This window comes from Streptomyces sp. NBC_00258 (assembly GCF_036182465.1).
In the GTDB taxonomy this organism is placed as follows: Bacteria; Actinomycetota; Actinomycetes; order Streptomycetales; family Streptomycetaceae; genus Streptomyces.
The window spans coordinates 11,761,972-11,877,314 of sequence record NZ_CP108081.1 but is presented as its reverse complement, the minus strand read 5'-3'; the positions used below and the strand labels follow the sequence as shown (position 1 = coordinate 11,877,314).

Genomic DNA, 115,343 nt, shown 5'->3' with positions numbered 1-115,343 from the left:
TCTCCGGGTGGTTGAAGATGTCATCGGTACGGCGCATGTCGGCACACAGGACGGCAGTCTGCGCGTTCTCCTCGAGCATGGTGCGGCCGTGGGCCAGGACGATGGGGTCGTTGTCGACATAGACGACACGGGTGTCGGGATGGACTCGCTGGGCGACTTGGTGGACGTTGTCACGGGTGGGCAGGCCTGATCCGTGGTCGAGGAACTGCCGGATGCCGCGTTCCTGGGCCAGGAAATGCACGACGCGACGCAGGAAAGCACGGTTGGTCAGGGCAAGGTCTTTGCTGCTCGGAGCGATCTTCAGGAGACTTTCGCAGGCTTCCCGGTCACTGGCGTAGTTGTCGGTGCCGCCCAGCAGCCAGTCGTACATGCGGGCCACGCTCGGTGTCATGACGTCGATCTCGCGGTCCGACGGCGTGTGCTGGCCCATGGATGATCCTCCCCGATGCGGCACCGAGTGCAGCTGCACTACGTGAACTGCTCATCGTAGAGGCGCAGTTCACGCGGGGCACAGGCCACGAACGGGCGATGCGGCGCAAGGTGTGGGGCGTAAAGGGCGTCACCACGTGTCACGCGGGGCGCGGAGTCGCGGTGCGCGAGCGCGAGGGATGGGGTACCGCGCTCCGGCGTGCGCGGGAGCCTGTTCACGTGGGTGAGCGGGCAGGGCGGGACGGCGTGTTCGGCGGATGCGAGCAGGCCCCCCATGACGGGGGCTGTACGCCCATGAGGTCCGCCGCTTCACGGGGAAGAAGCCCCAGGGGGTGGTGCAGGGCGAGGGAGTCCGCCGAGGGGGTGGCAGTACGTGACGGACCTGCCTGGCCGGGGATGTACGGCAGCCGCATGTCCGGCCAGCCAGCGCCGAGCGCAGCAGACGGCAGGTGGCGGCTGCTGGACCGAGGATGGAGATGGAGAGCGCTGTGGCCAGACTGCGATCAGGTGCTCGACAAGGGCTTCGACCGTGCCCGCCTCACCGGTGCAGACGTGCACGCGGCGCACGGAGCAGGGGTACTCCAGGCACCGGAAGACAGCGAAGCCGGCTGGGGCTGAAGCAGTGTGCGGCGCCCCGGGCAGTTGGAGACTCCGGAGACGGCCAGCGGGGCCGAGGGCGGTGCACAAGACTCGTCCGGTTGCGGCCGGCCGGCTCCGCACTATCGGATGGCCGAGCCCACACCGTGGGCATCAGCGCCCGGCGCGGGGTCCGGCAGGCCGCCGTCGTGAACACACCGGCGCGGCATGCCGGGTTGCGTGTCCGCGGACGGGGGACGCGGCTTCGCCCTGCGCGGTCATCACGCGGGGCGAAGCCGCGGCGTGTCAGTCGCTGCGGATACGCAGGTAGCGGATGGCGGACCGGTTCCTCAACGCGACCCCCAGGACGCCGCCCGCTACGCCCAGGACAGCCCCTTCGGCGTCCCCGGCAGCGAGCCAGACCAGGACTCCGGCCGCGAGGAACAGCCCGAGACAGAGCTCCACACTCCAGATGCGCATCTGCCGAGTCGGTAGACCCCACTGACGCGGAATGCTAATTTCGCTGATGACCGGGGGTGTCTCAACCCGTTCCCGGTTTAATCGATCAGTCATGCGGATTTTTGCTCCTCCGTTGATCGCGCGAGCCCCAGGGTGTTGCTTCACCCCGGGGCTTTTGCGTGTTGCGGCGGCATTCACTCAACGCTGCCACCGATTCGACGCGGTCACATTAGCGGCCCCTCACGGTGCCCGCCACACGTTGAGGCCATGCAACGGGATTGCCGCGGAACCGCGTTGAGGCTCATCGAAACACACGCCGACACCACCTCTCACTCCATTGATCATTTCGGACTGATCATTGATCACCATGAATCAACGTCGGTCTGATTTTCGACTCAACTGGTTACGGAATGTTTCAAGTGGCGCCGACAGGCGGAGGGATGGGGACTTTGACTTTTCATCACATTCGATCGAATGTACGGCGCATGCGGGACCCAGGACCTCACCGGAATGTCTCGCTCCTCAATTCTGCACGTGCAGATGCAAAAGGCCTGCAAGATTTTCGCGTCCCGGCACGGCCATTCCCGGCCGCTATGGAGCACCATGCAACTGCCGGGGCGGCCTGCAGGACACACGACGTACTCATCGGGCGGGCCGGGACGACGATCACCACCGTCGGCTGTCAACCAGTGACGGGCCCGGGTGCGTCCGGGCCCCATGCACTGCCAGGCAGAGAAGGGGATCGTGTGGAATCCGCGTTCCCGTGGGCATGCCCTGCTGCTGACAGCCACGGGGGACTACGCCGACACCCACGGGCACTTGCCCCCAGGGGTGAGCGGGTCGCCGTCGGTGGGGATGCGATCCCGATCGGCATGATGATGGCCGAACGGCGTCGCCCGGACGGCCGGGACGCTGAAATGAACGCCCCTTAAAGACTTCGCCGCTCTCTCGCACCATTGGCACTGCGGTGACGACGGACAGGTCCATGACGGACCACCGTGGCCCCCGCTGCCCTACCCCTTGGCTACCAGAAGCTACATTTCACACGCGCTGTCAACGCTGCTCGGATGACAGCAGGACAATGAGTGTCTGCAGGGCGTCTGGGGTGAGGTTCTTGCGGAGACTGCGGGCAAGCTTCTCGAGGTCCTCCCCTACCGGCGCGCTCAGTGTTCTGTCGCGCAGGCCCGCTTCGACCATGGGCGCGTGAAAGGGAGGGGAGGTCTCCCGGCTCCACACGGGCCAGCAGATCCGGACGTTGCTCTCTGAGCTGGCGCAGGGCACGCCCCTTGCTGTTGCCGACGGGACGAGAGGAACTGTTTACATTGTTAACGTTTTCCTCGCGGTCTTCGTCCGGGGCAAGGGCGCCGGATTCCGGGTCAGCGCGTCCCGGTGGTCGTTGCAGTATGGAGTCCAGCAGCGTGAGGGTGGGAAGGTCGTCGGCTGCCAGGCGTCTGACGAGTTCCTCGGTGGCCCCAGCTCCTTCAGGGACGGCGTGTGGATGAACTGCAGGAAGTCGTCATACCGGACTAGGCGCGCCACACCGGCGAGAACAGCCATCTCGGTGGACAACCGGCTGCACGGCTGGCGAGAGCAGCACAAGTAGCGCTGGTGGAGGCGCACACGCGGCCCGTCGGAGGCGAGCGGCGACGTGACGCGGTGAGAAGGCGCGAGGCGGGGGCCGGGATCACGGCGGGGTGCGGCTTTTTCGCGGTGGGTGGCACACCGGGCAGCGTTTGCCGGTGCCGTCGCGGCGGGAGCGCTGATCGGGCGTAGCGTCCCAGCGTCCCGGACAGCCGGGCTTCGAACAGGCCCACCGGCACAGTTTGGTGGAGCTCGGCCCGAGTTCCTTCGCGGTCATGTTCGGTTCGTCGATCACTTCGGCAAGCTCGCTGGCGATGGCCGGGTGCACGTCCTGCAGGGATTTGCCGGGCTTGGGGCGCACCCTGGCGGCAACGGTGCGTCGGCGAGCGCACCGGGGGCATCCGCTCGACTGGCCTGTGCGGCGGTTTGGAGGGGCGGGGTACTCGAAGCGGCAGTGCGGTTCGGGGCACCTCCACCGGCAGGTTTTGTTCGACGTGGGGAGCAGGTCGTACGCGGTCCAGCCGGGGTGGCCGACGACATCGATGAGTTCTTCGGCCATCGTCGGATTGGCCTCGGCGAGTGATGCACCGGGGCCCGGCCTGCTGTTTGCCGCGCCCACCTGTGCGTGACCGCACTGGCGGCAGCCGCGGCCGGCAAGTGCCCGGCTGTTCAGTACGGTCTTCCATTCGTAGCCGCAGTCCGGCTTCCGGCACCGCCAAAGACACACGTCATTGCAGCCGGGAGGCATCCGAGCGGGGGTCTTGCCCGGGTTGGTGAGGTTCGCGACGAACTCCTCCTCAAGGTGCGGCGCCACGTCCGCCGCCAACACCTCGGGGCCGGCGGTGGCCGTCTCCCACAGCTGCGCCCCCTTCGTGAGGGCCGCGGTGACCTCGGCCGGTGTGAGCTGTCGCCAGGAAAGGCCGCGGCGTCGCAGTACGACACCCACCGCGTCCGTCCAGTCTTCGGGGTTCACCCCCGGCCCGGCCTCATGGTGGGCGAGGCCATGTACCGGAACGGGCGGGAGCCCGCGGCTTCGGATGCGTTCCACGTCGAGTCCGGCGGCGAGTGCTGCCACCGTCTTCGCGGTGTCACGCTCCAGGCTTCCTGGCCTGCCGTGGGTCCATTCCGGGTCCAGGTCGATGAGCAGGCCCGGGGCCGGCTCGGACAGGTACAGGTCGAAGCGGTCCTGACGGCGCCCGGGCAGGCGGAGGCGGTGGTCCAGTTCCACGCTGAGCCCGGAGGCGGCCTCGACGAGCATGGCAACGTTGCACTCGAACGGGGACCGCCCGTGGCCGGTGCAGTCCGGGCACCGGCGGCCATTGGTGCGGTTGGCGAGCGCCGCCGACCAGAAATGCCCTTGAGCGCACTCCCACTCGCACAGGTCATGGGACTGCGGGCGCAGGGTGTCCGGACCGCGGTCGGGACGGCTGAGGTTGCGGCGGAACTGCCGTGCCAGAGCAGGATTCAGATCGGCCAGTGATTCTCCCGGGCCGGGAGCCCGGTTGCGGCGCTGCCAGCACTCAGGGCACCCCGAGGGTTTGACGGGACGGGTGCGGAACTGCAGCCGGGCGGGCCACTGGTGACCGCATCCTTTTGCCGAGCAGCGCCACTGGCACCGGTCTGTGGAGGACAGCGGCATGTCTTCCAGCACCGTGCCCGGGCTGGACAGGTTGGACACGAACTCGGCCTTCAGCCGGGCCCGAACTGCAGCCATCTCGGTAGTACTTCGCCGCTTGCCCATGGCTGCAGATTCTGACAGCCGTCACTGACAAGGCCGTCCATGGGCGAGATCCTTGCCAAGGTCTGACTCGTCCAGGCCAATACGAAGAAAATCTTCAATACTAACTCGAAGTAACACAATCAGGATCACGAGACACTAGATTGGGGCGAGGACGGAGCACGTGGCCAGTGCGGGCCGGGTGCCCATCCACTCATGCAAGCTCAGAGCCTGCGCCCAACAGGTGAGTGCAGCGCGCCATCGTCCGCAGCGCTGATGGCAGGACGCTGCGCCTTCGAGGGCGTGGGCTTGGTCCTTGGGGCTACTGGCCTGCCGCGCGAGGTGAAGGGCCTGCTCGTATGTGGCCAGCGCGCGGGGGGCGTCTGTGACCGCCAGCAGGTCGCCGCTGCTGTTGAGAGCTTCTGCCTCTCCTTGGATGTCCTCTGCTGCCCTGAACAGTTCGCGAGAGCGAGTCAGCAGCACGGTGGCCTGCGCGTGATGCTGTGACATGGTCTTGGCCTTGCCGAGTTCTAGCAGTGCATTGGCTTCGCCGTGTTGGTTGCCGAGTCTGCGGTACAGGTCGTGGGCTTGTTGCGCCAGGTCTTCAGCCGCGGCCGCTTCGTGTGCAGCGAGCAGAATCCGGCTCAGCAGCCACAGAGCGCTGGCTTCCCCCAGCCGGTCCCCCAGGGTCTGGTAGAGGGTGAGTGCTTGCTGGCCGAAGCGGCCTGCCGTCAGTTGGTCTCCTCTCCCGCATGCCACTCGGCCTAGTTCCCACAGGGCGTTTGCTTCACCGGTACGTTCTCGCAGTCTGCGATAGATGATCAGCGCCCGCCCGGCAAGCTGGTCGGCCTCGGCGTAGTGCCCTGTCATGTGGCGGATCCGGCTCAGCAGCCACAGGGTCTTGGCCTGACCAGGTTCATGTTCCGCCGATGTGTAGAGGTCCAGTGCCTGTCGGGCCAGTACTGCCGCCTGCGGGAAATCACTGGTGATGTCGTGCACGCGGCCCAGCTCCCACAGGGCGTCCGCCTCGCCGAGGCGATTGACACCCGCGCGGTGCAGGTTCAGTGCCTGGTGCAGATGACGGCCTGCTTCGGGGTAGGCGCCCGTGGCGAAACGCACCTGGCCCAGGGCGCACAGGGCGTGGGCCTGTGCCGGAAGGTTCTCGGCAGCAGCAAGCCGGGCTGCGGCGCGCAGCAGTGCTGCGGCGCGCTCGAAATTGCCTGTCGCGGAGTGGACACGGCCCAGGTTGTACAGCGCCGTCGCTGTGGCCCGCTGGTCGCGGGCGCCGAGGGCTGCGCGCACGGCAGCCTCATGTAGCCGGGCAGCTTCACCCCAGTGAGCGCTGTGATGGAGGAAATCGGCCAGGGTGGCGGCCAGGCGGAAGGTCTGAGTGTGCCTGCCGGATTCCGCCGCGTGCAGAGCGCAAGCAGTGAGATTGGCATGCTCTGCCCTCATCCACTCCACAGCGTCCTGGTGTGTGGCGTGTTCTGGTAGAGCAAGGGCCGGTCCTGAAGGGGGCAGTGGAGCGTGAACCTCGGCCGTACCGTGCCGGCAGGCTGCTGCAGCGGCCTGCCTGTAGTAGTCCGTCAGCCGGTCAATGGCTTCTGTGTGTTCTTGTGCGGGATCGGCGTTGGCCGCGTCCCGTGCGTACATGCGCAGCAGGTCGTGGAGGTGGTATCGGCCGGGCCTCTCCGAGTCGACGAGGTGGTCGTCGTAGAGGGCCTCGAGTTCACGCCGCACGGCGGGCAACGGTGTGCCGGTCAGTGCAGACGCGGCGTAGGCGTCGATGTCGGGCCCGGGGTGCAGGCCCAGCAGACGAAAGAGACGCTTCCGACCGGACGGCAGAGCGCGGTAGGACATGGTGAAGGCTGCCGCAGTGGCGAGATCTCCTGTGGCAAGTTCCTCCAGGCGGTCCTGGGCGCAGGCCAGCTCGCTGGCAAAGGTGGCCAGATCCCAGTGGGGTCGGTGGGCGATGCGGCTCGCCAGCAATGCGATGGCGAGCGGAAGGCGGCCGCACAGCTCATTGATCCGAGCTACAGCGTCATTCTGGGCGGATCGGACCTCCCGGCCGGCCAGCCGTGTAAAAAGCAGGCTCGCATCTGTCGGCGGGAGCACGCCAAGGGCGAGTGACGCGGCGCCTTCGGGAAAGGCCAGACGGCGCCTGCTGGTGATCATGACCAGGCAGTTGGGATCTCCGGGCAGGAGCGGTTCCACTTGTGTGCGCGAGGCGGCATCGTCGAGAACGATCAGTATGCGTCGCCCGGCAAGGCGGTCTCTCCACAGGCGCGACCGGGCATCCAGGCTGTGGGGAAGGTGCCGGGGATCCACACCCAGACCGACCAGCAGTGATCCCAGCGCTTCGGCGGGGTCAGCGGGTTGCCGACCAGGAGTGTGGGCGTGCAGCCGGACGAATAGCTGACCGCACGGGTAGGAGGTCACGAGGAGATGGGCGACATGCACCGCCAAGGCGGTCTTTCCTACGCCGGGCATGCCACTGACGATGTGGATGCCCTGACTCTGCGCCGAGGACGCGCTGGCCAGCAAGTGCTCCGTCTCAGTGCGGCGGCCGGTGAATGCGGTGGTGTCCCGAGGCAGCGTCCGCAACGCCGCGGCTGGTGCCTGGGGCGGCTGCGTTCCGATATGGAGGTCTCGTCCTGCCGCGTAGAGGTGTGCGGCATCGGCCGCACGGAGGTCCATACGGTGCACAAAGCTGGTTCCGCTGCTGCAGGAGCAGACGTTCACGGGCCATTGATGTGCTGGTCCCGGCCGGCTACATAGACACGTGCGGAATCTGTCGCCTCGGCCCGCACTGTCATCAACGTGGTCCCGGGAGTCTCCGGCGACGCAGTAGCGGCGTGAAGGTGTTCGTCAAGAAACTGCCGTAGACCCGGCATCAGGTCCGGTTCGTCGGCCAGCAGTCGGTGCAGCCGCAAGCTCCAGGCCTGAACCAGCACCTGCTCCATCTGCACATCGCCACGCTCACGTGCCGTGCTCAGCAGCGTGTGAGCCTGTTCCAACTCGTTTTCCACCTCAGCGGCCTGGCTGGGCTTGGCACTGCGCCACCATGCCACGGTCGCAGTCCTGGCTTGCAGCCATGCGTCCGTGGCCATGGCGCCTACCAACGCCGTTGCTGCGGTCATTACCAGCGGATCCATAGCTGCCCTCCCACTACATGCGCCGACAGTGAATTCTCACGGTGCCAGCGAAGACCGCCCGATGGCCCCGGCCGGGTTCCACGCAACGCAGGCATTTCCTGCGGTTCGTGGGGTCTCCCGCGAGGACCACAGTGCATTGCGCGGAAGACCTGATGGACCCGCAGTGGCACTGCGTCACCCGTATGAGGGCAGCGCCAGCGGGGCTTTGCGCCCCCTGAGGCTTCCTCGTTGCGTACAGGGCGGCCATCTGCGCAGTTGCGCGCAGGAGCCGACCATGAGCCGGGACTCTGTCGCCGCTGGCGCGCTCTCATCCTGCTCGACCTGGTCTGCGGTCTCGATCACCCTGCTCCATGGACGCGGTGGTGCGGGTGCCCGTGGGCCTCCCCCGTCACCGGGCTCAGCAGCTTTCCAACGGTCGTCGGTGAACTTCCTCCCGCGGCGGGAACACACAGGACGGCGGGCCTGCCGCCACGAGATCCGTAGTCGGCGCACGTCCAAGTCACATAGGACTGGCTCCCGTTCCCGCCGCTGGCAGTGGTCCGATCGCGCCCTCCCGTTGTTCGGCGTATGAGGGGCGCGTGGAGGTGTTGCATGGCCGGTTCTCACCCCGAGCGCCGGGTCATCATGCTGCGTGTTGAAGTGCGCCAGCGTGTGTGCGCGTCCAGGGTCAACAGCATGTTCAGAAAGCTACGAACGTTGCTGCTGCCGTTGGTGCTGATCCTGGCCGCCGTGGGGCCGGTACAGGCCGCGCCAGCCGAACTGCCGGGTGAGAAGTCGAATTTCGTTGTCTCCACGGGGTATCTGAAGGGCGCGTCCCCGAGGAACTGGGTGCGCCTGGGCTGGTACCGGTTCGATGCAGCCTCCGGCACGGTGTCGGCGAGCACCTACTTCTGGAGTCAGCGGAATCCGGCTGAGCGGGTCCCCTCGGGTACTACTCCGGGCGCCGACTGTGCTCCCGGCGAGAAAGCCAGCCCTCCAGGGGTGCGCAGGTGCCCGGTCATGACCGTTAAGGGCTTCCGCGACACCGCCACGGAGTCGAGGAAGGGTGTTTACCGGCTGGCGACCGAACCGGTCAACGGCAAGCAGGCCCGAACGGTGTGGATCAAGTGGGAGGCAGCTACTCCGTGGACGGAGAAGTGGAGGGTGCGGTCGGAGCGGGGAATCGCACGCCTGGAGTTCGTGTACTCGACGAAAGCGAGTTCGGGATTCGGTTACGGGAGCAATGCCCCGTTCTCCGAGCGCCGGGCGATGGAGACGGTACAAAACCACGAGCGGCGGATCGAGCTTGAGATGGACTCCTGGGAACATGGCAAGTTCACGCTGGGGACAACGGGCAAGTTCGAGCCTCAGCGATTCACCGTATGCGATGGCAGGGCTTCGTACTGCATGACACGTCTTCAACCCTCATCGGCGAAGTGCCGGAAGGGATGCGCAAAGGGGACGACGAACACGTCCCTCCAGTACTACCTCACGCGGGTGGGCGTGCACGATCGCCGCGACACGTACTGGCACTGGTGCACCTGCCTGGCTCCGAAGCCCACTTCCACGTGCTACGAGGGCAACTCTCATGTGAAGCCGATGCTGCAGGTCATTGACGACTCCAACGCCTTCCGGGGTTGGGTTGGTGTCGAGGCGTCCTTCTCCACGGTCGGCAAGAGGGACGACGACATGCTCGGCGTCTTCCGGATGACGGACGTGTGACGAGGCCGGGGTGGCACGCGCTCGGCAGGCGTGTGCCACCCCGGCCCGCCAGCATCGACTGCGGGCGACGGTGCCCACCCCGCTCAGCGCCCTCACCCACCTACGACGCCATCTCCAGGCGAAAAGGCACCAGATGCACGCGGCGCGCGACGGAACGCTCACAGACTTCGTGTTCGACAACCGGCTGCCTGGACCCGACCGCCGAAGGCCCGCCGCGGCAGCAGGCGGGCCGAGACCGCCCCCACCTGGGCACCGGACTCCGTCATGACGCCGCTCGGAAGCGGAGCACTCAATTGCGCAACGCTCGCAGATCGATCTGGCACTTGTACGTGGCCTGGAAAACACCCGTTCGGGGACTCTTCAGGTACACGGTGTACCAATGCCCTCGATGTCGTACAGGTCGTGTTCTTCTGCTGTCAGTGGGCTGCCGGCTGCCTGGCACAGGGCTTGTACAGCGGCGGGTACATCGGTGCTCCAGCGCCGGAGTGCGAAGTCGGACGTGGTGGCGAGGAATCCCCTTGAATCGTTGGTGAGGACGCCCAGTCCGGTTGCTCCCTCGACGGCGGCGTTCTGCATCGGGCGGTGCGGGTCATCCAGGTTCCATACGCGGGTTGGGCCGGGAGAGGTGCCGCTGGTGGTCAGCAGGTGTTTCCCGGATGCGTCGAGGTCGACCTGCCAGACCGTGCCTTTGTGCCCCCGTAGGGGAGGCAGCGCTACCGGAGCGGAGGGATGCGAGAGGTCCCACAGGTAGACGAGTTGGTCGTAGGAGCCTGCTGCGAGTGTGTGCCTGTCGGCGGCGTAGGCGAGGCTGGCCGCGCTCGGGGCGTCAGGGAGACGCAGGACGCGGTGGGGTGCGTGCGGTGTGTCGATGTCCCACAACTGGACGCCTGCTTTTTGGGTGCCGACGACGAGCACGCCGGTCGCGTCAAGGAATACGAGCGATGTCACGCTCTGAAGGGGAAGGATCGTGTGCGGGTCCGGAGCGGCAGGGTTGGAGATGTCCCAGACGACGAGGGCACCTACACCATTGGCGCCAGTGACGAGGGTCTTTCCGTCGGGACTGAACGCGACGTCGTTGATGTGGTTCTCGCGGTGCGCGCGGCCATAGCCCAACCATCTCGGCTGCGTGGGGTCGGCGACATTCCACAGGCACATGGCGGTCCATGTCGATGGGTCGTTCGTGTCGGAGTTCTCGGGGGCGCGCGTGGTGAGGGCGATTCTGCGTCCGTTGGAGCTGAATGCGGCGCCGCTGAGGGGGAGTCCCTTGCAGGTGAGGGGTGCGCCGATCGGGAGCGGCGCCTGGGTGCCGGAGATACGCCATAGACGCGCGGTGCCATCCGTGCTCGTGGTGATCGTCAGTTTGCGGTTCGGGCTGGTTTTCGGTCTGTTCAGTGCTTCGCTGTGTCCGGCCAGCGGGGGGAGCGGGTGCCAGAGGCGGCTGCCTCCGGTGCGTGTTCCGACGATGAGAGCGTCACTGCGCGGGCCGAACCTGAGACGCACGACGCGGTCGGGTTGGTCGAGCGTCAGGCGTAGCGTCGTCTCCCAGCTCCTTTTGCTCCAGACATCGCTTACATCCCATACCCGCGCGTGGGCGTCGATGTCGCCCATGGCCAGCGCGGTCCCGTCGGCGCTGAACGCAAGATCGGTCACCATGCTGGGAGACGTGTAGAGCTCTTGCGGTGCGGTAGGCGCGCTGGTCCGCGTCAAATGCGAGAGGAGGACGAATTGGTCCGCGCCAAGAGCCAAGGTACGGGCGTCGGGGGCGAGCGCGACCGTTTCGACGTCCTGCTTCCGCTTCGTCCGTGGTACGGAGCGGGATCGTGGCGCATCAGGGGCGGTGACGTTCCACACTAGGACCCGGTAGTTGACGTCCACGGTGGCCAGGGTGCGGCCGTCACGGCTCACGGACAGGTCGAGGATCTGGGCGTCGTATGCCTGCCATGTGCGCAGTCGTTCCGGATGGCGCGGGTTCGAGGTGTTCCACAATGCCAGTTGGCCCTGGTCGTTTCCGATGACCAGACGGCTGCCGTCTGCGCTGAACTCCAGGGCCACGACGCGGCCCTTGCCGTTGCTCAGGTCGGGCAGACGCGGCGGCCGACTTGTACCGCGCAAGTCCTTGAGATCCCACAGCCGTACCGGATCATCACCCGCGGCGACGGCCAGCACGTGGCGTGGATGCACCGCGACTTGGTTGATCTCCCTCTTCGCCGCTGTCATGGTCACCGGGCGGTGCGACTGTTGCTCCTGCGTACTCCACACCCGCACATCTCCCCGTGCGGTCCCCTCCGCGAGGATCCGCCCGTCAGGGCTGCTGTTCCACGCGGTCACCTCGGTCAGGCCGCCGGTCACGTAACGGGTGGCGTACGGCGGAGCCGACGAGCCGATCAGCGCGCCGTGCGCCTGCGGGGTGTGCTCCACCTGGAATCCGGCCAGGGCGAGGTGTGCCGCGAGCGCGGGATCTCTCGGCCGTACGGCATCGGCCTCGGTGCTCAGCCGGGCGGAGACCGCCCTGTCGGCCTGGAGGTCGGCCTCGCGTTTGCCGTCAACGGCAAACCCGGCCGCGACCAGGGCGGTCAGGGCGAGGGCCGCCATGACCGCCATCAGCTGCCGCATGCGCCGGGTACCGCGCCGCTGGTGCCGATGGCTCGCCTCGAGGAAGGCACACTCCAAGGTCCCGGCCCGGCCGGAGCGGACGTCGTGCCACTCGCCGGCCGCCGCGAGTCTGGTCCCGCGGTAGAGATGGCTGCCGTCACGACCCGCGGCTTGCCAGGCGGTGGCGTCGTCCGTGAGCCGCTGGCGTACCAGGAGCCCGACCCGGTTGGCATTGATCCACTCCCGCAGCCGGGGCCAGGATCGCAGTAGCGCCTCGTGGCTGATCTCGACGTGCTCGGCGTCGGCGGTCAGCAGCCGGGAGCGGGTGAATTCTTCGACCACGGCTTCGGCTCGCTCGTCGGCAGCCAGTTCGCTCCGGTCCGCGCGGCGACGGGTGTCGTCCGTGCCCTCGCCGATGCGGACCAGGCTCAATAGCACCGGGCGGGCGGCCTCCTGCTCCTCCGGGGCGAGTCGGCTGTAGGCGCGCTCGGCCGTCGCGGCGACGGCACCGTGCACCCCGCCGGTGCGCTCGTACCCGGCAACAGTGAGAACGCCGTCGTCACGGTGCTGCCAGGTGGAGCGCAGGGTATGGGACAGCAGGGGCAGGACACCGGCTTCGCCCGCATGGTCTCCCAGGTCCCGCAGCAGGACCTCCGCCAGGCCCGGCTCCAGGGTCAGTCCGGCCACGGCGGCTGGCTCAGTGATCGCCTGGCGGAGTTCGGCGCGGGTCATCGGGCCCAGGGGCAGCGAGCGGGTCCGCAGCGCAGCGCGCAGCTGGGGGTGGGCCAGGCAGTATCCGTAGAAGTCGGCGCGCACACCGGCCACCACAGGAAGGCCGGCCTGGGCGAGCCGGCACAGTTCGTCGGTGAAAGCGTCCCGCTCGGCCTCATCGCCACAGAGTGTGAACAGTTCCTCGAACTGGTCCACGATCACCAGCGCATGGGTGTCCAGCGGCCTGCGCTCGTCGTGGGTGCGAAGCTCCGCCATAGGCCGGGCTGTCGGCGTCAGGTAGAGCACGGCTGGGGTTCCCGGCTGTCGCCCCGGCAGGCCGCCGCGTGCCGCCGCCGGGGCCAGCCCGGCCCGCAAGAGGGAGGACTTGCCCGCCCCCGACGGGCCGATGACCACCACCGGACGTCCGTCCGTACTCCGGTCCCCCAACAGGCACACAAGCTCCGCGGCCGCCCGCTCCCTGCCGAAGAACCAGCGTTCATCGTCCATCCCGAACGGCGCCAGCCCCGGATACGGGCACAGCTGGGGGCCGGCTGCCGCGAGCGCGAGCAGCACGCCCCTCGCGCCGAGTGCACGGTCGCAGGCGCGGGCGAACTCCTCACTGGGCCGCTTCTGCTCGTTCTCCACCCGGTTGATGTGCCCCTTGGTGTAGTTCACCCTCCCGGCGAGCTCTGTCAGCGACCAGCCCTCGGCCTCGCGTCTGCGGCGTAGCTCCGGCCCGAACCGCGCCTCCTGCTCGTGCTCCTCCGGCCACACACGCGCCCCCTTCTCACCCGGACCCACAAGGCAGCACATCGTAGCCACGCAACTACCCAAAGCTAAAACCGCAGGTCGCCGTGGGTTGTCCAGAGCCTGAACAGGGCGGCCCCGGACAACGGGTTCCCGCACGGACCCCGCTGGACGAAACATCCCAGCAGCGGGCACCACTGCCCACCGGGCCCAGGCCCGTCACTCGCTTCCCCAGGAGGAACACACCATGCGCAAGCGCATCCTCACCGCCGCACTCGCACTCACCGCGACAGGCGCCCTCGCCATCCCCGCCGGAGCCGTCGCCCTTACCTCACCGGTCTCCACCCACGTCGCGGCGAGCGCATCGGCAGCCACACGGCCGACGGGTACGACCCCGCTCTCCTTCTCCTTCATCTACCGGCTCGACTCGTCCAAGTGGCACCAGAACGCCGGGCGGACCTCCCTGGCCCTGGGCTCCTGCACCGCGGGCACCGGACGGACCTTCGCCGTCACCCTGTGGGAGGACGGCTGGTTCGGTGACACCAACCACGGCTCACGCACGCTGACCTGCAAGCGCGGCAGCTCCGCCGTCTGGAACGCTCCCAGCAAGGGCGACTACTACCTCTCCTTCACCAAGGCGGACGACGGAGTCAAGATCGCCGGAACCGCAGTCCGTACGACGCCCTGACCCAGCGCCCGCACGACGTCGGCGCCCGCACCCGGCCCAGCCCCGGCTGCCAACCAATCGCAGGCCGCATCAAAAGCGGGCGCCGACCGGCCCGGCATTCCCACCCTCTGCCACGAAACGAGGTACACCCATGCCGAAAAACACCAGCCACCCGCCGACACTGGCCAGAGCCGCCCTCCTGACCACCACGGCCGCTGTCCTTGCCCTGTCCCCGACGATCGCTGACGCGCGTACCACCACCCCGGCGGCCGTCGGGCGCGACGCATCATCCCAAGTGGGGGCGCCCGCCGGCGAGCGCCAGCAGATCGTCGACCGCGCCGTCAGCGCCCTGGCCACACCCAAGAAGTTCCGTCTCACCCGGGGCGGCACGATCTACACCAGCACCCCCGCATCCGGCTACAACTACCTGGGCCGGGGCGGCAGCAACGCCAACCTCAACGTGTACAACGGCTACAGAGGGCTCCCCTGGTGCGGCCACTTCGCCGCCGCCATGTGGAAGCATCGGAACGTCCCTCGCAACTACTGGAGTTCGCAGGCGTGGCGCACCGGCCTGGGCGACCGTTTCCACGCCTACTCACCCAACCGGCTCCCCCAGCCCGGAGACGTACTGGTGTGGACCAACAACGGTGACAGCGCCCACGGCCACGTCGGCGTCGTTGTAGCCGTCGCCGGACGCACCGTCACCACCATCGAGGGCAACGTCAATCCCTACCGGGACAGCATCGCCCGCAAGTCCTATCAGTGGACCGGATCCGGCCCCGCGATGTCCGGAAAGACCTTCCGCGGGTTTGCCTCCCACCCCTGAGTCCGCTCTGGCCCCGGCCAGTCCCGCCGAGGGCCGCCGGCAGCGTGGCGGCCCTCGGCCCTCTGCTCTTTCTGACCCACCACACTCAACCCCACCGAGAACGCGAGCCCATGAGTCCCACAGTCCCCAGCTTCCGCCATCTCCGTCTCTGCCTCTCCGGAACCGCCGTACCAGCGGCATTCGCCCTGGCGGTGATCCTCGTCGCTGCCAGGCGGCCCGGCAACGGACGTCACCGCCGCGCCGATGCCACCGCCCGAAGCCGGAACAACGAGCGGCCCCCTGCCCCAGGCGGGCTCGTCGGAAAGGAGCAGGCATAACACCAACGAGCCCCGCTTCGCCTGCTGCCGCCCCTACCGCGTGGCCAGCGCGCCGGCCACGCGCAGCAGCTCGTGCAGCCCGGAGCCGGCGTACAGAGGAAGATGGGCACCGTGAACGACGACCCCGGCTACATCGCATCGGTGCTGCGAGCGAGGTACAGGCGACGCCTGCCGTCCAGCCTCGACGAGCTGACCGGGCCCGAGCACGGGATGGTGGACCTGCCGCTGCACATCGCGTGGTCCGGACTGCGCGTCCTCGATCTGGACCGGCCGCGCCAGCGTATGAGCCTGTACAGAACCGTGCTCGCCGAAGGCATGCATGACGACCTATGCCACTTCCTCAACAAAGGCATCCTGCTTGAGCTGTGGCCCGTGCTCCACAAGCTCATCAGCACGGCCATCAAAGACGTCTGGGAAGATGCATTCCCCGAGCTGCGACCATGATCAATATCGCGCACACCGTGCTAGTGCTGCCCCAGCACATGATCTGCTGCAGTCGTTGTCCTGCCGACTGGCGCAGCTGCGCGCGCCGCGGCCCAGGCCGATCTCTGACGAAGTGCCGCTGAGAGGGACTGTCAAACGAGCGGCCCTGTCTCACATTCGGTGGTGACGGAGGGTGTCGCTATCCGAGGAGGATGCGGTGGCGGAGGAGGGTGAAGCCTGCTCGTCCGTGCATCTGGCGGGCGATCCGCTTGGTCTTGGTGTTGACGCCCTCGGTGGGGCCGTTGCTGTAGCGGAGTGTGAACGCGGCGATCACGGCGTCGAGGTCTCGCTCCAGCCCTCGGGTGAAGGCATGCAGGTGCGGCAGATCGGCAGTGCGGACCTGGGTGATCCAGAGCTCGAGCGCGTCGGCATTGTCTGGGTGAGGCTTCAGGAGCTGGGCGAAGTCCCTGACGCAGACGGCGAGTTGGGTCATCTCGGGGCAGGCCGCGATGAGCCGGTCCAGTAGGTGCTGATGTTCGGCCTTGAGGTTGTCGGGCATGGTGAGGAGCATGCGGGCGAGTCTGCGCGGGGAGATGTGGCTGCGGTCGGCGTCCGCGCGGCCTTGGTTGATGTACTTGTGCAAGAGGTTGAGGCAGCCGGTGAACCCTTGGTCTTTGATCTCTTCGAAGAGGTGCTTGACCGGGACGGCGGGGTCTTCGGCCCGGCGTTTGCGCAGGTGCTCGCGGTAGGGGTCGACAAGGCTCGCGCGGTATTTGGGGACGCGGAGCATCCGCTCGGGCCGATCGGCGCGGGCGTAGCGTTTGACGGTGTTCAGGGCCAGTTGCAGACGGCGGGCGCATTCGAGCAGGCCCACGCCCTGGTCGAGCAGGTCGTGGATCTGGTGCCAGCGTTCCAGGGGTGGTCTGTGCACGGGGGCCGTCGTAGAGGGGCGCGTCCAGGACGGTGGCCCAGCAGGTGCTGTGCGCCTTGACCTCGCTCAGCGCGGCTTCGCACAGGTTGTGCCACAAATGCCAGCGATCACCAACCTGCACCGCGTCGGGCAGAGCACGGCGGATGGCCTCGGCGTAAGTCGCGGAGCCGTCGCGGCAGACGACCTCGACGCCCCGATGAGCGCGTACCCATGCTTCCAGTGTGTCGGCCGTGCGGTCGGGCAACACGTCGATCCGCTCGTGGGTCTCGGCATCGATGATCACGGTGGCATAGCGGTGGCGCCGGCGCAGAGCGAAGTCGTCGACGCCGATCACGCGGGGTATTCGGCCGGTGGGCAGTGGGATACGCAGCAGTGTCCGAAGGGCGGTGTGCCGCGAGATGCCCACCGCGAGTATCGCCAGCAAACGAGCCCCGGCCCGGCCCGCTAACTCCTTGACCACGGCCTTGACTTGCCTGGTCAGACGGGCCGTACGTCGCTGGTATCGCTCCAGTACCCCAGGCACCTGCTCACGGAAGGTGTGCCGACAACCTTGCGTGGGACACACCAGCCGCCGCACCCGCACACGGACTACTGCCCGTCGCCCGTCTACCGGTACGTCGGCCACCGTCCGCAGGTGAAAGCCATGCACCCGCCTGGACGGCGCCCCGCAACTCGGGCACGGCACCATGTCCGTCGGCGTCCGTGCTCGCACCAGGATCCGCTCGCCTTCGTCGGTCACGTCCTCGATGACCAGCGGTAACAGCCCCGAGAACACCACATCTACAAGCTCGTTGACATCTCGCACGTAAATGTCAACGACCTTGGCAACCCTCCGTCACCACCGAATGTGAGACAGGGCCAAACGAGCGGTGTAACTGGGGTAGTTGAGGCTACTGACGGGCCGCCGACAGGCGGCCATCGAAGGTGACGTCGAAGGCGTTCAGCGCGGTCTTCCAGCGCATGGTCCAGCGGGTCTGACCTTTGCCGGTGGGATCGAGCGACATGATCGCCATGTAGACGCATTTCAACGCGGCCTGCTCGTTGGGGAAGTGTCCGCGGGCCTTGACCGCCCGGCGGATCCGCGCGTTCACAGACTCGATCGCGTTCGTCGTGCAGACGATGCGGCGGATCTCGGTGTCGAACCGCAGGAACGGGGTGAACTCCTCCCAGGCGTTCTCCCACAGCTTCACGATCGCCGGATACTTCCGGCCCCAGGCATCGGCGAACTCGGCGAACCGCTCCAGGGCCGCCTCTTCGGTGGAAGTGGTGTAGACGGGCTTGAGAAGCTTGGCGATCCTGTCCCAGTCCTGGCGGGCGGCATAGCGGAAGGAGTTCCGCAGCAGGTGCACCACGCAGGTCTGCACAATCGTCTGCGGCCAGACGGTCTCCACCGCCTCGGGCAGGCCCTTGAGCCCGTCGCAGACGAGCATGAGGACGTCGCTGACGCCGCGGTTCTTGATCTCGGTGAGGATGTGCAGCCAGTGCTTGGCGCCCTCGCCGCCGTCGCCCGCCCACAGCCCCAGGATCTCCCGCCGGCCCTCGGTGGTGACGGCCAGGGCCACGTAGACGGGCCGGTTGGCGACCGCGCCGTCACGGATCTTCACGTGGATGGCGTCAATGAAGACGACCGGATAGACGGCGTCGAGCGGTCGGCTCTGCCATTCGGCTATGCCCTCCAGGACCTTGATGCTCCTATCGTTGGTCAAGTGGCGGCGAGCCAGCTGCGATAGGTGTCGGCGAACGCATCGTCACGGCGAAGTCCGCGTTCGATGTTGGAGATAACGGCGGGCCAGACTCTCAAGTGGTTCGCCGCGGCGGTCAGTGTGATGTTCTTGGCCTGCCGGGCGGCCCGGAGATCCGCGATCTCCGGGACCTCGCCCATCGTGGTCAGGAGGCGGAAGATCTCACGGGCGATGGCGCGTTTGAGGAGCCGGATGATCTCTTTCTTCGTCCGGCCGGCATCGACCTGACGCGCCACGTAGTCACGGGTGCGCTGATCACGGCGCATGCGGCAGAGCGCGATGCGATAGAGGGCTCCGTTCGCAGCGCGGTCACCGCCGCGCGAGAGCCGGTGACGGTTGGTCTTGCCGCTGGAGGCTGGCACGGGTGCGGCCCCGCATAGCGCGGCGAAGGAAGCCTCGGTGCGCAGGCGCGCGGGATTGTCACCGCCGGTGATCAGCAGCTGCGCGGCGGTGTCCGGGCCGACGCCGAAGGCGGCGCGCAAGCCAGGGTTGAACCGCGTGACCAGGACATCCAACTCTGCGGTCAGAGCAGCGTGTTCGGTGGTCAGGTTCTTGACGCGTTGCGCGAGCGAGCGCAGGGCGGTCAGGATCGGGTCACCGCCGATGCGGAGGCGGACCAGGGCGTCGATGCGCCGGTCGCCCCGCAGCGCCTCGTACTTGGCGCGGATGCTCTCGGGCGCGCTGATCAGGATGTGCCCGATCTGGTTCAGCGCCGCGGTACGGGCTTTGACCGCGGATCGTGCCGCGTTGTGCAAAGCCCGGATTCCGGCGACGGCATCGCCCTTGGGGACGCTACTGGCCCGCCCGGAGACCACCGCACGGGCGGCGGCGTAGGCATCGATGGGATCGGACTTGCCGATCCGGCGGCGCTCGGCCTTGTCCGGCCGGTTGACCTCGACCACGGTCAGGTCGACCTCGCGGGCCGCGCGGGTGAAGCCCGCCCCGTAGGAGGACGTGCCCTCCACACCGATGGCGGAAACGGTGCCGTGAGAGGCCAGGAAGGCCAGAGCAGCCCTGTATCCAGCGGCGGTTGTGGGGAACTCGGCGTCGGCGAGCTGCCCGCCGCGGTCGGTCACCACGGCGACGTGAACAGTGTCGGCGTGGGAGTCCACGCCGCCGATCACCACATGTTCGACGACGACTTCGGTATCCGTTCCTGTCATGCTGAAGATGCCTTCCTGACCGGAGGTGGCTCCGGCCGGGCGGGGCAGACAGGACAGTCAGGGGGCCTCTGGCCAGGCTCCTATGAGGTCATGATCCACCCGGCCGGGGCCTCGGAACGGGCCCTGGCAGCCGGACAGATCAAAGCAAGGACAGTCCAGCAGGACGTCAGTCAGTGATCGAGTCACGGCTACCGGGACCCGCATATCACTATGACTGTCGGTGATGGTGGAGATGGTCTGGCGGGACACTTCGGCGCCATAGACCTCGGCCAGGTGGGCCTGGACCTCGCCGGTGGTCAAGCCCTTCGCGGCCAGCGAGATGACCATCTCGTCGACGCCGGTCAGGCGCTTCTGCCGCTTCTTGACGATCTTCGGTTCGAAGGAGCCGTCGCGGTCGCGGGGCACGGTTATCTCCACCGGGCCCACGTCGGTCAGCACGGTCTTGGAGCGTTTGCCGTTGCGGGAGTTGCCGCCGTCCTTGCCCGCCGGATCGTGCTTGTCATAGCCGAGGTGGTCGGTGATCTCGCCCTCCAGGGCGGACTCCAGCAGCCGCCTGGTCAGCTGCTGCAGCAGCCCGCCCTCGCCGGTCAGCTGCAGGCCCTCGGCCTGGGCCTGGCTCACCAGCTCGTCGATCAACTGGTCGTCCACGGCCTTTGCCGACACAGCCGCTGCCGACTCGACAGGCTCCTGCGCGGCCACGTTCTCACTGGTCATCGATGCATCTTCCATGATCGGGAGTTACACCGAACGTCTTACAGTCCCGAGGGGAGCAGGGCGCCATTCTCGTGCCCGTGTCGTTGAGCAGGTCGCGGTGCGGAATGTCATCTGTCCCGTAGCCGTAGCGGGTGGTCAGCAGCTGCTTGAACGCAGCTGGGTTGGGGGGTGTTCATGGCAGTACCCGGTTTCCAACGGTGTTTGCCGACGGCTAGCACGGCCAGGTCCATCTGTGCGCGCAGGCTGGCGGGGGTGAAGGCATCCAGGGGAAGTGGAGTTGCGTAGCCGCTTTCCGGTGTCTGGAAGAAGCGGGCGAGATAGTCCGGCGGAATGCTGCCCGGGCTGAGGTGTTCCAGTCGCAGGTTGACGGCGATGTTGGCCATGGCATGGCCAACAGGATGTGCACGGTGCTCTGGTCCCCGTCGTATTTCGCGGGATCCTGCGGAGGCGCACCACTGAGCACCGTCAAGGACCACAAGAGCGGCCGGCCTGAGCGTCACCCCGCAGACGCAGAGAACTCCGGCGCTTCGCGCCTCCGGGCCGAGGATCGCATTCCCGCCCGGCCTGAAGGCCGGGATCCCTGCGAGGAACAAGGATGGCCGCATTGTGCCGTACTGCATCCTGGGCTCACGTTCAGGGCTCCTGGTGGGAGCACGCCCGCAGAGGCGCTCCGCCCGAGTGCCAGACGCGGGTCAGCGGTCGCCGGATGGCCGGACGAGCCGTGCCAGCTCTCTGCATACCTGCTGTGCCTGCTCGGTTCCGAGTTTGTCGAAGAGTGTGCGGGCGATGGATTCCGGGTCGGTCAGCGGGATGGTGGTTCGCGGGCTGCGCCATCCGGCCTCGACGGCTGCGGTGTACGGCTTCATCCGCCCTGCGGTGACCTCTTGCAGAAGGTCGGGGCGGTCTTTGGCGAGCTTGCGCATGATGGCCTCGACCTGGTTCCCGTTGGGACGCTGCTTGCGCGGGGCAGGCAGGGTGCCCTCCTCACCGGGGCCGGGGGCAGGGCAGCCGGAATAATTGTGGACATCGTCCGCCTTTTTCGGCCTGCCGCGGTCACGTGGCGGCGTCAGCTCGTAGAAGACGGCCAGGAGGTCGGGACGTGGCCCGATGAGTCGTTCAACGATCCCGAGATCGGCGCCCAGGCCTTGCAGGGGCAGGGTCTCCACGAAGTCGGCGAACTCACTGCGCTCATAGGTGATGTGGTCACCGAGGCGGGTGACGAAGTCCATCCAGCCACCGGTGAGCAGCAGTTGCTCTAGCAGTTTGGGAACGGTCCCCAGGGACGTGGCCCCCGAACGCAGCGAGGATCCGAGGGAGGCGACGAGCTGGCCCCGTTCTTTGAGCTCACCTGGCACGTGGGGCTGTGCGTCGCGGGGCGTCACGAGCTGCTTCCTTTTTGATCTCTATGGCCAGGTGGTCGCGGATCCGCTTGAGCGTAGAGGTCGGTACGTGTGCCCTCGTGCCGAAGCGCTGCGCCAGATCGATATTGATCAGTTTTTGCTGCTTTCCGCGTTCTTCAGAGCCGTCGTTGCCGGTGGGGCGGCAGCGCATGCGGGCCAGCTTTTTGACGTTCCGGTCGATGTCCGACCGGAGCATGTCCTTCTTCTTGTAGGCAGGCATCACCGCTGGCGAGAGCTCGGCGGGCGGCGTCGAGGTGCTGGTCCGGGACTGTTCAACGAGCAAGGTCGCGATGCTGCGGGCGTAGGTGGTGGGAATGTTGAGGTCCAGACATACCTGGTGTCCGGGCAGGTAGACCTCGGAGGGCTGTCCGATGCCCCGGCGGTCGGAGCGGTGAAACGCTGCAGAGCCGGCTTCCAGGATGACCGTTCCGGGGGCCTGCGGCTCGGGCGCGTCCACGAGAGGGTTGCCCTCCAGGTCAAAGAGTTCGGTCTGCTCGGCCTGAGGGCAGGCGAGGCCGTCCTGGCGCTGGTGCGGGATGTCTGCGGGCTGCTGGGGGCTGGGATGGTAAGGGGCGTCGTCGGCGTCGAGTTCGTCGTCGTCGAACCGGCTGAGCTGGTCGCGCAGTTCCTGTTCGATTTCGGTGCTGAGCTCCATCAGGACCGATACGGCCGGGATGATGATGTGGGCGTCGAGGGACGGCTGGCACTGTGGGCGGACCCGGACGAAGCGCCCCACGAATTGGCGGAAGAAGAGCGGTGTTTTCCAGCGGCTGAGGTAGCAGCCGACCATCAGGCGGGGGACGTCGACGCCTTCGGAGACCATGCGGATGGCGACCAGCCACATCTGCGAGCCGTCATGGCGGAAGGCGTCGAGTTTGGTGACGGCTTTGTCGTCCTCGCTGATGACCACGGTGGGTTTCTGTCCGGTGATACGGGCCAGGTGCTCGGCGATGGCTTCCGCCGTCTTCGCACTGTCGGTGACCACCAGCCCTCCGGCGTCGGGGACGTCCTTTCGCCGGTCGAGGAGCAGATGGTGTGCCTTCTCCAGCAGCATCGGAGTCCATTGCCGCTCAGGGTCGAACACGGCGTCGAACATCTTGCCGAGCGCGCGGCCCTTGCCGGTGTCTTTGAGGGACTTGGTGACCTCGGTGGCGTTGTCGAGGAAGCGAGCCTGTCCGTCGTAAGCCTGGATCTCCACGGCCCGACACACCATGTCGGCGACTGCGTTGCCGTACTCGTAGGCGAAGTCGACCTTCACTCGTCCGGTCTCGGGATCGTATGCGCACCAGGGGATGGGACAGTCGTCGGAACGCCACGGTGTGCCGGTGAGCATGAGAATGTTCTCGGCCTGGGCCAGGGCTCGCTGGACACCGGCTCCCCACGCCTTGTTGTCGCCGAGGTGGTGGACCTCGTCCAGGATGGCCAGGGTCGGTACGGAGGAGACCGCACGGCAGGCCAGTTGGGCTCCTGTGGTGTTCATCTGGGAGTAGGTCGCGACAAAGCCATCGGCCTCGGGGTCGTTGTAGTCCGATGGCTCTTTGACGGGAAGCAGTTCGAGACCGAACTCGGAGGCGACGTCGGCCCATTGCTTGCGCAGGGAGTCGCTGGGCACGTAGACGGCGACGCGGTAGATGACTCCCAGTCGCTTGAGGGTGGCGGCCACATACAGGGCGAAGATGGTCTTGCCGGCGCCCGGCGTGAGCATGGCCAGCCATTCCCGTTTGCACCTGCGGTCCGCCATGTACTGGTCGAAGGCCTCCTGCTGGCAGGTCCGCAGTGTGGGCCAGGCCATGGTGGTACTCCCCCGGGGTCCAAGGCTGCCGCACGGGGCGGCTTGCGTGTAGTGCGGCAGACCGCGGCCGCTCATGCCAGCGGACCTCGGCAAGACATTGGCCAGACACTGCTCACGGGCGGCGCGGCAACATGGATCATCTTGGCTGCGGCGATGTCTGCGCAGCCACAGCAGGCGACTTGGTTCACCTGATCGACCGATGGTCGCCCGCGACATTGACGGCTTCACCGTCTCCCACAGCAGGACCATCCACGGGAGACCGGGCCAGCTGCTGACGACGGTCCCGGCGAGGTCGGCCACAGCATCCATCGGCTCGAGGCAGGTGATCTCGTCGCTCTTCCCGCCCACATCCAGCCGGGCCACGACGAGGCCAGTGGCGTGGTCCAACGCGGCAAGCAGCCGGATCTTCCGGCCGCCTTCGCAGACCTGCGCCAGCACGGCAACATCACCAGGGCCGACGTGCAGATGGCTGCCCGCAGCGTAAGCGTCCACGAACGCACAGTGTGGCGGCGCCTGGCAAAGGCCCCAGGCCTCCGGCTGCGCCGATAGCGTCCGGGTCTGACCAGGCAGCCTCGAAACGCCCGCCCCAACTTCCTCGTCGGAATCCTTTCGTGGATACCCTCGGCTTCAGCCGGGGGAGGAATCGAAATCCCTGCGGAGCAGGACAAGGAGAGGGAAGTTCTGCCAGGGGCAGGTCAACTCGCCTGCGGGATGGCAGCCGTGACGGCACGGGGGCGCCCGCGCTCTACACGGGCCGTCTCCAGCAGGTGCCGCCAGTGTAGGTCCTCATTCGGAATGCCCCGTTCCGCAGCAGGGACCTGGGCCGTTCCCGGTCGTCTCATTCAGGGGCCACGCCATTCCGGCTCACGATCTTGTCCTCAGGCGATGCGATGTCCGAGAGACCTGCGACGCACACAGGGTGGCTGAGCCCGGTGCGTGGCAACCGCCGGCGGTCAGGTGCTGATGGTGGCAGCGGGGTCGACGTGGTAGTTGCGGGCGTAGCCGTTCTCGGTACCGACGAGGATGTCGACGACCTCGAAGTAGCGGTCCCAGAACGGGGTTTCGCGCAGTGCGTCGATGAGGAGCTGGTAGGCGTGGTGGTCGTCCGCTTCCCAAACCCAGACGTCGGTGACGCGCGCGGAGTAGAACTCGGTGTCGTAGAAGCGTGACCGGACCCCGGTGGTCCTGGACTCGATCGTGGGAACGACCTGGGTGGTGAAGGCGTCGATCCGCTCCGGGACGGTCAGTGCGAGCCACTCCGGCGTGGTCTTGACGAGTATGAACGCGGTGACCGGCGGTTCGGTTTCCTCAACAGGCATGATGGTTGTCTCCCAAGTGGCGGGTGGTCTGACGCCGTGGGCGCCCTGTGCGATGGCGAAGGGGCTCGAGGCTTTCAGGAGAGGACGGCGGGCTTGAGGGTCTGGGCGCACCAGTGCTCGAAGGCGGTGGAACCGGCGGTCTCCGGGGTGCGCGTGACGCCGGCATCGAGGCCCTCGTCCTTGGCCCGCTTCATGTCGGCGATGCCCTGGACGAACGCCTCGTCGAGGCCGTAGCCAACGAGGGTGGTGCGCAGCTCGTCGAGCGACTGGCGTTCGTAGCGGACGGGGCGGCCGAGTTCCTCGGTCATGATGCGGGCGAGGTCATTGGGAGACAGGTCCTGCGGTCCGAGGACCGGGACGCTGCCGGTGCCCGTCCACGAGCGGTCCAGCAACAGGCCGGCAGCGACGGCCGCGATGTCGGCGACGGCGACGAGGGGCGCCTTGCGGTCGGCGTCGACGACGTCGGTGAAGACGCCCTTGTCGCGGATCGAGGCGGCCTCCTCCAGGAGGTTCTCGAAGAAGGACGGGTTGGCCAGGGCCCGGTAGGCGACGCCCGTGCCGGCCAGAAGGTCGTCCATGGCCAAAGAGGCGGTGACGAGTCCGGCGCGGCCGGCGAGCGGGGTGCCGCGGCCGAGGGCGGAGACGCCGACGACGTGGCCGACCCTGTGGGCGGTGAGCGCCCTCGCAGCGGGGCGGGTGAAGCCGGCGTAGGCGTCCTCCGGGGCGAGGGAGGCGTCCGGGGGGACGAGCCAGAAGACGGCGTCCGCGCCCTGGAAAGCCCTGTCGACCACCTCGGCGTCGCCGTGCGAGCCGGTGATCACCTCGACGCGTCCGCGTGCCGCGTCCGGCAGCCGTGCGGGATCACGCACGATCACGCGCAGTTCCTCCCCGTCGGCGGGGGCCGACTCCAGGAGCCGGGTGAGCAGGTGACGGCCGATGTTCCCGGTGGGGGCCGTGATGACGATCATGAAAACCTCAAGAGTCCGTGTCGGATCGGTACGCCCATCCTGGGGAACGCCACGGTGATGCCACAATGGGAACTTCAGCAAAGAGGTATTGCCTGAAATGGAATTATGCTGGTGAACAGCCCACATTCGGCCCTTGACGCCAACCTCGCCGTCGCACTGGACGCCCTGCTGACCGAGCAGAGCGTCACCCGCGCCGCCGCCCGCCTGCACACCTCCCCCGCCGCCATGAGCCGCACGCTCGGACGCCTGCGCCGCACCCTCCAGGACCCGCTCCTCGTACGGGCCGGACAGACCATGGTCCCCACCCCTCGCGCCCTGGCTCTGCGCGACGAAACCGCCGCAGTCGTGCGCCGCCTCGAATCGCTGCTCAGCCCCGGCGAAAGCGCCGACCCCGCCACCCTGAGCAGCACCTTCACCCTCCAGACCGCCGACCTGGTCGGTGCGGCGCTGACCCCCGGACTGCTGCACCTGGCCCGGCAGGAGGCGCCGGGCGTCTCGTTCCGGCTCCGGGCCGAGGAGTTGGAGGCCGGTCCGGCCCTCCGCGACGGCCGGATCGATCTGGAGATCGGATCCATCGACCACGTGGACCCGGAGACCCAGGTCGAAGAACTGGCCACGCTCCGGATGGTGGCGGCCGTCCGCCCCGGGCACCCCCTCGCCGAAGAAGCCCTGAACCCGGCGCGGCTCGCTGCCGCCGAACATGTCGTGGTCAGCCGACGAGGCCGGTTCACAGGCCCTCTCGACAGCGCCCTGGCCGAACGGAACCTCCACCGGCGCGTCACTGCCGTCCTTCCCAGCCACCTGGCGGCGATGGCCCTCGCGGCCCGCAGCGACGTCGTATGCCTCGTCCCCGCCGCACTCCCCGGCAACCCCGAATCACCACTCACCCACACCGCCACCGCCCTCGGCCTGCGCCTCCTCGACATACCCCTGCCGCTGCCGCCCCTGACCATCGGCATGGCCTGGCACCCCCGCCACACAGCCGACGGAGCCCACCACTGGCTCCGCAACGCTGTTCGCCGCACACTGCGCGCACCCGGGACCACCTGACGTGATCTCAGCTTGCCGTTCACCTGTCCCGCTGATCTTGGTTCGTTCCCGGGACAGCAGGGCGGCCGTTCTTCACGCTTCGAGGTGTCGAGCAACGTCGCGTGAAGGAACGGCCGCTGGTGAAGAGTCTCGCCCCTGAACAGTCCGCTGACGCCGCGTTGGGTGTCCTGTCCCACTTTCGTGTCCAGTTCTACGACTGCCTCTACACCCGGGCGGATGCGCTCTTCGAGCTGACCGACGCGGTGCTGTGCTCGGACGGCCCGGTGACGTCGCTGGTCGAGTTGACGCTCACGGCCGAGCACCGGCGTGGGCACGGGGCGATGCACGACGCGGTTAACCACGGCTGGCTGGAACCGCGCCGCCTGCGCAGGCTGCTGGCCTCCACGCCGCTGCCGCGTGCCGCTGACGGGCGGATCGTGCTCGCGGTCGACGTGAGCAACTGGCTGCGTCCCGACGCCCCCACCAGCCCGGACTTGCTGTTCTGTCACGTCTATGGGCGGGGCCGCAGCGCTGATCAGTTCATCCCCGGCTGGCCCTATTCCTTCGTCGCCGCGCTGGAGACGGGACGCACGTCCTGGACGGCCGTGCTGGACGCGATCCGGCTGGGGCCGACCGACGACGCCACCGCGGTGACCGCCACCCAGCTGTGCGAGGTGGTCACCCGGCTGGTGCACGCCGGGCAGTGGCGGCCGGGCGACGCGGACATCCTCGTCGTCATGGACACCGGCTACGACGTCACTCGCCTCGCCCATGTCCTGGCCGACCTGCCCGTCGAGCTGGTCGGCCGGCTCCGCTCGGACCGCGTCATGCTCCGGGACGCCGGCCCACGCCGCTCCACCCCACGCGGTGGACAGCCCCGCAAGCACGGCGGCGTCCTCACCTTCTCCAAGCCTGAGTCCTGGCACACCCCTGACCAGGTCACGACGTGCGCCTGGCAGAGACGCCGGCGTTCGGCGTCGCTGTCCCACTCCCTGGGCAGGAACAGCCGCCACTGAAGCGGGACGGAGGCCGCATCGGTGACCGCGTGCACGCTGACCGCCACCTGACAGTTCGCCTGCTTGCCCAGGGCCCCGCAGTACTGGTGCGCGACGGCGACCGACATCCGGCCGTCCTTGGGAAACGACACGTCTCTCCATGACTCCGGCCTTGGCCGTGGGCCGTCCGGAAAACTCAAGCGGGCAGCCGGCCGACCCTGTCAACCACGGCAGTGCGCTGGAGGAAATATATGAACTGCACCTGGTCGGGCTGGCCGTCTTTGACGATGCGCTCACCCAGGTAGTGGTGGTCGGAGGTGGCAAACACCATTTCGACGCGCCCGAGCCCTGGGTCGTGCAGTCCGACCGCGACGCCGGTCTGCCCCGCGACTTTCACTGCGGTGTCGGTCCGCTGTATGCCGAGGGTGTTGGCCGCAGCACGGAATAGGGCGGCCTGCTGAGCAGGCGGAGCGGCCCCGGCCATGTCCCGCATCAGGCTCCAGACAGCCAGGGCCTGGCTGGATCCGCCGCGCACTTGCGCCCTGACCCCCGGATCCTTTGCGAGCAAGGCGAGCAGCCTACCGGGATCGGTCGGGAGTGCGGCAAGCACAAGATAGGGGGCGTTGGCCAGGCCCTGCCGACTGCTGTAGACGGGAAGGGTTGCGGTGCCATTGATGATGTCACCACGGGACTTCTGCATGCTCGGCCGTCTGCCGTCGGCCGACTTCCAGGACTGGCTCCTGTTCTTGAGACCATTGGTGAGGAGCAGGGTCTCCCGGTACACGTATTGGTCGGGACGAGGGTGCAGGGGCTTGGCCGGCGCGACCGCGTCGGCGGCCTGGGTCAGGATCTCGGCCGCAGCCGCCGTCTGGCTGCCGGCCGGCGCGGTGAGCTGGTAGCTGATGAATCCCGCAGTCAGGGCTCCTGCCAGTGCCCCTGATATCAGCAGGCGGCGGCTGAGCAGCCTGCTGTGGCGAGTTGTCGGGTCGGCCATCTCCTCGCGCAGCCGTCGACGTCCGGCCTGGTAGGCGCGGGCAGACATAGGCGGCACGCCGTCACGGACGGAGCCGAGCTCCTCAAGATCGTCTGTGTTGTTCATCCCAGGTCCTCGGAGAGGTCGAACCGGTTCAGGATGTCCCGCAGTCGGCCGCGGGCGCGGTTGAGGCGGGAGCGGACCGTGCCGACCGGTATCCCCAAGGACTCCGCCGCCTGTTCGTACGACAACTCCGCCCACGTCACAAGCAGAACCACGTCACGCTCCTTCTGTGTCAACCGGGCCAGCGCCCCGCTCAACTGCCGAGCCCGCTCCCCCGCCGCGACTTGGAGGACCACCCCCTCGGCGTGGTCGGCAGCGACCACCGGATCTGCACCGGTACGCTCCCATGCCCGGTACTGGGCCTTCTCCCGGCGGCGATGGGTGTGCAGCACATTGGTGGCGATCCCGTACAGCCACGGCAGCGCGCTGGCCGCAGCCGGGTCGTACCGGAAGCGCGCCCGGAACGCACGCAGGAAGGTTTCCGCCGCCACGTCGTCGGCCAGCGTGATGCCGACCCGCCGCGACGCGTAGCGATGGATGGCCATGACATGCCGGTCGTAGACCACCTCGAAGTGCTCCGGGTTTTCCAGGGAGCGGATGATGACCGCACCGTCCGTCTCCCCGGCGTGCCCCCCTAGACCTGCGGCCACGGCCTCACCCGGCACAGCGGCGACTCTGATCCAGCGCGTGCATCAACTATGCCCTTCACGAAGGAGGTCCCGCCTGTCACATCCCCTTACTCACTTGGGCACCACTGAGTTCGGCCGATCGGTCCACCCGGACCACCCTTTGCCAGTTCGTTACCTGATGCTGAAAGATCAGCTGTGGGCCGGGCCGGCAAACGCGGCCAGGCGCAAGATGGTCCCCGCCGCAGCCGCAGCCGCAGCCGCAGCCGTGGTGAGACGGCCCTGACGGGTGCTCCGGAGGCTTCGGCGAGATCGGGGCAGTGTCGACGTGGTCGTGGGCATGGGTACACATGATGGCGGTCAGTCGGCGGTCTCCGACGGCACAGGCGATCGCCTCGGCGTCGTGGGCAGCGTCGATGTCGACCGCCTCGTGGTCGTCGCCGACGACCCAGACGTTGTTGTCGACGCCCCCGGGTTCCACCGTCCAGGCTGGAACGGGTCTGACGTGATCACGCGTCCGTTCGGGCGCCAGTCGTCGCCCTTGTGCATACCAGCGAAGGCGTCCAGGTCCCGGCGCCCTGGAGGTAGAGGTCGAGGAGCATGGGGAAGTCGCGGGAGGGCAGGCGGCCGCCGTACCAGGAGGACTTCAGGATTCCGCCACGGCCGAAGACGTCCAGGAGGGGCAGTTCCAGTGTCATCTCCGGGGTGGGGACGCCGACGAGGACCAAGGTGCCGGCGAGGTCGCGAGCGTAGAAGGCCTGCCGGTACGTCTTCGGGCGGCCGACGGCCTCGATGACGGTGTCGGCGCCGAAGCCGCCGGTCCACGGTGTGCGCCGTCCCCGCACAAACACGGACGGCCCGTCGGAAGCGCTACCGACGGGCCGTTCGTAGATGTCAGTGCTCAGCGAACCAGAGGATTAACCCTCACGGCTCACTTCCCGTAGTACGCGTTGTAGATCGAGATCGTAGACTTGTTGTTCTTCTTGTCGGTGATCTTCGCGTGGAACGAGATGCCCTTGCCCTTGGCCGGGTTCGTCACGCCGATCTTGCCGTTCTTGACGGTGACCTTCTTCCAGGTCTGCCCGTAGTCGTACGACACGTACACCGACAGCGACTTGAGGTTCTTGCCGGCGGCAGAACCCTGGACGGTCACCGGGATGGAGACCTTCTTGTCGGCCGGTGCCCTGCTGTCCAGTCCGACGGCCGCGTTGAAGCGGACCATCGACGCGGGCAGCACGGCGCTGGTGACTTCCTTCGAGCGGAACGTCCAGCTGGCGTCGATGCGGGTGGAGGCCGCCGCGACCTCGACGCTACGCGTGACCGAGGTGGTCAGCTTGTACGAGGCGTCGTTGGCCGGGACCTTGAAGGTCTTGTTGCCGAACAGCGGGTCGTCGTTCGAGCCGACCTTGGTTCCGTTGCGGTAGAGCGTCGTGGTGACCGACGAGAAGAGCGAGGAGCCGACGTGGTTCTTGCCGTCGGCGCACAGCGGGACCTTGCCGTAGATCTCGTTGCCTCTGCGCTGGATACCGAAGCCGGAGCCAAGACTCGGACCGAAGACCGCAGTGTTGTAGATCTTCTCGTAGCTCTTGCCTGCCTTGAAGGTCTGGCGGTCGCCGAGCGAGTAGGAGGCCCCGGTGATCGGCAAGCCATTCGGGTCGACCCCGCCATGCTGCTCGAAGCGCTGCTCCCACTTCACGCCGTCCGCGGTGGACACGTGCACCTTCCGGGTACTGGGCAGCGTCTGAGGGTCAGCGAACCCGGAGGAACGGAAGCTGCCGGGCAGCCAGCCGGTGGTCCAGACCGTGCCCTCCTTGCCGCTCGTCGAGGCGCCCAGGCCGACCTTCAGCGTGGCCAGTTCGCTCGCCTTGTAGTGCTTGGTGTAGCCGGTGGCGACCTTCTTCACCTTGCCGCCCGCGACGGAGTGGTACTCCTCGCCGTCCTTGGTCCAGTGGCTGGCCCACTGCTGGAACAGCGAACCGTCGGCGATCTCAGGACCGGCGTGCGCGGTACGGAAGTTGGCGTACGTGTCCAGCAACCAGCCGTACTCGTAGCGGTTGTTGCCTGCTTCCACCGCGTAGTCCGGCACCGCGAACCCCGACTTGGCGGCCGTGTCGGGCACGGTGATGTTCACCGGCTTCGCGGTCCGCGCGTCCACCGTGATCGTGACGCTCTTCATGATGCTTAGCTTCGGCTGGGCCACCCAGTCGGCACCCCTGGTGATGTCCCCCGGGTCGGCGAAGAACGTCGAGTCGAGGATGTATCCGCCCTTGGGCACCCGGACCTTGACAGTGCCGGACTCGTCGTAGAGAAGGAAGAAGAACGGCTTCCCCGTTGCCAGGCCGGAGACACCGTCCAGCCTGGTGTTGACGTACTTCGCAGGGTTGCCGTCGCGGTCGATCATCTTGAGCGTGACGTCGTAGGACTCGATCTCGTTCTGCACCGCCGCGGCCGTGCGCACACTCTCACCGCCGCCGGCGGCGGTCGCAGTCACGTACGCGGAGTACGCGCCGTCGAGCGTGCCGCCCAGCTTGGTGTTGACCGTGAGGTCGACGGAGGCGGTGGCGCCCGCCGGGACGGTCAGCGTCTTGGCGCCGAGCGTGAAGAAGCCGGCCGGAGCGGCCTGGCCCTTCGGGTTGGTGACCGTCACGGAGAGGCTCAGCGTGACGTCGGCCGTGCCGAGGTTCCGGTAGGTGACCTTCTCGGTGACCGGGGTGTCGTCGGTGTGCGGCCACTGCTGGATGCCGAAGCTCACGGACGACGGGTTGGCGATCACGGTCTGCTTGATGGCCTTGTCGACCTGGATGCGGCCCGAACCCTGCTGGAACGGCGTGTACTTGCCGCCCTTGGCGGAGCCGGTCAGCGCACCCTTGAGCTCGGTGTACTTCCAGTCCGGGTGCTGCTGCTTCAGGATCGCCGCGGCGCCCGCGACATGCGGGGTCGCCATCGACGTACCCGAGATGGTGACGTAGCCCGCAGGCTTCTCGCCGACCTCCTTCGCTATGACGCTGTCCTTGGCCGAGGCGGCGGTGATGGCCACGCCGGGTGCGGTCACGTCGGGCTTGATGGCGCCGTCGAGGCCCGGTCCGGTGCTGGAGAAGTCGGCCAGCTTGTCATTGTCGTCGACGGCACCCACGGTGAGCGCGGCCGCCGCGCTGCCCGGGGAGCCGACCGACTGCCCGCCCCGCTTGCCGAAGTTACCGGCAGCTATCGCGAAGAGGATGCCCTTCTCTTCGGACAACTTGTTGACCGTGGCCTCCACCGGGTCCACCTCGGGGGTGTCGCCGCTGCTCAGGCTGAGGTTGATGACGTCGGCGCCCTGTTCGGCCGCCCAGTCCATACCCGCGATGATGCCCGAGTCGTCGCCGGAGCCCGAGTCGTTGAGCACCTTGCCATTGAGCAGCTTGGCGCCCGGCGCGACACCCTTGTACTTACCGCCAGACGCAGCACCCGTACCGGCCGCGGTGGACGCGACGTGCGTACCGTGCCCGTGCTTGTCGGTCACGTCGCGGGCGGTGGAGAAGTTCTTCTCGGCGACGACCTGGTCCTTGAGGTCCGGGTGGGTCGTGTCGATGCCCGTGTCCAGCACGGCGATCTTGACACCCTTGCCGTCGTACCCGGCGGCCCAGGCCTTGTCGGCGCCGATTTGATTGACGGACTTGTCGAGGGTGGCCGTGCGGACGCCGTCGAGCCACACGTGGGCGATGCCGGGCGCGGTCTGCGCGTCACCGCTCCGGGAGTCGGTGACCGCGGACCACAGATCGGGCGCGTCGTCCTCGGGCGTCAGCACTGCGTCCGCGTCCAGGGACTTGAGGGTCCGGCGGACCTTCGTGTCACCGGCGTCACGGACGTCCGACCTCGCCGTCGCGGCCGCGCCGCGGTAGTCGACGATCAGCTTGAGGCCCTGCTTCTGGGCCTTGCGGTTGGCCGACTTGTTGAGCTCGGTGACGTCGAAGAGCCGCTGGTCGAGCTTGCCGGAGGCGATCAGCCGGGCCGCGTCGGCCGGCACGGCGAATGTGTGCCCGCCCGCGGTGCGGACCTGGACGGGTATGCCCTCGCGGCCCTTGGCCCGCTCCAGGCCGACGACGCGGCCCTTGGCGTCGACGACCACACGGTCGCCGGTGATCAGGGTGATGCGGTGCTTGGGCGTGGTCGGCACGGCCGAGTCGGCGGCCGTGGGCCTGGCCTCCGCCGACGCCGGGCTGGTCATGCCCGCTGCCAGGGCCACGGCTGCCGCCGCGGCGATCGTGGCCACGCACGCTCTTTTCACTTGTCTGCGCAAGTCTCCTCCTGGAGATGCAGGTCCGGGATGGATCCCCGTCCATCCGGCCGGTGGAACGGTGCAGGCCCGGTTGGTGCGGTCTCAATCAGCACAGCGCGGGCTCTGATTCAGACCTGCATAACAGTCAGCCCTTCATGAAAGGCGGTCTGTTCCAACACCCTCCACTTCTCGGCTGCGTGCCAACGGGTTCGGCCGTTCGGTACTTGCAGCCCATCCTGTAACTAAGTCGTTATCCAACGTCGTTGATCCACAGCTCCTTCGCAGGCGGGGGCCACGGAGCGGCTCGGCTCCCCGTGCTCCGGTGCCTGCCCCGCCAGTCACCCACAAGTGAAGATGACCAAGCCCTCTTGCCCCGCTCCGCTATCACCCGAGCGACTCAGGCGGGCGGCGATTCACTCGCCCCAGTAGGAGTTGGTGACCGTCGGGACATACACCCGGAGGTCTGGATATCTACGCACGCGCGACGCTCTGCGAGTTGGCCTGGACTTCACCGCGGTCTTCGCCGACACCGCCATGGTCGCCCTCGGCGCACTGAGCACCTTCCAACCTGCCCAGGGTGACTCGGAGTTGGACGGGCCTGCGGAACGTCGAAGCTCCTGGTGGACGAGTTGTCGACCAAGATCAACCGTCGTTCCAGGAGCTCCGTGTGCTTGTCTACCCGTCGGCCATCGATCTGTCCACCGTGCACCTGCGTCACCTGAGTCGGGAGATAGGCAGTCGGTGGCGGAGGCTGACTCCCCGACGCCAGGCCCTGCTCGCCCTGGCCCATCTGCGGTGTGGCGACACGTATGCGCAGCTCGCAGCCGGGGTCGGCATCGGGATTGCCACCGTGTACCGCTACGTCCGCGAGGCGATCGACGTTCTGGCCGCGCTTGCGCCCACGCTCAACGAGGCAATGGCAATGGCCTGTTCGAAAGCGTACGTGATCCTGGACGGCACCGTGCTGCCGATCAACCGGATCGCCGCCGACCGGCCCTTTACTACTCCGATAAGAAGCGGCATCACGGTATGAACGTTCAGGTGCTGACCGATCCGTTCGGACGGCTGCTGTGGGCGTCGCCCGCACTGCCCGGCGCGACACATGACCTGACGGCGGCACGCGAGCACGGAATCATTGACGCCCTTGCCGAGGCCGGCCTCAAGTGCTGGGCCGATAAGGCGTATCAGGGCGCGGCTGGGAACGTTCGAGTCCCGTTCAAGGGGCGACGCCTCAAGCGGTGGCAACGACGCCACAACACCACCCACGCCAAGATCCGCTGCGTCGGTGAGCAGGCCATGGCCACGCTCAAGAGCTGGCGTCTGCTGCGGAAGTTGCGCTGCAGCACCAACCGCATCACCGCGATCGTCAAGGCCGTGCTCACTCTGCACCTCGCAGCCGCGTCAGGATGAAAACACCTCACTCCTTGGCCGTAACGAAACAGCCCCCACACCCCAAGATCCGAGGCCACCCCGCACTCCTCCAGCGAACCATCCGACGGCCCCGCCGTCAGCGCCCCGGGCAACATCACCAACAGAGTCACAACATTGCCCTTAAAACGGCAATCCGGGACTAAATAACGGAAGAGAGCACCCTCTCAACAAGAGTCCCGGTGGGACATGTGTCCCAATGAGACATCAAGGCGTATGCTCGCAACCATGAAGGCAACGGAGCCAGCCCACCCGACGCAGGACCGGCGGCGGCGCAAGGCGCAGCAGACGCGGAACGCGCTGGCCTGCGCCGCGGTGGAGCTGATCCTGGAACACGGGCTGGCGGCCACGACCGTGGAGGCGATCGTGGAGGAGGCCGACGTCACCCGCCGCACCTTCAGCCGGCACTTCACCGGCAAGGAGGACGCGGCCCTGGACTTCGTCCGGGGTGACGGCGACCGCATCAACGACCTGCTGCGCGTCCGGCCCGCCGGGGAACCGCCGCTGCTCGCATACCGGCGGGCGGTGCGCGCGTGGCTCGCTGACCAGGAGAACCCGGCGCATCATCTGCGGCCCCGGATGCGGCGGCTGCTGACCCTGGTGGACGCCGAGCCCGCCTTGTTCGCCGCCTACGAACGCATCCGGGTCGACGCCCAGGAGGAGTCGATCCGCATCATCGCCGAACGGCTCGACACGGACGACGTACGGGACATGCGCCCAGCCGTTGTCGTGGACGCCGCCGCCGGAGTCCTCACCGCAGCGCTGCGCGCTTGGGCGCGCGGCAGTGAAAGCCACGACTCGGGCGCCGCAGACCTGGCCGCCCTGGTGGAGCGGGCCTACGACGCCCTGATCTCGGAAGCCGCCTCCGCGGCCACCGAACCAACTTCCGAAGAGTGAGAACAGCACATGCGCACCACCCCCAGCAGTGAGTTCACCTACAACAGTGAGTTCGCCGGTCGTACCGCCCTGGTCACCGGCGCCGCCTCCGGCATCGGCCTGGCTACCGCCCGCCGTCTCGGAGCCGACGGCGCAAACGTCGTCATCGCCGACTACAACGCCGAGGGCGCGGCGCAGGCCGCCGAGGACCTCAAGGCCGAGGGCATCAAGGCCTCCGCCGTGAAGCTCGACGTGACCGATCCCGAGTCCGTTGCCGCCGCCGTCGCCTTTGCCGTGGACACCTTCGGCGCACTGCACCTCGCCGTGAACAACGCCGGCATCGGTGGCCCGAGTGCCCCGACCGGCGAGTACGACCTCGACGCCTACAGCCGGGTCATCCGCACCAACCTGGACGGAGTCTTCTACTCCCTGCGCCACGAGCTCCCCGCCATCGAAGCGGCCGGGCAGGGCGGCGCGATCGTCAACGTGGCCTCCATCCTCGGCTCGGTCGGCTTCGCCGGCTCCTCCGCTTACGTCGCCGCCAAGCACGGCGTGGTCGGCCTGACCAAGACCGCCGCCGCCGAGTACGCCGCGAAGAACATCCGCGTCAACGCCGTCGGCCCCGGCTTCATCGAGACCCCGCTACTGAAGGACATGGACCAGGAGGCGTACGACGGCCTGGTCGCCCTACACCCGATCGCCCGCCTCGGCCGCCCCGAGGAGGTCGCCGAGCTGATCGCCTTCCTGCTCTCCGACCGCGCCTCCTTCGTGGCCGGCAGCTACCACCTGGTCGACGGCGCCTACACCGCCCTCTGAGCCGGGCATAGAAAGGAGTTCGCGTCATGAAGGCACTGCAGTACCACACGATCGGCGCCGCCCCCGAGGTGGTCACGGTCCCCGACCCCGAGCCCGGCCCAGGCCAGGTCCTGCTGAAGGTCACCGCCGCCGGCGTCTGCCACTCCGACATCGCGGTGATGAGCTGGCCGGCCGAGAACTTCCCCTACGAGCTTCCGCTCACCCTCGGCCACGAGGGTGTCGGCACGGTCGCCGCGCTGGGCGCAGGCGTCAGCGGTGTACGTGAGGGCGACGCGGTCGCGGTGTACGGGCCCTGGGGCTGCGGCACCTGCGCCAAGTGCGCGCAGGGCAAGGAGAATTACTGCCTGCGCGCGGACGCCCTGGGCATCCGGCCACCGGGGCTCGGCACGCCGGGCGCCATCGCCGAGTACCTGCTCGTCGACGACCCGCGCCATCTCGTACCGCTGGACGGTCTGGACCCGGTCGCCGCGGTCCCGCTGACCGACGCGGGCCTCACCCCGTACCACGCGATCAAGCGATCGCTGCCGAAGCTGGTCCCCGGCTCGACGGCCGTGGTCATCGGCACCGGCGGCCTCGGCCACGTCGCCATCCAACTGCTGCGCGCGCTCACGCCAGCCCGCGTGATCGCCCTCGACGTCAGCGAGGACAAGCTGCGGCTGGCGAAGGAGGTCGGCGCCCACGAGACGGTGCTCTCCGACGCAGGAGCGGCCACCGCCGTACGCACCCTGACCGGCGGTCTCGGCGCCGAGGCCGTCTTCGACTTCGTCGGCGCCGAGCCCACCCTGCGAACCGCGGGTGCCCTGGCCGCCGTGGAGGGCGACGTCACCATCGTCGGCATCGGCGGCGGCGCCCTGCCCGTCGGCTTCGGGTCCCTTCCCTTCGAGGTGTCGGTCGCCGCGCCCTACTGGGGCAGCCGGAGCGAACTCATCGAGGTACTGAACCTGGCCCGCTCGGGCGCCGTGTCCGTACACACCGAGACCTACTTCCTCGACGAGGCCCCACTCGCCTACGAGCGCCTGCACGCCGGGAAGGTCGACGGCCGAGCGGTCATCGTTCCCAACCACTGAGCCGCGTACAGCGGTTCACAGTCAGCGACGCTCCACCGGCCCCGCCTGCGCCGTGGCCGGCCCGTCCGTGCCGATCACCCGTCGATGCACCACGACCGTGGGGACCACCGCCCGGAACGTCAGGCGTTGGACCGTTGCTTAGAGCCTCAATGGCTCTCAGCATTCCGGGTATTTCGGCTCGGAAGGTCCGTCACATCACCAAAGCGTGAGGACTTTGACTTGAGGACGGTCTCTCGCTTCTGTCTGCTGCTGGTGCGGCAGTGTTGCGCCACCTACCCGCCCGCCTGCGCCGTGCGGCGGGGGCGGGTGGCAGCTTGTGAAGGGCATTGCCGCTGAAGTCGCCGTTGAGCTCGCGGCCGTGGAGAGTGCCGAGCTCGGTGACCTTAGCGGCCGATCCCAGCAGGCTGTCCTCCTCAGCCGTGAGGACGCCTCTCCCGTGCAGGTCGCCGCCGCCGATCAACTCCTGCAGCAGGATCCCTTCGGCCCCGACGATCTGTTCCGGGGCATCGATCCGACGGCGGCCTCGGCCGCGGCAGCCCACTGGATCGCCGCGGCAGCCGAGGTCACCGGCGAGGCATCCGGGCTCGACCCAACCGCGTGGTTCTGGAAGCCGACAACATCGAGGAGCTGCCCCACGCGTCGCCTACCCTCGTCCTCGGCCTCATCTACGACGGCGTTTCGCCGTACGACGCTGTGACCAGACTTGTCCGGCATGCCATGCAGGTCACCGACGGTGTACTGCCCGACCCCACCGCTCTGCGGGAACAGCTCGAGGACCTCCACGAGACACTCACCAGGCACAGCGGCGAGGAAGAACCCGGCGTCGCTCTGCGGCTGACCCCTCTCGCCCCTCAGCGGCCCGCATGTGGCCTCCTCGAGGACCCCCTCACCGGAATCCACGGCTGCTGGCTCCTCCACAGTGAGTACGAGAACCTCAACCACGATGGCTGCGACGACCTGGAGGAATGGGACGACGCACGAGCCGAACAGGAACAGAACCGCAGCCGCGAACGCTTCGCAGAGCTCGTCCGGGACACCGCTCCCGCCACCGCGGGCGACTCATCTGACCCGGCCGTCAGCGACGTTTCGTGCGGGCGGTGTCGATCCGCGCGAAATCTTCGGGCCTTTCGTTCATGAGCAGTCCGTCGGGATCCACCAGTGGTGCTACCACGACGTGAAGATCGTTTCCGGCGGGCTCGTCCTCGCCGTCATGCCATCGCGCGACCGCCCGTCCTGCGCCCGCCACTAGGTCAGCGAGTTGGAGGGAGGGGTGGTCCACCGAGCGGCCACGCACCAGATCCTGGAGGTGGTTTGCCTTGATGAGGCCGTGGACCAGGCCCACGGCTGTAACTCCGCGTTCCAGGACCTCGAGTTTGTCGTCGGTCAGCAGCCGCTGATCGTCCGCGAGGACCTGGAGCTTGCCGCCGTAACGTATCGACGCGTGAAGAATGGCCGTGGGCACGGCGGTGATGAGGGGGTCCATCGTGTCATCCAGAAGGCCATGCTCTCCGGTCGGCGTGGCCTCGGCCGGACGCTCACGGGCGAACTCCTCCGCTTCCGGGCGGGTCTTGCGCAGCATGTCCAGGACCTCTGCTGCCTTCTTCGCCTGGGGCGCCTTGCGGCGGCGGGCGTAGGCGCAGGACTCCTGGATGACGGCGTAGAGGTCGTCGACGGTGACCTGGTCGCCTGTGCGGTTCTTCTTGGAGAAGAAGCCCACGGCGGTGGCGATGAGCCGGTCGAAGCCGTCGCGGCCCAGGGCCCGGGGGCCTTCGGTGGCCAGGTCCAGGGCCAGTTGCCGGCCCACGCCGTTGCTGACGATGTCGTGGCCCAGGGCGTGGAACCGCTCCTCCACCAGGAGGGACACGAGCTTGGCCGCGACGAAGTAGTGCTTGTCGATCGCGTACACCGAGGCACGGCCGTGCAGGGGCCCGCCGGGGGCCAGCAGTTCGCTCAGGAGCCGGCGGCGGTGACCGGCTCCCCCGCCGGTGAACATCCTTTGGAACTTCACCTCCCTCGCGGGCTTCTGGATGCCTGCCTCGCGTCGCAGTGTGTCCACGATGACGGCGGCTTCGGTGTCGTCGATGACCACCGAGCCCAGAATCATGTAGCGGTCGCGGCCGTGGAGTTGGTCGCCGTGGTAGCCGGACTCGTCGATGGCGATCCACCGGCCGGTGCCGGTACGGTCGTCGGTGGGCGCCTGGCGGTTGCGGCGGCTGAAGCGCGCTCCGAGCAGTCCCGTTCCAGCATTCGGCGCATGGTCACGTTCGATCATGCCGACATACTCCGCGCGCCCATCGCCAGGGACAAGCCGCGCCTCAAGCTTGCCCGGCCTCAATGCCCTCGCCTGCGCTCCAGGTACCGCGGGGGGGGCTGCGCGTTGGCCTGGTAGCCCGCTCGTTGGCCTACCGGCGCCACGACTGCAGGTGACGACGCAGCCTGGCCAGCGGCCTTGGCCTGTGCCCTTCGGTATTTTGGGCTAGCAGGTGACGGTCACGCTCCCTGTTCTGAGCGATTTCTGCCGCCGAGTAGTGCCGGCTCCATCGGACGCGGCCGTGATGGATCCAGTAGTGCGACCGGCAAGGGAGCGCCCAGTTGCCGATCGAGGGGGTGAGAGACACGTTCTCACCGTCGTAGGCAATGGACCATTGCGCTGGGGACAGTGGTGTGATGACCTCGTGGCCGCAACCGCAGCAGCAGAGGTGACCGCAGGTGCGGTAGGGGATCGAGACGTACAGAACCCCTGCGTCCATCGTTGGGGGGAAGGCCTCGGTGAAGACCGGGCGCAGAATGTCTCGTGCGGTCACGGCAAATCCTCGTTGGCGATCTCGTTAGTGATCAGTGAGTACGTGGTGTGGCTCTCGTCGGTGGCGTCGGCGTAGATACCGATGGAGCGTTTCCAACGGATGACAGCCAAGACTGCATTGAGCGCGTTGAGATCCGCGGTCTGGATGTTGCGTGCGTAGGCGTCGCGTTCGGGCGCCGGCTGGGGGATGCGGCGGCGGGCTGCGTCTCGGCGGCCCGGGAGGCTGGTGGTGACGCGCAGGAGTCCGCTGAGGCGGCCGTCGATCTCTTCGATGCCCATGCCGACGTCGATGAACGGTACGCCGTGTGCTTCGAGCCAGTCGATGATCGCCGACTTGCTCGCCGCGTCATCGGAGGCGAGGAACACGAATGTGGCCCCGGTGAGCAGGTCGAGGTTGTCCTCGTCGAGGTATTGCTCGCAGGCGGACAGACCTTGGTGCATGTTCGCGTAGATCGAGGCAAGGTAGGTGGCCTTGGGCGGGCGGTCACGCAGGGTGTCGAGGGTGGGGGCGCCGGGGGTCCGAAAGGCGTTGTGGTTGTCGAAGGTGTCACCGTCGATGAGGAGGATCGAGTCGACCTCGGTCTTGGCGACCTGGTCGAGGATGTAGCTTCCGCTGCCTCCGAGGCCGACGATCACGATGCGGTGGCCTCGAAAACGGCGGTTGACGGCTGCGATTCCGGCGCGGGAGGTGGCGGTGTCGCGGTAGGCGAAGGGGCTGTCGTCCTCGATCTCCTGCCATGCGGCGCCGGGGGTGGGGGTGGCTGTGGAGTCGAGTGCGTGTGCCTGGTCGGCGATGATCCTCGCGTACGCGGTGATCTTCGTGTACTCGTCGGGGTAGCCGTCGGGGCTGGGTTTGCTGGAGAGCATGAAGTTCGCCTGCATGCCCTCGGCAATCACCCGGTTCTCGGGATTGGCGAGAGCTAGGGGGCGGCCGTGCTCGTCGCAGGGGGCGGAGCCGCTGAACCAGATGCGGTGGTCGGTTCCGGAGACCAGGCGGTCCCCGCTGATGGTCATGGGGTAGGCGAGGAAGCCGTGTTCGACGGTGCGGTTCTCGGTGACGTATGGGATGTGCCGGACGATGATGTGGCCTGCGTGGACGACGACGTCGTAGCCGTCGTCGAGGAGGCGGGCCAGGTCCGGGTCACGAGCGAGAAGTGCGGTAGGCATCGAAGACCATCCCCTTCTTCACTCTGACGCTGTGGCCGGCGGTGAGGCTGCCCGTTCCGTGGCCGTCGTGGCCGCGGCTGTAACGGACGGTGTAGGTGTCCTGGTCGTTCGGCGGCTGGCCGGGGTAGGCCAGGTCGACGACCTGCTCGAAGGTGATCTCCTTCGCCTCCCAGGTGTGCGGTCGGGCGTTGACGATGATCGTGACGGGCGCGGGCCCGTGGCTGTCCTGAGACATGGATCCTCCTAGGTGAGGGGGTCGTGTGTTCGCCCGGAGGTGCCCCGGGCGGGGCGAGCGTCCGGCGGGCCACCGCAGGGGCGGCGCGCCGGACAGCCGTGTTGTTGGGGCGGGTCAGCGCTGGGGAAGGGCAAGGAGGTTGTTGGTCCACACGCCGTCGGCGCGGGTGCGGAGGTACTTCTCGCCTCGGGCGGGCGTCACCACGGCGACTTCCGTGCGATGCCCGGCCCGGTCACTGGTGTAGGCCTTGCCGGCCTGGTTCTCGATCCAGTCGACGATCTGCGCCCGCGTGTTGTCGCCGGCCTTGCCGGACGCCTGCTCGGTCCACCACAGGTGGGTGATGTGTTCGTGCGTGGTGCCGCCGGTCGACAGGCGCACCGCGGTGATCTGAATAGCCATCGTTCTGTTCCTGCCGGCGAGGTTCCGACGGCGCCCGCGGCCGGCGCCCGGGTTCCGTTCACCCCTGGGTGGGGTGCTTCGCCTGGGACGGACGACGTAACTCGCGGGTAGGCGTGAACGTGGTGCAGATGGGGGTGAAGAGGCGTCAGTCGCAGTTGAGACAGCGGTCGCTGTCTGCAGGGAACATCGAGGGCGGGTGCAGCATGAAGCATCCCGGGCAGTAGCGTTCGTTCACGCGGGGCGGGCAGGCACAGCGGCCGCAGTCGGGGCACGGGGGGACGTGGCAGCACCGGCAGGCGGGGGCGAAGGAGCGGTACTCCTCGTCGCAGTTCGCGCAGATGTAGTCGCGTGACTGCGGGCCGGTGTCGGGAGTGGGTGGGGTGAAGGCGCGCCAGGGGGCGGAGTCGGTGACGAGGACGGCAACAAGGTAGCCGTCCATGGGCGCGGAGTCGGTGTGCAGTTCCCGTCCGAGGATGCCGTCGCGGTAGCGGACCTGGGTCAGCCCTCGTGCGTGGCCGGAGCCAGCCAGCGCGCGGTCGATGACGGCTATGTCGCCCTGGAAACTGCCGCGCGTCAGGGGCGGAAGGCCGTGGGAGGCGGCGAAGGCGAGGTGTCCCGTGGCGTCCAGGAGGAGGATGTGTCCGGGCGCGGGAAGATGCTGGGCGGCTCGTACGCAGACCGCCATGCGGGAGGCGTTGCTCGCCTGCCACAGCTGGGCGACCGTCGACGCGGTGGGTCCCTGGGTGTCCAGGTGCTGGCTGACGAGGGGCGCAGGGAGCAAGATCTCAGCGGCGAACGCGTCGCAGGCCGCGTCCTCAAGGAGGAGGCCACCGTCGGGTTCCCTGCCAAAGGGCTCCATGAGGGCGAAGCTGTTCTTCTGCAGGTGGTGGCCCAATTCGTGCAGGCCGGTGAAGTCCCGCCGTGCACGGCTGGCGGACGTGGCGACGGACAGGTGCGGTGGCGGACCGAAGTCATACGCTCCGGCGACACTGCACCCTTGTTCCGTCAGATTCTCGTCGACCTCCAGGACGGTCAGCTCGCGCCAGGTTCTCAGCTCCGCGAGGGCGCCTTGCGCCAGGCGCTCGACCGCGCCGGGACGAGCCGCTTCGAGTTCCCGGACCATCGCTGCGGCCTGGGTCCGGGCGGCCCCGGCGAGTACGTAGTTGACCACTCGGTGTGCCCCCCTACTCGCCCAGACGCAGTTCGAAGTAGCGGTCCGTGCGTGCCGTCCAGTTCGGCTGTGTGCGGTCGTCGTCACGTGCGGCGAGCGTATAGATACCGTAGGCGGCGCGCAGCCGGGCCTCGCGTTCGGTCTCGTCGTGCTGAGCGGCGAGTGCCTTGACCTGTTTGCGGCGCAGGGGGCGGTTCAGTTCGTGTACGACGGCGGGCGGTAGGGCGGGATTGGCCGCGAGCAGCTGGCTGGCCGACTGACCGAGGCGTTCAGCGAGTGTGGCGGCCTGGTCGGCGGTCAGGGCCAGTTGCCCCCGCCAGATGGCGAGCGCCTGGGGCGGCGGCAGTTTCAGTTCGGCCCCGAGCTGCATAGCGGTGATGCCGTGGTCACGAAACAGCTGGTTGAGGCCTCCCGATCCTTGGGGGACCCACTGTGCCGAGGCAAGGAGCGCGAGCTGGTCGGCCAGAACTCCGCGGTACTCGATGGTCGGCGCGGACGGGGCTGCGCCGCTCCCCCACTGCGTGCCAGGCACGGCGGCGGCGAGCGTGCGGGAGGTGAGAGCGGGAGGGCGGCCGGTCAGCTCGCTGACCTGCCGGTCCAGCACACACCACGGAAGGGTGGCTTCCAGGCTCCACCACAGTGCCAGTGGCTGTTCAAGGGTGGTCGCCTGAGCGGGCAGGAGCAGGGTGTCGGCGTACCGTTCGAAGGAGGCCGGCACGGCGCGCAGAGTGTCATCGCCGCCAGCCGCGGTGATCAGCAGCAGCTGGATGGTGTCCTCCCATACTGCGCGCCAGATCTGGCCCGGCTGCGGATCCTGGGGTGGCGCGGTGGCCACCTGGCGGACGGCGTCGGGCACTTTCAGTCCCGCCGCGGCAGCCACCAGCCGTTGGTAGGCAGTGGTGTGGACAGAGCTCATACCGTCTCCCCCGTCTCCTCGGCTGTGGTCCATCAGCGCATTCTCTTCTCACTGGGTCCAGACGACGTAACTGGGGCTGTTCACGAAGGAGCATCACCGCAGCGCAGCAGCAGGGCGGCCATGACCGCCTGGCGGTCGCTGTCCGCGGATAGGGCGGTACGAAGCGTTGTTTTGAGGTTCGCCAGGACGGCAGCCGCATGGGTGTGCCGGATCTCCAGCAGCTGCGCCGCGTGATGAGCGTCCTCATCGAGGTAGGGAAGCAGCAGGCGTTCGTTGGGTGAGAGGCGCTGCCAGATGTCCTCGGCCACTCCGTCGACTCCCGTGGGGTCCGGTGCAGTGGTGGCCGTGTGCTGATCGACGAGTTCGGCGACGGTGCCTTCATCGGCGTACAACGCGGTGAAGCGGGCTGGCGCCAGGAGATCGAACCGGGCCTCGAGGACCTTGGCGAGGTCTTCCTCCCGCACCGCTCCCTGGGCGTACTGGAGCACGCGCAAGAGGATGGTCTTGAGCGCATGGACCGTCTGCCTGGGGGTGGGGCCGGAATGGTTCCAGCGGGTAATACCGACACCTGTCACCCGTGCCGCCTCTGCGATGAGATCGTCGAGATCTCCCTGCCACACGGCTCCTTCGGCGTGGCCGGCCAGCGCCCAGCGCGGCGGTGAGCCGCTGCTCTTCCGGTAGGCCGTGTCCTCGTCCATCAAGCGGGCGATGCGACGTCGGAGCTTGCCCCGCGGCGTCTTCTTCGCCTCATCGATGAGGAAATTCTTGATCGACGTGAGGAACAGCCGCTCCAAGGAGGCCTCGTCGGCGGCCTGGGCGAAGCAGACAGTCACGAACCGCTGTCCCGCTCCTTCCTGGGACAACATCGCACTGATCACGTCGTAAGCCGCGTCATCACTCCAGACAGTGTGCCCTTCCGGGGGCGGAAAACCAGAGGCACGGCGCACCTGGTGCACCAGGTGCCGCAACAGATCAAACGTGGCCGGTCCGAACTCACCGGTCTGCAGCTCCTCGAAAGCCCCGCTTGCCACGAGCCACCCCCGATCCCACGTTCCCCGCTCGGCGCATGCAGCCGCCGACCTTCACGCCTGCATACACCAACATCCACACCCCAGGCGCGCGACGCGCCCAAGGCCCCCGCTGCCCTGCGCGCGACCGTGACATGGCCAGCGGTTCGCACCGCTCGCGTGTCCTGCCGCGTGGTCCCCGCAGATGCAGGGTCGGCGGAAAGGCAGCCAGCCCTGGCTGTACACACGCAGCAAAGGACGGTGTTCAGTGCTGCTTCGTCTGGCGCCAGATGTTCTGGTGGGCCTGGTAGAGGGCCTGCAGGGCACCGGACGGTCTCTCGGGCCAGACGGCTTTGATCTGCCGCTCTCCCCAGCAGAAGGTGACGATCGCACGGCCCGCCGCATACCGTCGGAGGAGGTCGGCGCGTAGGTACAGCAGCCCGCCCGAAAAGCCGGAGGGGGCTACGAAAGACCGCGCGGCGAGTGCACCAGATGGCTCGTACTGGTCGAAGCCTGCTGGAAGAGCACGCAGGTCGAAGGCCTGTGAGAACAGCCGGCTGGGGATGTAGGCGGTGGCCTGGTTCTGGCTGCTGTGGTGGGGTTCCCAGGTGAAGTGGTGGGCCAGCCGCTCGAAGCGGAGTTCGGGCCTGCCGTGGCGCAGCGTGTCGCTGTACAGGTCCTCGGTGGTCAGTCCTGGTTCGGGTGCTGCAAATCGAGTGTGCCACGGGATCTCGCCGGCGAAGAGGTAGTACTGGGCGGGCAAGTCGATCATGTCCCGGCCCGGGTGGGTCAAGGCATCGAGTTCCTCCAGGAGTTGCGCCAGATTCTCCTGGTCGACGAGGACGGTGTTGAACAGGCCGAAGGTATCGCGTCCGGTGGTGATGTCCTCTGTGTCGATCTCTGCGTGGACGAGCAGCCATGGACCTTCGTCCGCGTCGAGCCGGGCCGGTGCAAGGAGGTCGTCCGGCACGTTGACGATTCCGTGGCGCAGCCATTCGAGGTCGTCTTCCGGTGTCCGCGGCGTCCACGTGTCGAGTGGGACCGGGACAGGTGGCGGGGGCTGCGGGAAGGTTGGGTCGATGTCTACTTCGAGTTCCTCGGGTGGCTGGCCGCGGTCGGCCAGCATGCCCGCCATGGTGTGCAAGCCGATCCAGCCGTACTTCTTGCCATAACGGTCGATCCGGCTGCTGGAAGTGTGGCTTTGTCGGGACGTTGCCGAGGTGATGCGGCGTTCTACCTCGTCGAACGGGTCGGGGCGCCAGCCCAGCGCGTGGACGACGCCGAGGACGAGGGCGGTGGCTTCTTGGTGTCCGGGGTGGGAGTCGTCGTAGTTCCTACGGCCCTGGAACAGACGCCCGAGGGTGTAGTTGCCGAAGTCCATGCCCATCGTGCTGTGGACGTCCTCCCGGCGTGGATCGCCCTCGGGCAGCGGTGTGATCGCCGGTGCTGGCGTGAAGGCCAAGGGCAGTTCGGCTGCGGCGGGGACCGTGGCGGGGTAGTAGCGGTGGGCGAGGTCGAACGTTGAGGAGACGTAGTACCGGGTCAGTGCGTGGAAGGTGGGGTGGGTGGCCTGGTGCCCGGTGAAGGTGTTCAGCAGCCCTGTCAGATAGACAGGCAAGGCAGCTTCAAGGTCCGGGGTGTGCGGTTGATGGGCCGTCGCGGCGCCGTAGCAGGCGGCGACCATGCGTTCGCCGACGTAGGCGTCGTTGACGGTGATCGCTTCCAGGGTCAGGGTGAACAGTCCTCTGATGTCGTGCCGTCCGTACCAGTACAGGGCGGCCGTGGCAGCGTCGCGAAGGTCGCGGTGGGTGCTCGTCAGCGTCCACATCAGCCACCGGGCTCGTAGCCGGTCGGATTCCGCACGGTGCGGATGCTCTCGCCAGCGTGTGGCCAGGGCGGTCGCGTCGGCGAGAAGGAGACGGCTGTTTGCGCGCTGCCACTCGCTCCAGCGCAGGTCGCGGTCGGCGACGGGTCTGTCGCGCAAGATCCGGTCGAGGAAGTGTGCGTTGAGGGGGTGGCCCGGGGCTGCGCGGGTGCTGTGAAGCCGCTGGAGGAGGTCGTCTCGTCCACGGAGTTCGTCGCTGTGGCTAGCGAGCGCCTCCACGGTGATGGAGTCGAGGTGGGCTGCTTCGAGCCGGGCGGCATGCAGGAGAGCACGCAGGCGAAGGGGTTCGGCGACGGCTTGCCACAGTTGCGTGGCGCCGGCACGGGGCATGGCGCTTGCCAAGGCCTGGAAAATGTCGGCTGCAAGAGGATGCCGTTCGTCGGGCGTGCCGTTGAAGCGTGCTGTGGTCGTGTCTTCGCCCAGTAGCCGGGCGATGCCCCTGCCGTGGGCGTGCACGAGGCTGGTGGCGATGACGTGCCCGGCCATCAGGTCGTGGACGAACGACCAGGTCGCTCCGCCCGCACCATCGGGGTGTCGCAGGAGGACACCTTCATTTTCGAGGGCGGCGAGAAGGCTCTCCTGCCAGCGGCGGTGGGTGTCCTGGCACAGCTGTTTCGCCTGAGTGTCGGGAAGGTCGCGTGCCCGGTCCTCCCACAGGGCGTTACCCAGAGCGTCGAGTGCCTGGTTGACGTCGTTGGGGTGGATGGAGGGGGTGAGTTCGTAGACGCGGTGGGCGGCAGAGGTCAGGTACTCACGGAAGATTCCGGTGAGGGAGCTGGGCAGGCCTGCGGCGCTGACGGGTTGCTTGCGGTCGCGATTGGCTGTGGCGCAGTAGATCTTCAGTGTCAGCGGGTGGCTGAGGAGTTCGCGCGGCAGGTCAGCGCCGCCGGGTTCGATTTTGTAGTGGGCGAAGTAGCGGGTGATGGATTCGTCGAGGTCTTCGTCGAATCCGTCGAGCTCCAGGATGTCGGTCACTTCGGTGGGGATGGTCTCGTCGAGGAATGCCTCGCGGACCGTGCACACCACGAGCACGGACGGGTACTGCTTGAGGGTCACCTGCAGACTGCGCACCAGTGGCGGCCACAGCGTGGGGGTTTCAGCCTCGTTCAGGCCGTCGATGACGATGGGCAGGCGGCATCCGGCTCGTTGTGCGGCTGCATCGACGGCGGCGAGAAGCTCCTCGAAAGAGGCCAGGGGCTTGCCCGCTGCCGTGACCTGGCCTGCGAGATCATCGAGGGTCTGGCGGGCGCTCAGACGCCTGCCGTAGAGCAGGACGCCGGCGGGCCGTGCCGCGGTTGCCGCGGTGAGCGTCGCGGACAGTTGCGTCTTGCCGAATCCGGCGTCGCCGGTGACCACCGCGAGCCGTGTCGACAGGTGATCGGTGACGTGGCGGGCCAGGGCGGCGGCGTCGCGGATGTGAGCGATCAGATTGGTCAGCGGCAGAGTAGCTGCATGCCGCAGGGCACGCAGCTGCCGGAGAACGGCGGGCTGCGCGGTGGGGGCCTGGGGCACGGTGCGGTCGGTGGTGCCCAGTAGCGGGGAGGGCTGGCTGTTACTGATCTGCTGGTGTGCTTCGTACAGGAGTTCGGCCACGTCACGTCCCGCGGCGGTGATCTCCGCGGTCTGCTCGGCCAGAGGGGCTGGCAGCGTCGTGCCCGCGTCGTCGAGGGCTGCTTCGAAGCGGGCGATGTTGCGGTTGGTGTCGCCCAGGTCGTCCCACGCGTCGGGTTCGGCGAGCATCCGCCGAAGCCGGTGCTCGGCCGCCGATGCCTGATGCACCTCGGGAATCCAGCGTTCGCTGGCCTCGGCGGCGGCTCGCGCATGCTGTTCAGCGAGACGCTCCGGGGTCAAAACGAGGGACCCGAAGTAGGACTCACGCAGCAAAACGGCATCGCCGACAAGCAGGTGACCGAGCTCGACCTCTGTGGCCAGGTGCAGCTTCATCGTGGTGGACAGGCCGTAGAACCACGTCTGGTCGCCGGCGGTGAGAGGGTGCCGGGTCCACAGCACGAAGTCGGAGATGCCCGGAAAGTGTTTCTCGGTCTTCCTAAGGGAGTCCTCGACGTCGCTGCGCCGGCCGACGCCGATGGCTCGGCCCGACGGGATGTCCCACCATTTGGTCTGCCACCCGAAGCAGCGACCGGGTTGGCCGAGCGGGCAGTCGGGCTGGTCGATGTCGAGGTGGAATTCGACGCCGGGTTGCTGGGCCAGGGCGATGAATTTGCCGTAGCGGGCGTATGCGTGAGTGACGGCACCCCGGCACAGCAGCTCGAAGTTATCCCGGGGGCTGCCCGGCAGCGTGGTGAACTTGTCCCAGTCCAGCGGAGTCATCGGATCGTTGGCCCTCACTTGCCCCGGCCGTAGCCGCTACCGGGGTGGTCATGTGCGGAATACACCTCGATGCGGGCGCCCTTGTCGAGGAGGACCTTCAACAGTGCCTGGACATCGGTCTCATCGGTGGTCACCACGATGGAGTCACCGTCGCGGCGCACATCGAGGTCGTACAGGAACTGTTCGAGTTCACGCGGCCCGATGCTGTGGATGTTGAGGTCACTGAGCAGTTTCAGGACCTCGTCGCTGTAGCGGTCGTTCGGCTCGCCAACGGTCAGGCGGCCGGTTTCCTCCTCCGCCTGCAGGGCCGTCGTGAGTTGTTTGATGACTGCGTGCGCTCGCTCGGCGGCGGTGGCGTCCTCGAACCGGCCGATCATGACGAGGTTCATGGAGTGCTCGGTGCCGTATCCGTACCAGGCCTTCATGCGACATCTTTCTGCTGCAGGCGGTCGAGTGCGGCAAGGACGCCGCGGTCGTCGACCGGCTCACCGGCGGAGTGATAGGAGGTTCGCCGGAGCGTTCCGGCGGCGTCGATGTGCGCGTAGGTGCGCAGTCCCCTCTCGCGCGGAAACGGCTGGGCAGTCGGTAGTGAGCCGGTGTCGCCCTCGCCGAGGGTGAGGGCCACGGGACCGGGGTAGTTGGTGATCCATTGGTGCAGGGCGGCAACGGTGTGCGGGCTGCTGCCCGGGCGCCCGCTTGCCGGACGCTCGGGCAGCAGCAGGAGTTCCGTTGCCCCGGTCGAGGCAGCCAGATCGGCGACGGCGTCGAGATCGGGCAGCGTCTGGGTGTTCACGACGCAGTTGAGCCCGAACCGGAACGTTTGCCCGATGCAGGTAAGCCGCTGCACGAGTTCGGTGAAGGGGCGGCCGCGCTGTTCCTCGTAGGTGGCGCCGACTCCGTCGACGCTGACGCGGACAAAGTTGAGCGCTCCGGCCAGCGCGTCGATCAGTTGGGGTGTAAGCCGGTGTGCGTGTGTCGTCATGGTCACCGCGAGGCTGGTGCGTTCGGCGGCGTGTCGGGACACCTGGGGAAGGCGGCGGTAGAGGGTGGGTTCTCCGCCGCCGAATCCGATGCCGAGGCAGCCCTCCGCGTCCAGTTCGTCGATCCATGCGCACAGCCGGTCGGCATCCAGCACGGCGGCGGTCTTGGGTGCGTAGCAGAACGGACAAGCCAGATCGCAGGCGTTGGTCAGGGCGATCGACACCTGGCGGGGGGCGCGGGCCCACTGCGTTTCGGGGACGTCGACCTCGTCGAAGAGTACGTTCAGGCCGGTGCGGCGGTCGAAGAAGTGCATCCCGTCGGGGCCGGCACGACGCTTCACCGGCAGCCCCGCATCGCTTGCACCTCTCCCGTACATGTTTCGGCCCAAAGTATGGCAGGACTCACGAGCCCTAACCACCCGTTCCAGACCGTTCACCATGAGGGAGTTCAGGGCCGCCACTGCGCAGGCGGTGCCGCTCAGCCCTCGTCAGGAAGGCCGACCGTCTTGCATACTTCAGGCATTTCAGTGATCGTCCGTGTGCCCGCGTAGTAGCGGATGGCATTGGGATACCTCTTGTCGTGCTCCCGATACATCAGAACCTGACCTACCAGGGCGCTGATCTGCCATGAGTCCCCCAAAGCAGCGGCCAGCAGGCGGAAGGCCCGATCGGCGCACAGAGAACTCTCCGGGAGAGTGATCCCTACCTTGTCGAGTTCCGCTTCCCGGCGCTCGATGCGGAAGGCGTAAGGGAGTTGGGCCCGCAGCTGCGCAGCCATCTCGTGCGCTGTCACCTTGAGGGCTGGAGCGTCGAAGCGAACAAGCCACGACAGGTCGATGGGATGAAGTACGTCGAAGTGGTCGCCGCTGCGCTGGAGGGAGTCCCTCATCCGCCCCGCGTCGTTGTTACCGAAGCCGGTGTTGTTCCACAGCGGAGGACACCCCTGGGCGTGAAGGTGCTGGTGCACGAGGAGCTCCGGCGACAGGACGCTGAGGTCGTCGTCCAGCTTGAGATAGCTGAACGAGAGGTCGCGGGCGTCGATATAGCAGCGTCCGTTGATCTTCCGCAGGTGACGGCCGAGACGGACGGCGATCGAACGGCCGCCCGTTGCCGCGTAGAGGATTTCCGGGGCGTCGCTGGACTCCCGGTGCAGAAGGTAGACGCCGGGCCAGTCCTCCAGCTTCTCGATGCTCTGCGTCGTGAGGTCGTGGCGCGGCTGCGCGGCGAGGATTCTGAGGAAGTGGTCCACGTGCTCCTGAGGGAGCAGTCGGAATCCGGTACTGCCGGCATACGCGACGTTGCGGCTGAAGGAGTAGGACTCAACCGTGTCGGTCACGCGGTGGTTCGGTTCGGGAAGACCGCGTGCCTTGAGCGTGCTCTTGAGCTTGGGGTAGATGTCGGTCAGAGCGAGCGTCGGCGGGGCGCCTGGGATGCCGCTTCGCACGACGTCGCACAGGACCTGGGTGAAGGACGTGCTAGCGGTCTCGTCTCGCGGCGGCACATGCGCGACCTGGTCAGCCGCTGTGAGCGTATAGACGCCGCGGACGTCGGTGCTGTCCACGAGTTGGCTCTCACCAGCGCCCGCCAGACCATGGATGATCCGGCCCGAGTAACAGCAGTCGAGAATCACCAACTTCACCTGGGCCGGTGAGTCCAGGAGAGCGCTGCGGACCTTGTCGTACTCCAAGCCGGTCAGGTCGGGATAGCGCAGCTGGGTATCGCCAGCGGCCAGGCACAGCGCACCGGACTTGCTGACGACTCCGTGGCCGACGAAGTAGATCAGCAGGGTACCCGTGGTCTCCTCGGCCAGGCGGTGCAGTTCCAGGGCCAGGTCTGTGGCCCCTGCGGGGTCCTCCAGAACGTGCACCTGGTCCTCGGACCAGCCGCACAACTCGGGGCTGGTCAGCAACCGGTGCATCGCGTGCAGGCTGTTGCGCGCTGCGGGCACGTCCAGGAGGGAGGGGTCCCGGTACTGGGAGACGCCGATGAGGATGGCAGCGTCGTCAGACTCCATCGGAGTCCTCTCCCAGGAATCGCTGGATCAGCGCTTCGGCCTCGGCGGCGTCACTGGTCTCGAGTTCCAGGGTGCGGTCGGCTCGGGTGATGGAGATGCGGATCTTGGTCGGGGCACGGCGGTTCTGCAGCCAGGTGGCGAGGGAACCGGCCAGGACGGTGGCGATACCGCTGGAACCGAGGGATACCGTGAGCAAGTCGAGCCCGGCACCGAGCTCGTTCTCCGCGGGTGCGGCGGGCAGGACGTGCACGCGCCCCTGGAGGCCGCGTTCACCGCGGAGCCACCCGATCAGCGCCAAGCGATCGTCAAGTTCAGTCTCCGAGTCGAGCCTGATCTGAACATCCGTCGCCCCGGTGCCCTGGGTGCCGTGCATCTCGTACTCCCCCGCTGCTGTGCGCATCTGATGCCCCGGACTCCCCCGAGCTGGTACGAGAAGTCACCCTACGGTGGCAAGCCCGTCCGGTTCGGACCAGGCCCGACGAAGCGATGTCACGCCACGACACTGGGCCGACTCGGAGCCTGTACGTCCGCGCCCCACGACCGCCACTACCGGCGGCCTCTTGCCCCTGAGCAGCCAAGGCTCCTGTTGAGCAGGCCCGCGGAGCCACCCCACAAAACCGCAGGCAAAGCCGAGTCACCGAGGCACACACTCGATCTCCGGCACCAACCCTACTTTCCAGTAACTTCTATCGGACTTCGCTCTCTAAAACTGAGCAAGTCCCTGGCTGGCGGGCAGGGGCTGCTCACCTCCAAGAGGGCCGCAACAGCGACACGCCAAGGGCTCGCAGAAGAAGAACAGGCAGGCGATCAGTGCGTTGACCTGCGGAGCCAAGTCCCGGGCCCCTCAAGCCGATTCCCTATGAGCCCTACCGGGCTCATGAACGGCTGGCCGTGGCTCGACACTCGGGTGGCACGGCACCCCTCATCGCCGCCCTGGAGTAACCTCCTCCCGCCAACGAGCCCGCTTCGCCCGCTACCGCCCCCGCAGCGCGGCTGGCGCGCCAGCCAGGCGCAGCAGCTTGTGCAGCCCAGAGCCAGTGCGCAGAGGAAGACGGATGCCGTGCACGACGAGCCCAGTTACATCGCATCGGTGCTGCGAGCGAGGTACCAGCGGCGCCTGCCGTCCAGCCTCGACGAACTGGCCGGGCCCGAGCACGGGATGGTGGAGCTGCCGCTGCACATCGCGTGGTCCGGACTGCGCGTCCTCGATCTGGACCGGCCACGCCAGCGCATGAGCCTGTACAGAACAGTGCTCACCGAAGGCATGCGTGACGACCTGTGCCGCTACCTCAACAAGGGCATCCTGCTCGAGCTGTGGCCAGTACTCCACAAGCTCATCAGCAGGACCATCAAAGACGTCTGGGAAGAAGCGTTCCCCGAGCTGCAACCCTGATCGGCTTCCGACGCGCTCCCCCAGCCAACCCTGGCAGTTCATGCAGCGGCGGTGCGCGGTCGGCGAGATCCCTGAGCCGTAAATCGGCAGGATCGTGTCCTTCGGGTATTCCGTGCCGGGAACCCCTAGTAGGACTCCGTTAGGTCTGTCTGGATCTCGGAGGTCTGCTTGGTAGGGGCTGTTGGCAGGTGGTGCAGGTGCCGGTCCAGCACCTCAGGGTGTTCTGGAGGGTGTCGAGGACTTGGTAGAGGGTGAGGCCGGTACGGGGACTTTTGGGGCCAGGCGCTGTTCGGTGAGGAAGGCGTGGGCGGCGGTCACGAGGGTGATGTGGTGGTGCCAGCCTGGCCAGGAACGGCCTTCGAAGTGGTCAAGTCCCAGGCCGTGTTTGAGTTCGCGGTAGTCGTGCTCGATGCGCCAGCGGACCTTGGCCAGAGCGACCAGGTCGGCGATCGCCGTGTCGGGCGGCAGGTTGGACAGCCAGTACTCGGTGGGTGCCTCGGCGTCGTCGGGCCATTCGACGAGCAGCCAGCAGTCGGGCAGGATCCCGTCCCACCAGCCCTGCTCGGCCGATGCCGTGGCTTTGATCGGGCGCTCGACGGCTGTGCCGGCCGGACGGACCCGCACGGCGGCGAAGCGGGAACGTAACTCTCCTCGTGAGCCGTGGCGCCAGGCGAGGGTGGTGAAAGCCGTTCGCCCGAGCCCCGCGGCGAGGGCCGCCACTGAGGGTGCCCGGTGGCGGTAGCGGGGCTGGGGCCAGCAGCCGACCGACCCCTTGCGGGCCCGGGCCTCGGGCTCTGCGTCGAACGGATGGGCCGTCATATCGGCCCGGACGGCCAGCACGTAGGCGAGTCCACGGTCATGCAGTGCGGCCCTCAGGTGGGCGTTGGTGCCGTAGGCGGCGTCGGCCACCACCGAGGGCGGCGTCATACCCCAGTCGGCGAGGGTGTCGAGCATGTCCACGGCCAGCCGCCACTTCTCCCGGTGTGTGACCTCGGGCGGAATGAGGGTCTTGGCCCGGCGGTCGCGGTCTGAGTCCCATTCCCCGGGCAGGAACAGGCGCCACTGCAGCGGGCACGAGGCGGTGTCGCTTGCCGCGTGGACACTGACGGCGACCTGGCAGTTGGCGCGTTTGCCCAAGGCGCCGCATTACTGCGGCGCCACTGCGACCGACATCTGCCCGTCCTTGGGCACCGATACATCGTCGATCACCCAGGCCACCGGATTGACCAGCGGCAGCAGGCGTTCGTTGATCCGCCGCTGCACCGGCACCGGATCCCAGGTGGACTGGTTCACGAACTGCTGCAGGTTCTGCTCGTTGCCGTCCGGCAGCCGGGAGGCCATCGCCTGAATCGACTTACGGCGGCCGTCCAGCATCAGACCCCGCAGATAGCAGTCGCCCTTGGCTCGCTGGTCCTTGCGCGGCACCAAGGCGAACACATCCGCCACGAACAACGCCAACACCGCCCGGACACGGTTCACTTCATGTGCATCCACCCATCCAACATGCTCCTGATCAGGACCATCCGGAAGACCTAACGGAGTCCTACTAGATGCTGATGGGGCCGGGGTCCCGAGGGAGGGCGGCAGCTCGCTCTTCCTCCTCGATCCGCTGCTGGTCGCGGCGCAGGGCGCCCGTCCGTTCCTTGGGAGTGACAGCCTCGCCGAGGGTGATCGCCGCCGTGCGGGCGACCGGGGCGAGAGAGTACCGGACGGGAGAGTGGCTGGACCGGGTCGGCAGGTGTAGCCGGGTGACACCAGCTGGGAGCTCGACGCGCAGCGCTCCGTGCCAGCGGATCCACAGCGCGGGGCGTCCGCGGAGGGCTTCATCGCGGAGTTTGTCCAAGCGGTGCCGTCCTCCACGCGGTCGATCTCCACGGCGATCGGAGGGGCATCCTTGCGAACGAGGCGGAGATCCAGGTAAGCAGTCCAGGGCGGCAACCAGTAGATCATGCAGCCCGCGGTCTGCTGGCGTGGCGGGTTGATATAGCGCATCGGCGCCTCCCATCCGCTTCTCTCCAGCCTGACGCCCTCGCCCACTCCGCTACCACGCGGGTGATGCGCAGGGTTGCCTTCTTTCCGGTGAGGCCGGTGAAGGCGAAGCGGGTCTGTGCCAGGTATGCGCGTATGGCAGTAGCGAGGATTTCGGACTCGTCTGCCGCCGTCGGTTCGAGATCCATCCGCCGATTCTCTCCCCGGGCACTGACGGCGGCCGGGACACGGCTACCGAACAGCGGGAACGTGCGCGGACGTTGGTGCTCAGTTCGTCGCGGGTATGGATCCTCAGATGTGCAGTAGCTCGCGGGGGTGGTGGGCTTCGAGGTTGATTGCTGGTGTCTACTCACCACTGTCGGCCGCGGCGATACCACTGGCATCGCAGGTTGGTTGAGTTGGGCCATAGACCCTTGAAACAGGCCACTGCCGGGGACCGGGCAGCGCCCAACGGCCCGTGCTGCAGAGCATAATGCGCTGCGCCGACGACAGTCGGCCACGTCCTGACAGGCCGTTAGGGGTCGACAGGAGAACGGGCTGAGCGCCTGTTGGACCGCCGAAGCCGATCATCACATGGCGCAGCAAAGCCGTCATCGAAAGCGCCAAGGTCCCCCGGGGCAACGGGAGACCTTGAAAGCGATCGTCCTGGACCAGCAGTGGTCTTCCAGGAGTACAGACGCTGCCCTTAGCGTCCCGGCCTGTGGTCGACGTTGCCAAGAGCAGCGGACAGCGCGGTTCTTGCGGTCTCGCCGACCCGGAGACGGGCGTCTCGCTGAGCTACGTCCACCGCATGACGTGGGCACATCACCGACGCCCCCCGGAGATGGCGCTCATCGACGCCCTCTGCGCGGCACTCTGAATGCGTACGCGAATTCCGTGCATCATGAATCCAGATCTGGCGACGACATTATAAAGTAAATTCACGCACCTTCCGGTCAATTGGGGCCGCAAACGTAATGAACACCACCTCCATGTTTGCAATCCCAACGGAAATTTTTCCTTGAAACTTTAAGTATGCTGGGTATTGTCGGCCGCATGGCTCACAAGATCCAGCGGTGGAGACACCGGCTGCTCGACCTTGCCGAACTGGTGCGCGCCCCTGCGGCTCTCAGTGTCCCCGGCGACGTGCTCGTCGGGGCCGTCGCGAGCGGGCGGCCGCTCGGCCCGCGCACGCTGGGCACCATGGGTTCGTCCGTCTGTCTCTACTGGGCGGGCATGGCCCTCAACGACTACGCCGACGCCACTCTGGACGCCGTCGAACGACCGGGGCGGCCGATCCCTTCCGGCCGAATACCCCGCCGCACCGCCTTCACCACCGCATCGGCCCTGACCGCCGCGGGACTCGGACTCGCCGCGCTCTCGGGCGGACGGCGGGCCCTGCGCACAGCGGTGCCCCTCGCGGGTCTGGTGTGGGCGTACGACCTCGCCCTCAAGAACACTCCCGCCGGACCCGCCGCGATGGCCGGGACCCGCGTTCTGGACGTCCTGGCCGGTGCGCGCACTCCAGCACCCGCGCTGCCCGCGGCCCTCGTGGTCGGTCTGCACACCTACACGGTCACGACGCTGAGCCGCCACGAGACGACGGGCGCCCCCGCCGCCGTACCGGCCGCATCGCTCGCCGCCAGCACGGTGGTGAGTCTCTGCGCGGCGGTCACGGCCACTACGGCCGGGCGGACCTCACGCCTCGGTGCCGCTGCGGGAGCGGCCGGCTATCTCGTCACCTTCGGGTCCGCACAGGTCCGCGCCCTGGGCGAACCCTCCGCACCGAACATCCAACGGGCCGTCGGCGCAGGCATCCTCGGTCTGATGCCGCTGCAGGCCGCGCTGACCGCGGGCGCCGGCGCTCCTCGGGCCGCCGCCCTGCTGGCGGCCGCCCACCCGATCGCGCGCCAGCTGGTGCGGAAGGTGTCGCCGACATGAGCACCCCCGGCGGAGACGGGGCACCGCGCCCGGACGTCACGGACCTGCGGTTCGGCTACGGCACGAACGGCTTCACCAACCACCGTCTGGACGATGTGCTCCGGGTGCTGGCAGACCTCGGCTATGACGGTGTCGCGCTCACGCTCGACCACGGCCATCTCGACCCGTACGCCGACGATCTGCCGCGGCGAGTGGACCGGCTGGCACATTCCCTGGACGACCTCGGGCTGTCCGTGACCGTCGAGACAGGCGCGCCCTATCTCCTCGATCCCTGGCACAAGCACATCCCCACCCTCATGTCGGAGTCCGGCACCGAGCGCCGGGTGGATCTGCTGCGGCGCGCCATCCGGATCGCCGCCGACCTCGGGTCGCCCACGGTCCAGGTGTGCAGCGGTCCGCCTCCGGCCGGTCTCCCGGAGGAACTCGCCTGGAAGCGTCTGGCGACGGGCTGCGAGGCGGTGCTGGCGACCGCGACGGAGTTCGGGGTCACGGTGGGCTTCGAGCCGGAGCCGTACATGTTCGTCGACACCGTCGAGCGGTGCCTGAAGCTGAGGGAACTCCTCGGCGGGCACGAGCGGTTCGGCATCACCTTCGACGTCGGCCACGCCCACTGCGTGGAGGACGCACGGGTGCTCGACTGTCTGCGACGCGCCGCGCCGCACTGTGTGAACGTGCAGGTCGAGGACATGCGGCGCGGTGTCCACGAACACCTCGAATTCGGCCGGGGCGAGATCGATTTCCCGCCTCTGCTCGCCGAACTCGCCGCGCATGGACACCGCGGACTCGTCTCGGTCGAGATCCAGGGCGGCTCGCTCGACGCGCCCGAAGTGGCCCGCCGCTCCCTGGACTTCCTGCGCACCGCTCTGGCTGCCGGTACCGGTGCCGGCAGCGCGCGTTCCTGATCCGCGCTCCCTGCCGCGGAGTTCGGCTACACCCAGTCACCCCACCCCCCAACTCCTCGGCCCGGTGCACAGATGCACACCGTCCACCGGTCGGGAGACGCACCAGGAGGTGCACCTTGCCCGACTCGCCGACTCCACCATCCCTCCCTGATCTCACCCCCGATGCGCGGGCCTGGCTCGACACCGCCACCGTGCGCATCGCCTCCGACCCGCACGCCGTCCGAGCGGCCTTCCCGGCCGCCGCCCGGCGCTGCGGCAAGGCGGCGGCCGACCAGGTGCGGGCCGCGCTCCTGCTCGCCCTTCCCCTGCGGGGCTCCGCCCTCGCGGCCGAGGTCACGGGCCTCTACCGGCACGGAGACGCCGCCGAGCAGCGGGCCGTGCTGTACGCCCTGCCTCTGCTCGACGCCGCCGACCCCGACCTCGGCGACCGGGCCCTGCCCGTCACCCGCGAGGCCCTGCGCAGCAACGACACCACCCTCGTCGAAGCTGCCCTGGGCCCCTACGCGGCCCGGCACCTGGATCCCGACGCCTTCCGCCAGGCCGTACTGAAGTGCGTGTTCTGCGAGATCCCGCTCGACCGGATCAGCGGACTCGCCGAACGCACGGATGCCGAACTCACCCGCATGCTCACCGACTTCGCCCGGGAGCGGATCGCCGCGGGCCGCCCCGTCCCGGCCGACATCACCTCCCTGAACGGCCCGACACCCCAAGCGCCCCCGAGAGACGAGCGCATATCCAAAGGAGCCGCGTGATGCGCATCTTCGACCCGCACATCCACATGACGTCCCGCACCACCGACGACTACGAGGCCATGTACGCGGCCGGGGTCCGCGCCCTGGTGGAGCCGGCGTTCTGGCTCGGCCAGCCGCGCACGACCGTCGGCGCGTTCACCGACTACTTCGACGCGCTGCTGGGCTGGGAGCCGTTCCGCGCGGCCCAGTTCGGCATCCAGCACTTCTGCACGATCGCCCTCAACCCCAAAGAGGCCAACGACCCGCGCTGTCTGCCCGTCCTCGACGAGCTGCCGCGCTATCTCGCCAAGGACCGGGTCGTCGCGGTCGGCGAGATCGGCTACGACTCGATGACCAAGGAGGAGGACGAGGCACTGGCACGCCAGCTGGAGCTGGCGATCGAGCACGAACTGCCGGTCCTCGTACACACCCCGCACCGCGACAAGGCGGCCGGCACCCGCCGCACGCTCGACGTCGTCCGCGAGTCCGGCATCGCGCCCGAGCACGTCCTCGTCGACCACCTCAACGAGCTGACGGTCGCCATGGTCAAGGAGAGCGGCAGCTGGATGGGCTTCTCGATCTACCCGAAGACCAAGATGAGCGAGGACCGGATGGTCCGGATCCTGCGGGAATACGGAACCGAACGCGTCCTCGTCAACTCGGCGGCCGACTGGGGCCGCAGCGACCCCCTCAAGACCCGCAAGACCGCCGACGCGATGCTCGCCGACGGCTCCTTCGACCAGGACGCCGTCGACGAGGTGATGTGGCGCAACCCGGTCGCCTTCTACGGGCAGAGCGGCCGTCTCGACCTGGACGACGTACCGAAACCCGACGACTCGGGACTCTTCGAGGGCAACTCCGTGCGACGCGGCGGGGAGTGACGGCCCGTCATGCGATTGCACCACCGGGACGGCACAACCGTCCACCTCGCGTACTGCAGCAACGTGCACACCGCCGAGACCCTCGACGGCGTGGTCACCCAACTCACCGAGTACGCCGAACCGGTGCGCAAGGAACTCGGCACCGACCTCCTCGGCATCGGCCTGTGGCTCGCCCACGACGTCGTCACCGAACTCGCCGACAGCCCTTCAGCTCTCACCCGCCTCCGCGACGAACTGGCCCTGCGCGGCCTGGAGACCGTCACCCTCAACGCCTTCCCCTACGAGGGCTTCCACCGCGAGGTCGTCAAGAAGGACGTCTACCTGCCGGACTGGGCGGACGACCGGCGTCTGGACTACACCCTCGCCTGCGCACGCGTGCTCGCCGGTCTCCTGCCGGACGACGCGGTACGCGGGTCCGTGTCGACCCTGCCGCTCGCCTGGCGTGCGCCCTGGCCGCGCGCACGGTGGGAGCGGGCCCACCGGTCTCTGGACCGGCTCACGACAGGCCTCGCCGCCCTGCACCGGGAGACCGGGCGCCGTATCCGGGTGGCCTTCGAGCCGGAGCCGGGGTGTGTGGTGGAGAACACCACTCAGGCCGTACGGGAGTTGGGCGGACTCGATCCCGACTGGCTCGGTGTCTGCCTGGACACCTGCCACCTCGCCGTCCAGTTCGAGGAACCGGCGGCGGCTCTCGCCCGGTTGGCGGACGCCGGGCTGCCGGTGGTCAAGGTGCAGGCCTCGGCCGCTCTCCAGGCCGACGTCCCGGCAGACCTCGCGGCCCGGGCTGCGCTCGCGGGCTTCGCCGAGCAACGCTTCCTGCACCAGACCCGTGCACGCACGGCCAAAGGCGTACGAGGTGTCGACGACCTCCCCCAGGCACTGGCGGGCGAACTGCCCGACGACGCGCCCTGGCGGGTCCACTTCCACGCCCCCCTGCACGCCGCCGCCGAGCCCCCGCTGCATACGACCGTGCCCGTGCTCTCGGACGTCCTGCGAAGGCTGCTCGGCGGGGCCGAGGCACTGTGCGACCACATCGAGGTCGAGACGTACACCTGGAACGTGCTGCCGCCCGGACTGCGGCCAACGGATCCGGCCGGGCTCGCCACCGGCCTTGCCGCCGAACTGGCCTGGACCCACCAGGAGTTGACAGCACTCGGTCTGACGCCCGGCTCTCTGAGCAAGGAGACCTCCACATGACTGCCCCCGCCAAGCCTCTCGTCGTCCTGGACATCGTGGGCCTCACGCCCCGGCTGCTCAAGCACATGCCCGCGGTTGCCGCGCTCGCCGACCGCGGTTTCCAAGCCCGCCTGGGCACCGTCCTGCCCGCAGTGACCTGCTCGGTCCAGTCGACCTTCCTCACCGGCGTCCTCCCCCGAGAGCACGGAATCGTCGGCAACGGCTGGTACTTCCGCGACGTCGGCGACGTACTCCTGTGGCGGCAGCACAACCACCTCGTCGGCGGGGAGAAGCTGTGGCACACCGCCCGGCGCTCACGCCCCGACTTCAAGGTCGCCAACATCTGCTGGTGGTACGCCATGGGCGCGGACGTCGACTTCACCGTCACCCCACGGCCGATCTACTACTCGGACGGCCGCAAGGAGCCGGACTGCTACACATATCCGCCCTCCCTGCACGACGAACTCACCGACCGTCTGGGCCCGTTCCCCCTGTTCACCTACTGGGGTCCGAACGCCGGTCTCCCCTCCAGCCAGTGGATCCTGGGCGCCGCCCGCCAGCTCTTCGACGAGCACCGGCCCGACCTCAGCCTCGTCTACCTCCCGCACCTCGACTACGAGCCGCAGCGCACCGGTCCCGACTCCCCAGAGACCGCCCGCGCGGCACGCCAACTCGACGATGCCATACGTCCGTTGATCGACCACCTCCTCGCCGCGGGCGCGACCGTCGTGGCCTTGAGCGAGTACGGCATCGCGCCCGCCGACCGCCCAGTGGACATCAACCGCGCGCTGCGCGAGGCGGGTCTGCTGGAGGTGTACACGCAGGACAGCATGGAGTACCTGGATCCGTGGACCTCGCGCGCCTTCGCCGTCGCCGACCACCAGATCGCTCATGTCTACGTCCGGGACCCGGCCGACCTCGCGAAGACCACCGAGATCGTCGCGGGCCTCGACGGCGTCGCCGAACTCCTCGACAAGGACAGCAAATCGGCCCACGGCCTGGACCACGAGCGCTCCGGCGAACTCGTCGCGGTCGCCGAGCCCGGCGCCTGGTTCACCTACTACTACTGGCTGGACAACGCCCGCGCACCCGACTTCGCCCGGCAGGTCGAGATCCACCGCAAACCCGGCTACGACCCGGCAGAGCTGCTCTACGACCCTGACGTCCCGGCCCTGAAACTGCGCGCCGCTGCCCAGATCGCCCGCAAGAAACTCGGGTTCCGCTACCGCATCCGCACCGTCCCGCTGAACCCGTCGGGGGTGCGCGGCACCCACGGCAGGCTGCCCGACAACCCCGAGTACGGTCCGGTCCTCCTGTGCTCCGAACCCGCCCTGCGCCAGGAAGAGTACGCGGCCACCGAGGTCAAGGACCTGCTGCTGCGCCTCGCCGGCCTTCCCGCCCCCACCGGCGCCACCGCCGAGGACACCGCCGACAAGGGAGACGTTGATCGTGTCTGAGACCACCCTTCCCGCACTCCCCATGGACCGCACCACCCTGCTCGACCCGCCCGCCGCATACGCCCGGCTGCGGGAGGAGAGCCCCGTGAGCCGCATCGCGCTGTGGGGCGGCAACACACCCTGGCTGGTCACCCGGCACGAGGACGCCCGCGCCGTCCTCGCCGACCCGCGCTTCAGCTCCGAGAACATCCGCGAAGGCTTTCCCGGCCTCCAGCCGACCCCGCCGCCGCGCACCCCCGGCCAGCTCTTCGCCATGGATCCGCCCGACCACACACGGCTGCGCCGGATGCTCATCCCCGACTTCACCTTCCGCCGCGTCGAGGAACTGCGTCCGGTGATCCGGACGCTGACCGACTCACTGATCGACGACCTGATGGCGAAGGAGCCGTCCGGCGCCGATCTGGTGAAGCACTTCACGCTGCCGCTGCCCCTGCAGGTCATCTGCGAGCTGCTCGGAGTGCCCTACGCCGACCGGGAGTTCATCCACCGGCAGGCGGCCGCGTTCGCCACCGTAACGGCCGGACCCGAGGCGATGCGCGCGGGCTGGGCCGCGCTGTTCGGCTACCTCTCCGAGCTGCTGGCCGCCAAGACCGCCGCCCCCGGCGACGATCTGATGAGCCGGCTCGCGACGGACCGCGTGGCCACCGACGAGGCCACCGCGGCCGAGGCGGCGGGCATGCTGGTGCAACTCCTCATCGCGGGCCACGAGACGACCGCGAGCATGCTGTCGCTCGGAGCGGTGACACTCCTGACCCACCCCGGCCAACTGGCCGCGCTGCGCGCCGACCCGGCGCTGGTGCCGGGAGCGGTGGAGGAACTGCTGCGCTACCTGACCGTGGTCCACATCGGCATGCGCCGGATTGCCCTGGAGGACGTCGAAGTGGGCGGCGTCACGGTGCGGGCCGGTGAAGGGGTGGTCGTCTCGCTCCAGGCCGCCAACCGCGACCCGCGGGCCTTCCCGGAGCCCGACACCTTCGATATCACCCGCGATGCCCAGCACCATCTGTCCTTCGGCCACGGCCCGCACCACTGCCTGGGCCAGTCGCTGGCCCGCGCCGAATTGCAGACCGCCCTGCCCGCGCTGTTCCAGCGGCTGCCGGAACTGCGTCTGGCCGTGCCCGCGGGGGAGTTCGCCCTGCACGGCCGGGCCATCCACGGCGTAAGTGAACTGCCCGTCACCTGGTGAAAGCGGCGGAGTGGCGGGCCAGCCCTGTCAAGCCGCACGCCGGCGCCGCGGCTCGAGGCCCAGCTTCCCGAAAGCAGCAGCGTCCGTCGACGTCGAGTCATCTGCTCCTCCAACTCCCGCATAATTCCTGCCGTCTCCTTCAATGACGCTGTGCCTGCGGAGGTACTGAGAGTGCACATGAGTCTCGGGCCGATATCGAATCCCGAGGCTGTGACGCCCCGCTGCGGCGGGACTGGGAGTTCTTGTTCGACCCAGCTGCGCTCCACGCACGCCGTAGTCGGCTATCTGCACCGGGTCGGCACCTCGGCACCCGTTCTGGGCGGCGAGCCGGAGCGCTACTACGAACTGGCCGCCGCGGCCCACCAGCACGCCAGCAGAGCCTTGCGCACCGTGAACGAGATCATCCACAGCACCAACTGGATGGCCACGGGTGGCTTCCCGAGTCTTTGAACGCTGCGGGTATTCCTGCACACGCTGTTGATTCGGACCACCGAAGCACTTCTCTGCGTCATACTGACGCGATGGGGGCACTTCCGGAGCCGCAGGGGCAGCAGCGCGAAGTGGTGTATCTGACGGCTCAAGGCCATCTGGTGGTCCTGGGCACCGCAGGCAGCGGCAAGACAACGATGGCAGTACACCGTGCCCGTTATCTGTCCGAGGCGCCGGGGATCGCCGGCCGAACGCTGCTGGTCACGTTCAACCGGGCGCTGGTCACCTACCTGAAGGCCATCGGCGCCCACAGCACGCGTCTGACCGTAGAGAACTATCACCTGTTCGCCCGGGGCTACCTCAGGTATGCGACCGGGCAGCCCGTCTCCATCTGCCCCAGCAAGCAGGCTCTAGTTGACAAGGCGCTGTCCGAGGTCCGCAACACAACTCATCGAGCGGTGGCCAGCCAGCCGCCGGGATTCTTCATGGACGAGCTGCACTGGATGGCCGGTCATGGCGTCACCGACGAAGACGCCTACCTCAACGGTGCGCCCCGTATCGGCAGGGGTTCGGCCCTGGCCCCCGCAGACAGGGCGGTGGTCTACGAGGTCTACCGCCGGTACATCGAGCTGCGCACCCAGGCCGGGTATGGCCAAGACTGGGATGATCTGCCCTCCGTCGTTCTCGCGGCACTGGCGAGGGACGCTTCGGCTCGGCGCTACAAGCATGTCGTGGTCGACGAGGGGCAGGACTTCACCCCCGAGATGATCCGCTCCCTGGCCGCAGCGATTCCCGCCGACGGGTCGCTGTCCTTCTTCGGGGACTACGCCCAGCAGATCTACGGCAGCCGGATGTCGTGGCGCTCCCTGGGCCTGACGGTGGCCCGGCAGGTCGAGTTCGAGCAGAACTACCGCAACAGTCGCCAGATCGCTCAGCTCGCCCAGGCGATCTCCGACATGCCGCACTTCCGTGACGAGGTCGACCTGGTCCAGCCCAAGGCGCCCACCGCCGACGGTCCTCAGCCCACGATCGTCACGGCCGCTACCAAGGCGGAACAGATGCGCCGCGCAGCGGAGTTCGCGAATGGACTGGCAGCAGACCAGCAGGTCGCTGTCCTCATGCGCACCCGGGAGCATGAGGCCGAGCTCCTGCGTCACCTGGGCCAGCGCCACCGCGTCAGCAGGCTGCACAGGGACCTGACGGTGTGGCCGCACGGGCCCGGTGTGTACTACGGCACCTACTCGGCCGCCAAGGGCCTGGAGTTCGACTCGGTGATCCTGCCACTGTGTGACGCGGACGAAATACCCAAGGCCTCCGAGGTCGAGTCACACGGGCTGGAGGAGGCTAAAGCCCGTGAGGCGCGCCAGTTATACGTGGCGGTGACCCGCGCGCGCACGGGTTTGATCCTCCTGCGGTCAGGCACGTTGACGCCGCTGCTGCCCGACGAGATGTCAGACCTGTTTCTTAGGCTCGAGTCGTGAACGAGATTTGGGCCGAGGCACAGCGTCGCGGCATCACTCGGCTGTGCCACTTCACCAAGTCCGCGAATCTGGCCCATATCCTGGCCACCGGCGAGATACGCGATGCGGTGACTCTGCGGGCAAGCACCGAGGGGTTCAGGCCCACGGACTTGGCCCGTTTGGACGGCTACCCGAACCACATCAACTGCAGCGTCGAGTATCCCAATACGTGGTACCTGGACCGGGCAAGGACCGAAGACCCGCACTTCAGGGAATGGGCCATTCTGACCTTGGACCCTGTTCTGCTCACCCTGCCTGGGGCGAAGTTCTGCCCGTACAACGCCGCACGGGGTCTGGGGGGAGGCATCCGTAGCGGTTTTGCCGCTTTCACTTCCTTGTTCGAGGCGAGCGTGTCCGGAAATGCCACGCGGACTCGCACCGCTCGGCACCCCGGCTGGTGGCCCACCGACGACCAGGCCGAGGTTCTGCTCCCCGGCCCGATTCCTCTCAGCCACGTGCACAGCGTCATCGTGAAGGACGCTGAGCAGGCCAAGCTTGAGCATTACCGGCTTACCCAGCACCTCGACATGGGCGCGGTGCTGCCGCCCCTGATCATCGCTCCCGCCTTGTTCGACAAGTATCTTCTGAGCCAGACCGTACGGGCCGGACGCCGCCCTGCGGAGCTCGCCTTCGTCCCCTGAACAACTCTGGCAGAGTGGCCCCGTGAACCGTGAACCGCAGCCGCATCCCCGGCTTGATCGTGCCGTCGGCATGGTGCTGGCTGCCGCTGTCGGCGATGCGCTGGGCTGGCCGTACGAGCGCCGGGACCGCACCCGCCGTCTGCCGGCGGACAGCGGCACGAACCAGTTCGTCGCCTGGGAACGTACAGCGGGAAGTCGGTTTCGGCCCTTCACCGAGGTGATCGGGGCCGGTGACTACAGCGACGACACCCAGATGATCATCGCGGTCGGACGTGCCCTGCTCACCGCAGGCGACGAGTGGCTCACCTGGCTGCAGCGGGTCGAGTGGCCCCTTCTGCCCTTCTACGAGCGGGGTGCGGGTGCCAGCGTCAAACGTGCCTGCAAGGCCTGGACCCAGGAGCGTCCTCCGTGGACCGTCGGCGCCAGCGACGTCCGCAAGTACTTCGACACCGGCGCCAACGGCGCCGCGATGCGGATCGCACCGCACGTCATCCACCATCATGCGGACAGCCGGTTCGATGACTTGGCCGTCGACGTCGTCCGCAATGCCGCCACCACGCATGGCCATCCCCGAGCACTCCTCGGTGCCCTCGTCCACGCCCAAGCACTGTGGCTGAGCATGCGCCAGCCCACCCCTTTGTCCTACGGCTGGCTGATCGAAGCGCTCCTGGACAGCACGGCACAATGGCAAAAGCCGATCTTCCAGGCCTTGGGCGAGGAGTGGCAGAACCGGGCCTCGCACGCGCTTGAGCAGCCCCTCGACAGGCTGTGGCTGGCCACCAGCCGCGAGGTCGAAGACCTCCTCACACTTGCACACAAAGAGCTCAAAAGCGGCGCCGTCAGCGCACCGACCGTCTTCTTGAAGTCGCAGGGACTCACTGGCAAGGCCCGTGGATCCGGCACCCTGTGCGCGGTCGCGGCCGCCTACCTCGCCGCCCGCTCGGCCGCCAGCCCGGACCACGCACTCACCGCCGCCGCCCGGCTGGAGGGCGCGGACACCGACACGCTTGCCTCTATGACGGCGAGCCTGCTGGGAGCAGCCCTGGGACAAGAATGGCTGGGCGCCAACGGACGCAACGTTCAAGACCGGCCTCTGCTGGTCGCCCTCGCACAGGACCTCCTGGCACCAGCCATCCCACCACGCCTACAGCCTCCCTCGCCGGAGCAGGCCCGTACGGCGCTGGCCGAGTTCACCGACCAACTGGCCCACGCCGTACCAGGAAGCATCCTCCCCGTCCCCTACCAGCGCACCGCGCACGTCGAAGCCCGCCAAGATACCCGCGCTGGCCAATGGGCAGCACGCCAGGTCCAGTTGCTCACCGACGACGGGCAGCGGCTGCACCTCCTGCACTCCGTGCACCGCGCCACTCCCCCACAGACCAAGCAGCCGGACCCGCCGGGGACACAACTCCAGGGTGCCTACCTCGCTGTGACCGACATACAGCGCGTACGTCAGGTCCTGGACGAGATCTTCGGCCTGCGCCCTGACCGCTACGGGCAGACCTGGGTCGCCTACGGCAACCTCGTCATCGCCGAGGACACCTCCTCCTCCCATGCCTTGGCGTCACCGCCACGCGCGCAGCTACGCCTGACGTCCGAGCATCCGCAGCAGATCTGGCAGCTCGTCCAGGAATACGATCTACCAGGCTCAGCGGACGACGCCCACACACACTTTCTTGTCCACGTCGACCCCTGGCTCACCATCACCCTCAACCGGCCGGGCAATCGCCCTGCCGGGCGTCCCTGACTTCCGGAAATCCCCCACAGGCACAACGGACGGGGCCGTGTCATGTCTGGCGGGCCGATTGCACAGCTCGCGTCCGTGCTGAGCATCCGCGTCACCAAGGACAAACTCCTTAAACACCTCCCCGAGTTGCCGCAGGCCAGCGTGCGCATACTCGGGATCGACGACTTCTCGCTACGCAAGGGCGACTCCTACGCCACGATCCTGGTGGACCTGGAAGAGCGGCGCCCGGTCGACATGCTGCCGGGACGGAACGCCGAGCCACTGGCAACCCAGCTGCACGATCACCCCAAGATCGAAGTGATCTGCCGCGACCGGGCCGGGGCCTGCCCGCCGTGAGGCTTCGCAAGCCTGGCAAGCAGCGGACGCCTGGCACCACTTGCGCAACCTGGCCGGGCGGTGGAGAAGACTGTCGGCGCCCATCACCCGTGCATCCCGGTGATGCTCACCACGGCCCCAGCCGTCACGGAGCCCGCTGCCGCGTCCAGGCGACGACGGAGCCCCGCGGAGGAGATGCCGTTCGCCCCCTGCGTCCGTCCGAAGCACCCGTGACACAAGGCGCCCCGCGGGCTCTGTTCTGGCCTGTCGGGGGCAATGATGCCGAAACGCCTTACGCAGACGTGCCGACCGGCTATGGTCTTGTGCGGACCCGGGTTGCCGATCGCATCGACAACACCAGTCACTTTTCGATTCTTGCGCTGTCCGGAGATGCGGCTGTACCGCGCCTACCAGCAGCTTCCCCTGTCGTATGCGGTCGGCCCGTGACCGGCCGCGGTCGTTGGAGTGCTCCTGTGACAGCCCCACCGGTTTCGGCCGTGCCCCGCAGTTTTCTGTGCGAGCACGCGAGCAGCAAAAGCCGTGTCCTTGTCCTACTGGCCCATGCGAGCGGACCCGTCTGCGTGCAGGCCGTTTTCACCTGCCGGGACGCCCACGTGGCCCAGCACGCGGCCCGGCTGCTGTCGTCCGCCGCCCTCGACGGGGCCCTCACCGAGCAACAGGAGATCACGGCGCGAAAGATCGCCACGACGCTGCCGGACGCCCCGGCGGCGTCCTTCCGTCAGGCCCTGGAGCGCGCCCGTGCCGGTGTGTGGCCCAGCGCTGCTCCGGCGTTGTTCTCATGGCCTGCCGACGACCCGCTCAAGGGGCCGGTTGAGGACGAGCGCGAGCTTCCCGTCTCGGCCAACCGGTCGCCGAAGGATGCCCGGCTGGCCGACCTGCCGGGCCCGGTGGTCCGGGTGGTGCAGCTGCGTGAGTTCCACGTGTACGACCAGGCCAAGGTGCTCGCTGCCGCGGCGGCCGGCGGCTGGGAGCCGATGCCGGATGAGGAGTTGGGCGATGCCGATCCGCACGACCTCGTGGGGGCGGTCATGTTCGCTGCGGAGAGCACGGGAGAGCTGCCCGGCATGGATTGGCTGACCGATGCCCAGGAAGGCCAACTCCTGCTGTCCGCACGGGGGGACGAGGTCGCCGACTGGTCGACCGAACCCGTCCGCATCAACTTCGGTACCGGCTGGCGGCTCCAGGAAGCCGCCAACCCCTATGCCGCTGCCCCGCGGCACACCGGTGCCACTGCGGCTGTGCCTGAAGGGCCGCAGCCGGACTTCGCCTCGCTCTTCGCCTTGCCCGAGGTGTGCGGCTGCGAGGAGGAAGACTGCCAGAAGTGCCACTGGACGTTCACGCCGCGCACGGCCGATCTGCTGTTCAGCGCGCTGGAAGAGCTTGCCGAGGCGGCCTACGACGACGCCGCCGAGTTGGGTGAGCGTCCCGTCACCAAGGACGACGACGGCGCGTGGGGCTTCTTCTCCCGTCTGCCGCAAGTGACATGGCGCCAGAACATGCAGTGGCGCCGCAACCTCGCCCGGGCCTGCGACGATCTGACAGGCGATCTCCAGCACGGCGCCTGGCCCCGGCCCACCTGTGCCGCCGAGGAGATGGTCCTGCACCTCGCCCTCGGCGATGCCCCCGCTCATCTGGAAGCCGGTGCCGACAGCGCGCATGCGGCGCTGCCCACACACCGTGACGACTACGACTTCGACGCCTGCTCGGATTTCTTCTTCCAGGATGACGACGTGCTGTGGCTGTACGACAGCAAGTACAACTCCCCTGAAGCAGACGGCGCCGGGTCCTCCTCCGTCCCGCCCGCCCTGCATCCGGACAACTGGTTCAAGGACTTCCTCAACGTCCCTGCGCGCTCTGCCGAGCGCGGGCACCGCCGCTGAACCGCGGGCATCGCCGCGGCTCCGTGAGTCGATCCCACCCTCCCTGCATGCGCCTCGCGCATCTGCCCAACCACCGCGGGCCGTCACCCAGATCTGCAACAGAGAGCACCCGGTATGAACGTGAGCTCGCAGCCCGTGTGGGCTGAAGAAAAAATCGCAGGCAACAAGGTCCGCCAACTGCTGGTCCCCGGCAGCGCATTGGAGGTCACCGACGAGGACGGGCTGCTGCGGGTCTCCAACGTCTACGGCAGCTGGCCCGCCCTGCGCACCGCAGCGGACGCCGTCGACGGGCTGACGGCCGTGCTGCCCAGCCGGTCCGGCCACGAGATGCGCTGGCAGGGCAGCCTGGCGGCGCACGCACCGCAGACGGTGGTGGAGTCGTATCGCAAAGCGATCGGTTTTCGCCCGTACGGTGAGCCGCACAGCCTGCGCCGCCCGCAGATCGGCGCCCTGCATGCGGTGATGGGGCACTGGGCCTCGGGCCTTGGCGACCCGGGCATCGTGGTCATGCCCACCGGCACCGGCAAGACCGAGACCATGCTGGCGCTGCTGGTGGCCGCGCGGATGGAGCGGCTGCTCGTACTGGTGCCCAGTGCGGCTTTGCGGGACCAGATCGCGGGGAAGTTCGAGACGCTCGGCATCCTGCAGCAGGAGCAGATCGTGAAGGCCGCCGCCTTGCGGCCGCGGGTGGGCCGGCTCGAGCACGGGTTCAAGGACCCTGAAGAAGCGGCCCGGTTCGTTGCGGCCTGCAATGTCGTCGTCGCCACCCCGCAGATCCTCAGCAGGAGCGTGGGGAATGTACGGATGGCACTGCTGTCGTCGTTCTCCCATCTGATCGTGGATGAGGCGCACCACTCCCCCGCGGATACGTGGGCAAGGGTGATCGACGACTTCTCCGACCGGCCGGTGCTGTTGTTCACCGCCACCCCGTTTCGGGAGGACGGCCGCAGACTGCCCGGCCGTACCGTGTTCCGTTTCCCGCTGCGGGAGGCCCAGCGGCTGGAGTACTTCACGCACATCAACTACCGGGCGGTGTTCGGTGTCGAGGACGTCGACCGGGAACTGGCCGAACTGGCCATCGGTCAGTTGCGCGCTGATCTGGAAGCCGGGCACGACCACTTGCTGATGGCGCGGGCCGAGAGCATTCCGAAGGCGGAAGAACTCGGCCTGCTCTACCAGGAGTTGGCGCCCGGCTTCAATCCCACCGTGGTGCACCAGAACGTGGGCGTCACGCGCCGCAAAGCGGCCGTGACCGCGCTGCGGACGCGCGAGTGCCGCATCATCATCTGCGTCGACATGCTCGGTGAGGGCTTCGACGAGCCCGCCCTGAAAATCGCGGCCATGCATGCGGCCCGCAAGAGCCTGAGCCCGATGATCCAGTTCGTCGGCCGGTTCACGCGGGCCGCGGAGGGACTGGGTGAGGCCACCGTGTTCGTCGCGCAGGAACCGGCCGCCGGCGCCTCACCGCTGCGCCGCCTGCTGCGCGAGGACGCCGACTGGAATCATCTGCTGCGCGACCTCACCGACCGGGCCACCCTGACCGCCGAGGAGACCAGCGCCTTCGACACCAGCTTCACCGGTGCGCCCGAGGACGTGGCGGTCAGCGTGCTGGAGCCGAAGATGAGCGCGATTGCCTACCGCGCGGCCACCGCCGAGTGGAGACCCGAGGCGGCTCTCACGCTCTGCAAGGACAACGAGCGCGTCCTGGACGACGCCATGGCCCTGGGCGGCGAGGACTCCCCTGTCGCCTGGTACGTCATCGAACGGCGCACCCCCGTGCGCTGGGGCGCACCGCAGGAGCTGGAACAGGTCGTCTACGAACTGATCGTGCTCTACTTCGACACCACCAGACGGCTGCTGTACATCCACGGCTCGGAGAAGTCGAGCACCTACAAGGACCTCGCCGAGGCGGTGCTGGGCGAGGGCAGCGAGCTGATCAACGGGGCGCGCACCTACCGGGTGTTGGCCCGCCTGGACCGGCTGGTGCCGACCAATGTCGGGCTCAAGGACGCGCGGGACTACTTCACCCGATTTTCTCTGCACGTCGGCAGTGACGTATCTCAGGGCTTCGACACCGCTCAGGAGCACAAAAGCCAGACCCATATCGCCACGTCCGGCTTCGACGACGGCGACAGCGTCTCGATCAGTGCCGCGGCCTCGGGCCGGTTCTGGTCCCCCACCACCGCCCCGAGCCTGAAGGCCTGGACCGACTGGTGCGACCAGCAGGGCACCAAACTGCTGGACAGCACCATCAACCTGGAACAGATCGTCGACGGGTTCATCATCCCCCAGGACATCACCGCACGGCCCCCCTACGCGCTGCTGGGCGTCCAGTGGCCCTGGCAGGTCTACCTCGGCTCCCGTGACCGGTACACCCTCACCTACGACGACCGCAGTTACTCGCTCACCGACGTCGACTTCGAGGTCGACGACTACTCCTCCACCGGCCCGTTCCTGTTCTCTCTGACGACCCCCGCCTGGCGGGTGGCCTACCAGGCCGACTACGACGCCAAAGGCCTGGTCTACCGGCCCCGCGAGCAGGACGCCGTCATCATGGGCAGCGGTCCGGCTGCCGAGCCACAGCCGCTGGAGGACTGGCTCAACGCGCACCGGCCCGACCTGTTCCTGGAGGGCGACCGCCTCATCGACGACGAGGGCAAACTCATCGCCCCGCGCTACACCCGCCGACCCTTCGACCCGGCTCTGCTCACACCGCTGGAGTGGCAGGGCGTGGACCTCAGCAAGGAGTCACAGAGGCCGGAGCGCCGCACCGACTCCATCCAGTACTACATGTCGGCCCACCTGCAGGCCACCAGCTCCTTCGATGTCCTCCTCGACGACGACGGCTCCGGCGAGGCGGCCGACCTGGTCGGCCTCAAGGTCGACGGCCGCTACCTGGATGTGACGCTCGTGCACTGCAAGTACTCCTCCAGGCCCGCTCCCGGCACACGGGTCGGCGACCTGTACGAGGTGTGCGGCCAGGCCATGCGCGGTGCCAAGTGGCGGCGCCAGAACGCCCTGCCCCTGCTGGATCATCTGCACGGCCGGGCCGTGCAGTACGCCCGGCGCACCGGCGGCATCTCACCCTACGAAGTCGGGGGGTCCAAGGAGCTGTTCACCATCCGGGATCAGGCCCGTCTGCTGCGGCCTCGCTTCCACACGATCATCGTCCAGCCCGGCCTTCAGGCCCGTAAGGTCACCGACGAGCAGCTCCTGCTCCTCGCGGGCGCGGAGAAGTTCGTCCGGGACACCAGCGCCGGCGACTTCACCGTCTACTGCAGTGCCTAGACCCACGGTTGGGAGGGCTGACGCTGTCGTCCGGACAGCCCCTGGGCGACGAACTCTGCAGGACTGCTGCCGTGCTTTGGATTGGCGTCCTGTTCCAGCAATGGGGTAACGGCTGCTCAATGTGCGAATTGTGCTAGGCGGTATGAAATTCTCATTCCGCACCCGTGCGGTGTCAGAGCAGGTCTGCTCCAGTGGCAAGACTGCCTGGTGGACGCGTTGTTGGGCAGCCTCCAGGATGAAGGATGAGTTGATCGGCTGATGGGAGTCGGAGAGCCTCGCCTGCTGCAGCACGGCGGGCTCCAGGACGGTCAGTTGAGGCAAGGCCAACTCATGAATTGGTCGAAGGTGACACGATGGATATACCGATCAGCGGTGCGTGGTGGCTGTCGGAGACTGCATGTGTGCGTATCCCCGGGGTTCTCTCACGGGCCGGTTCAGACTGGCAACTTGAGCTCATCGGGACGCTACCGATCACGCAGTCGGACGAGGAGGGGCTCGCCCTCACTGATCTGGCAACGATTCATGGCTTCTGCCATGGCCAGCACTACACCCTGCAGGGATGCAGCGTCGAGATGGTGGGCGGCCCGTCCGCAACCTTCGAGAAGATCGAGCCCGGTGAGCCGGGCGACGACCAGAACTGGATGCGGTGCAGTGTCCAGACCGTCTTGCGGGGAGATCTCGTTTCCGACGGCACCCTCTATGAACAGGCCACATTCCAACTCGTGGGTTTGGAGGAGTGGTGGCCGTTGTCAGGGTTCAAGGGAGCTTTGTCCGACCAGTACGACGCGCTGCCCGGCGTGAATATCACCTGCCCCGACCGCCTGGACATCACCATCGGTGCTGTGGAGAAACGAGCACGTACTGACCGCTCACGCACCTTCACCGAGTCGATCGTCGTCACAGCACGCCGCGACGAGGGGTTCACCCTCGACTGGCTGCACTCTGAGGTGATCACTCCACTGCGAGCACTGGTCGCCATCGGCCTGCAGACGTCCTCCGACGCCTTCGGTCTGCGGCTGGTGCCGCTGAAGGAGCACACCTCAGATGCCGTCGTGACCGGGCAACGGTCCTGGGTCGACGTCGTCGAAGCCCAGCCGACCCGCACAAGGGTGCCAGGACGATCGTGGCGCAGGCCTCCGGCACTTGCTCCCGGCGCCGAGGCTATGGCAGCTTTTCTCTCGGCGTGGATTGTCGTGTCCCGCACATGCGCGGTTGCCCTGGACGCTGTAGAGCCCCGGCTGCGGGAAAACGCCGCGCAGGGGCAGCTACTCGAAGCGGTCAACGCAGCTGAGACTCTGCAACGGCAGCTGCATCCGGATCCCAGAGAATTCCCCTTCGCCGAAGAGGTCAGACAGGCGCTTTCCGATGCAGGCTGCTTCACCAGTGCCCAGCGGCGCCGTGTCCGTGACGCTGTGAAGTTCACTGAGATGTCTTTGGAACACCGACTGCGCCGTCTCTCCGAAGGCATGGGGGTGGAGCTGTCCGAGTGGCTGTTCGAGAACGGCTCGGCAGCAGACTGGGCGTTCTGCACGGCAACGGCCCGCAATGTTCTGAGCCATGGGCTCACCCCCAAACACACCGTGCACACCGACCCAGCAGCGCTGATCGCAATGATCGAGTACACACGGCTCGTCATCATCTTGCGACTGATGGTGGAGGCAGGCCTGCCGCCAGGAGGCTCCCTCATCGCTCGCATGGAGGCAGACGGCGACTTGCGCCACGTACAGCGTCAACGCCTCGTCGATTGCTTGCGCGAAAGATCGATCCTAAGCGCTGAGTGCCTGGGTCATGGCCGAGCTTGACCACTGGTGCGCTCCGGGCGGCACGGTGCCGACACGGGGCGAAACATCATGGTCGTTCCTACATCGTGTCGCCGTCTGCTACGGCCTTGAGGTGGGTGAGCTGCTGGCGTGGGGGTGGTGGCAGTGGGTGAATCCGGTCGCCCAGAGCCGCGGCCGTCGTCCGGACGGCGATGTGCTCCTGAACGTCACGGCTCAGGCACAGGTCGCGGCGTGGGCCGGAGTCCCGGTGATGCATCTGGCGCGGGCATTGCCGTCATGGACGACTGGGCCGGCGTCCTTCGGTGAGCGGGCGCGTGCGGACCGGGGATGGGCACGGTGGCGGGTGGGACCCCAGGCATGGGGGCCGGTTTCTTTCGGCTGCCAGCTGTGTGCCGCCCGGCGCAGCGGCCGGGTGCAGCGGGTATGGCGGTACGGGCAACGGTGGAATCGGGTGTGTGCACGGCACGGGCGGTGGTTGCTGGACGTCGGCGATGGTCACGACCTGGAGTATCTGGACGTGGGCGGGTGCCGGGAGCTGGCTGCCGCCCAGGCGCGGTGGCCTCGGGTGGCCCGGCGGGCGGTGCGCGCAGGCGCGGAGCCGGGTGATGTGTTCGCGGTGGCACGGGCGGTGGTGTGCGGGTGGTGGCAGCAGGAAGCGTTCTGGCAGCGGGAGTGGGTATGGGGTCAGCGCCTTGAGCGGGTCGCTCTCGACACCAGCCGCAGAAACGAGGCGGCGCGGCAGTGGCTGGCGGCGTGGTGGCAGCTGGTCGCGCGGGACGCGGTTGTCTTCCCCGAGGTGGTGGCGGTGGCGGCCGCGTTGGTGGATCCGGCTCTGCGGCTGCTGGCGGCGGATGAACGACCGTTTGTCCGCCGGTCCCGGCACCATGGCCGTTTCGTGACCGCACTCGGAGACCGGCTGGAGCGCGACTGGCTGGAGGAGGTGGAGCGGCCGGAGAGACCGAGCGCCCTGCAGGCATGGATGAGGGGGCTGGCCCGCGAGCTGCGCTCACCGTCTCTGCCCGGTTCGGCACACAGCGGGATGTGGCGAGTGCAAGCGGTCCAACAGCCTGCCGAAGTGGGGGCGGGACTGCGCCTGTTGGCCACCACTTCCCCAGACGCCTTCCGGCAGCATGCCGGGTCGGCGGGGTGGCGGGCCGAGTTGTGGGTACCTCGGCGCGCGGGGCAGGGCGCCGGGTTGAGGACTGTGTCCCAGGAGCGATTCCGGGAGGGTTTTGGTCACGCGCGCAGGTATGTGGCCCGGCACGGGCATCTGACCGTCCCGCACGCCGACGCCCCGCAGGACGGTTTCGACCTGGGCCGATGGCTGGCAAACCTGCGCGCCGCCTCTGCCGGCTTGCCGCCCGAGTACGTGCGGGCGCTGGCGGAACTGGATGTGTGGTGGAACCCGCCCTGGCCGATCAGCTGGCAGCGGGCCTGGCACCGGACCCGTGCTCACACCCTCGCCCACGGCCCCCTCAGCGGTGGTGACAATCTGGCCGGGCTGCCGCGCTGGCTCGAGCGGTGGTTGCGCCGCCAGATCGCCGACTACTCCCAGCTGGCCGCGGAACAACAGCAACTGCTCGCCCAGGTAGGCCTCACGGCCGCCGAGATCGACCGCTTCCACGCCTGGCCCGCGCGACGCCGCAGCGTGATGCATGGCCTGGAGGCTGCTCGCGCCTACACCGCCCGCCACGGCCACCTGGCCGTCTCCCAGCCAACCACCCACGACGGGTTCGCCCTGGGCAAGTGGCTCAACCAAGTGCGCCACCGCCAGCGCGCCGCCACCCCCACGCGTCTCGGCCGGCAGCTCACGGCCCTGGACACCTGGTGGAACCCGCCCTGGCCACTGGACTGGCAGCGGTACTACTGGGCCGCCCGCCATCACCTCCACGGCCTGCCCGACGGCATGGTGTGGTGGCCCGGCAGACCAGACGAGGCGCAGACCCGCCAGTGGCTGCACGAGCAACAGGCCTCATCGGAGCATCTGCACGACGGGCAAAGGGAGTTGGTGCGCAGCCTGGCAGCAGACACATATGGTGCCGGCCACCGAGGCTGCCGGTGATCGCCTTCGCCTGGCGCGTTGCCCGATCCGAGGTCTTCCCCGTTCACGAGGCACAGGGCTGGAGCCGGGCTGTCGGCTTCTGGTTGGACGAGGGATCAGAGGTGGACGGTCGACGCGGCGATCCCTCGAGGGCTGCCGAAGACGATGGTTGGCTGGCTGTCCTGGCCGTTGATGTCGGGCGGGAGCACCGCGAGTGCAGTGATGGGGGCTGCGGTGATCAGCCGCAGTATCTCTTCGCCGGTCTGGCAGTCCCATGCCCGGATGGTGGTGTCGTCCGTGCTGGCGCTGAGCAGCAGGGGCTGGGAGTGGGCCGGGTGGTGCAGGACGGTCAGGGCGGTCACTTTCCCTCGGTGGCCTTGCAGAACAGGCAGAGCTTCCCTGCGCGGTGCGGCGGGGTTCCACAGCCTGATGGCGCCGTCGGCGCCGCCGGTTGCAAGGAACGGGTCTGGTGCGGCGGGGAGTGTGATGAAGGCCAGGCTGTGCGCGCTGCCGATGCGCTGGGGCAGGAGGGCGTGGGCCGGTTGGCCGGGGTGCAGCAGGCGGACGGTGCGGGTGGCCACCGCCAGCAGGAGTGATTCGCCGGCGGGTGCTGCGGCCAGGGCACGGATGGTGCCATCGGTGTGCAGTGTGTCCCAGTATAAGGCGTACTCGTCGTCGAGGGTGTAGTAGACGAGACAGGAGTTGCTGAACCCCGCGGCCAGGACAGGGGGTTGGGACGGTGCGGTCGGCAGGAAGAGCAGGGTGCGGGCATGGCCGCGGCGGGTGCGGTCGATCGGTGTCTGCAGGACATGGTGGTCGCCTTCTTCGGTGAGGATGCGAAGGCTCCCGTCGCTGTAGCCGACGGCAAGGGGCGTGGGACGGTGGCGGGAGGAGTGGTCCGGGGCAGCCAGGGCGGTGATGTGGTGGCCGGGAAGGTCGGGGCCATCGTGCGGGTGGGACGTCGTGCGCCCGGTTGTGGGAGAGATCTCTGTGAGGGTGTTCGCGTCGTAGCCGGTGATGAGGCGATGCGGGCCGGTCTGTTGCGGGAGGAGGGCGACATGGTCTGCGTGCTGGTCGGCACTCCGGTTGTCGTGGGCGTCGTCGCGGGCGGGATCCCAGAGCCGGATGGTTCCGTCCATGGAACCGGACACGACGATTGGTTCCCTGCCCACCCGTAGGACGGCCAGGCCGCGGATGGCCTTGGTGTGTTCGGCGGGCAGTGTGTAGAGCAGTTCTCCGTCGCCGGGATCGACCAGGGTGATGCTTCCGTCGACACCGCTGCCGAGGACCAGCAGCCCGCCGTAGGCGAGGTCAGGGAAGTGGGCCATCGAGGCCACTGACCGGCGGATGGGGGCATGGGGTTGTGGTCGTCTGGTGACGGGGTCGAAGATCCGCACGCCTTTGCCGGAACGGGAGGCGATCGCCAGACGAGGTTGGCCGTGCCGGTCGGTGAATGCCTGCAGCGCCGAGGTGCCCATGCCCATGCCGGGCAGTTGGCCGGCGCTCTCGAGGGTGTGTGCGTCCAGCAGCGGGATGTGTGAGCCGTCTTCTCCGATGGCCAGCAGCGTCTGGCCGTCGGGCAGGGTGATGGTCTCCAGGTCGTGGACGGTGGCGGGACGGCGTTCAAGCGTGCGAGGGCGTTCGCGCACGATGGCTCCGGTGTAGGGGTCCATCGTGAGCACGCCCTGCGGCGTCGCAACGGCCAGCACGGTGTCCCGGTCTGGTCCGGTGAAGGATGCGATGGCTCTGATGCGGCCGTCCAGCAGGCTCCAGATGCGTCCGGTCTCCGGGTCGCACCGCCACAGGCCGGCATCGCTGCCCACCACAAGGAGCGGGGCGGTTTTCCTCCGGCGTGTGCTCAGGACGGTCATGGCGCGGACATAGGGTCCGAGGTTGGTGAAGGGTGCGCCGAAGGGGACTCCGGTGCGGGCATCCCACATGGTGACGGCGCCGTCGACGTGACCGGCGGCCACGATGGTCGATTGGTCCGCGCTGCGGAAGGTGACGAGCTGGCAGACGCCGCTGGGGGTGCCCGCGAGGATGTTGTTGGGCAGGTGGAGCCGGTTCCAGCGGGGTACCAGTGACGGCGGCCGGGGCAGGGTGTCGGGGCGCGGCACGGGTTGAGCGCTGTCGGCCTGTTCGGCCATTGCCAGGCTGTCGGCCCGTGCGGTGGGCGGGGCGTCGGCCAGGAACGGCTCGATGCGGGACCAGGCGGCCAGGCGCCGGGTGTCTGTCTGAGCGGTGACGGGAAGTCCCAGGGCGCCGCGGATGCGGCCGTGGGTTTCGAAGGGCAGGAACGATGCGGGGATGTGCGCGTCGTCGAGGACACCGCCCGCCTCGGCGTGGGCGATCAGGTGACGGCGCAGGTAGGGATGCGGCGGCTGCTGGGGGGCGGCGGCGAGCAGGCGGGCAAAGGCCTGGGTCAGATGGGCGTGTACCTGGGCGCTGCCGGTGTCAGGGGTGTCGTCGAAACCGGGCAGGGTCTGCTCGATGAGCAGGGTCTGGGGGGCGGTGCGCAGGGTTTCGCTGACGCGTTCGTGGATGGGCCGGTAGACGGTTCGGCCGTCTTCGACGGCGGTCGTCAGGTATCCGGTGAGGCGGCTGTTGCGCACCAGCCGGATCGTCGCTTCCGGGGTGTCGCAGCCGGGTTCGAGGCCGCGGACGGCGGCCGGCCACACGGTCGCCCAGGGCAGTCCGGCGCCCAGGGCGAACGCCGTGGCGCGCAGGACGGCCAGGAGGTCCTCGGGCCTGGTGCGGGTGTGCTGGGCGACGTCCGCGAGGTCCTGCCGCAGCAGTTCCTGGGTGCCCTCGCGCAGTTGGCGGCGCCATGGGGCGTCGGACGGCGCGGGCAGGAAGGTGCGGGCGTGCAGTTGCTGGGCGGCCAGCCGGGCGTCCAGGAAGGAAGGGGTGACTTCCTGTGCGATGGCGGCGGTGACGTCGGCAATGGACTGGTTGCTGCGGTGGACCAGCCGGGATCCTGTGGCGGGTTCGGCGTGCAGCAGGGCTGCGGTGTAGGCGGCGATGTCCTCTTGTGCACTGTCATCGTCGGTGCGCAGTGGGGCGGTTGCGTGGGTGGCCTGTCGGAGCAGGTCGAGGAGGCCTCGGTCGGCGTGCGTGTCCTTGACCGGCAGGGTGTGGCGGGAGGGGGGTGGTGAGCTGCGGATGCCGAGGATGAGCCGGACCGCGTTCCTGCTGTCGCTGCGCAGGGCGGCCAGGGGGCCCAGGACGTCGGTGATGATGCGGCGGGGGGTCTTCGCTTCGTCGATGCCGTCGACGACCACGGTGAGCGGTCGGCCGGTGCGGGCCAGGATGGTGCGGGCATGGCCGCGCAGCAGCTCGGAGGCGTCCGTGCCGGTCGGCACGGGCTGGCCGGTGAGTGCCCGGTAGAGCGCTGCGGACAGTTCCTGCGGGTCGGTGTTGCGGGCCAGCACCGCGGCGTCGATGGCGCCGATGGGCACCCGCAGTTCTTCTGGGATCGCCTCCAGATAGGGGCGGTAGATGAGGTTGTCGCAGAAGCGCGGGTCGCTGAGGGTGACCAGGCGGGCCAGCAGCGCGCTTTTGCCGGAGCCGGCCTGCCCGGTGACGATGAGCGTGCTGTCGCTGCCAGCGAGGAAGGCGTTCATGCGGGTGACGAGTGCGGTGCGGCCGGTGAAGTACCAGCCCGCGTCGCCGGACATCTGACCGCTGGCCCTGGTGATCCAGTAGTCGTCGACATCGGGCCGTGTCCATCCGAGTTGGCTCCGGGCGTCCTCCAGCAGGGTGGTGTCGGTGTGGCCGGGGTTGGGCAGACAGGGGCTCAGCTCACGGGCGGCGAGACGGCGGCTGACACTGCGAGGCGGCCACAGGACATGGAGGTCGGCCATCTGCGCCGGATCCCACACTGTGTCCAGGATGGTATGGAAGTCTTCCCAGCTCAGGTGGGAGCGGGCGTAGCCGTTGGCTTCGTCGGCACAATGAGCGTGAACGGCCGCCAGGGCGGAGGTGAAGGCGCGCAGGCGGGGTGTGCTGTCTTCGTTGCCTGCGGCCAGGACGACCAGCGAGCTCAGGGCATGCCGGTCGGGATGCAGAGCCTTGAGAGTGCGGTCGAGCTCTTCGGCAAGGCGACCGGAGAAGCAGGAGTCGACCATGACCAGCACGTGCTCGGCCGGAGAGTCGAGGGCCGCGGCGATGAGTTCGGCTGTGGGGAATGCGGTGGCCAGGGGCCGGTCGGTGTGGGTGTCGGGCAGACGGAGGAAGTGCTGGGGTCCCGCAGGGGCCAGGCCATGGCCGGTGAGATAGATGACGAGAGCCTCGTCATCAGATGCGTCGATGAAGTCCTTGTCGATGAGGAACGTTCTCAGGTCATGAACGCTCCGCAGTGGCTTGGGCGGGTGGGAGGGAGTGAAGCGGCGCTGGTCGTCCAAGCGAGAGCTGTTCCACCAGTCCTCGACGACGGCGACCTGGGCGTCGATCCCCTCGCGGAAGGCCCTGCGTTTGGCCGGAGTGCCGTCGTCGTAGTCGCTGACGGCGATCACGAGGAGGCTGCGCTCGGAGGTGGCGGGGGCGTGCTCGTCGGTCATGACCAGGTGGCGGTGACGGCGCGGGCGACGGGGAGGGTGCGCAGGTACTTGACGGCGGCGTGCGGATCGAGGCGGCCGTTGTCGACCTCGACGTCCCTGACCTGGTCCGTCGCCAGGGCCAGGCCCGCGGCGCCGGTGACGGCGTCGTCCGGGTCGAACACGTTGATCCACCGAAGACGGGGCGCGATCTGCATCAGCCGCCCGCTGGTGATGCCCATGCCCCGCTGGACCGTGGGGATGGCCAGGGGGGAGCCGCAGGTGACGAAGGTGTGCACGGCCGCACCCGCCGTGCCGGGCGCGGCGATCTCCTCGTGCCGGAGGAGATCGTAGGCGATCACGCTGCCCAACGAGTGGCCGATCAGGACCGTGGTGTGCGCGTCGGCGCTCTCCAGGACGTATTGGCGCACCCGGTCGGCCAGATCCGGTTCGGTTAGATAGGTGTGGACCTCGCGCAGGGAAAGAATGATCTTGCTGGCCCGACCGCCGGGCTTGCGCCGGTCGTAGACGATCGCACGCCGGGTGATGCTCGGCGGCACCTTGACCAGTCCGAGCGTCGTGGGGTCGACCTGCGCGGCGTAGGCACGTTCCTCCGGGGTGAGCAAGTCGTCCAGCGCCTGGACGACGAAAGCCTCCTCGTCCGCGGTGAACGGTGTCGCGTCATCAGGGAATGCCGCCCTCGTGCTCAGCCCGCCCCCGTCATCGACCAGGAGCGCCGACCAGTGCGGCACCTTCAGCACCGGAGCCAACATGCCCTCCGCCGTGGGCGTTGCTCCGCCGTGGAGAAGTTTCACCCCGCGATCGAGGCCATCGCGCCAACTCTTGGTCAGCTCGCGCTGCGATGTCTTGCCCTGCCCGATCCCGTGCACCCCGAGCACATGCTGCTGCCCCACCCGCTACCCGCCCTGTCCCCTTGGTCTGCCGTGCTGGGAGGACACTCTACGGGTGCGGCCGCATCCCAACCGGAGCACCAGCCCCTCTCACGTGGGGCGTTGAAGCACGTGCGCCTACATAGAGCGCGCAGCGCCCATCGCGCCAACGAACCCCGCGCACCGACCCCCACCCCAGCGCCGGTCCGACGCAGCCACTTGTGCAGCCCAGAGCCGACACACCAAGGAAGATGAACCCTGTGCACGACCACCGGCCCGGCTCCGGTGTCGCCGCGGCCGGTCAAGGTGTGCCAGTACCGATCCGGCTCACGGGCCTTGGCCGGTGGGGTCATCGCTGGCGCAGGATGCGGAGAGTGGCCGAGCTGGTGTCACCGTCCAGGCCCGGCCTTGGAAGCCTGATGCGGGGCCGGCGCTCCCGGTTGGCCACGCGCCGTCAGACGGCCTCGGCGGACGTTTACTGGTCAGGCGGCAGACGCCAGGAGCACGCGAACTCAACATATGAGGCGACGGCCCCAGCACCGAGCCTGGGCGTTATCTGTATCACCGCCACCGAGACCACCAGCGCGCCCAGCCCAATCCGCAAGATCGCCAGCGCGGCGGCGGTCCAGCAGTGTCTAGAAGTCCCCATCGGGCTAGCCCATTCACCCTACGTAGAAAAACTCAGTAGTGCTGCAACCGCAGTTACAAGGGGCAGTGGCCTGGGCTGCGGAATCAGCTGAAACCGGACCGCGTTAATGGCACCAGCGTGACCGGTGCAGGGCGGTGTTCGGCTTCGTGTCGGACGGCGTGGGCGAATCTGCTCAGCAGGCCTCGGATTCGTTCACGCTCAGTCGAATCAGGTCACGACCATCCTCTTCCTTCACCGGTGGTGGTCCGCACGACCGTCAGATGAGCGGCGGCGGCCATGGCCAAAGTGACATGCCGGTACCAGGCCGGGTAGTGGCGTACTTGATAGTGGTCCAGCCCGGCTTCGTTCTTCGCGGCCTGGAAACACTCTTCAATTGCCGAGCAAGCGTCAGCGGCCCGCACGATCTCCGTCGTCGAAGTGCCCGCCGGGGCATGGACAAGGTAGTAGGCACGTTCGCCGTCGGCGAGGTTGCGACGGATCAGCAGGGCGTCGTTGAAGCCGTCGTCCCGCTCGCCAGGCAGCGAGACCAGGGCCCAGGCGTATTCACGCAGGCCGTGGGCGCCATCCCCATCGGAGCGGGTCTCCCAGACGTGCTCCGGCGGGATCGCCGAGACGGTGCGGGCGTTTTGCCCGCGCGGCCCGCACCGGTACTTGGGGGCGATCGCCAGCACGTAGCTCAGGCGCCGCTCGGCCAGCCAGCCGCGCAGGACGGGATCGTGACCGTAGACCTTGTCACCGGTAACCCAGCGAAACGGCAACTTCGCGTCCAGGGCACGCTCCAATATCGCGCGGGCCAGTGCGGGCTTGGTACGGAAGGTGACGTCTTCGCCGATCTTCGCGTCCGCCCGGCGGGCCGGATCCTCGGTCCACGAGGTGGGCAGGTACAGCTCCCGGTCGATCAACGCCCGCCCTCTGGTGGAGGCGTAGGCCAGGAACACCCCCAGCTGGCAGTTTTCGATCTTTCCCGAGGTGCTGGTGTATTGCCGCTGGACGCCGGCCGACCGGGTCCCCTTCTTGATGAAGCCGGTCTCGTCCACGGCCAGTACGCCGTCCTCGACGCCCAGGTGCTCCAGCACGAAGCCGCGAACCTCGTCGCGGACCGCGTCGGCGTCCCAGTCGGCCTGGTTCAGCAACCGCTGCATGCCGTCGGGGCACAGCTCACCGGCTTGCTCGGCCAGCGTCCAGCCGTTCTTGCGCTCCAGAGGCGCAAGCAGCCCACACAAGTACTCCATCACCCGCCGACGCGGCTCCGACCTACGGAAGTACCCACCGATCCGAGCATGCAGCGCATCCAGACCAGCCGCCCAGCGATGCACCTCATCAACCGTGCCGTCCGCACCCATGCCCGGCTAAACGAGCAGCCACACCACCGGTCACAGCAACTGCGGCTACAGCACCAATCGGCCGGATATCACGATTGAGCACCCAATTGCCGCCCTTTAGGATCCGGAATTGGGTTCAGCGCCTGCAACGAGCAGTGACGTACTGAGCCGTGACAGGAGCAACCATCCATGACCGCTGACGTGTTCACTGCCGAGTTGAGTACCCAGGAGGCTGCCGCCTTGGCTGCAGTCGATGAGGAGGCCATCGCCAGAACTCTGCTGGAGCTGATCGCGATCCCGAGTGTGACCGGGAGTCCCGCGGAATCCGAGGCTCAGCACCATCTGGCCGGGCGGCTGAACCAGCTCGGGCTGGACGTCGATTTGTGGTCCATGGATCTGCCCGCGCTGCTGGCGCATCCCAGCTTCCCAGGGGCTGAGGCGCCGCGGGACGAGGCGTGGGGGCTGGTGGGGGCCACGGAAGACGGCGGCGACGGCCCGACTTTGATCCTCCAGGGTCACGTCGACGTCGTACCGCCCGGCGATCCCGGGCAGTGGGACGGGGACCCGTTCGTGCCCAGGGTTGTTGGGGACACCGTTCATGGCCGAGGCGCATGTGACATGAAGGCGGGGCTGGCGGCCCACCTTGCCGCGCTGGCTGCGATCCGGGTCAGTGGGGCGAGGCTGCGCGGTCGGCTGGCGGTACATTTCGTGGTCGGTGAGGAGGACGGCGGACTCGGCACCTTCGGCACGCTCCAGCGCGGCCACACGGGCGACGCCTGCATCATCACCGAGCCGACCGGCGGCGCTCTGATCACGGCCAACGCCGGCGCGCTGACCTTCCGCATCAGCGTCCCCGGTCTGGCTACCCACGGCAGCTCCCGTGACGCAGGGGTCAGCGCCCTTGACGCGTATCTGCCTGTCCACTGGGCGCTGGCTCGTCTGGAGACCAAGCGGAATGCCAATCCGGATCCGCTGATGGCGGAGTACAAAATTCCCTACGCGCTGTCCGTCGGTATGGTCCGCTCGGGCGACTGGGCGAGCAGTGTGCCCGATCTCTTGGTGGCCGAGGGGCGGTTCGGCGTACGACTGGACGAGGATCCAGCTGCCGCCCGCGCCGACCTGGAGCTGTGCGTGGCGGAAGCCTGCGCCGCCGACCCTTGGCTGCGCGATCACCCGGCGACCGTTACCTGGTCTGGGGGGCAGTTCGCCAGCGGGCGTCTGCCGTTGGGGCACCCACTGCGGGATGTCGTACGGGCGGCGGCCCAAGACGTCGCGGGCGGTGGCCCTGTCCCGCGCGAGCATGGCGCACCGTACGGCAGTGACCTGCGCCTTTATGCCGCCGCAGGCATCCCGACCCTGCAGTTCGGCCCGGGTGACATCCGTCTTGCGCACAGCTCCCAGGAACAGGTCTGTGTCTCTGAGGTCGTGCAGGTCACCCGCGCGCTGGTCCTCAGCGCGCTCCGAACGGTCGGCACCAAGTGAGCAGAGCTACGAACTTTCAGGGCATGTACGCCAGCATGTACGCTCCTGCCCCACCGGTGGCGCACAGCAGTCCCGCGCTGGGGTGCCAGCACAGGCCAGTCAGGTCGCTGGCGAGGCGCAGCGCGCAATGGCAGCGGCCGGAGGCTACATGCCACAGCCGTATGGTCTGATCGCGCCCCGACGTCGCGAGTAGCGTCCCGTCCGGGGAGAAGGCGCAGTTCTCCACCCAGTTGGTGTGTCCCGTGACCACGGCGTGCTCGGTGCGGTCGGCGACGCGCCACAACCGTACGGTGCGGTCGTCGGCGGTGGTGGCGAGCAGGGTGCCGTCGGGAGAGAACGCGCAACTGGTCACCGCGTCGGTGTGCCCGGTCAGCACCGCTGCCTGGCTGCCATCGGCCATTCGCCACAACCGTGCCGTCCGGTCACCACTTGTGGTGGCGAGCAGGGTGCCGTCGGGAGAGAACGCGCAGCTCGTCACTCCCTCGGTGTGCCCGGTCAGCACCGCTGCCTGGCTGCCATCGGCGATCCGCCACAACCGTGCCGTCTTGTCCTGGCTGGCTGTGGCGAGCAGCGTGCCGTCCGGGGAGAAGGAACAGCCGGTCACCCAGTAGGTGTGGCCGGTGAGTACGGCGTGTTCAGTGCCATCGGTGATCCGCCACAGCCGTGCCGTCCGGTCGTTGCTCGTGGTGGCGAGCAGCGTGCTGTCGGGGGAGAAGACACAGCTGTAGGCGCGCCCCATGTGGCCGGTGAGCACGCCCCGTTCAGCGCCGCCAGGGATCTCCTTCAGCAGCGCTGTGCGATCGTCGCTGGTGATGGCCAGCAGGGTACCGTCCGGCGAGAACGCGCAGCGGTACACCCGGATGTGGCCGGTCAGGACCGTGTGTTCGGTGCCGTCGGTGACCCGCCACAGGCGGGTCGTCTGATCGTTGCTGGTCGTTGCGAGCAGCGTGCCGTCCGGGGAAAATGCGCAGCCGCGGATCCAGCCGCTGTGCCCGCTGAGTCGCGCCTTCTCGGTGCCGTCGGCGACCGCCCACAGGCGGATGCCGTCGGCCGCGCTGGCGGTGGCCAGCAGGGTGCCGTCCGGCGAGAAGACGCATTTGTACATGGAGGAATGGCCGGTCAGCACGGTCCGTTCGGTGCCGTCAGCGATCCGCCACAGCCGGGCGGTGTCGTCGTGGCTCGAGGTGGCGAGCAGCGTGCCGTCCGGTGAGAAGGCGCAGCTGTCCACCGTGTGGGTGTGCCCGGACAGGACTCTCTGTTCGGTACCGTCGGCGACCCGCCACATGCGTGCGGTGTGGTCGTGGCTGCTGGTGGCCAGCAGGGTCCCGTCGGGAGAGAAAGCACAGCTGGTAACGCCCTTGCCGTGGCCGGTCAGCACGGCGTCGACGGTGCCGTCGGCGACCCGCCACATGCGTGCGGTGCCGTCCTCGCTGCTGGTGGCGAGCAGGCTGCCGTCCGATGAGAAGGCGCAGCTCGTCACCCAGTCGGTGTGACCGATCAGTACCGCGAGTTCGGTCCCGTCGGCGACCCGCCACAGCCGGACGGTGTGGTCGATGCCGGTAGTGGCGAGCACAGCGCCGCTAGGAGAGAAGGCGCAGTCCCACACACCTTCGGTGTGCCCGGACAGCACCGTCTGTTCGGTGCCGTCGGCGACCCGCCACAGACGTGCGGTGTGGTCGTTGCTAGTAGTGGCCAGCAGGCTCCCGTCGGGAGAGAAAGCACAGCTCGTGACGGCGCCCTTGTGGCCGGTCGGGTGGGGGCGGGCTGGGTCAGGCCTGTCGGGCAGGGGCCATGTTGGCTCCACCCGGGGGCGCGGCAGGGTCTGTCGGTAGGCGTGGAGTTCGGCTTCAAGGCCGGGTTCGCCGTGCAGTTGGGCGGCCAGCGTCGCGCCCAGTGCTTCGGGCGGGTCAATCGGGCCGAGCAGATGGGCGGCGGACTGAAGGACCCGCCGCAGGTTTCTGGCGGTGAGAGTGTCTGACAGCTCCAGATCGGCGATGACGCCCACCACGGAACCGAGGCGACGCGTCTTAGCCTCGACCCAGCGCAGATCGCACACGAGGGTGGCCAGCTCCTCGTGTTGATCGGCCGCGGCCAGATGGTATGGCAGGTAGCGCCACAGATAGTTGGAGTCGGCGGGCATGGTCCACCACGGCCTCGGCACTCCGTCGTGTCGTGCCAACAGCGCAGCCGAGGCGGCGGTCAGCCGCCGGTGCGTCTCGGTGCGCGCGTCGGGTCCCTGGCGGGTGCGCAGGTAGGCTCGGATCACGTCGTGCAGCACTAGCCTGGGTCCCGGCGCGTCGAGTCGGTAGTCGGCTACCAGCCCCAGCCCGGCCAGTTCCTCGCACAGCGCGTCCACCCGCACGCCAGGCCACAGCAGCCCGAGAATGTCCTGTGGGATGTCCACGTCCTCGGGGAACACAGCCAGGTCCAGACAACGGATCTGGTCGGCCGACGCGAGCAGAGTCAGACTGGCCTCGACAGTAGCCGCCACAGCCCGGCTCCGGTCGGCCGGACGCGCAGGATCGAAAGCGCCGGGGCCGTCAGCCAGCAGCGTCCGCATGACCTGCTCGGCGGCTTCCTGCGCCGATTGGCCCCGCTCAATGCGCCGGCGCAGTGTGCCGTTGATCAGGTTGAGCAGCACCGGCCATCGTCCGGCCGCCTTGCTCAGCCCTTCCGTGATCTCTGCGGGAAGCCCCGCAACGCCGCCGGTGAGCAGGAGCCGGGCCTGGTCAGCGGACATGGCGTCCACGACGAGGTGACGACTACTGGCGGGAAGCAGGTCGGGAATACGGGTGGTGATGAGCCGCGTGCAGTCCCGGCCGCCGAACCCGAAAGGCCGAAGCTGCGACTCTTCCCATACGTCGTCGACAACGAGCAGCACCGATTCCGCGCGCTCGTCGAGCAGCCGTCCCAGCTCGGTTCCGGCGGCGTCCGGATCTGACAGCGTAGGCCGCCGTCCACTCAGTACACAGGCCAGGTCATTGATCCGCTCAGCCAGATCCGCACCACGGATCTCCTGGCCAAGGGTGGCCCATAGAAGACCGCCCGGATAGCGCTCGCGCAGCTGAGTCTGGTGACACGCCCAGGCCGCCAGCGTCGTCTTGCCGAACCCGCCGGCTCCTCGCAGCCCGGTGGTCATTCCCACCTCGGTGGCCCCGGCTGCCGACAGCGCGGCCATCAAACGAGCGGCCAGTTCGGGACGTTCCACCATCCGCTCCAACGGCGGCGCCATCCACGGCCGTCGGAGCTCCTCGGACGTCCTGGAACCATTCCCGTTCGGTCCTCCCCGCCCGGTTGCATCAGCCTCGTGGTCCACGCGCCAGACTTCGAAAGCGACCCACACTGCGACCAGCACGAAGAGTGCGGCCCCAACCGTCCAAGTCCACTGTGACGTCGCCAGGTTGGCCAGCGCACCCGCCGCGAACGCCAGTAGCGTCGAAGCCCCAGTAACGGTCCCCTGCCTGGAGAGCCTCTGCCCCACCCCGCTAGACCTTCGACGTGGCATTACGGGACCCCCTCCCCGATGCAACTAGTCGTACCCAGAAAGGTACCGAGCGTGACCGGCAGCGTCCGACGAACTGCAGCACCGACCCGGGAATGGCCAGTCACAGGCCCACACTCGGGATAGAACCGAGGACGCCGATCGATTGGAAGCCGCGCAAGAGCAACACAAACCACACGGTCAGCGCTGCGATCGAGCTCCCCTCAACCTTCCCTGACCGCCAGACAATCCACGGAACGCGCAGCGGCTCATCAGCCGCAGCGGCACCGGCTGCCTCACACACCGTCACAGGGCCTGCCGTATGGCGCGGTTCCTCCCGGGCTCATTCGGCCGGAGCCGGTGCGCTGGCGAGTGCACCGGGGGCATCCACTCGAACTGGTCTGAGAGGGATTTGTGGAATGCGACCCCGCGATCCTGCACTCCGGACGCCTCGACGTGAAACCCAGGATCGAGCGTCCCGACGCCGAAGCGGCGAAGGACATTCTGGCGTGGCTTCGACGCCGACAACCGGCCCCACCGAATTTGGCCATCGCTGGCGCCGACAGACGTTCGATGACGGTCTGCCGGAGGCCCCGCCTCGTGGCCCCTACCTGCAGGTGGATGGCGGTGGGGCCGCTTCGGAACGTCACGCAGTGATCTGCGACCTCCCGGGGCCAAGTGGCCAATATCGAGGGGCCGTTGAACAACGTCACAGCCATCCTGGCGGGCACAGCGCCATGTTTCCCCCTGAAACAGCAAGACCATCAGAAAAGCTACAATCGCATCAGTGACTTCAGCCTGGCTGGCAAGTCCTTCTCCCGGCTGGGCAGTTGCCTCTCCCATCCGTGCGACGGAGCGCTCCCGCGGCGGCTGCGGTCTGAGGTGAGATGGCTGAGAGGGCAGCAACGGTGAAGGTACGACGGCTGACACTGCAGCATTTCCGCGGCATCAGCCACGGCACCGTTGTGCTGAGCGGCCACTCGCTGCTGGTCGGCTCCAACAGCATCGGCAAATCCACCGTCTGTGAGGCACTGGAGCTCATCCTGGGACCGGAGCGGATGTTCCGCCGCCCGGTGGTCGACGAGTACGACTTCTACGGCACCCGCTACCAGCCGGTGGATGGTGAACTGCCCGAGATCCGGCTGGAGGCCGTGCTGACCGGCCTGTCGCCGGAGGCCGAGCGCCGCTTCGGACCTCACCTGCGGCGGTGGTCGGCCCAGCGGGATGACTTCGCCGATCTGGAGCCGGGCGCGATGGAAAAGGCGGACGCCGGCGAATGGTGCCTGCCGGTGGTATTCCTGGGCCGGTTCGACCCGCAGGAAGACGACTTCTTCGGCGGCACCTACTTCGCCCACCCCGAAAGCGTGCCGGATGACCTCACCGAGGAGAGCACCGAACTCGGCGCGGGCCTGCGCCCTTTCACCCGTGAGGACAAGCGTCACTGCGGGTTTTTGTATCTGCGGCCCAACCGGACCGGGAGCAGGGCGCTGACCTTCCAGCGGGGGTCACTGCTGGACACCATCGTGCGGCTGGAGGCCGAACGGGCCGGACCGCTGTGGGAGAAGGCCCTGACCGATCTTGCCGCGGTCGTGATCGCGGGTGAGGATTCGGGCTTCGCCAAGATTCGCGGCGAGGTGGCCGAGCGGGTGGACCGCTTCGTGAGCCTGTCCGCGCAGCCTGACCCGGTGGATCTGCAGGTCTCCGAGCGCACCCGAGAGCACCTGCGGGAGGTACTGCGCCTGTTCATTGCCACCCAGCCCGGCACGCACGGCGTGCCCTTCAACCGGCTGAGTACCGGCACCCTGAACCTGCTTGTGTTCGCCCTGTTGACCTACATCGCCGAGCTCAAGGGCGATCACTCGGTGATCTTTGCAATGGAGGAGCCGGAGATTGCGCTTCCGCCGCATGCACAGCGCCGCCTGGTCGACTTCGTCATCCAGCGCATGGGGCAAGCGATCGTCACCTCGCACTCGCCGTATGTCATCGAGAAGTTCGACCCCGGCAACATCGTGGTGCTGGGACGGAACGAGACGGGTGAGCTGAGCAGTTCGCCGGTGGTGCTGCCGACGGACTTCAAGGCCAAGCGGTACCGGGACAACCGCCGCCAGTTCGCCGAAGCGGTGCTGGCCCGTGCGGTGCTGGTGGTGGAGGGCGCCACGGAGGCCGACCTGGTCCCCGCGGTCGCCGATGTCCTGGAGCAGGATCCTGCTGTGGACTATCTGCACCCCGACCTCGCTGGCGTCACGGTCTTCGACGCGCAGGGCGATGCTTCGGTGCCGCTGTTCGCTCCGGTCTTCAAGAGCCTGGGCAAGCCGGTGTATGGCATCCACGACACTCCGGTGCGGCCCTTCTCCCCCGAAGTCGAGGCGAAGACGGCCGACTTCACCCGCTACACCGTGATCGCTCATAACGGGATCGAGGACCTACTCACCTCGGAGATCCCGCCCACGGTGCAGCGGCGCTTCCTCAGCTCGGCCGCGGGCCGGACGGACTACCCGGTGAAGTGCGGGCTTCTGCACGAAGACATGGACGACGCCGCGGTTCGCACACTGGCTCGGCAGGTCCTCAAAGCCCGCAAGGGAGACGGCTACGGCGCCGCCCTCGTCGCCGAGTGCAGCGGCCTGGCCGACCTGCCGGCCTCGATTGCTGGCTTCCTTCTGCAGATCGACCGCGACCTGCGACCGGTGGCAGAGACCGACACCACGCCCCCGGCGCCAGACGCCGACGGCGATGCGGCCGATGGAACTTGACGACACCCGCCAGGCAATCCTGGCCAGCACCGGGCATGCACTGATCGAAGGTGGGCCCGGCTGCGGCAAGACCACGATCGCTCTGCTGAAAGCCCTCAAGGCCCAGGAGCTTCTGCAGGACGAACAGCGAGTGCTGTTCCTGAGCTTCTCCCGCGCGGCGGTGCGGCAGATCAACGACCGGATGAGCGGACTGTACAACCGGTCCGCACGTGCCAGGCTGGAGGTGCGCACCTTCCACGCCTTCTTCCTCGAGCTCGTGCGCAGCCACGGCCGACTGCTGACCGGGCGGCCGTCGTCGTTCATCACCCCCGACCGGGAGCGGGAGTTGCGCGCCGACTTCGGCGGAGACAAGGACGCCTGGCCAGCAGAGTGCCGGCGGATGGCTACCGAGGAGGGGCGGTACGTCTTCGACCGACTTGCCGACACCGCCGCCAACCTGCTGGAAGGCAGTACCGCGGTGCGCTCCCTGTACTGCGGCATCTACCCGCTGATCATCGTGGATGAGTTCCAGGACACCAACATCGACCAGTGGCGGGCCGTCAAGTCGCTCAGCCAGGCTTCCACCGTGATCTGCCTGGCCGACCCCGACCAGCGCATCTTCGGCCACCTGCCCGGCGTCGACGAGGAACGCATCGCACACGCCATCGCCCATCTGCAACCGGTCCGCTTCGACCTGTCAAAAGACAACCACCGCAGCCCGGAAGGCGGGCTGCTCGGCTACGCCAACGCCGTCCTGCGCAATACCCCCTCCCCCGTCCCGGACAGCGTCAAAGCCCTTACCTACGCTCAGCAGCGGGGAGCCATTCCCGTCGAGATCCGCACTCACCAGGCGGTGATCGCCTTGCGGAGTCATCTACGGGCCGAGCTCAAGCGTGACCCCACGCTCGCGGTCCTGGCCACCACCAACAGCCTCGTTGGACGCATCTCCGAGAAGATCAGCGTGGAGAACGTGACAGCCCGCGGTGTGCTGCCGCCCGTCGATCACGACCTGCACTGGGACCCCGAGCTGTCCGCCGCAGCCGGATTCGTCGTGGCCTCGATGCTGGAGTGGCCCGCCCTGCCCCGCCTCGAAGCGCTCACCAAAACCCTTCGCGCCGTGGCCGACTTCTACCGCACCAAGTTCACGCGTGGCACCACCGGCGCGCGCAGCAAGATCCAGACCATCGAGCGGGCCATCACCGCGCTCACCGAAGGCAAACCACCGCGTGCCAAGACAGCCCAGTCCCTTCTGGCCGCCTACGACGCCGGCCTGAAGCTGGTCGGCCGGCCGGTTGCCGACTGGCAGGACACCCGAACCCGCCTGCAGGGGTCCGCCGAACTCGTGGAACTGTTCAAGCAAGTGCGGATGCTACGGATGCTGAACGCCACTGACCGACTGGCTCTCACCCTCACCCAAGCCTGGGACGGAGCAGCCGCCTACACGGATGCAGCCGCCGCTATACGCCGCGCCCTGGCCAACGACCAACTGGCCGTGCCCGAACAGAACACAGCCGCCGTCAGTCTGATGAGTATGCACCGCTCCAAGGGGAAGGAATTCGACGGCGTGGTCATCGCCGAGGGCGCCTACCACAGCCGCCTACTGGACCCGGAATGGGACGCTGAACGCATCCGCGGCAATCGCCGCCTGCTCCGCGTCGCCATCACCCGCGCACGCCACATGGTCGTCTTCGTAAGGCCCGAGGACGGTCTGCCGCTGACTCCCAACCGCTAGGGCGGGGGGGCCGCACATGGTGCTTCGCTAGGAGGGCCGTTCTTGCCTGGCCGGGGCATACGCGTATCGCTGACGTGGGCACGGCCCACGTGCCGCCCAAGGCGAACAGCAAACGGGGTGAGCTGGTCTCCGAGCGGTGTGGCCCGGAGATTCAGCCCAGTTGGCCGGGTCACACCCCAAATGCGTCCCGGGCCACGGTCCCTGTGTCATTTCCAAAGCGCAGGATCCTGCTGAACAGGCTCGCCGATGTGCGTCGGGCACGCAACTCGAAGTCCGGACGGGGCTGCAACATCCCTCAGCAGCATGCTGTCCCAGCGTCTCTCAGCATGCTCTGACCAGCATCAACGGCATATCGTTCATGATCGGGACAGTGTTGGGACAAACCCGGGACGGCAGGATTCCGGTTGGGCGTGCGTCCGCCGGATGCGGCATCATCCAAGGAACGTGCTGCGCCGAGCAGGCCCCAAACCCGCTGGCGCGTGGAGCACTCAAGTCCAAAGCGCAAAGGGTGTGTTGACAGTTATGAGCGGAACTCTTTCCTGTGTTGGGGCCGGTCGGCCCGAGCCTGAGCCGGCCCGGGGAGGCACGGTCGTTATTGCCGTGCTGATCATCCTGGTCGCACTGTCCTGCGCGGCGCTGCCCTGGCAGGAGATGCTGGCGGCTCTCGTGGTCGAGGTGACGGCAGCCATCACCCTTGCCGCGCTCCAAGCGTGGCGCACCGACGGCCGTCACGCCTGACGGGATTCTGATGGGACGTCACGAGCAGGAGCTCCGTGTGCGTGCCGCAGAGATGGGCGAGGTGGCGCGGTGGCTTCGCCGGGCGCGCCACCTCGCTGGCCTCACCTATGCGGAACTGGCGCGAGAAGCGGGCATGAGCAGCTCCCGGCTGCATCGGGCCGCGAACGGCTGCCGCACGCCGTTGCCGGTCGTGGAAGCGTTCGCACGAGCATGCGGAGCCAGCCTGGACGAGGCCCGTGCACTGTGGCAACAGGCGCAAAGCGTCGGAACGGCCGGCTCTTCGGCAGCGGAACAGGTCCGCGTAGAGGAGATCAGCACTTTCGCACAATTGCGGGAAGCCATGTGGGCTTTGCACGCCGCACACGACAGGCCGAGCCTGCGGAAGCTGCAGGAGCGTGCCGGGCCGGGTATCTTGCCCAGGACCACACTGAACGAGGCCCTGCGCGGTAAGACCCGCCTGCGCAAGGACATCATGCTCTCCTTCGTCCGTGTGCTGGGTGTCGGTGAGGATGCCGAGGCATCCTGGGCCGCGGCGTGGGACAGAGCAGAACGCAACCCTCACGCTCCTCAGCGGCAGGTTGTGCATGTGGTTCCCTCCCCGCAGCTGCTGAGGGCATTATCCGACCTGCCCATGTCTGGCTGGAGCTGCTTCGCGGCGCTCGTGGACAACGCGGTCGCTGCGCAGGCATCGGCCTATGGCACCCGCCCAACCAGCCCAGCCGATCCGTTGCCCGTGTCGATCGAGTTCTCCGACGGCAGCCATCCTGGACAGGAAACGGTGACGATCTCTGATCTCGGCCCCGGCATGAATGACAAGGCGCTTCTTGAAGCGGCGCGTCTCGGCTGGAGCGGTAAAGCGTCCCGTTACCCCACTCTGGGGCTCGGCTTCAACGTCGCCACCAGCCGTTTGGGATCACACATAACCGTGCGCACCGCCCGCCCTGAGGCAGCAGACTGGAGCGTCCTCACTATCGACCTGGGCTCCTTGGTACGCGGCGCGGAGTGGCGGGTGCCGGTGAGCACTGAGCCCAAGGTAGAGCCGTCAGAACACGGCACCCACATCACCATCTCCCAGTTGCGCGAACCCTGGTCTGCCGCCGAACAGCTCCGTCTGGGCGTCAAGCTCGGAGACATCTACAGCTACCCGATTCGCGAGAACCGTCTGCATCTCACCATCAACGGACGCAAGGTCGGCCCGCGCCTTCCGTGCATCTGGGGCGACAACCGGTCAGTTCTGCGTCGCGAGGGCCCAGTCCCTGCCAGACTGCCGATCAATGTGACCGTGGCCACCGTGCACGACTGCGCGGTCTGCGGGCACCACAGCGCCCTGGATGCTGAGCGCTGCGCCGAGTGTCAGAGCCATCGTCTAACTCCGCTCCCCCAGCGAGTGTGGGGCTGGGTAGGCATCCAGCGGTATCTGCACACGACCGACTACGGCATCGACTTCTACAGCCATGGCAGGAAGATCCTCGTTCGCGACAAGAGTCTGTTCGCCTGGCATGACGACTCTGGTGACGCGCGCATGGAATACCCCATCGACATGCCCGCAGGTATGGGCCGGATCGTCGGGGAGATCCACTGCGACCACGTACCGGTTGCCTGGAACAAGGACTCATTCGACATGGACAGCGCGCAGTGGCGGGCAGTCGTCCACGCAGTGCGGGGCCAGGGCCCCTTGGGCGCTCAGCAAAGCCGCCGGTATGGCTACTCCGTTAACACCAGTCCTCTCGCAATCCTCTACCACGGTTACCGCCGGAACGACCCAGGCCTTAAGTACCTGGTCCCCGGGGACGGCAAAATGGCCATCCACCGGGCTGCACGGGAGTGGGCGCATTGCTTCCACCGAGGTCTGCCCGAGTACCTCAATGACGACATCTGGTACGCAGCAGCGGCCAGCCACGATTCGCGGCGCCGAGACGGCGCCCCGGACGTGCGTCTCCGGTAGAAGTGAGCGTGCTGCCGTCTGAGCTGGTTGAGCCCCGGGCGCACCCATGAACTATTGCTGGTGCTCTCACCGCATAGGTTCGTCGGGTGAGTGGCGGTTGGATCGGTGCCGTCCGATCCGGCCGCTGGAGGGGCGGTGGCTGAAGTTGTCCGTGTGAGCAGACCGACCACGAGGGGCAGAAGCACTAGCGTCTGTTCCTGGGTCCCCGAGGGCACCTTGTTCGTTGGGGACCACTGGAACTGTTGTCGGCTTCCCCGGGCCCGACTTCGGCGGCATCCGGTCAGGGCAGGGTGCAGTCGAGGGTGAAGGCTGCGACTGGGACCCCTTTGAGGTCTCGCTGTATCTGGGCCTGTTGTTGCTGGTGGCGGTCAACGGACTTGAGTGTGTGATGGGTTGCGGGGCACGATCGCCGCTTGGTGGCCGCCCAGCGGTCGCAGTCGAAGTAGCCGGTCAGCAGGATGCCCGCGGTGCGGGAGGTGTGCAGGTAGCGGTCGACGAGCTGGTGCTCCAGAGCCGTAGGCAGGCTGTTGTTCCAGCAGCCTTTGCACTCGATCACCAGCTTGACGGGATCGTGTCCGCTGTCCGGCGGAGCGGGGACCTCGATCTGGATGTCCGTGCGCCGGCCGGCAAGGCCCGGCCGGTCGAGCTGCACTTCACGGTTGACCACCACGCGGTGGCCACCAATGTCCTGCAGAAGGAACACGGCAAGGATGTCGCTCATATCTTCCTCCCAGCAGGGCCACCAGTCGGCTTGGGCCGCGGAGGCCTCCGATCGGTTCCACAGGGCGATGCTCAGGCCGTTGGGGCGGTCCAGGGCCTGCTGGAAGCGGCCGAGGGCCTCCAGCACGAGCGCCAGGAGGTGCCCTTCGTCCGTGACCCAGCGCCGTTGCTGGGACTGCTCCGCAAGTGCCCGCAGTTGAGGCGGCGTTGTGGGGGTGTGCAGCGACTCCGCGGCTGCCAGGGCAGTGCGCCGGGCTAGGTGGCGCAGACGCCACAGTCCTGTCCGGGTGGCCATCCGGCGCAGCTGGTGGGCTGCCTGCGGTGTGTTCTTGGCCTCCAGAAGCGGCGGGATGGACCGGATCAGCTCGCCGAAGTGGTCCTCACCGCTCCAGCCGGAGCGCAGGGGCGGGTCCAGTGTCTCTGCCGTCACATGTCGGCCGAGCGAGAGGTACAGCTCGGCGAGGGCTTCCTCGTTCAGGCTAGCCAGCTGGTGTGACTGCGTGTAGTGGAGGGCGGGGCGCTGGCTAAGCCGGTCGATGTATGCCTGGGCGAGTGCGTCGTCGGTCAGACGCTGTTGTACGAGCGGCCACAGGCTTGGCAGGGCCGGGCAGTGCAGCAGAATCTGGGCCGCCATGAGCCATCGGTTCAGGATGTCTGGTGTCGCCGCTGGCCCCGACGGGTTGCTCTCAAGGACCGATTGCAGGCGCGAGGGGGCGGACGGGTGCCCGGCGAAGGCCAGGGCGCCGGTGATGCTCTGCCAGTGTTCGAGGTTGCGGTCGGGGTGGTCGGCCCAGTCGCTGAGGGCGTCGAGGACGTCTGGCTGTGCATGGGCTCCGAGAGAGCGGGCCAGGTCATGCGTGGTGACGGGATCGGTATGGGGGTCACGCAGCACCTTGTCGAGCAGCGGGAGCAGTGCCGGGCCGGCGTGTTCGGCGCAGACGGGCATGAAGGCGTCCCGGATCGCTTGGGCAGCAGGGTTGTAGGCGTATGTGGTGGCCAGGGCAAGGCTCCAGCCGGCCCAGCGATCGGGAGGGTTCGGAGGGAGTTCGTCCGGGGTGCCCAGGATGGCGAAAGCGCTGAGCTCCAGCATCCGCACCGGATGGGCGTTCCGGCCGTGGGCCAGCAGCTCAGCTGGGAGGGGCGGCACGGTCGCAAGGACGTGCCGGGCGGCGGCCTTCAGCTCCGCATCGAGGCTGCTGCCCTGGGCCGGGCGGCAGGGGGTGTGATGCGCCGACAGCAGCAGCGGCTCTGCCCACAGGTGAGGGGGCTTGGTTCCATCCTGGGTACATCGCATCTGGTCGATGACGGCGCCCCAGGCGCGCCGGATGGTCTCGGGGCCGGCGGTATGGACGGCGCCCAGTGCTTCGCGCAGACGCGCCTCACTGTAGGTGCGGCTGTCGTCGGGAGCGGTGTCGATGTGCTGCTGGGGGTGCGGGTCGGGATCGGGGTCTTGGTCCCATCTCGCAGTGATCTCTCGGAGGGCGGGATGGGCGGAGCGTGCTGCTTCGGCCCGGGCCTGCAGCTCGGGGTCCGCCGGCGGGGCGATGGATACGACGAGCCGGGCGAGTACGGGTGGCACGTCGGCGAGTTCGTCCCAGTGCTCCATCCAGTAGAACGCGTCGTCATACGTGGTCAGGCAGCCGTGCGGGACGGCAACCAGGATGCCAATGAACTGATCTTCGCTGGTGTGAGTGAGCAGGTGATGCGTCACGGCGCGGCGCAGACCGTGCTGCGCGCGCAGGGCGTCGCCCAGGGCTTGTTGCTCGGTGCGGCCTTCGAGGCTGTGCAGGACAGCGCTGTGGTTGGCCAGCGCGATGAGGGCCTCGCCGATGACGGCCTGAGGATGAGACAGACCGGGAAGGCCGTGGGTGCCGGCCAGGGTGACCGCGCGGCCGATCAGGTTGGCGGCCAGGACGATGCTGCGTCCGGGCAGCGGCTCTTGCAGCGTGTCGCGGGCCCACAGCAGGGCCTGAGCGGTCTGGGCGGCGGTCAGTTGATCCGGTATCTGCGAGCGCAGAATCCACGCGTGGCCGTAGTAGTCGGGGGCCGGATCGCGCAGGGAGTCGAGCAGCTCGCGCAGGGTCAGGTGGGCAGGCCACAGCCGGTCGAGCGCGGCCGCGACGACTTCCGGGGAGGGGTCATGGGCGGCCAGTTGTCTGATCCGGTCCACTGTCCGGGCATCCGAGGGACGGAAGCCGGCGACGGCCTGCAGGGCAAGGACGCGTCGTTCCTGAGACAGGCTGGCGGTCTCGGCGGCCTTGAGCAGGGCGTCGGTCAGCTCCGAGCGGCGGCAGCGTCGGGCTATGTGCAGCGCGATGGCCGTAGCGAGTCCGTCCGCGTCTGGTCGCAGGCGGGGAAGGAGCTGCTGGGGCAGTCCAGGGTGGTCAAGGCGGTGCAGGTTGGTGTTATCGAAATCGAGGGTGTCGTCTCGTTGCGCCAGGCTGAAGAGGGCTTCGACGACCCGGGCCCGGTCGGTGGCGGGCCGTGCGGGCAGGTCGGCCAGTAGCAGCACCAGCGGATCCTCACGCAACAGGTCTTCGAAGAGGGTGCTGTCGCTGCCGCTGCGCCAGGCGGCCACTTCACGGTGGGCAGGGTAGATGTGCCGGGCCGCGCCGTCTCCGACCCACAGCAGGCCGGCTTGAGCGCGCGGGTCGACCTGGTGGGCCCTCAGATAGTGAGCGGCCAGGAATTCCTGGTAGCTACGGTGTGTGAAGGTCCACCGCAACAGGCCCACAGGCTCGAACAGATGGGACTCGGTCAGCTGGCGCAGTTCGTCGGTCGTGCACGGGACCTCGCTGCCTTGCAGGCCGGGCTCCTGCCCGCCCTCCAGCTCGGCCAGGGTGATCTCCCCGCTGCCGGAGAGCAGCTGGGCATCATCGCTCAGCACGTTCTGGGCACAGAACTGCATCGTCGCCGCCACGCGGGCGGCAACCGGCAGCAGGCGTTGGCCTGTGGGCTGGGCCCGCAGTTCACGGATGTCGGTCGGACGCCTGCTCTCGGAACACAGCAGCAGGCAGGCTTGCTCGTAGGCATCGGCCGCCGTAGCAGGCAACGTCCCGTGAACGCGGTGGTACTCGAGCAGCTGCAGAAGTGTGACCGGGGCCATGGCCAACTGCGTCAGACCGCGTTCACGCAGCACCGCGGTGAAGACTTCGGCATCCAGACCGTAGTTCTCGGCGGCAACGGCAACGTCGCTGGCGCTGAGAGGAGTCAGGATCAAGTGCTGCACCTGAAGTTGCTGTGGCCAGTGCCGCGTGAGCGTGTCCTGCAGGATGTCGGGCCAGCGCCCTGTACGGCAGCTGAAACGCAGCCGCACGCGGCGTCGCTGGTCGGCAGTGAGCGAGTCGATCCAGTCGGCGATCAGCCCGCCCAGGGCAGGCAGGACATTCAAGCCCTCATCGACACTGTCCAGGAATACCCACCACTCCCCCGCCTCCCGGGCCGCGGCGGCATCAGCCAGTGCCGAACCGACCTGGCGCTCGGTCTGGCACCGCCCCAGGTTCACCCATCGCGCCGCAGCCTGCGCCGCCTCCAGAGACTGGCGCTCCTGCAGGAGCGCCACTGACTTGCCCGCGCCCCGCTCCCCGAACAGCGCCAGCACCGGCACATCCCGCAACTCCTCCAACCGCCGGCCATGGCCGCCCTCCCCCGCAGCAGGCAAACCGGTCCAGCCGCCTCGGAGTGTGGAATCCGCTAGCGGTGCCGTCTTCCTCGCCCAGGGATAGACTACCCCCGGCAATGCTGCTGTCGTCACAGGCACCGAGCGTAGAGGGCAGCGCTGACAGCACCGGTGCAGGAGCCGACCGGCCCGTCACCCAGAGGCCAGCACGTACGACCTGCCGTAGCCCGCGACGCCCTCTCGGCCAGACGGCTTTAGCCAAGTGCGTCTTCGAGAACTCCGCCACGCAACCGGCCGGGCACCTGCCTGGACAGTCCGGGGCCGATGAACCCCCTGCCTGAGCAAGCGTGCCGTCAGGCAGGGCTACAACACCGGTCTCGCGAGGCTGGCCACGGATCACGGCATCAACGTCGAGAGCTGAGCGGCCATCACCAGATGGCTGGGCGAGGAGGCGTGCTGCGGGGGTGCGAGCAGTCACGGCCGGCCAGCACCCGGTGAACAGGCTTCGACCGACTCCCTCAGCCGCGCCCTATAGGCGTTCTCATTACATCTGCGGCAGTCTCACCCAACATGCAGCACCGCAGGTCAAACGGCATGGACAGGTCTGAGAAAGGGTCTCATTACACCTGCGGTACTGCAGGTCACCGACGTACCGTCACCGCAGCATCAGTGAGACCTCACACAGCTGCGGGTCATCGACCCCGAAGGCGCCTACTGGCGGCGCGGCATCGAAGCCGCCACCAGGTGGCTGCGCGAGACCGGCAACAGCGAGTTGCGGGTGCCGTTCACGTACGTCACGCCGGAGGACTGGGGAGCCGCGAGCGCTCATCCGCTGGGGGCCTGGGTGGCAGATCAGCGGCGGTACTACGCGGCCGGGACGCTGGAAGCCTCGCGTGTGACGGAGTTGGAGCGGCTGGGGATGGTGTGGTCGGTGCACGCGTCCGCGTGGGACGCCGGCCTCGAAGTCGCCCGCTCCTACGCGGCCGTCCACGGGCACTTCCTCCCGCCAGCCAACGCCGTGTGGGGCAGCGGCGGTGTCGGGGGCGGTGCCGGTTCGATGGCTATCGGGGTGTGGGCCAAGAACCAGCGTGCAGCGGCCCGGAAGACGCTGGAAAACGCCGCACGGCGTGAGGCCGGGGAAACGGGCGTTCCCTATGCCGGGGAGCTGTCGACGAGTCGTCAGGAGGCTCTGGCAGAGATTGATCCCGGATGGTGCCCGGCGTGGGAGATCGGATGGCAGCGCAACTACCGACTCGCGCTCGCCCACGTGAAGGCCGGAGGCAGTCTCCCGGCGGGGGCGGGCGAGCTGGTCGTGCAGGGCGAGGACCTGGGGGTGTGGATCGCTGGACAGCGGGTGGGGTGGGACAGGCTTATGCCCGCGCAGCAGTACCTGCTGGAGACGCTCGGCATCGAGCCTGCGGCTGAGGGCGAGGCGGTCGGGCCGGTGCGACGGTCGCAGGATGAACGGTGGAACACCAACCTCGCTGCCGCCCGCCAGTTCCACGCACGCGAAGGGCACCTGCGGCCCGCTCGCAAGCACGTCGAACTGATCGACGTGAGCGGTGGTGGGGAGGGCGAGCAGGAGGCCGTGAAGCTTGGGGCATGGCTCGACAACACCCGCAAGAGGGCGGCGAAGTTGAGTGCGGAGCGGCGTGCGCAGTTGGCCGGCCTCGGTCTGGAGTGGGCGGCGCGGAAGGGGAACGCGTGATGTGGAGTACCGAAGATGTGGCCCGGGCTACGGTTCGGCGCCAGGGCGAGGGACTGAGCGTGGCGCAGGTCGCGGACAAGGTCACGGAAGCGGAACGGCGTGAGCAGGAGACCCGGCAGCAGCTGAACTTCCCCGGTGACCATGGTCCGTACGACGGTGACCCGGAGGACCTCGCGGAGCAGTGGGTGGCGCGGCATGCCGAATGGCGTCGCATCGCCGCTCTGATGGACGCTCAGGGCTGGCCGGTCTACAGCCCGGAGCAGGACGTGCAGGGCAGTACGTGGGCGCGGGAGCGCGACACACAGCGCGAGGGTGCCCTCGCCCGACGTGCCGCATGGCAGATGGAGCGGCAGGACGCGCGCGATGAGCTGAAGGCGCAGGTGTGGCTGTCTGCCGATGTGAGCCGCCGGCTACGCGCGATTGCTGCCCGCACCGGCCTTGAGCCGGAGCAGGTTCTTGCCCAGCTCGCCGACCGGGTCCGCATGGACGACGATGGCGCCCTGGCGGTCGACGCCTTCACCCCACACTGACCGGGCACCTTTCACATGAGGACGATGTCCCACACCTGGGGTTCAGGGTGCGGGACATCGTCTGTCGGCTGTTGCGGCCCAGAAGTTTCAAAGCGGGAGCTTCTGCCGGCGCGCTGAAGCTTTCCGGGGAGCAGCCTCTCGAGTGATCCGCTGTACTCGGCGGAGCGCAGCCATGGTTTCGTTCTGGGCGGTGCGGTAGACACGCAGGGCGCCGACGGGCAGGGCGAGGGCCACGGCCGCGAGCAGGTAGGCAAAGACCCAGGACCACAGAGCGACCTTCTGAGGAAGCATGGTGGAGGGGTCTGCGGGATCGATCAAGACGGTGGTCTTTTGCCCTTCTTCTGACTCAAGCCCCACCTCGCGCTGCCGGTAGCTGTGCCCCGAAATCGTCCACGTATAGGTGCACTTATATGTCGGTGTGTCGATGCCGTGGTCACCAGGGGAGGCATCTGGCTGCTTTGTGCAGTCGGTAACGGACGCTGTCGCCTCTGAGCGGTGTTCCAGATAGTTCTGGTGGCTCCGGATCCCCGTGCTCAGCAGGTACAGGGGAACCGTGCAGGCTGCGATGATCAGGAGACACGACGCGAGGCCGTAGCTGGCAGCGTTCGAGGAAGTACCGAGGCGCTTGAGGGCCTTGTGCCGCAGCCCGTCCGTGATCGCGGCCACCAACACAGAGCTGCCGGCAGCCAGCCAGCCGCGAGTTGGCCAGGGCGTTGCGTTGTCCGCCAGCGTTGCCCCGACAAGGGCTGCCCCGATGGCGACTACACACGTCAGCGTGCACAACACCAGGATTGCCCCGCTCCCCCGCACCACAAGAAGGTCCAGCTTCGCCGGTGGTGGCGGAGCAGTTGTCGCCTGCTGCGCAATGAGGATTGCCTCAGCGACGACCGCTTCCTCCTCCAGGCGGCGCACCTGCTCCAGCAGACTCTCTACCTTCGCCGCAAGTTCGGCGGACTCTGCCCGGGCCGCCTGCAACTCCTGACGAAGGCGCTCCGCCTCATCCTCGGCCCGGTTCAGCCATTTGCGCGTCAGCGCCAGGTTCCGAAGGGCTGCCCGCTCCCGGGCCACCGCGGCATCGCGTTTGTCGAGCGCACTCAGCAGCTGCCACACCGGTGGGTTGAGATGTTCCAGCGCCCGCATGTACAGCGCATCCGTCCGCTGGTGTGCCTGGTCATTGCTGCGCGTGCCGCTCTGCCGGTCGCACACCGGATGGACGTTTGCCACGAAGGCCCGCTCGGGTGCCTTCTTTCCGGCCAGGAACTTCGACAAGTCGGGTGTGCTCACCCCCAGTGCCTTTGCCGCGTCACTGTCGGTAGGGAACACGCTGTCGATCAGCTTCCGCAGATGCAGCACCCAGTCGGTGATCTCCGGTGGCAGATTCTCCCGATCGAGCGCGCTACGAGGACGACCTGCCTGCCGTCCGGCTCTGCTGGCACGTCCGGGCCTGCTGTCCATCACCACCGTGCCCACCTCACTTCCCGGCTCCTGGTTTATGGAAAAAGTCCCGCTCACAGGCTTCTTGCGCTTGGAGCAACAATTTGTCGTCCCCAAATCTGGAATAGCGGCCCGGCAGCACTGCCCGGGGCCGTGTCGCTTGGTGCTGTCCGTGGCCTGGACAACGCAGCGAGCGCCTCAGAGTCCCGCTTTCGTTCGTGCATGCTCGTTTTGGCATGCACCGCAAGGAGTCCCCTGCCATGTCCACGCTCGCCCTGCTGATCGTTCTGCTTCTGGTTCTGGTCGGTCTCCTGACGGCCGGAGGCCTTGCCTACGTCGTCCACCGCCACCCAGCTCTGGCCCAGCCACTCACAGTGGGGCTGTCCGGGCTCGCTCTTTTGGGAGCCCTCGTCGCCGTCATCACGGCCCGCTGACCGGATGGCACGGCGATCCTTGCCCGCATCACCCGCACAGAACCTCACCGCACGCAGACCGCGCCTACGGCTTCCGCTGCCTCTCCGCCCGCTCCCGGTGCGCCGTGAAGGGAAGGGGCCAGCCGGGTCCCAGGCCGGCGTTGCGGGCTCGGACGATTGCCGCGGCGCGGTCGTTGACCTGGAGTTTGGAGAAGCCTGGAAGTGCAGGTCAGGCGGCTCGCTTCGGGTGGTTTCGTCTGGAGGGATGGGACGTTCGGAGCTCCCGCCTTTGGTCCTGGTGTGTGGCGCCGGTTCGGGGGTATCCGGGGTCGTTAACCGGGTTGCTCAGGACGAGGGTGGCGGTGTGGCTCAGCGATGAACGCAGACGAATACGAGTCGCTGGTCAGCCGCCCGATCCTGTCCGCTGTAGCCCTGGACGGCAGTGAGCCGATCGCTGCGGCCCGGCATTTCGCCCGTGGATTCATGACCAAGTTGCAGGCCGTTCACGGGGTCCCGGTGTCGGAGCGGGCGATGGGCCTGGTGCAGCTGGTCGTCAGCGAGCTGGTGACCAACACCTACAAACACGCGCCCGGGCCGTGTCTGCTGGACCTGGAGGTGGTCGACGGCGCCGTGGAGATCAGCGTGTGGGACACCGATGCGGCGCTGCCGGCGGCCTGTCCTGCTGATCCGGGACGGGTCGGGCAGCATGGCCTGGAGATCGCGATGGCGGTGTGCCGCAGTTTCGAGGTGCGGCGCGAGCCGGTGGGCAAGCGGGTGAAGGCCGCGGTCGTGCTGGCCGACGATCCCGGCGGGCATCCGGCAGGCCGCCTGATATGACGGGCACCACAGCCCACCGGAAAAAATCCGGACTTCGTGGGCCTCTTGTGGCACTGCTGATGAGCAGTGCCACAAGGGGTAGCGCCGAGGTGAGCCTAGAGGCCGCCAGAAGTTGACCTTGGTCCCGGCCTGCTGGCGGCGGTCGCCCCCATCCGGCTGAAGGTCATTGGTAGTGGTACTCGTGCCCGGTTGCACGAACCTGAGTTGAGCCGGGTCACCCCGGCGTCAAAGTCCCGCCCGTGCCGGGGTGGTGGCGCTAGCGCAGGAAGAGGCACACCTCGTTGGTCCAGCCGCGGAGGCCGTCGCTGTCGATGCGGATTTCCCTCCATCCGTCGTAGCTGGCTACTTGGCCGCACATCGGTTGGTAGCGGGTGCCGGTGACCATGCAGCCTTCCGTGGTCACCATCGTGTTCGCTGCCATGAGGGTGATCAGCCCGGTATGGCCGCCGGGTCCTCGACGCAGGTCGGTCAGTTCGGTGGGGTGGGTGCGCAGGGGTTTGCCTGCGCAGTCCGGCGCGCGGGAGGCGGTGTGGGCGGGGGTGGTGACGAAGCAGGCGGCGCCAGCGAGGGCCAGGGCGATTCCGAATCGGACGACCGAGCTGGCGGCTGACCTGTGTCGCCACGCAGAGAAAGCATTCATATACGGAAGGTGACCACCGGTTGCTCGGTGTAAACAGGGGCCGGGCTGCGGCCCGGCCCGAACCGCCGGTGCGCAGGGGCACGGGTCGACGCGCGCGCTGCGGCCGGTACGGGGAGTTCGACCGGCGTGCGCTGCGCGGCTCGGACGCCCGGGCTGCGGTCGTCCTGGTGGGACCCCGGATGGCCGATTGGCGCCACGACGCCTGCGCATCCCCGAAGCGCGGGCGTCGTTGGGGCAGATCCAGCGCACCGCCTCCCCGTCGGTGTGCGTTGTGGGGGCCCGAACCTTGCCCGGTCCCGGGCCCCTACCTGCAACTGCCCCGCACTCGCGGACGGGCGGGTACGGGGCGGCCTGCGCAATGCTCGCCTTATGTGTGGGCGATGCTGCGCACCGAGGGGAGAGATCCCCTGCCGGTCCAGCCCTATACACAGTTCTTGATCGAGTGCACAGGATCCCACTTCACGCCTTGCGTAACGCGGGAGGGCGCGGCGGGCATGCCCCACGGCGGAGCCTGGAAATTTTCCCAGTACAGGACTGGCTTGGTGCCGGTGGTCTGGTTATTCCACCAGCCACCGATGGTCCTGAAGGGGATTTCGTAGTTGTCGCAGTGATACATGGACACGGTGTCACCCTGTAGGCTCTCCCGCTCGTAAGCGCAGAACCATCCGTAGCCGGGCGGGCTTGGGGCACCGCCGGTTGGCCAATGGCAGCCATCTGCCTGGTACTTGACCTTGGCCGCCTGCACGAGTTGCCGGGGGTGCGTCTCCCCGGGCACGGTGACGTTCAGCATCGCCCCGTTCATGTCGATCTGGTTCGGCGAGATCTGCGTCCCTCGCCCGGCCAGCGTGACCAGGTAGTCGTCGACCTTGGCCTGCAACGCCGTCGCCTGCTGGGTCGACAGCCCAGCGGCCCGCGCCTGAGCCGAAAATCCCGTACGGGCCGACGACTCAGTCGCCAGGCCCTGACCAGCTGCTACCAGGAGCAGCCCCATCACCACGACGCTTACGAATGCTCGGGCTCTTAGTTTCAACGCGCTCCCCCTTTGTCAAAGGTCTGGCTGTTCGAGCAGGGTGCGCGACGCAACCGGGCCTGTCGTTACGGATGAGCGCACAGGTCTTGATTCTGCGTGTACTGCTGGCGGTACTGGCTCGGGGAGACGCCGTGGGCGCTGCGGAAGGCCCGGCTGAAGTGCGCGGGGCTGGTGAACCCCCACCGGGTGGCGATCGCGTGGATCGGACGGGCGATCAGCTGGGAGTCGGCGAGGTCGCGTCGGCACTGCTCCAGGCGGCGTTCGCGGATCCAGCCTGCGACGGTGCGCTCTTCCTGCTGGAACAGCTTGTGCAGGTAACGCAGGGAGATGTGGTGCGCGGCAGCGATGGTCTCCGGGGTCAGGTTCGGGTCGCCCAGGTTGTCCCGAATGAAGGCATGGATCTGAACCATCAGCGCGCGCCGCCTGGTGTGAGGCGGCACCGCGCTCTGAGAGTCCAGCGCGTCGGCAAGCACCGTGGTCAGCAAGTCGAGGGTCAGCGTGGACAGGCGGGCGGTGTCGGCCGGGCTGAGTTCGTCCATACGCTGGGCGAGGTGCAGCAGGAACTGGGACGAGAGCGCTCCGATGCCCTGCGTGCCGGGGATGCGAACGGCGCTCAGCCGCCGTAGATCCCGGTCGGGCAACGGCAGCAGCGAGCGCGGGAAGCGCAGGAGCAGCAGCTGGCTCGTAGGTATGTGCGGCGCGTGCTTGCCCAGGAAGGGACGTGAGGTGTCGAACAGCATCAAGTCGCCGACCCCCAGATCCGCGTGCTGGCCGTCCTGCGTCACCGTGGCGCCGCCACGCACGATGCAGCCCACCTTGAGCACTTCGGGATCGGCCTGGCGGATGAGCTTGGGCGAGCGGTGGACCGTGTGCGGCATCGTGGTCAACAGCGTCGCCTGCATCGCACCGAAATCGCTGATGCCGACCTGGGCCTTGAATCCGTTCTCCAGCTGCGGGTCGCAGCGTAAGTCGTAGGGCACCCAGAGCTTCGTGCTCACCTCGCGCCAGAACGCGAACCGCTCTCCCGCCGCGACCTCGGCAGTGCTGACCACGTCCATGAGCCCAGTGTTGTCGCGACAGGGTCGGGTCAGCATCACCCGAACAAGCCGAACACACCCCGCCACCGGGGCCGCACTCGTTCCTCCCGGAACTGACGGCCCAGACCTGAACCGGGCTCATGGCAGGGCCCACGATGGAAGCGGCGTGGAACACCAACCTTGCTGCGGCCCGCCAGTTCCACACCCGCGGAGGACACCTGCGGCCCACCCGCAAGCACGTCGAAATGATCAACGTGGGCGGTGGGGGGAGGGTGATCAGGAGGCCGTGAAGCTTGGGGCATGGCTCGACAACACCCGCAAGAGGGCCGCGAAGTTGAGTGCGAAGCGTCGTGCGCAGTTGGCCGGCCTCGGTCTGGAGTGGGCGGCACAGGAGGGGAGCGCGTGATGTGGAGTGCTGAGGATGTGGTCCGGGCTTCGGTCCGGCGGCAGAGCGAGGGTCTGAGCGTGGCGCAGGTCGCGGACAAGGTCGCGGAAGCACAGCGGCGGGAACGGGAGACCCGACACCAGCTGAACTCCCCTGCCGTCGACCGTGGCCCGTACGACAGTGACCCGGAGGACCTCGCGGAGCAGTGGGTGGCGCGGCATGCCGAGTGGCGTCGCGTCGCCGATTTGATGGACGCTCAGGGCTGGCCGGTCTACAGCCCGGAGCAGGACGTCCAGGGCAGCGCGTGGGCGCGGGAGCGCGACGCACAGCGCGAGGGCGCCCTCGCGCGACGTGCCGAGTGGCAGATGGAGCAGCAGGACGCGCGCGATGAGCTGAAAGCTCAGGTGTGGCTGTCTGCCGATGTGAGCCGCCGACTGCGCGCGATCGCCGCCCGCACCGGCCTTGAGCCGGAGCAGGTCCTTGCCCAACTCGCCGACCGGGTCCGCATGAACGACGACGGCGTCCTGGCGGTCGACGCTTTCACCCTGCACTGACCAGGCTGCCCGTGGCTATGTGCGTCGTTTTGACGCGAGATGCGGAGTCGCGCCTTCGCCCGTATTTTTCGGAAGTTTTTTGTTCGGACAGGTAGTCCGAACGCGAACAATGCAGAGCCGCTACACCTGGTGCGGACGATCCAGCTGACTCTTCGCATGGGTCAGCCAACTTCAAGGGGGAGTACGAATGGTTCGCACGAAACTGGCCGCCGTCGCCACGGCTGGCACATTGGCCATCGGTAGTCTGATCGCCGGTGCCGGTACAGCATCTGCCAGTCACCACGGCATGCCTGATGCGGCGAAGCCCGCTTCGTCCGGCGACTGCCTGTACGTCCTCAACACCAGCGGGTATCGGACCACAGCAGCAAGGGCCGAAGCCTGCAACACCGGTGCATCAGACGTGTGGGGAGCCGTCATCTTCTGCACGATCGGGCTGCAGGAAACCGGCGTGCGCAGTTACGTCGCGGGGGTGGCATGCAACGCCGCCCAAGATTGATTGCTGTGTGACAGGGCTTCCAAGACTCCGGATGGACGACGACGGCGCCCTGGCGGTCGGCGCCTTCATCCCACGCTGACCGGCTGCCCCGCACGCGCGAGCTGGCGCGTGCGGGGCAGCGTCGGCGCTGCTTAAGGCTACGGCCTTTTGGGGCAGCCTCCGCTGCAGAGGGTGGTGAACTCTCCGGCTCCGGTGGGGAGCTGGGAGGCCTCCCAGGGCAGCGGCTTGGCGGGGGCGGTGCGGCCGGGCTCGGCTGCGGCGGCGCCGGATACGAAGCCCATGGTGAGTGCTACAGCGGCCAGCAGGCCAGCGGACAGGCGAGCAACAGTGCGCATGAGGCTTTTCCCCTGGCTTGGCGTCGGGCGGTCTGGTCAGGCCGCCGTTACGCCATCCTCGCTTTCCGGTCGGGCTCACCACCATCACATCGGCGGTGGTCGAAAGTGGCAGACGGGGTGTGGGCGGCAGTCGTCTGGGTAGTCGGGCTGTGCCTGCTCGGGGAAGGGCCGCCACGCCTGGGGAGGTTGAAGCGGCCCTTCTCCCTCCTTGTCGTCCGGCTGCTTTGCAGAGCCGGAGATCCGTCCGGTGGTGAGCACTGGGCTTGGGAGTGGTCAGGACTGTTCGGTGAAGCACAGCCAGGCGGGCCGTTGCAGGCCGGCCCGGCCGGTGTAGCCGAGGACTCGGATCGCGTACGCGAGCTGGACGTCCCAGCCGGCCTGCTGCTCCGGGGAGATGCCCGCCGCACCACAGTGTCCGCCGGACTCGACCTGCTGGCTGTAGGCGACCAGGAAGACCTCTTCACCGACGCAGGAGCCGCCGACCGCAGAGTGCACGTCGGGGCACCGGTCCTTGACCGTGAGCAGGACTTCGTCGATCCGTTCGGTCTCCTGGCTGGCGGAGCCGACGTGAACGCCGTAGGCGAAGAAGGCGGTGTTCGTGTCCACGTGAGACCTTTCGTCGCGGGGCCGGACTGACTCGGTTGCCGAGGGTGTTGCGTTGCGTAACGTAGTCCGGCCCCCACGATTCCGTGGGGGCCGGACGAAGGGCTTGCGAGATCAGCCGCTGACCACGCGGCTGTGCTGGCTGCCGGGCTCGGTCGGGAGCTTCTCGGCGATCTGCTGCTCCGCCGCAGCCTGGTTGGTGTCCACCGCGAATCGGCTGTACGTCTCGCCGGTCGGCTCGTACTCGACCTTCACCTGGTACGCCTGCTGATCAGCCATTCCTCTTCCTCCTTCATGCCTGCGGGAGTGTCCTTCCGTCTTGCGATACCTCCATCATTAGGCCTACGTGTAGGCCTGTCAATAGGCCTAGATGTAGATCTTTCTGTAGGGCTACGCGTTGCACTACAGTGTGGGTATGGCAAGAGACCACACGCCCTCACCCGAAGCCGCCGACACGTTCGCCCGCTACAAGGCCCACTATGAGGGCGAGCGCGAGCTGAAGCCCGAAATGCTGGAGTTCGCCGACCGTGAACTGAAGGCCGGAGCAACCGTCGGCCAACTCGCCGCCTGGACCGGACTCACACCTGAGGTGTTCCGCCGCCGTGCTCGCGCACTCGGGGTCGAACGGAAGAGGCCCCCGACCGTGGGCAGGCTTGCGGGGCCAACCGACCAGCACAACTAGCGCCACGTCCCTGCGCATCCCCGAAGCGCGGGCGTCGTTGGGCAGATCCAGCGCACCGCCTCCGCGTCGGTGTGCGTTGTGGGGGCCCGAAGCCTGCCCGGTCCCGGGCCCCCTACCTGGCAACTGCCCCGCACTCACGGACGGGCGGGTGCGGGGCAGCCTGCGCAATGCCGCCTGACGGCGCGAGACCGGCCGCGCTCAACGACCGGTCTCCACTGGCTTTCTGCCGGGCGTCCCGCCGAACCCGCCGACTGTCATCACCCACACGAGCGACACCGAGCCATGACCCGAGGGGACGCTTCGGTCGGCGGCCGGGTACGTTCGCCGTGGGTCCGTGCCGGACGGAACCGGCACGGGCCCAACCTCCTGCTGTCCCAGGCGCCAGCTCTTTGAGCGCGGCCCGTCTGCGCGTTTCTTCGGGTCCTGTCGGTCGTTGAAGCCCATGGTCAACGAAGTGCACACAGAGGGACCCCGGGATGTCATGGCAGGCACCGGGGGCTCGTGCTGTACCAGGACATCGCCTCGTGGCCTGCCACGCGGACGAGGTGAGGATGTGCCGGCGGCCGGGCTACTGCTTGGGGCGCCCGAAGAAAGCCTGGCGCAGCGTCATGGGTTGCTGCTGGAGGTCGGTGCGGCAGGTGGGGCAGTGGCGGCCGTCTTGTGGTGGCGCGTTGTCGTAGAGGATGCCTGGCTGGCCGGTGATCGGGAGTCCGCAGCGTTCGCACGGATCCGGTTCGGGCTCGGGTGCGAGAGCAGGTTCCTGTGTCCAGCGTTCACGCTGGACACCCCAGGCCTGCTGTTGTTCTACACGTTCCGCGCCGCGTTGTCGGCGGCGTGTTTCTTCACGTAGCGCCCATGCGTCGTGGTCTTTGGGGTTGGCGAGGGCGTCGGGGAGGGTCTCGAACTGGCCATGCCCGCAGCGCCTCCACACCGCTGCGTGCGGGCCGTCGGCCTGGAGGCGGTCGAGCGTGGTGAACAGGACGGGGATCGCGTCCGCGTAGTCGTAGTAGCCGTCCCGCTCCTCGCCCACCCCGTAAGTGCCGTGCCACCGGTAGGTGCCCGACCACACGTCCCTGCTCTGCTGGAGGACGGTGTTCATCCGGTTCTTCAGCCCTTCCGGGCCCATGCGGGTGCCGGGGTTGAACACCACGGCGACGGGCGGGTGGCCGTCCCGCCCGGTCGCCGCGTACCGGGAGCGCCACACCGGGAGCTCGAGGCCCTGCGTGGTCCTGGTCTTGAGGCGGAAGTAGGTGCGGTACTTCTCGAACTTCGCGGCCAGCCTCTCGGGAGTCTCCGTGCAGTTGTCGACCTCCACGAACAGCACCGGCAGGTCGGCTTCCGGGGCCTGGAGGACCGCATCAGCGCGCACGGCGGTGCGGGTGCCTCTGCTGCTGGGCAGATTCAGCGAGACCTCCGTCGACCAGGAGCCGACCAGGCCGATCCCCCGCAGCCCCACCACGTCTGCTTCCACGGCCACCGGCGGGGAGGGGGAATCGGTCCGCTGCCGGGGCACGGGACTGGTCGGTGTCGCGGGGGTGCGGGTGATCGCGATGATGGTCTCGTTGACCGCCATGGCGTGCGGGGCACCCGAACGGGCCGCGCCCCGCGCGGTGCCGCCCATCTGGTCCGCCGGCCTGCCGAGGGCTTCGGCGGCCGCGTCCAGACCCAACGGTGTCAGCGACCACAGCTTGTTGCCGTCCCGGCTGCTGCCCTCCGAGACCGTAATGCCGTGCCGGGCCAGATCCAACATGGCGTTGCGGAACGCCTAGTTGTCCTTGTGGCCCGGTGCCATCATCCGGTGGATCTGATCGGCGCTCGCCACCTTCAGCACCCCGAGCGCGGCCAGCACGTGCCCGCGCACCGCCGATGTGGATCCGTACGGATACGCCTTCGAACCACCCACCCCAGCCCGCCCCTTCCCTCGCTCACCCCATCGCGGCCCACGGGCGCCGCGGCGGACCAGCCGCGCCGGGCCGCAACCCACACACGCCGCCCCGAACCCTCTGATCACGACGCGCCCACCCTGCCACCTGCCACAGACAATCCATCCCCCAGCAAGCAGGTACAGGCAAGGAGAGAGAAGAGGGTTGTCGGGGTTCGTGGTCGGGGCCGACCACGAGGGCTGACCTGCGCAAAGCATGCGCAGCCTACTACGGGTGCCGGTAGGGGAGTTGGTAGGGGGATCGGTAGGGAGAACGGTAGGGGGATTGGAGGCTTGCCCGACAGCAAGCCTCCTCCGGCCCGGCCGGGGCCCCGCGGTGTGTTTCGGCAACTCGCTGCACCGGGCGGCCGCCCGGCTCCATGCTCTGGACGTGGCACTCTCACTGCGCAGGCGCGAGGCTCCCCGGGGCCGGTACACCCCCAACCTCTGGCCGGTCTGGCTCGTCGCCCCCGCGGCCCTGGTCCTCGCCCTGCTGCTCGGCTGGGGCATCTACCTGTTCGCCCACGACTACTTCGCGCAGGCGGCCGCCGACCAGAAACCGGCCAAGCCGGTCAACGTCAACGACGTCCTCAAAGCCACCGTCACCGCGCTGACCCTGGTCGGTGCCG

The 115,343-nt window shown here is 68.1% G+C and carries 83 protein-coding genes and 10 pseudogenes (2 of these 93 only partly in view); 41 read left to right on the top strand and 52 right to left on the bottom strand.

Annotated features, from left to right (window positions below; all coding sequences use genetic code 11):
• The 5 genes from OG718_RS52710 to OG718_RS52690 form a co-directional block, all read right to left on the bottom strand.
• Positions 1-430, bottom strand: partial view of an SAM-dependent methyltransferase gene (locus tag OG718_RS52710; RefSeq protein WP_328842884.1) — the 5' portion only. Its footprint begins 380 nt before the window's first position; the window shows 430 of its 810 coding nt (coding positions 1-430); its start codon is at positions 428-430; its stop codon lies off the left edge, out of view.
• 881 nt (positions 431-1,311) lie between these two features.
• Complete coding sequence (locus OG718_RS52705; protein ID WP_328842885.1) at positions 1,312-1,485, bottom strand: hypothetical protein; 174 nt, start codon at positions 1,483-1,485, stop codon at positions 1,312-1,314.
• Positions 1,486-3,148: 1,663 nt separating this feature from the next.
• Positions 3,149-4,759 (bottom strand): zinc-ribbon domain-containing protein, encoded by a 1,611-nt coding sequence (locus OG718_RS52700; RefSeq protein ID WP_328842886.1) that lies wholly within the window; start codon positions 4,757-4,759, stop codon positions 3,149-3,151.
• A gap of 162 nt (positions 4,760-4,921) precedes the next feature.
• Entirely contained in the window at positions 4,922-7,459 is a 2,538-nt protein-coding gene (locus tag OG718_RS52695; RefSeq protein WP_328842887.1) for an ATP-binding protein, read from the bottom strand.
• Between the two features lie 41 nt (positions 7,460-7,500).
• Positions 7,501-7,917, bottom strand: coding sequence for a hypothetical protein (locus OG718_RS52690; protein WP_328842888.1), 417 nt, complete (start codon positions 7,915-7,917; stop codon positions 7,501-7,503).
• A 591-nt stretch (positions 7,918-8,508) separates the two neighbouring features.
• On the opposite strand from OG718_RS52690, the gene OG718_RS52685 reads away from it, so the two are divergent.
• Positions 8,509-9,618: a hypothetical protein gene (locus OG718_RS52685; protein ID WP_328842889.1), complete on the top strand. Its 1,110-nt coding sequence runs from the start codon at positions 8,509-8,511 to the stop codon at positions 9,616-9,618.
• Between the two features lie 360 nt (positions 9,619-9,978).
• On the opposite strand, the gene OG718_RS52680 is transcribed toward OG718_RS52685, so the two are convergent.
• On the bottom strand, positions 9,979-13,695 hold the full coding sequence (locus tag OG718_RS52680; RefSeq protein WP_328842890.1) for an nSTAND1 domain-containing NTPase: 3,717 nt from the start codon (positions 13,693-13,695) through the stop codon (positions 9,979-9,981).
• A gap of 220 nt (positions 13,696-13,915) precedes the next feature.
• Between OG718_RS52680 and OG718_RS52675 the strand changes: the two genes are divergently transcribed.
• The 3 genes from OG718_RS52675 to OG718_RS52665 all read left to right on the top strand — a co-directional run bounded on the left by OG718_RS52675 (position 13,916) and on the right by OG718_RS52665 (position 15,922).
• Positions 13,916-14,356 carry a hypothetical protein gene (locus tag OG718_RS52675; RefSeq protein WP_328842891.1) on the top strand — a complete coding sequence of 147 codons (441 nt, stop codon included), beginning with the start codon at positions 13,916-13,918 and terminating at the stop codon, positions 14,354-14,356.
• A 130-nt stretch (positions 14,357-14,486) separates the two neighbouring features.
• A complete protein-coding gene (locus OG718_RS52670) occupies positions 14,487-15,161 on the top strand; it encodes a CHAP domain-containing protein (RefSeq protein WP_328842892.1) in 675 nt (224 codons plus the stop codon).
• 419 nt (positions 15,162-15,580) lie between these two features.
• Positions 15,581-15,922: a hypothetical protein gene (locus OG718_RS52665; RefSeq protein ID WP_443054863.1), complete on the top strand. Its 342-nt coding sequence runs from the start codon at positions 15,581-15,583 to the stop codon at positions 15,920-15,922.
• A gap of 178 nt (positions 15,923-16,100) precedes the next feature.
• Here OG718_RS52665 and OG718_RS52660 read toward each other — a convergent pair.
• From OG718_RS52660 to OG718_RS52620, 9 genes and pseudogenes are all read right to left on the bottom strand, one after another.
• A pseudogene (locus tag OG718_RS52660) lies at positions 16,101-17,643 on the bottom strand (ISL3 family transposase).
• Between the two features lie 79 nt (positions 17,644-17,722).
• Positions 17,723-18,517 (bottom strand): annotated as a pseudogene (locus OG718_RS52655) (IS256 family transposase); the annotation flags it as partial.
• A 203-nt stretch (positions 18,518-18,720) separates the two neighbouring features.
• Positions 18,721-19,737 (bottom strand): annotated as a pseudogene (locus OG718_RS52650) (IS110 family transposase); the annotation flags it as partial.
• Between the two features lie 213 nt (positions 19,738-19,950).
• A pseudogene (locus OG718_RS52645) lies at positions 19,951-20,451 on the bottom strand (transposase); the annotation flags it as partial.
• A gap of 107 nt (positions 20,452-20,558) precedes the next feature.
• Positions 20,559-20,834, bottom strand: a complete 276-nt coding sequence (locus OG718_RS52640; RefSeq protein WP_328842896.1) for a hypothetical protein — start codon at positions 20,832-20,834, stop codon at positions 20,559-20,561.
• Positions 20,835-21,143: 309 nt separating this feature from the next.
• The gene (locus OG718_RS52635; protein ID WP_328842897.1) at positions 21,144-21,833 is read right to left on the bottom strand and encodes a hypothetical protein; all 690 of its coding nucleotides are present in this window, start codon (positions 21,831-21,833) and stop codon (positions 21,144-21,146) included.
• Positions 21,796-24,135, bottom strand: coding sequence for a DEAD/DEAH box helicase (locus OG718_RS52630; RefSeq protein WP_328842898.1), 2,340 nt, complete (start codon positions 24,133-24,135; stop codon positions 21,796-21,798). Before OG718_RS52630 ends, OG718_RS52635 begins: the two co-directional genes overlap by 38 nt.
• Positions 24,136-24,596: 461 nt before the next feature.
• Positions 24,597-24,962 (bottom strand): darcynin family protein, encoded by a 366-nt coding sequence (locus tag OG718_RS52625; protein WP_328842899.1) that lies wholly within the window; start codon positions 24,960-24,962, stop codon positions 24,597-24,599.
• Positions 24,963-25,036: 74 nt separating this feature from the next.
• Positions 25,037-25,930: an NAD(P)H-binding protein gene (locus OG718_RS52620; protein ID WP_328842900.1), complete on the bottom strand. Its 894-nt coding sequence runs from the start codon at positions 25,928-25,930 to the stop codon at positions 25,037-25,039.
• Between the two features lie 105 nt (positions 25,931-26,035).
• Here OG718_RS52620 and OG718_RS52615 point away from each other — a divergent pair, with 105 nt between their 5' ends.
• Positions 26,036-26,980, top strand: coding sequence for a LysR family transcriptional regulator (locus OG718_RS52615; RefSeq protein ID WP_328842901.1), 945 nt, complete (start codon positions 26,036-26,038; stop codon positions 26,978-26,980).
• 158 nt (positions 26,981-27,138) lie between these two features.
• Positions 27,139-27,912 (top strand): annotated as a pseudogene (locus OG718_RS52610) (transposase); the annotation flags it as partial.
• 8 nt (positions 27,913-27,920) lie between these two features.
• Here OG718_RS52610 and OG718_RS52605 read toward each other — a convergent pair.
• The 6 genes and pseudogenes from OG718_RS52605 to OG718_RS52580 all read right to left on the bottom strand — a co-directional run.
• Positions 27,921-28,109: pseudogene (locus tag OG718_RS52605) on the bottom strand (transposase); the annotation flags it as partial.
• Between the two features lie 41 nt (positions 28,110-28,150).
• On the bottom strand, positions 28,151-29,053 hold the full coding sequence (locus tag OG718_RS52600) for a CU044_5270 family protein (RefSeq protein ID WP_328842902.1): 903 nt from the start codon (positions 29,051-29,053) through the stop codon (positions 28,151-28,153).
• Entirely contained in the window at positions 29,050-29,640 is a 591-nt protein-coding gene (locus tag OG718_RS52595; protein WP_328842903.1) for an RNA polymerase sigma factor, read from the bottom strand. Before OG718_RS52595 ends, OG718_RS52600 begins: the two co-directional genes overlap by 4 nt.
• Before the next feature lie 260 nt (positions 29,641-29,900).
• A pseudogene (locus OG718_RS52590) lies at positions 29,901-30,104 on the bottom strand (MBL fold metallo-hydrolase); the annotation flags it as partial.
• A gap of 87 nt (positions 30,105-30,191) precedes the next feature.
• Positions 30,192-30,440: pseudogene (locus tag OG718_RS52585) on the bottom strand (zinc-binding dehydrogenase); the annotation flags it as partial.
• A 107-nt stretch (positions 30,441-30,547) separates the two neighbouring features.
• Complete coding sequence (locus tag OG718_RS52580) at positions 30,548-33,883, bottom strand: S8 family peptidase (protein WP_328847661.1); 3,336 nt, start codon at positions 33,881-33,883, stop codon at positions 30,548-30,550.
• A gap of 658 nt (positions 33,884-34,541) precedes the next feature.
• Here OG718_RS52580 and OG718_RS52575 point away from each other — a divergent pair.
• From OG718_RS52575 to OG718_RS52560, 4 genes and pseudogenes are all read left to right on the top strand, one after another.
• Positions 34,542-35,284: pseudogene (locus tag OG718_RS52575) on the top strand (transposase family protein).
• A 246-nt stretch (positions 35,285-35,530) separates the two neighbouring features.
• Positions 35,531-36,199 (top strand): TetR/AcrR family transcriptional regulator, encoded by a 669-nt coding sequence (locus tag OG718_RS52570; RefSeq protein WP_328842904.1) that lies wholly within the window; start codon positions 35,531-35,533, stop codon positions 36,197-36,199.
• A gap of 9 nt (positions 36,200-36,208) precedes the next feature.
• A complete protein-coding gene (locus OG718_RS52565; protein WP_328842905.1) occupies positions 36,209-36,994 on the top strand; it encodes an SDR family NAD(P)-dependent oxidoreductase in 786 nt (261 codons plus the stop codon).
• Between the two features lie 26 nt (positions 36,995-37,020).
• A complete protein-coding gene (locus tag OG718_RS52560) occupies positions 37,021-38,061 on the top strand; it encodes an NAD(P)-dependent alcohol dehydrogenase (RefSeq protein ID WP_328842906.1) in 1,041 nt (346 codons plus the stop codon).
• Positions 38,062-38,517: 456 nt separating this feature from the next.
• On the opposite strand, the gene OG718_RS52555 is transcribed toward OG718_RS52560, so the two are convergent.
• The 14 genes from OG718_RS52555 to OG718_RS52495 all read right to left on the bottom strand — a co-directional run bounded on the left by OG718_RS52555 (position 38,518) and on the right by OG718_RS52495 (position 53,369).
• Positions 38,518-39,003: a hypothetical protein gene (locus tag OG718_RS52555; RefSeq protein ID WP_328842907.1), complete on the bottom strand. Its 486-nt coding sequence runs from the start codon at positions 39,001-39,003 to the stop codon at positions 38,518-38,520.
• Positions 39,004-39,136: 133 nt separating this feature from the next.
• Positions 39,137-40,333, bottom strand: coding sequence for a DUF3800 domain-containing protein (locus OG718_RS52550; protein WP_328842908.1), 1,197 nt, complete (start codon positions 40,331-40,333; stop codon positions 39,137-39,139).
• 130 nt (positions 40,334-40,463) lie between these two features.
• On the bottom strand, positions 40,464-40,811 hold the full coding sequence (locus OG718_RS54575; protein ID WP_443055317.1) for a DUF6527 family protein: 348 nt from the start codon (positions 40,809-40,811) through the stop codon (positions 40,464-40,466).
• A gap of 50 nt (positions 40,812-40,861) precedes the next feature.
• Entirely contained in the window at positions 40,862-42,031 is a 1,170-nt protein-coding gene (locus OG718_RS52545) for a ThiF family adenylyltransferase (protein ID WP_328842909.1), read from the bottom strand.
• Complete coding sequence (locus OG718_RS52540; RefSeq protein WP_145887661.1) at positions 42,006-42,266, bottom strand: multiubiquitin domain-containing protein; 261 nt, start codon at positions 42,264-42,266, stop codon at positions 42,006-42,008. The genes OG718_RS52545 and OG718_RS52540 overlap by 26 nt, the downstream gene beginning before the upstream one ends.
• A 114-nt stretch (positions 42,267-42,380) precedes the next feature.
• A complete protein-coding gene (locus tag OG718_RS52535; protein WP_328842910.1) occupies positions 42,381-42,665 on the bottom strand; it encodes a DUF3892 domain-containing protein in 285 nt (94 codons plus the stop codon).
• Between the two features lie 145 nt (positions 42,666-42,810).
• Complete coding sequence (locus tag OG718_RS52530; RefSeq protein ID WP_328842911.1) at positions 42,811-43,836, bottom strand: ImmA/IrrE family metallo-endopeptidase; 1,026 nt, start codon at positions 43,834-43,836, stop codon at positions 42,811-42,813.
• A gap of 13 nt (positions 43,837-43,849) precedes the next feature.
• A complete protein-coding gene (locus tag OG718_RS52525; protein WP_328842912.1) occupies positions 43,850-44,752 on the bottom strand; it encodes a hypothetical protein in 903 nt (300 codons plus the stop codon).
• 80 nt (positions 44,753-44,832) lie between these two features.
• Positions 44,833-45,720: a hypothetical protein gene (locus tag OG718_RS52520; RefSeq protein WP_328842913.1), complete on the bottom strand. Its 888-nt coding sequence runs from the start codon at positions 45,718-45,720 to the stop codon at positions 44,833-44,835.
• A gap of 304 nt (positions 45,721-46,024) precedes the next feature.
• On the bottom strand, positions 46,025-49,975 hold the full coding sequence (locus tag OG718_RS52515; RefSeq protein WP_328842914.1) for a hypothetical protein: 3,951 nt from the start codon (positions 49,973-49,975) through the stop codon (positions 46,025-46,027).
• A 14-nt stretch (positions 49,976-49,989) separates the two neighbouring features.
• Complete coding sequence (locus tag OG718_RS52510; protein WP_328842915.1) at positions 49,990-50,400, bottom strand: DUF6375 family protein; 411 nt, start codon at positions 50,398-50,400, stop codon at positions 49,990-49,992.
• A complete protein-coding gene (locus OG718_RS52505; RefSeq protein WP_328842916.1) occupies positions 50,397-51,296 on the bottom strand; it encodes a radical SAM protein in 900 nt (299 codons plus the stop codon). Before OG718_RS52505 ends, OG718_RS52510 begins: the two co-directional genes overlap by 4 nt.
• 137 nt (positions 51,297-51,433) lie before the next feature.
• Entirely contained in the window at positions 51,434-52,969 is a 1,536-nt protein-coding gene (locus OG718_RS52500; protein WP_328842917.1) for a caspase family protein, read from the bottom strand.
• Positions 52,959-53,369, bottom strand: a complete 411-nt coding sequence (locus OG718_RS52495; protein ID WP_328842918.1) for an effector-associated constant component EACC1 — start codon at positions 53,367-53,369, stop codon at positions 52,959-52,961. The genes OG718_RS52500 and OG718_RS52495 overlap by 11 nt, the downstream gene beginning before the upstream one ends.
• A gap of 660 nt (positions 53,370-54,029) precedes the next feature.
• Between OG718_RS52495 and OG718_RS52490 the strand changes: the two genes are divergently transcribed.
• Complete coding sequence (locus OG718_RS52490) at positions 54,030-54,362, top strand: transcriptional regulator (RefSeq protein WP_328842919.1); 333 nt, start codon at positions 54,030-54,032, stop codon at positions 54,360-54,362.
• Positions 54,363-54,575: 213 nt separating this feature from the next.
• Here OG718_RS52490 and OG718_RS52485 read toward each other — a convergent pair.
• A pseudogene (locus OG718_RS52485) lies at positions 54,576-55,856 on the bottom strand (IS701 family transposase).
• A gap of 52 nt (positions 55,857-55,908) precedes the next feature.
• Positions 55,909-56,205, bottom strand: coding sequence for a hypothetical protein (locus OG718_RS52480; protein ID WP_328842920.1), 297 nt, complete (start codon positions 56,203-56,205; stop codon positions 55,909-55,911).
• An 846-nt stretch (positions 56,206-57,051) separates the two neighbouring features.
• Between OG718_RS52480 and OG718_RS52475 the strand changes: the two genes are divergently transcribed.
• The 16 genes from OG718_RS52475 (at position 57,052) to OG718_RS52400 (ending at position 76,247) form a co-directional block, all read left to right on the top strand.
• Complete coding sequence (locus tag OG718_RS52475) at positions 57,052-57,210, top strand: hypothetical protein (RefSeq protein ID WP_328842921.1); 159 nt, start codon at positions 57,052-57,054, stop codon at positions 57,208-57,210.
• Positions 57,211-57,386: 176 nt separating this feature from the next.
• Positions 57,387-58,271 carry an SCO3242 family prenyltransferase gene (locus tag OG718_RS52470; RefSeq protein ID WP_328842922.1) on the top strand — a complete coding sequence of 295 codons (885 nt, stop codon included), beginning with the start codon at positions 57,387-57,389 and terminating at the stop codon, positions 58,269-58,271.
• Positions 58,268-59,173, top strand: coding sequence for a sugar phosphate isomerase/epimerase family protein (locus OG718_RS52465; RefSeq protein WP_328842923.1), 906 nt, complete (start codon positions 58,268-58,270; stop codon positions 59,171-59,173). Before OG718_RS52470 ends, OG718_RS52465 begins: the two co-directional genes overlap by 4 nt.
• Before the next feature lie 116 nt (positions 59,174-59,289).
• The gene (locus tag OG718_RS52460) at positions 59,290-59,925 is read left to right on the top strand and encodes an EboA domain-containing protein (RefSeq protein ID WP_328842924.1); all 636 of its coding nucleotides are present in this window, start codon (positions 59,290-59,292) and stop codon (positions 59,923-59,925) included.
• A complete protein-coding gene (locus tag OG718_RS52455) occupies positions 59,925-60,785 on the top strand; it encodes a TatD family hydrolase (protein WP_328842925.1) in 861 nt (286 codons plus the stop codon). The genes OG718_RS52460 and OG718_RS52455 overlap by 1 nt, the downstream gene beginning before the upstream one ends.
• Positions 60,786-60,794: 9 nt before the next feature.
• Positions 60,795-61,982: a metabolite traffic protein EboE gene (gene eboE / locus OG718_RS52450; protein ID WP_328842926.1), complete on the top strand. Its 1,188-nt coding sequence runs from the start codon at positions 60,795-60,797 to the stop codon at positions 61,980-61,982.
• The gene (locus OG718_RS52445) at positions 61,979-63,418 is read left to right on the top strand and encodes an alkaline phosphatase family protein (RefSeq protein WP_328842927.1); all 1,440 of its coding nucleotides are present in this window, start codon (positions 61,979-61,981) and stop codon (positions 63,416-63,418) included. Before eboE ends, OG718_RS52445 begins: the two co-directional genes overlap by 4 nt.
• Positions 63,411-64,604 (top strand): cytochrome P450, encoded by a 1,194-nt coding sequence (locus OG718_RS52440; protein ID WP_328842928.1) that lies wholly within the window; start codon positions 63,411-63,413, stop codon positions 64,602-64,604. Before OG718_RS52445 ends, OG718_RS52440 begins: the two co-directional genes overlap by 8 nt.
• A 177-nt stretch (positions 64,605-64,781) precedes the next feature.
• A complete protein-coding gene (locus tag OG718_RS52435; protein ID WP_328842929.1) occupies positions 64,782-65,054 on the top strand; it encodes a hypothetical protein in 273 nt (90 codons plus the stop codon).
• A 71-nt stretch (positions 65,055-65,125) separates the two neighbouring features.
• Positions 65,126-66,514 carry a 3'-5' exonuclease gene (locus OG718_RS52430; RefSeq protein ID WP_328842930.1) on the top strand — a complete coding sequence of 463 codons (1,389 nt, stop codon included), beginning with the start codon at positions 65,126-65,128 and terminating at the stop codon, positions 66,512-66,514.
• Entirely contained in the window at positions 66,511-67,194 is a 684-nt protein-coding gene (locus OG718_RS52425) for a DarT ssDNA thymidine ADP-ribosyltransferase family protein (RefSeq protein WP_328842931.1), read from the top strand. The genes OG718_RS52430 and OG718_RS52425 overlap by 4 nt, the downstream gene beginning before the upstream one ends.
• 22 nt (positions 67,195-67,216) lie before the next feature.
• A complete protein-coding gene (locus OG718_RS52420; protein WP_328842932.1) occupies positions 67,217-68,941 on the top strand; it encodes an ADP-ribosylglycohydrolase family protein in 1,725 nt (574 codons plus the stop codon).
• Between the two features lie 42 nt (positions 68,942-68,983).
• Entirely contained in the window at positions 68,984-69,277 is a 294-nt protein-coding gene (locus OG718_RS52415) for a transposase (protein ID WP_328842933.1), read from the top strand.
• Between the two features lie 560 nt (positions 69,278-69,837).
• A complete protein-coding gene (locus tag OG718_RS52410; RefSeq protein ID WP_328842934.1) occupies positions 69,838-71,157 on the top strand; it encodes a hypothetical protein in 1,320 nt (439 codons plus the stop codon).
• A 120-nt stretch (positions 71,158-71,277) separates the two neighbouring features.
• On the top strand, positions 71,278-74,445 hold the full coding sequence (locus tag OG718_RS52405; protein ID WP_328842935.1) for a DEAD/DEAH box helicase: 3,168 nt from the start codon (positions 71,278-71,280) through the stop codon (positions 74,443-74,445).
• Positions 74,446-74,798: 353 nt separating this feature from the next.
• On the top strand, positions 74,799-76,247 hold the full coding sequence (locus OG718_RS52400; protein WP_328842936.1) for a HEPN domain-containing protein: 1,449 nt from the start codon (positions 74,799-74,801) through the stop codon (positions 76,245-76,247).
• Positions 76,248-76,305: 58 nt separating this feature from the next.
• On the opposite strand, the gene OG718_RS52395 is transcribed toward OG718_RS52400, so the two are convergent.
• Positions 76,306-76,482, bottom strand: coding sequence for a hypothetical protein (locus OG718_RS52395; RefSeq protein WP_328842937.1), 177 nt, complete (start codon positions 76,480-76,482; stop codon positions 76,306-76,308).
• A 195-nt stretch (positions 76,483-76,677) separates the two neighbouring features.
• Here OG718_RS52395 and OG718_RS52390 point away from each other — a divergent pair, with 195 nt between their 5' ends.
• On the top strand, positions 76,678-78,288 hold the full coding sequence (locus OG718_RS52390) for a helicase associated domain-containing protein (RefSeq protein ID WP_328842938.1): 1,611 nt from the start codon (positions 76,678-76,680) through the stop codon (positions 78,286-78,288).
• Positions 78,289-78,383: 95 nt separating this feature from the next.
• Here the strand turns inward: OG718_RS52390 and OG718_RS52385 are convergent, their stop codons facing one another.
• The 3 genes from OG718_RS52385 to OG718_RS52375 all read right to left on the bottom strand — a co-directional run bounded on the left by OG718_RS52385 (position 78,384) and on the right by OG718_RS52375 (position 85,684).
• The gene (locus OG718_RS52385; protein ID WP_328842939.1) at positions 78,384-82,826 is read right to left on the bottom strand and encodes an AAA family ATPase; all 4,443 of its coding nucleotides are present in this window, start codon (positions 82,824-82,826) and stop codon (positions 78,384-78,386) included.
• Positions 82,823-83,716, bottom strand: coding sequence for an endopeptidase (locus tag OG718_RS52380; RefSeq protein WP_328842940.1), 894 nt, complete (start codon positions 83,714-83,716; stop codon positions 82,823-82,825). Before OG718_RS52380 ends, OG718_RS52385 begins: the two co-directional genes overlap by 4 nt.
• 837 nt (positions 83,717-84,553) lie before the next feature.
• Complete coding sequence (locus OG718_RS52375) at positions 84,554-85,684, bottom strand: IS701 family transposase (RefSeq protein WP_328842941.1); 1,131 nt, start codon at positions 85,682-85,684, stop codon at positions 84,554-84,556.
• A 168-nt stretch (positions 85,685-85,852) separates the two neighbouring features.
• On the opposite strand from OG718_RS52375, the gene OG718_RS52370 reads away from it, so the two are divergent.
• On the top strand, positions 85,853-87,145 hold the full coding sequence (locus OG718_RS52370) for an ArgE/DapE family deacylase (protein ID WP_328842942.1): 1,293 nt from the start codon (positions 85,853-85,855) through the stop codon (positions 87,143-87,145).
• 16 nt (positions 87,146-87,161) lie between these two features.
• On the opposite strand, the gene OG718_RS52365 is transcribed toward OG718_RS52370, so the two are convergent.
• A complete protein-coding gene (locus OG718_RS52365) occupies positions 87,162-90,356 on the bottom strand; it encodes an NB-ARC domain-containing protein (RefSeq protein ID WP_328842943.1) in 3,195 nt (1,064 codons plus the stop codon).
• A gap of 1,178 nt (positions 90,357-91,534) precedes the next feature.
• On the opposite strand from OG718_RS52365, the gene OG718_RS52360 reads away from it, so the two are divergent.
• The 4 genes from OG718_RS52360 to OG718_RS52345 all read left to right on the top strand — a co-directional run bounded on the left by OG718_RS52360 (position 91,535) and on the right by OG718_RS52345 (position 97,770).
• The gene (locus tag OG718_RS52360; protein ID WP_328842944.1) at positions 91,535-93,376 is read left to right on the top strand and encodes an ATP-dependent nuclease; all 1,842 of its coding nucleotides are present in this window, start codon (positions 91,535-91,537) and stop codon (positions 93,374-93,376) included.
• Entirely contained in the window at positions 93,366-95,087 is a 1,722-nt protein-coding gene (locus tag OG718_RS52355; RefSeq protein ID WP_328842945.1) for an ATP-dependent helicase, read from the top strand. Before OG718_RS52360 ends, OG718_RS52355 begins: the two co-directional genes overlap by 11 nt.
• Positions 95,088-95,687: 600 nt before the next feature.
• On the top strand, positions 95,688-95,825 hold the full coding sequence (locus OG718_RS52350; protein WP_328842946.1) for a hypothetical protein: 138 nt from the start codon (positions 95,688-95,690) through the stop codon (positions 95,823-95,825).
• 37 nt (positions 95,826-95,862) lie between these two features.
• Positions 95,863-97,770, top strand: coding sequence for an XRE family transcriptional regulator (locus OG718_RS52345; protein ID WP_328842947.1), 1,908 nt, complete (start codon positions 95,863-95,865; stop codon positions 97,768-97,770).
• A gap of 280 nt (positions 97,771-98,050) precedes the next feature.
• On the opposite strand, the gene OG718_RS52340 is transcribed toward OG718_RS52345, so the two are convergent.
• Complete coding sequence (locus OG718_RS52340) at positions 98,051-102,097, bottom strand: hypothetical protein (RefSeq protein ID WP_328842948.1); 4,047 nt, start codon at positions 102,095-102,097, stop codon at positions 98,051-98,053.
• Positions 102,098-102,794: 697 nt separating this feature from the next.
• Here OG718_RS52340 and OG718_RS52335 point away from each other — a divergent pair.
• Together OG718_RS52335 and OG718_RS52330 are read left to right on the top strand one after the other, a co-directional pair.
• On the top strand, positions 102,795-103,817 hold the full coding sequence (locus tag OG718_RS52335; RefSeq protein WP_328847997.1) for a helicase associated domain-containing protein: 1,023 nt from the start codon (positions 102,795-102,797) through the stop codon (positions 103,815-103,817).
• Positions 103,817-104,347, top strand: coding sequence for a hypothetical protein (locus OG718_RS52330; protein WP_328842949.1), 531 nt, complete (start codon positions 103,817-103,819; stop codon positions 104,345-104,347). Before OG718_RS52335 ends, OG718_RS52330 begins: the two co-directional genes overlap by 1 nt.
• 87 nt (positions 104,348-104,434) lie before the next feature.
• Here OG718_RS52330 and OG718_RS52325 read toward each other — a convergent pair whose 3' ends face one another.
• Positions 104,435-105,817 carry a hypothetical protein gene (locus OG718_RS52325; RefSeq protein ID WP_328842950.1) on the bottom strand — a complete coding sequence of 461 codons (1,383 nt, stop codon included), beginning with the start codon at positions 105,815-105,817 and terminating at the stop codon, positions 104,435-104,437.
• 224 nt (positions 105,818-106,041) lie between these two features.
• Between OG718_RS52325 and OG718_RS52320 the strand changes: the two genes are divergently transcribed.
• Entirely contained in the window at positions 106,042-106,215 is a 174-nt protein-coding gene (locus OG718_RS52320) for a hypothetical protein (RefSeq protein WP_328842951.1), read from the top strand.
• 354 nt (positions 106,216-106,569) lie between these two features.
• On the top strand, positions 106,570-107,031 hold the full coding sequence (locus tag OG718_RS52315) for an ATP-binding protein (RefSeq protein WP_328842952.1): 462 nt from the start codon (positions 106,570-106,572) through the stop codon (positions 107,029-107,031).
• 256 nt (positions 107,032-107,287) lie between these two features.
• On the opposite strand, the gene OG718_RS52310 is transcribed toward OG718_RS52315, so the two are convergent.
• From OG718_RS52310 to OG718_RS52300, 3 genes are all read right to left on the bottom strand, one after another.
• Positions 107,288-107,671: a hypothetical protein gene (locus OG718_RS52310; protein ID WP_328842953.1), complete on the bottom strand. Its 384-nt coding sequence runs from the start codon at positions 107,669-107,671 to the stop codon at positions 107,288-107,290.
• 421 nt (positions 107,672-108,092) lie between these two features.
• Positions 108,093-108,662 (bottom strand): hypothetical protein, encoded by a 570-nt coding sequence (locus OG718_RS52305; protein ID WP_328842954.1) that lies wholly within the window; start codon positions 108,660-108,662, stop codon positions 108,093-108,095.
• 104 nt (positions 108,663-108,766) lie between these two features.
• On the bottom strand, positions 108,767-109,759 hold the full coding sequence (locus tag OG718_RS52300; RefSeq protein WP_328842955.1) for a helix-turn-helix domain-containing protein: 993 nt from the start codon (positions 109,757-109,759) through the stop codon (positions 108,767-108,769).
• A 384-nt stretch (positions 109,760-110,143) separates the two neighbouring features.
• On the opposite strand from OG718_RS52300, the gene OG718_RS52295 reads away from it, so the two are divergent.
• Both OG718_RS52295 and OG718_RS52290 read left to right on the top strand, forming a co-directional pair.
• Positions 110,144-110,677, top strand: coding sequence for a hypothetical protein (locus tag OG718_RS52295; protein WP_328842956.1), 534 nt, complete (start codon positions 110,144-110,146; stop codon positions 110,675-110,677).
• A 187-nt stretch (positions 110,678-110,864) separates the two neighbouring features.
• The gene (locus OG718_RS52290) at positions 110,865-111,173 is read left to right on the top strand and encodes a hypothetical protein (protein ID WP_328842957.1); all 309 of its coding nucleotides are present in this window, start codon (positions 110,865-110,867) and stop codon (positions 111,171-111,173) included.
• Between the two features lie 137 nt (positions 111,174-111,310).
• Here the strand turns inward: OG718_RS52290 and OG718_RS52285 are convergent, their stop codons facing one another.
• From OG718_RS52285 to OG718_RS52275, 3 genes are all read right to left on the bottom strand, one after another.
• Complete coding sequence (locus OG718_RS52285) at positions 111,311-111,508, bottom strand: hypothetical protein (protein WP_328842958.1); 198 nt, start codon at positions 111,506-111,508, stop codon at positions 111,311-111,313.
• Between the two features lie 273 nt (positions 111,509-111,781).
• Entirely contained in the window at positions 111,782-112,114 is a 333-nt protein-coding gene (locus tag OG718_RS52280) for a hypothetical protein (protein ID WP_328842959.1), read from the bottom strand.
• Between the two features lie 111 nt (positions 112,115-112,225).
• Positions 112,226-112,390 (bottom strand): hypothetical protein, encoded by a 165-nt coding sequence (locus OG718_RS52275; RefSeq protein WP_328842960.1) that lies wholly within the window; start codon positions 112,388-112,390, stop codon positions 112,226-112,228.
• A 136-nt stretch (positions 112,391-112,526) separates the two neighbouring features.
• On the opposite strand from OG718_RS52275, the gene OG718_RS52270 reads away from it, so the two are divergent.
• The gene (locus tag OG718_RS52270) at positions 112,527-112,793 is read left to right on the top strand and encodes a hypothetical protein (protein ID WP_328842961.1); all 267 of its coding nucleotides are present in this window, start codon (positions 112,527-112,529) and stop codon (positions 112,791-112,793) included.
• A gap of 568 nt (positions 112,794-113,361) precedes the next feature.
• Here the strand turns inward: OG718_RS52270 and OG718_RS52265 are convergent.
• Positions 113,362-114,543 carry a replication-relaxation family protein gene (locus OG718_RS52265; protein WP_328842962.1) on the bottom strand — a complete coding sequence of 394 codons (1,182 nt, stop codon included), beginning with the start codon at positions 114,541-114,543 and terminating at the stop codon, positions 113,362-113,364.
• Positions 114,544-114,558: 15 nt separating this feature from the next.
• Positions 114,559-114,696, bottom strand: a complete 138-nt coding sequence (locus OG718_RS52260) for a hypothetical protein (protein WP_328842963.1) — start codon at positions 114,694-114,696, stop codon at positions 114,559-114,561.
• Between the two features lie 409 nt (positions 114,697-115,105).
• Between OG718_RS52260 and OG718_RS52255 the strand changes: the two genes are divergently transcribed.
• On the top strand, positions 115,106-115,343 hold the 5' end (the start) of the coding sequence (locus OG718_RS52255; protein WP_328842964.1) for a pentapeptide repeat-containing protein. Its footprint extends 1,001 nt past the window's final position; only the first 238 of its 1,239 coding nucleotides appear in the window; the start codon lies at positions 115,106-115,108; the stop codon falls past the right edge of the window.

Coding starts and splice junctions, on each gene's coding strand:
- OG718_RS52705 (WP_328842885.1), bottom strand. CDS start 1,485: ATGCGCATCTGGAGTGTGGAGCTCTGTCTCGGGCTGTTCCTCGCGGCC.
- OG718_RS52700 (WP_328842886.1), bottom strand. CDS start 4,759: ATGGCTGCAGTTCGGGCCCGGCTGAAGGCCGAGTTCGTGTCCAACCTG.
- OG718_RS52695 (WP_328842887.1), bottom strand. CDS start 7,459: ATGGACCTCCGTGCGGCCGATGCCGCACACCTCTACGCGGCAGGACGA.
- OG718_RS52690 (WP_328842888.1), bottom strand. CDS start 7,917: ATGGATCCGCTGGTAATGACCGCAGCAACGGCGTTGGTAGGCGCCATG.
- OG718_RS52685 (WP_328842889.1), top strand. CDS start 8,509: ATGGCCGGTTCTCACCCCGAGCGCCGGGTCATCATGCTGCGTGTTGAA.
- OG718_RS52675 (WP_328842891.1), top strand. CDS start 13,916: ATGCGCAAGCGCATCCTCACCGCCGCACTCGCACTCACCGCGACAGGC.
- OG718_RS52670 (WP_328842892.1), top strand. CDS start 14,487: ATGCCGAAAAACACCAGCCACCCGCCGACACTGGCCAGAGCCGCCCTC.
- OG718_RS52665 (WP_443054863.1), top strand. CDS start 15,581: ATGGGCACCGTGAACGACGACCCCGGCTACATCGCATCGGTGCTGCGA.
- OG718_RS52640 (WP_328842896.1), bottom strand. CDS start 20,834: ATGGCCAACATCGCCGTCAACCTGCGACTGGAACACCTCAGCCCGGGC.
- OG718_RS52625 (WP_328842899.1), bottom strand. CDS start 24,962: ATGCCTGTTGAGGAAACCGAACCGCCGGTCACCGCGTTCATACTCGTC.
- OG718_RS52620 (WP_328842900.1), bottom strand. CDS start 25,930: ATGATCGTCATCACGGCCCCCACCGGGAACATCGGCCGTCACCTGCTC.
- OG718_RS52615 (WP_328842901.1), top strand. CDS start 26,036: ATGCTGGTGAACAGCCCACATTCGGCCCTTGACGCCAACCTCGCCGTC.
- OG718_RS52600 (WP_328842902.1), bottom strand. CDS start 29,053: ATGAACAACACAGACGATCTTGAGGAGCTCGGCTCCGTCCGTGACGGC.
- OG718_RS52570 (WP_328842904.1), top strand. CDS start 35,531: ATGAAGGCAACGGAGCCAGCCCACCCGACGCAGGACCGGCGGCGGCGC.
- OG718_RS52565 (WP_328842905.1), top strand. CDS start 36,209: ATGCGCACCACCCCCAGCAGTGAGTTCACCTACAACAGTGAGTTCGCC.
- OG718_RS52560 (WP_328842906.1), top strand. CDS start 37,021: ATGAAGGCACTGCAGTACCACACGATCGGCGCCGCCCCCGAGGTGGTC.
- OG718_RS52550 (WP_328842908.1), bottom strand. CDS start 40,333: ATGATCGAACGTGACCATGCGCCGAATGCTGGAACGGGACTGCTCGGA.
- OG718_RS54575 (WP_443055317.1), bottom strand. CDS start 40,811: ATGGACGCAGGGGTTCTGTACGTCTCGATCCCCTACCGCACCTGCGGT.
- OG718_RS52545 (WP_328842909.1), bottom strand. CDS start 42,031: ATGCCTACCGCACTTCTCGCTCGTGACCCGGACCTGGCCCGCCTCCTC.
- OG718_RS52540 (WP_145887661.1), bottom strand. CDS start 42,266: ATGTCTCAGGACAGCCACGGGCCCGCGCCCGTCACGATCATCGTCAAC.
- OG718_RS52535 (WP_328842910.1), bottom strand. CDS start 42,665: ATGGCTATTCAGATCACCGCGGTGCGCCTGTCGACCGGCGGCACCACG.
- OG718_RS52525 (WP_328842912.1), bottom strand. CDS start 44,752: ATGAGCTCTGTCCACACCACTGCCTACCAACGGCTGGTGGCTGCCGCG.
- OG718_RS52515 (WP_328842914.1), bottom strand. CDS start 49,975: ATGACTCCGCTGGACTGGGACAAGTTCACCACGCTGCCGGGCAGCCCC.
- OG718_RS52510 (WP_328842915.1), bottom strand. CDS start 50,400: ATGAAGGCCTGGTACGGATACGGCACCGAGCACTCCATGAACCTCGTC.
- OG718_RS52500 (WP_328842917.1), bottom strand. CDS start 52,969: ATGGAGTCTGACGACGCTGCCATCCTCATCGGCGTCTCCCAGTACCGG.
- OG718_RS52495 (WP_328842918.1), bottom strand. CDS start 53,369: ATGCGCACAGCAGCGGGGGAGTACGAGATGCACGGCACCCAGGGCACC.
- OG718_RS52470 (WP_328842922.1), top strand. CDS start 57,387: ATGGCTCACAAGATCCAGCGGTGGAGACACCGGCTGCTCGACCTTGCC.
- OG718_RS52465 (WP_328842923.1), top strand. CDS start 58,268: ATGAGCACCCCCGGCGGAGACGGGGCACCGCGCCCGGACGTCACGGAC.
- OG718_RS52455 (WP_328842925.1), top strand. CDS start 59,925: ATGCGCATCTTCGACCCGCACATCCACATGACGTCCCGCACCACCGAC.
- eboE (WP_328842926.1), top strand. CDS start 60,795: ATGCGATTGCACCACCGGGACGGCACAACCGTCCACCTCGCGTACTGC.
- OG718_RS52445 (WP_328842927.1), top strand. CDS start 61,979: ATGACTGCCCCCGCCAAGCCTCTCGTCGTCCTGGACATCGTGGGCCTC.
- OG718_RS52435 (WP_328842929.1), top strand. CDS start 64,782: ATGAGTCTCGGGCCGATATCGAATCCCGAGGCTGTGACGCCCCGCTGC.
- OG718_RS52430 (WP_328842930.1), top strand. CDS start 65,126: ATGGGGGCACTTCCGGAGCCGCAGGGGCAGCAGCGCGAAGTGGTGTAT.
- OG718_RS52415 (WP_328842933.1), top strand. CDS start 68,984: ATGTCTGGCGGGCCGATTGCACAGCTCGCGTCCGTGCTGAGCATCCGC.
- OG718_RS52400 (WP_328842936.1), top strand. CDS start 74,799: ATGGATATACCGATCAGCGGTGCGTGGTGGCTGTCGGAGACTGCATGT.
- OG718_RS52395 (WP_328842937.1), bottom strand. CDS start 76,482: ATGCATCACCGGGACTCCGGCCCACGCCGCGACCTGTGCCTGAGCCGT.
- OG718_RS52385 (WP_328842939.1), bottom strand. CDS start 82,826: ATGACCGACGAGCACGCCCCCGCCACCTCCGAGCGCAGCCTCCTCGTG.
- OG718_RS52375 (WP_328842941.1), bottom strand. CDS start 85,684: ATGGGTGCGGACGGCACGGTTGATGAGGTGCATCGCTGGGCGGCTGGT.
- OG718_RS52370 (WP_328842942.1), top strand. CDS start 85,853: ATGACCGCTGACGTGTTCACTGCCGAGTTGAGTACCCAGGAGGCTGCC.
- OG718_RS52365 (WP_328842943.1), bottom strand. CDS start 90,356: ATGGTGGAACGTCCCGAACTGGCCGCTCGTTTGATGGCCGCGCTGTCG.
- OG718_RS52355 (WP_328842945.1), top strand. CDS start 93,366: ATGGAACTTGACGACACCCGCCAGGCAATCCTGGCCAGCACCGGGCAT.
- OG718_RS52330 (WP_328842949.1), top strand. CDS start 103,817: ATGTGGAGTACCGAAGATGTGGCCCGGGCTACGGTTCGGCGCCAGGGC.
- OG718_RS52320 (WP_328842951.1), top strand. CDS start 106,042: ATGTCCACGCTCGCCCTGCTGATCGTTCTGCTTCTGGTTCTGGTCGGT.
- OG718_RS52315 (WP_328842952.1), top strand. CDS start 106,570: ATGAACGCAGACGAATACGAGTCGCTGGTCAGCCGCCCGATCCTGTCC.
- OG718_RS52310 (WP_328842953.1), bottom strand. CDS start 107,671: ATGAATGCTTTCTCTGCGTGGCGACACAGGTCAGCCGCCAGCTCGGTC.
- OG718_RS52305 (WP_328842954.1), bottom strand. CDS start 108,662: ATGGGGCTGCTCCTGGTAGCAGCTGGTCAGGGCCTGGCGACTGAGTCG.
- OG718_RS52300 (WP_328842955.1), bottom strand. CDS start 109,759: ATGGACGTGGTCAGCACTGCCGAGGTCGCGGCGGGAGAGCGGTTCGCG.
- OG718_RS52295 (WP_328842956.1), top strand. CDS start 110,144: ATGTGGAGTGCTGAGGATGTGGTCCGGGCTTCGGTCCGGCGGCAGAGC.
- OG718_RS52290 (WP_328842957.1), top strand. CDS start 110,865: ATGGTTCGCACGAAACTGGCCGCCGTCGCCACGGCTGGCACATTGGCC.
- OG718_RS52285 (WP_328842958.1), bottom strand. CDS start 111,508: ATGCGCACTGTTGCTCGCCTGTCCGCTGGCCTGCTGGCCGCTGTAGCA.
- OG718_RS52275 (WP_328842960.1), bottom strand. CDS start 112,390: ATGGCTGATCAGCAGGCGTACCAGGTGAAGGTCGAGTACGAGCCGACC.
- OG718_RS52270 (WP_328842961.1), top strand. CDS start 112,527: ATGGCAAGAGACCACACGCCCTCACCCGAAGCCGCCGACACGTTCGCC.
- OG718_RS52265 (WP_328842962.1), bottom strand. CDS start 114,543: ATGTTGGATCTGGCCCGGCACGGCATTACGGTCTCGGAGGGCAGCAGC.